This is a genomic window from Paenibacillus taichungensis, from assembly GCF_003287275.1.
GTDB lineage: Bacteria > Bacillota > Bacilli > Paenibacillales > Paenibacillaceae > Paenibacillus > Paenibacillus taichungensis_A.
In genome coordinates, this window is record NZ_QEVW01000006.1 from 288,358 (window position 1) to 403,700 (window position 115,343).

The window sequence follows — 115,343 nt, forward strand, 5'->3', positions numbered from 1 at the left end:
CCTTACTATATACCAGACGGGTACTGGCGTGGACCGATCTGGGCACCATCGACCATGCTGCTCGTGGAGGGTGTGGCTGCAGCTGGTGACCTTGAGCTCGCTCGGGAAGTATCCCGCCGCTTCTGCAGTATGCTTAGCCGGAGTGGTATGGCGGAGAACTTCGACGCGCTGACTGGTGAAGGCCTACGTGACAGGGCATTCACATGGACATCGAGTGTGTTCTTGGTTCTGGGGCATGAATACACAATCTAACACAAATACCGCACGTCTCCGTCCGCTGTTTTAAACAGCTTTCCGGGAACGTGCTTTTCCCGTTCCCTCGAAAAATTTTATTTGCAATCCGTAATTTGAAAGCGTTACCATGAAATGATTGGATTCTTCTATAGGCTACCTGTCTGTGCTAGAATGCAGGTAGATGTAGTTATAGCGAGAGGGGAAACCGTTTATGAACATCCAATGGATCAGGCAGCTTAATAAACGCATTTTCTCTGGTTCCTACCGCAGTATACGGACCAAGCTGCTCTTCTGTTTTCTCATCGTGACTCTGATTCCGCTGCTCTCGCTTGGTGCGTTGTCCTATTACCAATCCGCCAAAATCATTAATTCCCAGTTTGGCAAATATGGTGAAAATGCTGTAGCGCAGTTGGAGCAACAAACGAGCTCATCTTTAGGCCGAATGAAACAAATGAGTGAAACGATCTACTCGTATTTGCTTGATCCCGCCCATACCGATCTAAGGAACCAGGCGCCTGTAAGCTATAGCGAAATCATTGAGAAGAATGACTTTGAAGCACTACTAAAATCGCTGTGGACGGACCAAACCGCAGGAATCTATATCATTACGCCCTCTGGCTATTATTATGGAGAGAACAATTTGGATGTAGCCAAGCTGAGAAATATGCCAGAATGGAAGACAAAACCGGCTTCTTATAAAGGACTATACTGGCTTGGCTTTTATATGCAAAATCACGCAATGAGCAGCTCAGGCGATTCGAATCTTCCTGTTCTTGGACTCGCTGTTCCGATTCATAATTCCAATGGAACGCAAAACGGCAGCACCATACTCATCGAGGAGAATGCGCAGGAACTGATCCATATGTTCAAGCTGTTTGAGACAGATACGAAGTCGCATCTGACCATTAAAGCTACGGACGGAAGAATTATATATGAAAGCGCATCCAATTTTACGAAAAAGGATAGTGATATTACATGGATTCGGACGCTTGCCGTGAACCAGTGGACCATAGAAGCGAGATTACCTGCCAAAGCCTTCTACCTCTCCTCGGGCATTATTCGGTCGAATACCATTGTCGTGGCCATTATTTCATGTCTGCTTGCCTTTGGACTCGCCTATCTGTTCTCATCGAGGTTTACAGCACGTATTCGTACGCTAAAGGATTCGATGCAGAAGGTCAGCTTCGGTAAGCTGGATACACGGATGCCGATCGAAGGCAGAGATGAGCTAGGTAGCCTTGATATGAGTTTTAACCGGATGGTAAGTGGTGTCCAATCGCTCGTCCAGGAAGTGGAACAAAGCGAACGACTCAAGAAGGAAGCGGAACTGAAGGCTTTCCATTATCAGATTAACCCCCACCTGCTGTTCAATACGTTGAACTCCATTCAGTGGAAGGCCCGTCTGGAAGGGGCTGATGATATCCGTCAGATGTTATATCACTTAACGATGGTGCTGGAAGGGAATTTGGATATATCGCAGGAACTGATCACGGTGGGCAGAGAACTACGCATGATTGAGCATTTCCTGAAAATTCAGGAGATCAGGTACGGAAATGTGTTCAGCTATGAGCTGAATTGTGAGGACTCACTAAAACAGTATCTGATCCCACGCATGACTCTGCAACCACTGTTTGAAAATATATTTTTCCACGGTTTCACGGATGGAATAGGTGTAATTAAGCTGGATGTCACCGTAGAAAAGAATGAGCTTCTGCTGACTCTCCGGGATAATGGAGCAGGTATGACGGAAGAAAAACGGGAGCGTTTGCTTGTTCCAGATCCGAATCGTCGTGGTCGCGGAGGATTAGGGGTACAGAACGCAGACCAGAAATTCAAACTACATTTCGGCCCGCAGTACGGACTTACGGTACATTCGACTAAGGGTGAAGGTACAACGATTGTCATTCATTGGCCCAAAGAGGAGGAGCGTCCGGATGGATACAGCAAAGAGAATTAAGGTGCTGATTGCAGATGATGAGAGCATTGTACGGAAAGGCCTACGTTCGACCGTAGCTTGGGAGAAATTTGGAATGGAAGTTATAGCTGACGCGCCCAATGGACAAAAAGCCTGGGAAGCCTTTCTGGAGCATCGGCCTGAAATTGTAATAACAGATATTGTAATGCCAGAGATGGATGGCATCGATCTGTCTCGCAAGATAAAGGAGATGGCGCCGAAGACCAAAATAATTCTGCTCAGTTGTCATCGCGACTTTGAATACGCGCAGCAAGGAATTCAACTTGGGGCATCCGGATATCTTTTGAAAACCGCTTTTGAGGACGAAGAACTTGAAGACATGTTAAAGAAGTTCCAGCAGGAACTGTCTATCTCCGCTCCCCCCGCTCCAAAAGATGAAGAACGTATGGAAACATTACTCTTTGCATGGCTGAACGGGCATAGCTGTAAATTTCCAGAGGAACTGGAGAAGCTGCATGGTGGTCAATCGCATGTTAATGGTCCGCCACTGTTAATATATCTAATTCGAACGGCAGAATGCAGAGCATCTTGGATCGAACTACTACAAGGAGCTGAGAAGAATGACCCCAGCATGCGCGAGGGTACGATCATTCCTTATGGAGAAGAATACTACTATTGGATCGTTCCTGATTCGCTGCGAGGGTCTGCAGACAGCCTTCTGGTAGAGTGTAAGAGTAAATGCAGTCAGTTGAAGTGGACACGTAAAGAATCCTTGCTCAACAGCGATGATCTGAAGCTGGCGTTCCAAAACCTTCATAAAGAAGCTGAGCTAGAGAAGCTGTATGGGATATCCATAAATCATTGGCCAGATCCGATCTGGAAAGCCGTGAATCTACTGTATGCTAATCCCGCAGCTGATTGGTCAGCCAGCGAACTGGCGGAAGAGGTTGGGCTCAGCCGCAGTCATTTCTCCATTCTGTTTAAGAAGGCTGTTGGTGATAGTTTCATTGCCTTCCAATATAAACGGAAACTGCGCCTTGCTTATGGTTTACTGCGGGACACACAACTTACCATGCAGGAAATTGCGGAACGGACAGGACTTGGTGATAGCAAATATTTTAGCAAATGGTTCAAACGCTGTACGGGTCAGACACCGAGTCATTACCGTGCCCAACAAAAAGACGACAGCTCTCGAACAGATTGACACCTGCTTCAACAATTCGAACAAAATCACAACAACATTCGAATAGATGCACGTTTTGAACCGCTTTCATTCGCGTTACGATGAAAGCGGTTCAATTATTATAAACCTCACTGACAGGGAGCTGACAATATGAAAAAAAGAATTTCACACATTGTCCTTGCAACGACGCTGATGGTATCTATACTGTCTGCATGCAGCGGTAACGCTGGAACAGCCAATCCGGAGAACGGCGGTTCGGATCAGACGAAGACGCTTCGTTTTGCAACCTGGGATACGGGAGACGCGCTCAAAATTGAGCAGGATATCGCCAAAAAGTTTGAAGCAGAACATCCTGGTACAAAGGTGCAGGTTGAGGCCTACGCGGACGGATTTGACCAGAAGCTTGCCGCAGGCTTCGGAGCGGGTAACCCGCCAGACGTCATGTACATGTGGGACTTCCCTACCTACCATCAATCTCTTGAACCACTGGATAGCTTCGCAGAGAAGGATACAGACCTGAAGATAGATGATTTTTACAAAGGATTATTCAACTATGGAAAAATTGACGATAAGTTATACGGCATTCCGGCAGGCTTCACGACTCGTGTCGTCTATTATAACAAAAAACTCTTTGATGCTGCCGGTGTCCCTTATCCCAAAGACGGATGGGAATGGAGCGACTTTCAGGATATCGCTAAAAAGCTGACGGATCCATCCAAGAAGCAGTACGGCTTCGGTGCACGCGCCGAGAATGATACGTATGACTTGCAGGGCTTTGTCTGGAGCAATGGCGGCTCCTTTATCTCCCCGGATGGTAAGACCATCGAAGGCTACATGAACAGCAAGGAAACTGCTGAAGCTATCCAAATGATTGGTGATATGGTGAAGAACGGTACCGCAGTGCTCACTGGTGGGAAAGGCCAGCAAAGCGGTGATGATATTTTCAAAGGCGGTAAAATCGCCATGTGGGAAAGCGGAATCTGGCCGCTCGAATCGTTCAAACAAGCGGGAGTTGATGTAGGCACGGTCGAAATTCCGGCTTTTCCAGGCAAACCGGTTAAAGGTGTACTGGCCGAATCCGCACTGTCTATTGCCAAAGACTCCAAGAACAAGGATCTTGCATGGGAATTCGTTAAATTTTACGTCTCTAATGAATCCATCAAAATGCGCGTTGCTGACCTGCCGGTACGACAAAGTGTTGTAAACGAGCTCAAGAAGGATCAAGACCCACTTTACAAGCCTTATTACACCATGCTTGAGCGTTCCGATAATACACCTGCATTTCTGCTCAATCCGAAGTGGAATGAAGTGAACCGGCAGTTGTCGGCTGCAGTTGAAGCAGTCATGCATGGCAGCAATGCCCAAGAAGCACTGAATCAGGCGGTTAAGGACAGCGAGCGATATTTGAAATAACACTTGTAGAAAGAAGGTTAGGAGATGGCTCAGACCTACCTGCAGAATACATTGGAACCGACAGCTACCCTTAAGGCCTTGAAAAAACGTAGATGGGGTGGGCTTGCGCCCTACCTCTTTATCTTCCCTTGGATATTTGGATTTGTTTTCTTCACTCTAGGCCCCCTGCTGTTCTCATTGGTCATTTCATTTTTTGATTGGCCAATCGTCGGTAAGGTAACTTTTATCGGGTTAGACAACTACGTAGAGATGTTTTCGAATGATCCGCTTTTTTGGAAATCTTTATTTGTAACATTGAAATTTGCAGCCCTCTTCGTTCCGCTCAATATTGTAGTTGCGCTCGGACTCGCCATGCTGCTCAACCAAAGGGTTAAAGGAAGCGCCATTTTCCGTACGGCATTCTACCTCCCTTCTGTAATCTCAGGTGTGGCGCTTGCCATGATCTGGTCCTGGGTATACAGCGGAGACTATGGAATTTTGAACTATTTCTTGTCTGTCCTTGGCATTCAGGGCCCTGATTGGCTGAATGATACGAACTGGTCGCTTGTTGCGATGGTCGTTGCCAGCCTCTGGGGACAGGGATCGATGATGCTTATTTTCCTAGCTGGACTTAAAGGCATTCCTAAGGACCTGTACGAATCCGCTTCAATCGACGGAGCAGGTAAAATCCGAAAGTTCTTGAGTGTAACCATTCCGATGATTACGCCAACCATTCTGTTCAATCTCATCACATCGATTATTGCAGCATTCCAGCAGTTAACTCTTGCCCTGCTTCTTACGGGAGGCGGACCAATGAAATCAACCTATTTCTATGCGATGTATATGTATGAGAACGCTTTCAAATATTTTAAGATGGGCTATTCTGCCGCCAACGCCTGGTTTATGTTTCTGATCGTGCTTACTTTGACGTTTCTGGTATTCAAGTCTTCGGAAGCCTGGGTGTTCTATGAAGGTGAAATGAAAAAGAATCCGCAGAAGAAACTTAAGGCCAGTACAAGGGGGCGGTCCTGATGAAAAAAATAGTTGCATACACGTTGCTGATTGGGTTCTCACTGCTGTTCATCGCCCCGCTGTTCTGGGCGGTGACCACGGCGTTAAAGTCACCGCAGGAGCTCTATCTGTTTCCTCCCAAGTGGATTCCGTCCGTGTGGAAATTCAGTAACTTCGCAGAGGCATGGAACATCCAGCCCTTTAATTTATTTTTGAAAAATACGCTGATTGTTACGGTTTTATCCACCATAGGTCAGCTGATATCCTGCACGCTCGTCGCTTACGGCTTCGCCAGATTCCAGTTCAAAGGGCGTGATTTCCTGTTTCTTGTCGTCCTGGCGACTATGATGATCCCTTGGGAAGTAACAATGATTCCGCAATATATGGAGTTTAACTATTTGGGTTGGATCAACACACTCAAACCCCTGATCATTCCGTCTTGGTTCGGCTCTGCCTATTACATCTTTTTGTTACGGCAGTTCATTATGACTCTGCCCCGGGAGCTGGATGAAGCAGCGACAATTGACGGCGCCAGTAAAATGACAGTTCTGCTGCGAATCATCGTGCCGCTAATGGGACCTTCACTGATCCTGGTCTCCGTATTCCAGTTCATGAGTTGTTGGAATGACTATCTGGGACCACTCATTTTCCTGAATGATCAGACGAAATATACGTTAACACTCGGCCTATCTCAATTTAAAGGCATGTACGGTGTTGATATGCAATCCATCATGGCCATCACTTGCTTAATTTCGATTCCACCGCTTGCGATATTCTTCTTCGCCCAGCGTTACATTGTCGGCGGAATTGCTACGACAGGTATTAAAGGCTAGGACACACAGATAAATGAAGGGGATGACGATCATGACTGTTATGAACATGGAGCGCGACTGGGATAACCTCGGCGTGCTGGAGAGAAACCGTGCGAAGAGTCGCTCCTATTTTATTCCTCACTCCAATAAAGAAGATGCTCTGAGCTATGACAGAGGAAGCTCTCCGTGGTTCAAATCGTTGAACGGCATTTGGAAATTCCAATTCGCTGAGGGGCCGGATCTGGCACCCGCTGATTTCCATCAATATGAATATGACACCTCAGGTTGGGATGATATTCGTGTCCCTGGCCACTGGCAGTTGCAAGGATACGGAAGTCCGCATTACACGGACCTCGACTACCCATTTCCTGTTGATCCTCCTCATGCACCTAATGATAATCCAACGGGTAGCTACGTCAGGGAATTTACGCTGCCAGACCATTGGAACGGAAGAATTGTTTCACTAAAGTTCGACGGTGTAGATAGCGCCTTTCATGTATGGCTGAATGGTTCATTTGTCGGCTATAGCCAAGGCAGCCGGCTGACATCAGAATTCGATCTGACCCCTTTCCTGCAGGCCGGAGTTAACCGATTGGCGGTCCGGGTTTACCAGTGGTCCGACGGGAGTTACTTGGAGGACCAGGATATGTGGTGGATGAGTGGCATTTTCCGCGATGTCTATCTGATTTCCGAGCCTTTAGCATCCCGCATTACCGATTATAGAATTGTAACGGAGCTGGATGCAGAGTTTACCAATGCGGTACTGTCGGTCCGCTTAGACCTGGATGGAGAAGAAGTTCAGGGCAAAGTGCAGTTACAACTGCTGAATAACGCTGGAGAGCCAATCCTGTCAGCCGAGAAAAATCTAAACGACCCTTCACGTGTAGAGTTCAATCTGCCTGTGGCGAAGCCTTTTTTATGGAATGCCGAATCTCCTTATTTATATCATCTGGTCATTTCAGTGGTCGATTCGAAGAATCAAGTTATAGAAACGATTGCCCAGCGAGTCGGGTTCCGCCGTGTGGAAGTCAAGGATGGACAGTTCTTGGTGAACGGAGTTGCGATCCTTCTCAAAGGTGTGAACCGACATGACCATCATCCAGATACGGGGCGAACCGTTACGGTATCCACCATGCTCGAAGACATCCAGATGATGAAGCAGCACAATATCAATGCGGTGCGGACGGCACACTATCCGAACGACCCGCGGTTCTATGATCTATGTGATGAGTATGGGTTATACGTTATGGAAGAAACGGACCTGGAAACGCACGGCTTTGAGCCGCTGGGCAATATTTCACGGCTTAGCGACGACCCCGCTTGGAAGGATGCTTATGTTGACCGCATCCGCCGTATGGTGGAGCGAGACAAGAATCACCCTTCCGTGATTTTCTGGTCGCTTGGCAATGAATCGGGCTTCGGCTGCAATTTCCGTGCAATGTCTGAGTGGTGCAAAGCCAATGATCCCACACGCCTTATCCATTATGAAGAAGACCGTGAAGCAGAAGTATGTGATGTGGTGAGCACGATGTATTCCTCCGTGGAGAAAATGGAAGGATTCGGCCAATTAACCGATCATCCGAAACCGCATATTCTATGCGAATTTGCCCATGCGATGGGTAATGGACCCGGCGGGTTACGGACGTATTTTGATACCTTTGATGCTTATCGGCGTCTTCAAGGCGGCTTTGTCTGGGAATGGATCGATCATGGGCTCAGCAGAAAATCAATCAATGGCAAGGCTGACTATGCTTACGGTGGAGATTACGGAGATGTACCGAATAACAGTAATTTTGTTATTGACGGGCTGGTTCGCCCAGACCGCACCCCCTCTCCGGGACTCCTTGAATATAAGAAAATCATCGAACCTGTAAGGGTCGAAATGATAGACGCAGGAAAGATTCGTGTAACGAACCGGTATGACTTTGTGACTTTAGATCACCTGCAAATCCACTACAGCGTCACGGCTGATGGACGAACCGTTAACAGTGGTGTACTCGTACTTCCGCAGATTAGTCCGGGTGATAGCGCAAACGTATTAATTCCAAATTTGAATTTAACAGATCAACAGTCGATTCATCTTGAGCCGGGTACGGAGATGTGGCTGAATGTCGGATTCACGCTGGCAGCAGACTGCGCTTGGGCGGAACAGGGACATGAGGTGGCTTGGGCGCAGTTTGCACTGCCGAATCATTCCACCTCAGCCGTATCTCCCTCATCCCTGCTGTCTGTAGAGCAGAAATTGTCAGTCACCGAAGAAGGACGAGAGCTAATCCTTGCAAATGACAGTTTCCGTATTTCTTTTAATCGTCTACGTGCAGGGGTCGCGTCGCTACGCTTGAACGGTAAGGAACTCCTTCAACATGGACCACGACTGAATTTCTGGCGTGCTCCGATTGATAACGATATGTATGTGCTCCCGGATTGGCGTAAGGCACACCTCGATCGACTGAGCGAGCGGATAGATGACTTCCGCTGGGATCGATTGAATGATACGTCTGTGCGTATGACTTGGACTTCGCGCATAGCACCTCCTGTCTACAATTGGGGCTTCCGCTGTGAAACGTCCTATACGGTTACTGCAAGCGGACTAATCATTATAGATGTGAAGGGAATGCCGGAAGGAACACCACCTGCCATGCTCCCGAAAATCGGTCTTCAAATGGAAATCCCTGGTGATATGGACCACGTGAAATGGTATGGACGCGGGCCGGGAGAGAGCTATTCGGACAGCCGGGAGGCCGGACGCTTCGACATATATCAGAACAGCGTAGACGGATTGTTTACGTCATATATTTATCCTCAAGAGAACGGAAATCGAACAGATGTTAGATGGGTGTCTATCGTCGATGGAGCAGGAATCGGTCTGCTCGCAGCAGGTGTACCTACGCTTGATTTCAGTGCCAGACGTTACACGGACGGCGATCTGGAGAAAGCGCAGCATATGAGCGATCTGACACCTCGTGATTTCATTACTCTGAATCTGGATTACCGACAGAATGGACTGGGAAGCAACAGCTGCGGCCCAGCACAGTCCCCTGAGCATACAGTTAAACCGGAAGCGTTCCGGTTCCGCATCTTGCTTCAGGCGTATATGGCGGAGGATAGCTCTCCTGCAAGGCTGAGCCACCGAATGGGTACAGAAGCGCTGCAATATGAAATGGAGGAAGATCAACATGCTTAATACACAGGATGTTTTGAATTTATCAGGCAAAGTAGCGGTCGTTACGGGCGGAGCATCTGGCATAGGGCTGGCCACCGCCGAGCTTCTGGCGAGCTTCGGGGCACATGCTGTCTTGATTGATATTAATGAGGCGGCGGGTAACGAGGCCGTCGCCAGTATCCGTGAACAGGGAGGTCAGGCCAGCTTTTACTGCTGCAATGTGACCTCTGCCGCAGACTGTGAACGCACAGCCTCGGATATTAAATCAGCTCTTGGAGGAATTCATGTCCTGTTCAATAATGCAGGGGTTATCCGCCGCAAAACGGTTACCGAGTTGGATGAAAGAGACTGGGATCTTGTATTAGATGTTTCACTCAAAGGCGTCTTCCTGCTCTCTAAATATGTCATTCCCATTATGGAGCAAAGCGGTGGCGGCAGCATCATTAACACAGGCTCTGGTTGGGGACTGAAAGGCGGAGACCGCGCTGCAGCGTATTGCGCCGCAAAGGCGGGCGTTGTCAATCTGACGCGCGCCATGGCTATCGACCATGGCGCGGCGAATATTCGAGTCAACTGTGTATCACCAGGAGATACGGATACACCACTCCTGCGTGACGAAGCGAAGCAGCTACAGCAGGATGAGTCAGCATTTCTGGTTGCCTCTGCAGGAGGCAGACCGCTGGAACGCCTAGGTACGCCGCGTGATATCGCGAATGCCGTATTGTTCCTGGCGAGTGACTTGTCCTCATGGGTAACAGGCAGTGTGCTCGTTGTTGACGGAGGCGGAATCGCTTAGGACGGATAAGAACTACCTTTTCCCAACATATGAACGGAGGCGTTAATTGTGGCTGAAAAAAACAGAACATATGCCCATCCCTATATTCCAAATACCGTTCCGGAGGTCCGGGACGCGATGCTTAAAGAAATGGGTCTCACGTCTATGGAGCAGCTCCACGACGCGATTCCTGACAGCCTGAAGCTGAAGCGGGAGATGGACCTTCCGCCAGCCATGAACGAGTACAAACTGCGCCGACATATTGACGGACTGTTATCGAAGAACAAGCACAGTGGAGATTATCTTAATTTTCTGGGTGCAGGATGCTGGCAGCATTTCATCCCGGCTGTATGCGATGAGATCAATCAGCGTTCTGAATTTGTGACAGCTTATGCCGGAGAGCCTTACGAGGACCATGGTCGGTTCCAGGCTCTTTTCGAGTATCAGAGCCTGCTAGCCGAGCTGGTGGACATGGATGTCGTGAATGTTCCAACCTTTGACTGGGCTCAGGCGGCTTCCACCGCGATTCGGATGGCAGGGCGTATTACAGGGCGCAAAATCGTGCTTCTCCCGCGTTCCGTAGACCCGGATAAGGCGGCAATTATTCGCAATTACTGTACTCCAGTTATGGATATTCAGTATGTTGACATCGATCAGGTAACAGGACGAATGGATCTGGATGATCTGCGCAGCAAATTAAGCGACGATATCGCGGCGATTTATTTTGAAAATCCCGGTTACCTTGGAATCATTGAGGATCAGGGTGCTGAGATATCTGAACTGGCACATAAGATCAATGCTGTTTCTATTGTAGGTGTTGATCCGATTTCACTTGGAGTTCTGGAGCCTCCGGGTCGTTACGGCGCGGATATCATATGTGGAGATCTACAGCCGCTGGGGATGCATATGAATTTTGGCGGCGGGCAGGCTGGCTTTATTGCAACACGTGATGAGGAAAAATACGTAATGGAATACCCTTCCCGGTTATTTGGCATCGTGCCCACCGAAGTGGAAGGCGAATATGGCTTCGGAGACGTTGCCTACGAACGTACCTCATTCGCTCTTCGGGAGAAAGGCAAGGAATCGGTAGGAACCCAGACCGCTTTATGGGGCATTACCGCAGGAGTATATCTGGCCCTTCTCGGTCCTGCCGGAATGCAAGAGGTTGGCAGCACCATTATCCAGAAATCGCATTACGCTGCAAAACAGATATCACGAATTCCAGGGGTGTCTCTTCGCTTCGAAAAAGGCACCTTTTTCAAAGAGTTTGTTGTTGATTTTAATGATACAGGTCTAACCGTTGAGGAGATCAACCAGAGATTAATGAAGACAGGAATTTTCGGTGGTAAGAATCTGTCATTATCCTACCCATCATGGGGTCAATGTGCACTGTACTGCGTCACGGAAACGCATACCCAGGCGGATATAGACCGACTCGTCGATACTCTTCGTTCCATTGTCAGCACATCATAATGATCATATAGAGGAGGACTGAATGCCATGAAACGGATTCGCAGAGATCATAAGGTTCGTAATTTTCACCAAGCGAAATGGGATGAGCCCGTTATCTTTGAACTTCACCGGCCCGGAGAGCGGGGCGTTGTTCCACCGGGAACGGAAGCGGCTGTAGCGGCTGAAGCAGGCTCCGCAGAAGACAACATACCGGCATCCATGTGGCGGCGCACTGTTCCCGCTTTGCCCGAAATCGGGCAGGCAAAGGTACTGCGGCATTATCTGAGATTATCCCAGGAAACGCTGGGATCAGATATGAACGTGGAGATCGGGCAGGGAACCTGCACGATGAAATATATTCCCCGGATTAACGAAATGCTTATCCGCAATCCGCGTATGACCGAGCTTCATCCGCTGCAGGATGTGGATTCTGTTCAGGGGATGCTGGAAATCTTCCACAATCTCGATCTGGCAATGCGAGAGATATCGGGTATGGATGCGTTCTCTTTTCAGCCAAGCAGTGGAACCCAGGCACTTCTGGCGATGGCCTCCATCGTCCGCGCCTATCATGATTCTCGCGGGGAAGGTGAACAACGTGATGAAATCATTACCACGATTTTCTCTCATCCTTCGCAAGCAGCCACAGCTGCCGTTAAGGGATATAAGATTATTACGTTGCATCCCGACGAAGATGGATTCCCAGATCTTGAGAAACTGAAGAGTGTTGTTTCCGAGCGGACAGCCGGATTTGTTGTGGCTAACCCGGAGGACACAGGCATCTACAATCATCGTATCCGCGAATTTACGGATGTGGTGCACGAAGCCGGTGGTGTCTGCTATTATGATCAGGCTAACGCCAATGGCCTGCTCGGGATTACACGAGCGAAGGAAGCGGGTTTTGATATGTGCTTTTTCAATCTTCACAAAACCTTTGCTGCGCCCCATATGTGCGGCGGTCCTGCTACGGGCGCCCTCGGAGTGACGGAAGAATTGAAAAATTTCATGCCCGGCCCTTTGGTGGATAAGGAAGATGACGGGCGTTATATTTTAAGAGATCAAACAGAAGTCAGCATCGGTAAGGTACGGAGTTTTCACGGTGTAGCCCAGACTGTACTCCGCTCCTACGCCTGGATTATGAGCCTCGGACCGGATGGTCTGAAGGATGTTGCCCAGGTAGCGGTGCTGAATAACAACTATCTATATCATAAAATTGTTCAAATACGTGGAGCGAGTGCCCCGTATGTTCAAGGACGTCGTTTGGAACAGGTCCGCTACAGCTGGAAACAGCTCACGGATGAGACTGGAGTGACGACGGAGGATATTACGCGAAGAATGTGTGATTTTGGCTTGCATTACTGGACCTCTCATCATCCATATATTGTTCCGCAGCCGTTCACACTGGAGCCAACGGAATCCTATTCCAAGGAGGATCTCGACGAATATATCCATGCGCTGGAGCATATCTCGAATGAAGCCTATACTCAGCCAGATATCGTCAAATCAGCTCCGCATAACAGCACGGTGCATCGCAATGACGAATCCTCTTTGGACGACCCGAAACAATGGTGTATTACCTGGCGTGCATATTTGAAAAAAACACAGCCAGAGCTTCACTAGCTACATTAGCTTGTACGCTGTATGTAGCTGCCCTTATTGTTCATATAGAGGAACATTAATATTACTCGTTTTATAAATAGACAGAAAAGCAACGACCCTCAACACGTGTTGAGGGTGTTTTTATTATGGTTCTAAAGCTTTTAGTGGAGTTAAGATAGATAACAATCTCCCCCGTTCCTCTTCCCCGTTTACACTGATTTTCTTATTCACTCAGCATGGACTGTGTGAAACTGATCCATTCCCGGGTTGCGAAGGACAAATATCGATCCTTCCGCCAGATCATGCCGAGCTGCCATGGAATTACAGGTTCCATCACGGGTATAATGCGCACACGCATATGATCCACCTCACGGCAAATCGTCTCTGGCAGCAACGCCACACCCAGATTGGCCGCTACCATCGCACTGAGCAGATCCCACTGGGAGCTTTCATACACTACCCGAGGCTGGAATCCCACATGCTGACAGGCGGCGATAATTCGGTCATGCAGCGCAAAATCCTCCCGGAACAGCACAAATGCATCATGCTCCAGTTCGCGCAGCGCGACAGACTCTTTACCCGCAAGTGGGTGCGAAGGATGTACGAGCAGATTCAGCTTCTCTTTTACAAAAACAAAATGATCCACCAGTTCATCCACCGTTGGAAGAACGGCAACACCAATATCCAATTCACCGCTAATCACATCGGCCTCCACTTTTTTCGCACCATCCTCGAACAGTTGAATGGTCACCTGAGGGTAAGCTTTATGAAATTCACCAATAATCATCGGGAAAAAGCTGGACCCTACCATCGGGGGCAAACCGATCCGCAAGTGTCCTTTCTTCAGATTCATCAGATCGTCCAGCTCGGACGATAAGCTGCGGAATGACTTTTCAATCTCCAGCGCCTGCCGGAAAAAGACATGCCCTGCATCCGTCAACGCGACCTTCTTGCCATAACGATCCAATAGGGTTACACCCAGTTCGTCTTCCAGGCTTTTAACCGTTTTGCTAATCGTCGGTTGTGTAATAAACAGCACTTCCGCTGCTTTGGTGAAGCTTTGCTGCCGAGCAACTTCCAGAAAATATTGCAAATGGCGGATATCCATCGTCTGATCCCCATCTCTCATAGATAAATAGAATGATAAACATTCTTAATATGCATTTTACTCATGAAAGAATGCGATGTAAAATTTGTGATATCAAGTGAATCATTTTCATAAACAACTCAAAATCATCACGTTCATTATACAAGGAGGGATTGAAGTGAAGAAATGGGGCCTTGGCATTTTGCAAGTTGCGCTCTTGATGGCCTTTTCACTGCTCATGGACCAGATGGCCCGTGCTCTCCATCTACCTGTACCAGGTTCTATACTCGGCATGATCGTGCTGTTCATCTTGCTTCAGACCCGGGTCGTGAAGCTGCGCTGGATTGAAATTGGAGCTGCCTGGCTGCTCGGTGAACTGTTGCTGTTTTTCATCCCGTCAGCCGTTGGCATTATGAACTACATGCCCATGCTTGAGCAAGACGGACTGCAAATTCTGTTTATTGTTCTGCTTAGCACATTTCTGGTCATGGCCTGTACGGGCCTTGTTGCCACCCGAATCGCCAAACGAAAGGAGCGTCACACCGGATGATTGGATTCCTCTGTCTCTTGTTAACCGTCGGTATTTACTGGGTCGCCAAACGCATGTATCGCAACCTGCCCAAAGTGTATCTGTCTCCGCTGCTCATTACGCCACTTCTTGTCGTCGGTGTGCTGCTCGCAACAGGCACGGATTACGCAGCATACAGCAGTGGTGGTAAATGGCTAAGTTTGCTGCTTCAACCGGCAACGGTAGCCTTCGCTATTCCGCTCTATACGTTCTTCCATGTACTCAAAAAACATATTTCCGAGATCGTCTTCAGCGTTATGACGGGTTCCGTCGTGGCGGTCCTCTCTTCTGCACTTCTCGCCAAATGGTTGCGCCTGGACTCCGGACTCATTCACAGTCTGATTCCCAGATCAATCACGACCCCAATTGCGATGAATGTATCGGCTACCATTGGAGGCATTCCGGCGGTTACGGCGGTTTTTGTCATCATGACCGGTTTGTTGGGAGCAATTATGGGGCCATCCATTGTGAAAATGCTGCGTATCGATGGCGAGATTGCACGTGGAACGCTGCTTGGAACCGGTGCCCACGGAACAGGCACATCCAAGGCATTTGAGCTCAGTTCACTGACGGGAACCATCTCCAGTATCTCCATGGTACTGGCTGCATTGTTCACATTAGCGGTTGCACCCATACTATCTAAACTTATTTTCCCATAATAGATGGAATTAACCCTATTTCTTGAAATATTATTGTTGTATTAAAGCCCTTTCTTCCTTACAATAAGGACAGGTTTTAATTGTGAATATTGCGGGGGAGATGCGATGAAAAGAACCGGAATGAAGAGATCTCTGGACCGCCTTGGACGAATTGTCCTTCCCAAAGAAATGCGGGATACGATGGAAATCCATATCGGCGATCCGCTCGAGTTTTTCATTGAAGGGAAAGAGTTGATTTTGAGAAAGTATAAATCAACGTTATGTGTGTTTTGCGGTGATATGGATACGGAAATGTATTTCAAAGAGCAATTCATCTGCCGGACTTGTGCAATTCAATTAAAACACCCGGATGACACTCCCGAATGGTTCGTTCCTCAGAACAAACAGGCTCCTGCACCCGTGGAGCGTCCTGCTACCGAATCCGCCACAGTCTCGTCTCCCACTTGGGAAGAAGGGGCTACAGCTGCCAACCAAGAGTATCCGGACCTGCGGCCGAAGACGGCACGCATGCTGCAACAGATGAAGGAAATTGTTGAACAGAATCCCGGTTTGGCTCAACAGCAAATTGCGGAAAAGCTTGGCATTAGCCAAGGACGCGTCTCCCAACTTAAAAAACTACTATAATAAGAATTTATTCGATTATTTATAATCAGGAGACCTTCCGTTTCAAGAAGTCCCGTTGCAAGAGAACCCTTTGAACTCCGTGGGTTCTTCTTTTTTTATATTCATTCGGTAATAGAAAGGAATGCTATGGATAAAATCCTCTATTTATCACAATTCAATCTGATGTCCTCCTTGTCCGAGGCAGACCTGATCGAAATGGACAGCATGACGTCCATCACGACCTTGGCCAGAAATACGCTGATCCAGACACCGGATACATTTGCGGAAGGTTTTTATTTTGTGAAAAAAGGGAAAGTACGCCTGTATACATTATCGCAAGAAGGAAAACAGTTTACTCTCGATATTCTGAAAGAAGGAAATGTGTTTGGGGAAATGAACGGCATTTCACTTGGCACACGTTCCGTATATATCGAAACCATGGAGGAATGCGATATTTGTCTGATGAACAGGCAGCGTTTTGAACAATTTCTGATTAAACATCCCAAGTTTATGATGAATCTAATGAAGGTACTCAGCGAGCGAATCAAGGGTATCTCTGAGTTGACACAGAAGCTGGCCCTGGGTAACCTGCATGAAAAAATTATGCATAATCTTACTCGACTGGCCCATCAGATGGGGTGTGTGGAAGAAGATGATTACTGTCGGATCAACCTTGTACTGACCCATCAGGAGGTTGCCTGGATGGCTGGAGCCACGCGTGAGTCTGTCAGTGTTGCCCTGCAAGATCTCGTAAGGGTTGGCCGTATTCGTACCGGATTCAAATCCGTCGCCCTGCATCGTAATGAACTTTCCGCTTCATGCACAGCTAACACCCAGTTGTAAGCCACATTACATCTCTATCCTGCTGCCAATTGTATCGTGTAGATGATGAATACACATACATGCAAGGAGGAGTACGGTGATGGATGTACAGAAAGAACTGCATATACCCGAGGATGTTCTGCTTCGCAAAGGCGCCCGTAAAGGGATTGAGATCCCGGATCATGTCCGCAACCTACTACAATCAGGGCATATCGAATCCGTAAATTTGACGGAGTGGCTCGCCGTTGATCATGTTCTCCTTTTTCAGCAAGTCGCTCATGAGCGGGGAATGGATGACGATACCCGGGAAATAGCGGAACAGTTAGCACGGATAAATGAGCAGCGAATCATGAAAATCATTCCGACTATCGCTGCGAACTGGCTCAACCTTCTGGAAAAAATGGGGGATAAGGAGCGAGTACGCCATTTTCGTTCCCTTGCAGAGCACCGTTCAGACAGCGTGCGCTGCTGGGCAGCCTATATCATTGGACTGGATCCCTGCTTAAGCATAATTGAAAAACTAGATCGCATCCGTCCCTTTGCCGCAGATCATCACTTTGGTGTACGAGAGATTGCCTGGATGGCGGTTCGTCAGCCAATTACGGCCGAATTGTCGGAAGCGCTCGCGTATCTCATGGACTGGGCCATCGATCCCGACCCGATGATCCGACGGTTTTCCGTAGAATCGACAAGACCACATGGTGTGTGGTCGAAACATATTCAGGAATTAAAAGAAAACCCCGCGCTGGCTCTGCCTCTGCTAAACCATGTGAAATCGGATGCTCATAAATATGTGCAGGACTCTGTCAGCAACTGGCTGAACGACGCAGCCAAAACCAACCCGGATTGGGTTCGTCAGGTATGCGACACCTGGATCGAGCAATCGGACACTAAGCAGACGCTTCGGATCATTACACGTGGTCAAAGAAGCCTTTAATCTATAAGCAGTCCTTTCGTGGGACAGTCCCTTCGACAATAAAAAAGATGACTACAGCTCCATTGCAGTGGTCATCTTCTTCATATTGGAACATTTGAATCGAATTGGAACTCTTAGACCTGCACGAGCTCTATCTCCAATTCTTCTGCTTCCAGTTTACGCATACCCATGATAAGAACGACAATGTTGGCAACCAGTAACACCGCCGGGAAAGGAACAGCCGCATATTGCCCATAAATCAGATGACTCCCCACAGCCCCAATCAGAATGAACGTCAGTACTCCCGAAGCTAGAATACGAGTTCGTGGAATCAATAGACCTACCGCACTGAGCAGCTCTACTGTACCAATGAGATACATTGTCCATGTAGGATAGGAGAAACCTTCAAAAGTCTGCACCATCATCTCAGCTCCACTAACCTTGTTAAACCCTGCCATTACAAATACACCTGCAAGCACAACCAACGCAATATATCCCAAAATTCTTATGCCTCTGTTCATATGTATAATCCTCCTGAAAATGATTGTCCATATCCATCTGTTTTATAAAAAAGCAATCTATGTAAAAGTTACAACGTAACTCTATTTTTAATATGGGCAGTTTGCACTGCGAAAATGGTACGTGCTGATATTATGCATATTAATAATCATTAACTTACTTTTATGAAGCGAGTATATAATAATAACATTATTTATTCAAGTAATTTTTTGACGAATAGTGTATAATACATACAAAAGGTATGTTACAGTACATTTTGTAGTAACATGTTGACTTCATTGTCCCTTACTCTGGTCAGAGCGGCAGAAAGCCACGCACTTTTATATATACGAGGAAATCCATCAATACTTACTTGAATCGAGGTGAACACGTTGAAGCTGAGAAAAGTAAAATCACCAAGTCCCTGTCTCATTACGCAAGCCATGGATATCATCGGCAAGAAATGGGTACTGCTCATCATGTACCAACTGTTATCCGGACCCAAACGATTCACAGAACTGGAAGCAGAAATGGCGATTAGCGGTCGGTTGTTATCCGAACGTCTGAAGGAAATGGAAATGGAAGGTATCGTAACCCGCCATATGTATCCTGAAATTCCGCCTCGCGTAGAGTATGAATTGACGCCCAAAGGCAGAGCTATTGAACCCGTCATTAATCAGATTTACAACTGGTCATCAGACTGGTTGAAACAGCAGCAGTCTACTAAGTAGCCAGATTCTGATTCATGTACAACACAAAGACGCCTGAATTGAACTGATCTTCGGATCAGTTCAGATTCAGGCGTCTTTTTTACGGGTTTATATTTCTTGAATTAAGTTATAAAAGGATTAATGCGAGAGGTGTTTGGATGGCTGAAGCTGTACCGGTAATCCCGAATCTGCCGAAACTAGTGCCGCCGTTGTAATTTCCTGCGTACGGCAGGCATCCGCATAGTCAGACAAAATCCGTGAACGATCTCCGGTACGAAGGGCATGAATGAACGCTTCATTTTCCCGCTCATATGGGTTATGCCCTGCTGGAATCTCCAGACCTGCCATCGCATGAGGGGCAGCACTCGGCAGAAGAAGACGTTCAGGTGTCCAGTCCCAGACCCCCGCATCCGTGTAGAACTGGAGCCCTGCACCGCCCTCACCATCTGGCAGCAGGCAGGTGTTGGCAATGCTTGCGATCGCTCCACTCTCCAGCTTAAGCGTTACATTCGCCACATCAGCTACCGTGACATGTTCATGCTTTTCATGCATACTGCGTTGGGCCGCTACAGCGTATACCTCTGTCACTTCACCAGCACAATACCGCAGCAAATCCACAATATGGGTCGTCTGTTCCACAAACTGTCCCCCGGAGCCTTCCTGGCGACGCCACCAAGCGACTCCTGGCATTCCGCCCATCCAGCGCCCAAGCGCCATGCCGACGGTCTGCTCTTTCATCGCTTCTTTCAGTACCTGTGCAGCCTCCTGATAACGGAAATGATAACCTACCGATGTCAATAATCCGGACTTCTGAACCTGATCCAGCACCTGACGGGGAATATCCATGCCTGTACTCAGCGGTTTCTCCACCAGGAACGGGATACCCCGACGAATCAATTCAGCTTCAATCGATCCATGAGACATGGGAGGAACACAGATATAGACTGCATCCAGCTTTTCACCATCCAACATATGTTCAAGTTCACCGTAGCCAACAGCATCATAGACGGAAGCCATAGCCTCTGCCTTCTCCAGCGTTGTTCCGCAGACAGCTGCTACACGAACGCCTTCCATTCGCGCCAGAATATCTGCATGTACCTTGCTGAACCAACCTGTTCCAATGATTCCGATCTGTAAAGTCATAGATGTAAACCCCTCTCCTTGTTACACGCTTACATGTTCCATTCGACCCCCAGATGCGAAATCCTGCATTAAATTTTGCCCGATGCTTCCATGAGCAGCTGATCCAGTTCATTCGCAAACCGAATCGCTTGCTCCTCCCGCCAATCCAGGCGTTCAGCCATATACTGAATAACCACAGCCTTATACTTACGGACTTCATCAATGCGGAAAAACAGGTCTCCGGTGCGTCTCACAAAAAAGTCTGCCGGTGTCAGAGCCATCTCCTCTTCTATGGCATAACGCAGCATTAGCAGCAGCTCCTGCGGCATGCCATGCAGCTCGGCCTTTGCCCGGGGATCAGGCATCCGCTCGTACAGTGCGTCCACATTGGAACCATATATTCGGGCTAATCGTTCCGCAGCAGATCTGTCGAGTCCAAGTGCGACGCCATCCTTAATCTTGCGTTCAGCATACGCACCAAATCCGGCAGAACCGCCAACATCGCCTCCGGAGATCGGCATCTTTTTCGTTATACATGGTCCAACAGGTACCCCCGTCTCCTGCTCCAATTGGCGAGCAGCGAGATCAACAACCATCTCGGCCATTTTGCGGTACCCGGTTAATTTCCCCCCGGCAATTGTAATCAACCCCGAAGGGGCTACCCAGACTTCATCCTTGCGCGAAATTTCGGAGGGTCCTTTGCCTTCCTCATGAATCAATGGACGCACACCTGCCCAACCGGACTCCACGTCCTCGTCACGAATCCGAACGCCTGGGAACATGCCGTTGATGGCATCGATGACATAATCCCGGTCTGCCTCGGAGATTAACGGGTGTGCGGGATCATCTTCGAAGACGGTATCTGTGGTTCCTACATAAGTTTTGCCATCCCTTGGGACAGCAAAGACCATTCGTCCATCCGGTGTATCAAAATATACAGCCTGCCTTAACGGGAAACGCGTACCGTCAAATACCAGATGAATACCTTTCGTCATCTGCAACGTTTTTCCTTGGCGCGAACCATCGATCTTGCGCAGCTCATCCACCCATGGACCGGAAGCATTAATCACCTTGGTTGCCCGCAGATCATAAGATTGACCGCTGATCTGGTCCACAGCCTGAATTCCGGTGATGACCCCATTCTCCTTCAGGAATGCTGCTGCCTTCACATAGTTCACAGCCAGTGCACCGCGCTGCACCGCTTCCTTCATCACTTCAATGGTAAGCCGGGCATCGTCCGTTCGGTATTCCACATAACGTCCACCACCCAGCAGTCCTTCCTTGCGCAGCAAAGGCTCACTGTCTGAGACGGCTCCGGCATTTAACATTTGGCGTCGTTCACTACGCTTCACTCCGGCAAGCCGGTCGTAAACCATCAGACCAATGGATGTGCTGAAACGGCCAAAGGTACCCGCCGTATAGATGGGGAGAAGCATCGGTTCAGGTGTCGTCACATGTGGCCCATTCTCGTACACCACCGCTCGCTCCCGTCCCACCTCAGCCACCATTTTCACTTCAAACTGCTTCAGATACCGTAGCCCGCCATGCACCAGTTTCGTCGAACGACTGGAAGTGCCTGCCGCAAAATCCTGCATTTCCACCAGTGCTGTCTTCAATCCGCGGGAAGCAGCATCCAGCGCAATCCCGGCTCCCGTGATTCCTCCACCAATAATCAATATGTCAAAATGTGCATTCGCCATCCGATCCAGATATTCCGTACGCTTTTCTGCCGAGAACGATGTTGTCATCCTGATTCCTCCCATTGATTACCTGTGTTTTACCCACAAAAGCACAAAAAAAAGACCACGTCATTCGCTTCAGCAATTGCTGAGCGGCACGTGGTCTCTCCCGATCTCCAGACATCATTTTTTAACTTGTGACTTAATCCTATCACACATTTAAGGCGGCGTGAAGGCCTGAAATGACACATTATTCAAAAAAATTTCAAAAAGTTGTTCTGCCTGCGGATGGAATTTCAAACTGATCCACTAATCATTTATTTTTCCTTATAGTGGGTACATGTTTTCTCTTATCCAGGAAAATAAACCCTGTAAGTTATGCATCATTTTCCACCAATAAATATCATTTATTGTAGAACTTTATCGAAAAAGTACAAATGCCCATTTAAATATAATCAACTCATTTGAAAACCATCGCAGCCTTCACTGCACGTTGCCACCCTGCATACAGTTCTGTACGCTCTTCTTCAGCCATAGCCGGCTGGAAGACACGCTCCGTATTCTCGTGATCCGCCAATTCATCCGCGCTATTCCAATAACCTACTGCAAGTCCTGCCAGATAAGCCGCACCTAATGCTGTCGTTTCGTTTACATTGGGACGCTCCACAGGGATATTCAGAATATCACTCTGGAATTGCATCAGAAAATCATTGGCCGCTGCTCCCCCATCTACGCGCAAGGCATTCACCGGAATACCTGAATCGGATTCCATCGCCTCCAGTACATCCTTGGTCTGATACGCCAGTGCTTCCAGGGTTGCACGAATAAAGTGTTCTTTGGTGGTTCCTCGCGTCAAACCAAACACCGCTCCCTTAACCTCACTGTCCCAGTAAGGGCTGCCCAGACCCACAAATGCAGGCACCATATAAACACCGTCTGTAGAGGATACACGTGCCGCATAGTCCTCACTGTCTTTTGAGGAACGAAGCATCCGTAAGCCATCACGCAACCACTGTACCGCCGAACCTGCGACAAAAATACTGCCTTCCAATGCATATTCGATCTTGCCATTAATGCCCCATGCAATAGTTGTAATCAAGCCATGGTTGGACTGTACGGGTTGTTCTCCGGTATTCATAAGCATGAAACATCCGGTGCCGTACGTATTTTTCATGCTCCCCTTCGTATAACAGCCCTGACCGAATAATGCCGACTGCTGATCTCCTGCTGCTCCGGCAATCGGAATCCGATGACCGAAGAAATGGTAGTCAACCGTATGTGCGTACACTTCAGATGAACCGCGTACTTCAGGCAGCATCGCTTTGGGAATATCCAGGATATGCAGCAATTCATCATCCCATTGCAGATCATAGATGTTGTACATTAATGTGCGGGAAGCATTAGATACATCGGTGACATGAGTACCACCGCTCAGTTTCCAGATCAGCCAACTGTCGATCGTCCCAAACAGAAGTTCACCCTTCTCTGCACGCTCCCGGGCACCAGGCACATGATCGAGAATCCACTTCACCTTGGTTCCCGAGAAATAAGGGTCAATGAGTAAGCCCGTTTTGCGATGAAAAAGGTCACCCAGTCCCTTCGTTTTCAGATCATCACAAATATCAGCTGTTTGTCTGGACTGCCAAACTACTGCATTATAGATGGGCCGGCCCGTTTCTTTGTCCCATACCACAACCGTTTCCCGCTGGTTCGTAATGCCAATGCCGGCAATCTGGACCGGTTTGATTCCACTTTCGGCCAGACATGAAGCCATCACTGCCAGAACGGAGCTCCAAATTTCATTGGCGTTCTGCTCCACCCATCCCGGCTTGGGAAAGTACTGCGGAAATTCCTGCTGTGCAATATGCACAATCTCACCGCTCCGGTTAAACAGAATAGCCCGGGAGCTCGTCGTCCCCTGATCTAGGGCCAATATATATTTTTCCATACAGACAACCTCCTGTTGTGGGATTACTGCTTATATTCTGTATGCGATTTCTTGTAGTGCCGAATCAGGTCCACGTTGGAAGTGGTTACTGCGGTAGCTCCGGCTTCCAGCGCCAGTTCAACCTCTTCCGTTGAGCGAATCAACCCACCTGCAATAATGGGTATACCTGTCCGTATGGATACTTCTGCAATAATATGCGGGATCACACCGGGCAGTACTTCAATATAATCCGGTTGGGTCTTGGACAGCAAAAGATAACTTTTCTCCAGCGCATTTGTATCCAGCAGAAAGACACGCTGAATGGCTGTAATCCCCTTCTGTTTCGCCTTCTGAATTACACTGGCTCGCGTCGAAATCAGCCCAGCCGGACGAATATGCTGACATAAAAACTCTGCGGCATATTCATCGTTCTTCAGCCCCTGCACCAGATCGGCATGCAGTACTATTTTCTTGCCACGTCGCCGTGCTTCTTCCAGCAGACTATGAAGCTGCGCAATATGCGTATCCAGCATAACCCCATAGGTGTAAGGGCCTTCAATCATTGCTTCAAACTGCTTCATGCTCTTGGCAGCCGGTAACACATACTGTCCCTCAAATGGCACCTTCGTTCCTCCCGCATAAATCAGATGCCTATATTGTATAGTTCGTATGGTATGAACGGCAAGCAAAGTCAGGACCGTTAGATCAATTCTTGGTGTAATACGGGACCGTTCCATTTTCTAAACTCAAAAAAGCTGTTCATGTATATCCCAGAAGGAGCATACACAAACAGCTTAAATTGTCCTGTTTATTGGACAGTATGGCAAACAGGTTTTATCCAAAATCATATTGAACGATTGATCGGGATCAACCTTTTAGGCTTGGGCATGCGGAAGCAAGGTGTCTTTGCCAGCCCATGCATCATTTTCTGCCAAGTGACCGGAACGGCTCACTTTGGTCTGCAAATATTTTTCGTTGAAGGACGAGCGATCTCCCCACAGTGGCACACGTCCACCCACATTCAGTCCAGCTTCCTGCAAAGCAGCAAGCTTGCGTGGATTGTTGGTGATCAATGTAACGGGAGCTGTACGAAGTGCCCGCAATACGGCAATGGCATCATCATAATTACGAGCATCGTCTGTAAACCCAAGTTGCAGGTTGGCGTCAACGGTATCCAGACCTTCCTCTTGTAGCAGGTATGCCATCGCTTTGCTGAACAGACCGATGCCACGGCCCTCATGGTTCGCTAGATAGAAGAGTGCGCCTGCTCCATGGGCAGCAATCATCTTCATCGATTGCTCCAGTTGGAAGCCGCAGTCACAACGTTTGCTGCCAAAAATGTCGCCTGTATGACAGATGCTGTGCATCCGAATCAGCGCTTCCTGTGCTTCGGCAAACTCACCGTACACCAATACGCTGGATTGCTGACGTTCGGCCAGTTCGGCAGTAGCAAGAGATTCAATCAGCTCGCGGCTTTCCATGGCTTTCTCCGATTTCATCCAGCTGTACCACTGGAAGGTATGTGTCTCTCCATCAAGATTCACCGGAAGTTTAATCGGCCCTACAAGATAAATGAATTCTTTTCCACTCGGAAAAGTCTGAATTTTGGGGGCAAGCAGTTGAATAATATGTGAATTAATCATTAGTAATTTCCTCCTGTTAAGCCATCTTGGTTATGAATTGATTCGCATCCAGACGGAACATGGATCACTGGATTGCATATCATACGTATCTATATTATTGTCATCATCATTAGTTACTTTATGTAAGCAAGTTTAGAATAAAAATTATGTTGTGTCAAGTAACTTTTGTTTTTAAAGTAACTAATAAATTTATGATACGTAACCGACACAAATTTGTGTTTCATTTCAGGAATATTGGGTATGAGTTTATAAACTGCTCATACACTTATGTTGTAGTCCATCGCACTTCATGCCTCGAACTTAACGATGAGGGGGTTATCACATGATCCGCCGGAAAAGAACATGCTGGACAGCCATTCTGCTAGTCTGTGTCATGCTGGTGAGCGGATGCTCCATATGGCCGGGACAGAACGATTCATCGAGCAACAAAAAGGTAGCGCTTACATTGTGGTACTGGAACCGTTCCATCGATGATAAGCTGATTGCCAAGGCCAAGGAAAAGTTCCCCAATATTGAACTGACCGCCCAGAAAATCGGTGGTGATTTCAAGGCAAAACTCAAAACAACACTCGCTGCGCGCTCAGGTGAGCCGGACATTGTCGCATTGAACGATTGGATCATGGAGCTCTTTCCCAGCGAGGACCGTTTCTATAATCTGTATGATCTCGGCGCAGGTGACGTCGAAGACCAATATCTGGATTGGAAATGGAAGCAAGGCGTTACACCGGATGGACAAATGATCGGTTTCCCTATGGATACAGGACCGACAGCCCTCTTCTACCGTGCAGATCTATTTAAAGAGGCCGGATTGCCTTCCGAGCCTGAAGAAGTGGCTCATCAGATCAACAACTGGGATGCCTATTCTGCTGCAGGAGAAAAGATCAAGGAAAAGTTCGGAGGCAAAGTATTTCTAACCGACAATATTGGAACCGTTTACAATCAAGTGTTATCGCAAGGAACCGAACGGTATTTCCGTCCTGACGGCTCGTTTATCGGTATGGATTCTCCACTCGTCAAGCAGAGCTGGGATACCGCCGTATCCTTCAAGCAAAAAGGGCTGCTCGCTAATGCAGACGGCTGGACGCCGGGCTGGAACGCAGCGATGAATAATGGTGAGATTGCTTCCTTTGTGGGAGCTGTCTGGATGAAGCAAGTACTGCAGGAAGCCGCGCCGGATACATCTGGCAAGTGGCGAGTCACTCGCGCTCCTGGTGGAGATGGCAATAACGGTGGATCATTCCTGTCCATTTTGAAGTCAAGCAAACACCCAAAAGAAGCGTTCGAGGTCATCCAGTGGCTGCAAAGCCCGGATAACCAGCTTGAACAATATAAGACGTTGAACCTGTTTCCTTCGGCACCTGGTGTGTTTGATACACCGGCGATGAAAGAAGAAGAACCCTTCTTCGGCGGACAGGCAACAGGGCCTGTATTTGCCGAATCGGCACAGCATGTGCCCGAGGCTTTCTTTGGCGAACGGTACCCTTCGGTGCACAACATCATTACTCGGCGGCTGAATGATATCGCGAAGCAAAATGCCAATCCGGAGCAGGTATGGCCCGATACGGTTCAACGTGTTGAGCGGGAGTTACAGCGTTAATTCAGACACTCTTATGAGATGGCAATCCGCAAAGGAGGAATTCATATGGCTGTAACCGAACCTCGCCTCACTCCGGATCCGGGGAAGGCAAGTCCGGATTTGGATCGGCAGAAATCACTCTTGTCCCGGATGTGGGAACATCGTGCACTCTATGTGGCGATCTCCCCGTTTTACATTCTGTTTGCCGTGTTTGGGCTGTTTCCGATTGCATTTTCCTTATATCTTGCCTTCCACAAGTGGGATGGCATTGGTGTAATGACCTATAACGGACTAAACAATTTTAAATATATGCTGACCGATGCTGAATTCTGGCAAGCCGTGGGCAATACATTCATGATCTGGATTTACGCTACCATTCCGATGTTGTTCTTTGCACTGATCATTGCGTTTCTACTGCATGCCCCTTTTGTGAAGTTCCGTACGCTGTTTCGCGTGGGATATTTCCTGCCGAACGTGACGTCCATCGTGGCCGTGGCCATTATCTTCGGTGCCTTGTTTGCCAACAATTATGGCTTCCTCAACTATCTGCTACAGTCCGTCGGACTTCCCGTGGTGGAATGGCTGGACGCACCCTGGGGTATCAAAGTGGCAATCTCCTCCATGGTAGTCTGGCGCTGGACAGGATACAACGCAGTTATCTATCTGGCCGGACTTCAGAGCATCCCGCAGACATTGTACGAGGCTGCCAAGATTGACGGTGCATCCGGAATACAGTCCTTTTTCCGAATTACGATTCCAATGCTGCGTCCCGTCATTCTGTTCACTGTGATCACATCAACGATCGGCGGCATGCAGCTGTTCACCGAACCTCAAATTCTCGTGGGTAACGATGGCGGTACAGGTGCAGCCGGGATGACGATTGTATTGTACCTTTACCGAGAATCGTTTATAAACAACTATTTTGGTTACGGTGCTGCGGTTGGTTGGGGCATGTTCCTCATTATCGCCCTGTTCTCGATTGTGAACTGGAAGCTCGTTCAAGGCAAGTCATCCTGATGTGACAAGGGGGGAGCGCTCATGACGTCCAAATCTCTCAAATCGTTGGTGCTGTATACCGGTCTTATCGGGGGCATGCTCATTTCCATGTTCCCGTTCTATTGGCTGATTGTAATGTCCACCCGGACGACGTCCGAAATTTATACATTCCCACCCAGACTCTGGTTTGGGAGCGAGCTATGGAATAATGTCAGTCGAGTACTAGAGCAGATTGACTTCTGGGGCGCATTCATGAATACGTTGTTTGTATCAGGCTTGGTGACAGTACTGGTGCTGTTTTTTGACTCATTGGCGGGGTTTGCGTTTGCGAAGTTTGAATTCCCGGGCAAAAAATGGCTCTTCGTCCTGCTGCTCGCCACCATGATGGTTCCTTCCCAGCTGTCGCTGGTCCCTTCCTTCGTGCTGATGGCGACATTCGGATGGGTCGGTTCCTTCAAAGCCCTCATTATTCCGGGCATGGTGAACGCCTTCGGGATCTTCTGGATTCGCCAATACGCCACGGAGTCGATACCGAATGACCTGCTGGATGCCGGGCGAATCGATGGCTGTAATTTTTTCCGGCTCTATTGGAATGTGGCGCTACCCATTCTGCGGCCTGCGTTTGCTTTCCTCGGTGCGTTCACGTTTATTGGCGTATGGAATGATTATCTCTGGCCCCTGATCGTCTTGACGGATGCACGAAAGTATACACTGCAGATTGCGTTGTCTCAATTAAACGGACTGTACAATACGGATTACGCAATGGTTATCGCGGGTACATTGCTGGCTGTTATTCCACTGATCGTAATGTTCCTGTTCATCAGCCGTCAGTTTATTTCGGATATTGCTGCAGGAGCTGTAAAGGATTAGGGATAGCGCATTTTGATCCATCCCTCAAGTCTGATATTCTTATCTATAGATAAATACCAGATGCCATATAAGTTGGATGAATAGACAGCATTCATTCACTTATATATTCAAGAAAGAGGGATGACAAAATGGCTTCTTCACCCTATATGATCGGCGTAGATATCGGCACCACCTCCACGAAGGCCGTCCTGTTTGAAGAGAACGGAACCATCGTGGCTCAAGGCGGTGCCGATTACCCGCTGTATACCCCTACTCCTGCGATTGCAGAGCAGGATGCAGAAGATATTTTCAAAGCCGTCGTAGAATCGGTTAAGCAAGCGACCTCCAAAGCGGGTATCAAACCGGATGAAATCCTGTTTGTATCGTTCAGTTCAGCCATGCACAGCATTCTGCCTGTTGATGAACAGGGCAAACCACTGATGCGAGCGATGACCTGGGCAGACAATCGTAGTGCCGAGTGGACGGAAGCACTCAAAACCGAAATGAACGGTCATGAAATCTATTTGAGAACCGGTACACCGATTCATCCGATGTCACCTCTGACCAAAATCATGTGGCTAACCCGAGATCAACCCGAACTGTTCAAGCAGACGCACAAATTGATTTCAATGAAAGAATACGTATTTTATAAATTGTTCTCCGAGTATGTAATTGACCACTCCATGGCCTCTGCCACGGGAATGATGAATCTCGAAAAGCTCGACTGGGACGAGGAAGCTCTCCATGTCGCAGGCATCACTCCGGATCATCTGTCCCGCCTTGTGCCGACGACACATGTACTTAAGAAAGGTTTGAATCCTGAGTACGCCAAGGAGATGGGTATTGCGGATTCGACGCCATTTGTCATCGGGGCAAGTGACGGCGTGCTCTCCAATCTGGGTGTTAACGCCATTGATCCAGGCGTTGTAGCGGTTACCATCGGGACCAGCGGAGCGATTCGTACCGTCGTGGACAAGCCGGTCACGGATCCGAAAGGGCGTTTCTTCTGCTATGCGCTCACGGAGGATGCGTGGGTGATTGGCGGTCCGGTCAACAATGGCGGGGTGATATTCCGTTGGATTCGGGATGAGTTTGCGGCATCCGAGGTAGAAACAGCGAAACGACTCGGCATTGATCCGTATGAAGTATTGACCCGTGTCGCCGAAAATGTACCTCCAGGTTCGGAAGGCCTGCTGTTCCATCCGTACATGACGGGTGAGCGGGCCCCACTCTGGAATCCGAATGCACGTGGTTCATTCTTCGGCCTGACGCTGCATCATAAGAAGGAGCATATGATTCGCGCTGCTCTCGAAGGGGTCTTGTTTAACCTCTACACCGTCATGCTGGCGATTGAAGAGAAAATCGGGCGTCCCAAAAAGATTCAGGCGACGGGCGGCTTCGCCCGCTCCGAGCTGTGGCGCCAGATGATGGCTGATATTTTCGACCAGGATGTCATCATTCCCGAAAGTATCGAAAGCTCCTGCCTTGGGGCAGCTGTGTTGGGGCTTTATGCTCTTGGCCGCATCGATTCCCTCAGCGCCGTCTCCGGCATGATTGGATCGACCCATCGTCATCAGCCAGACCCGGATAGCGTTCGCATCTATCGCGAACTGCTGCCGATCTTCATCCGCATCTCCCGCAAGTTTGAAGAAGAGTATGCGGATATTGCTGCTTTTCAGAATAAAACGATGCAGAAATGAGTGGAATTGGATGGTGTGTGAGAGGCAATTGAGCGAGTTCATCACAGAACGCGTCTCCCTTCTGCCAAACGCCATACGCTAACGAACCGTGCTCATCTTATTAGAGGTTTAGAGCTTGTTTTAGTGTTCTAACGAACTTCAGCCACCTAATATCAGCTGATGCAGCATATATCTGCCTATAATTTGAAAATACAGGGCAATAGGGTGCCCGGGATTCGTTAAAAACATGATTATGCCGAATACCCTCCAATAGCGTGTGTGAGGTTCGTTGGAAGTCGCCGTTCACCCTATCCATTCTAGGATGGCCGCTGGGGGCTGCCCGGTTCGGAATAACATATGACATCCCGATAATCAGTCTGATGCATATTCATGAAGGCCGTCCCCGAGTGCAACGGGGAACGGCCTTTTTCATGCAGGCTTTTTTTCACAAAGTATAATAAACATAATCCACGTTACGTCTCCAGACCCTTCACATATGGGCATAACAAAACTCCACAGCATATAGCTGCTGTGGAGTTATAGAATGTCTGTAGACACCTGAAATTTACTGGTTATATTTGCTGAATGCATCCTTATCCGCCTGCACATTTTCCAGATATACAATCTGCCCCGCCTCATTCACACGAGCGATATCGATGCCTGTTTTGGCATATACCGTTCCGTCCACCGCTTGTCCGCATACCGCCCAGTTCGTTTGATAGCTGCCATCCGGCTGAAGAACCCATTGGTCCCACATATGTTTCACATCGCTATTGTATTCATAGAAAGCTTGCATAAAACCATCAAATCCGGTTCTGCTGGTGCCATTCAGCACAATCTCTGCATCCGGTGTAAACAGGGACAACAGATCCTGCATCGCACGTTTGTCTGTACGGGAAGCGTCAAATAAACGGAAATAGTTGTTTAACATGGTTGTAGTGCTTGTTGTGCTCATCATTATTCCTCCTAGAAGTATTGCCATCCGATTCTATATTTTATAGTTCGAAAAATTTCAAACTAACTGAGATGAAATGTACCACATTTTATGTCCCCAGAACAACCCTCAGTTCGAAAAAATTCAAACATTGAAAGAGCTTGTCGAATATGCTACCGTCATAGATATGAAAACTCCAACGATACCTATGGCTTCGGAATTGAATCTGACCACGGTTTGCAACGCACTCGGCGATCCGGTACGGATGAAAATTGCACACTGTCTGGCCAGCTCTGGCGAGAAAAACTGTTCCGCCTTCGAAGTCGACCATATTTCCAAATCAACGTTGTCTCATCACATCAAAATCTTGCGTGAAGCAGGCCTTATCCGGCCTCGCATTGAAGGTAAACAGCACTTCTATTCTCTGCGAAAGGAAGACTTGAACTCCCGTTTTCCCGGTCTTGTTGAACTGATTCTGAATACAACCGAGGAATATGTACATTAAGAAAAACCAGGCTTGAATCATGCGATACATCATCATATGGATTGTATAAAGGAGGTTAATTTCTTGGATAAAAAAGCGGCAAAAATTCTACTGGGTACCTTCTGGGGAAGCGGCGGCTGGAAAACAACATCGGCTCCCTTCTCGGGGGATGAATTTGAATATGCCAAAAGCAGAGGTGTGATGTTCGACCCACTGACCATTACCCATGATGAGATCGTCGCACGTTTGCGTGAGATTCATCAGGATAACTCCATCAAGCGACGGGTAGTATCGGCATTTTTACACAGTTTATCTACCAAAAAAGTATATCTGCGCAGCGCGCTTTCCAGCTGGGATTTAACCTCGCAACTGCCTTTGCATACCTACGAGGAGCGCCGTGCGCTGCATGCCAACACCAGCTCGTGCGGGGATTGCAACTTCCTACGCCTTCAATCGGACAAGGCGTACACGGACGTCGATCTGAATGTATTGAACTTTGAACGGGTGAAATGGGGTGGAGTCCGCCACAACAACCTTTTATACTGCCTGATGGATCTGGATCTACTGCTGGCTAGCAAGGAAGCCATCTATGAAGTGACTGACGCAGACATCGCTATACTTGTGAGCCTGCTTGAAGCAGCGCAAACCTGCGAGCCTCATGAGAGTGCACGCGGGTTGGAGAAACGCTGGAAAGGCTTGTTTCCTTCGAGCAAACAGGAACGCGACGCCATCCTCGAAATCTGGGGTGCGGCCGGACTGCTTGTGCCGCAGGATACGCCACGAAAAAGCCGAGGCGGGTACAGCGACTTCCACTTTGCCGCAACGTGGCAGGGAGATGACGGTTATAGCGCAGATGCGGCGATTTCCCTCTTTGGCTCCTATCTGCCCCAGAAACTTTAAGCTAGAATGCTCTCCTTCAAGTTTGAATGAAGCTTAGGTTACAATAATGACATCGACAGATTTCCTGTTTAGCTCGTATAATAGGGGGAAATTGGTAGATAGGAGTGAATCAAGCGAATTTATGGTATACATACTGGCTTTTATGCTGTCTTTTGCTGTCGTGGTTCTGCTTATTCCGCCGCTTGGTCGACTGGCACATCGGCTCGATTTTGTGGACAAGCCCCGAGAAGATGTGGAGCGCAAGCTGCACAGGCAGCCCATCCCGCTGACGGCAAGTTACGCGATATTTACTGGATTCTTCCTGACATACATTGCTCTTACGAAAGAAATTTCTTGGGAAACGGCGGCTCTGGTCGCTGGGGGAATGCTTCTATTAACGATTGGTACAGTCGATGACTGGTACAAAACGAAAGGCAAGGACTTCCCTGCCCTGCCTAAAATGATCATTCAAGTCTCGGCGGCAGTACTCGTATTTGCTTCCGGCATTGCGTTCACAGGATTTGTGAATCCCTTCAACTCCGAATACATCATGCTCCCGATCTGGCTGCAATTTATTCTGACGATCCTGTGGATCTTCGGTGTCACGACAGTCATTAACTTCACGGATGGCATGGACGGACTGGCAGGCGGTTTGTCTGCCATCTCAGCCATTACACTGTTTATCGTTGCAATGACCAAAGGGCAAACCGATTCTGCCCTTATGGCCATTACGCTGGTCGGTGTAACCCTTGGTTATCTGAAATATAACAAAGCTCCCGCCAAAGTGTTTATGGGAGATGCAGGAGCTACGTTTCTCGGCTTTATCCTGGCGGTAATCGCCCTGGACGGTGCTTTCAAACAAGCAACTATGCTGTCCATCTTCATACCGATTCTGGCACTTGGTGTGCCAATCTTCGACAACATTTTTGTTGTCATCAAACGTTTCATTCAAGGTAAAGCCATCTATCAGGCAGATGCAAGTCAAGCTCACTATCGCTTGCTGCGTGCAGGTCTGAATCACAATCAGGTGGTTGGCGTCCTGTATCTTATCAGTACCTGCCTTTGCCTCTCGTCCATAATTTTGATGCTGGTGGAGATGTAAAATTAGAAACAAACGTTTCAACAAAAGGTGTAAAAAAAGAGACGAGCCCACTGATCCTGTGGCCCGTCTCTTTACTATGTTGCTGATGAATTGGACTACCATTTAAGAGGGCACCAGCTACCATGTCGTGTACAAACCTCTGTCAACGCCCCTTACCTTACCCTACCCCATACCTGCCCCTGCCTGCACCTCATATTCAATTTTATCTGGAAGCTGCAGGCGGCAGCGGAACTGCAGGTTTCTGCCCATCTGCCCAACCCGGTCGATCAAGTTCAACGAGACGGCGATAACGCTCTTCCCGGACCAGCAATTGGTCGTGAGAACCCTGCATGGTAATCTGTCCATTTTCCATAAAAATAAGTTCATCCATCCGTTCCGCTCCCATCAGGTGATGGGTGACCCAGATCATCGTTTTACCCTGCATGCTGTCCATAATCGTCCGCATGAGGGCTCGTTCCGTCACAGGATCAAGTCCTACCGTTGGTTCATCGAAAATAACGACAGGTGTTTCGCGAAGAAGTACCCGTGCTAATGCAATCCGCTGTCTCTCTCCACCAGAGAAACGAAGTCCGGTCTCCAGCATCGGGGTGTGATAACCCTGCGGCAAAGATTCAATGAGATCGGATAAACCTACTTGCGCAGCCACTCGCTGGATTTCTTCATCTGTTGCATGCGGACGGCCGATCCGCAGATTGTTGGCTACCGTTGTATCAAATAGATGTGGACTTTGGTTCAGCACCGCTATGACATCCGTTATATTTTCACCCATCGTTTGTACCGGAAGGTCATTGATCAATATGTTCCCGGCGGAAGGGAGCAACGCTCCCTGAATGAGCTTCAAAAGGGTTGATTTCCCACCGCCACTGCGACCGAGAATAGCCAAGCGTTTACCTTGAGGTAGATGAAGGGTTACCTCCTGCACCGCACAAGGAGCATCTGGCGTATAACGATAACTCACCTGTTTAATCTGAATATCGGCTCGCAGTCTGGGTGGAATGCGCAGACGGATACGTCGATCCGAAACTCTTTCCGTAAGCTCCAGGGGACCCATCAGTTGTCCATGCGGTCCAGCTACCGGTTTGCTGCTTGATACTCCAGAGGTCCAATCCTCTTTGGCTCCGGCTGCTGCATTCGCTTCTTCAGTTCCAGACTGTTCCGGTCTATGTTCTTCACCTTCCAAGTGCTGCAATCGCGTCAGCGATTCCCGATACTGCGGGATATGCTCCACGGCATCTCCTATGGGCAGCAGTGCTTCCGTGAGCGGAAACAACACAAGCACAAATGCAGCAATCATGACCGCAGGCAGCTGTCCCGCAGAAGCCGCATTTCCCGCCCATAAGGTCACGGATACCACCATTAGTCCGATCACACATTGGGCAACCAGATCACGCCAGCGCGTCCATTGCCGCAAGCGGAGTCGTAAACGATCCGCCTGTACTTCTGCCTCTTCCTGCCCACGCACAAATTCTTCAGCTCGTCCACTCGCTATCCAATCCCCGAGGCCAAGCACACCATCGGTCAGACGAGTGTACAACTTGGCATTCTCCCGCTTCAGCCGCACCCGCAACTTCCACGTCACACGGAGGGAAATGGCAGGCAGCACGGCAACCAGAAACAACATGTACAACCCCATCCACAGTGCAAAACCCAGATCAACGCTGCCAAAGGCCACAACAGCTCCACCGTACATCATGAGCGCCGTAACCGCCGGAAATACCGTACGCAGGTAAATATCCTGCAGTCGTTCTACGTCCTCTGCAAGAGCACCAAGTACGTCTCCTGTCTGCATGCGAGAGCGCAGGAACAATGCCTGCGGCTCCAAAATCCGGTATAGCTTCACACGCTGATCCGCAAGCACACGCAGAACGGCATCATGTCCGGCCAGTCGTTCGACATACCGGAATACGGCACGGAAAATTCCAAATGCACGAACACCCACGATAGGTACATATACCATCAAAATATTTTCAGGACGGAGCGCCGACTTGGAGATCAGAAACCCGGAGGTGAAGAGCAGCAGCACAGCACATAATGTAGCACATATCCCCAGCGCTATGACTGCCACGAGTCTCCAGCGGTACTGTGCCACGTACGGAGTGATCCAGCTATTCTTTTTGCTCCTGCTCAGGGCTGCTTCTGTCTGCTCATATCCGGCTTTCATCTCACACCGCCTCCATCTGGGCCTGAATCATCTGGTAATATACGCCTTGTCGGACCAACAATTCCTCATGTGTTCCTGTCTCTGCAACCGTGCCGCCATCCATTACGATAATGCGATCCATATGCGGCATCCAATGCAGTCGATGTGTTGCCAGAAACACCAGCTTACCCTCAAACAGCGGCAACATCGTCTGTTTCAGTTCATACTCGGTCTCCACATCCAGATGCGCAGTTGGCTCATCTAGCAGCAGGATCGGGCGCGCACTAAGCAGAGCTCTTGCCAAAGCCATACGCTGTTCCTGCCCGCCGCTGAGCTGCCTTCCCCCAGCCCCGATAAGCTCCTGCAACCCATTCGGCAAGGAGGAAGTAAGCTTATGCAGACCTGCTGCGTGAATGGCGTCAGTCACCTCCGTATCCGAAGCCTCAGGCATATAGAACCGAACATTATCCGCCAAGCTGCCACTGAAAATAGTTGGATGTTGCGGGATCGCCGCCGTTTGTTTTCTCCAATCTTCCATCAGCTCTGGAGATAAGGGCTGGCCGTTATATAAGATCTGACCTGAAGTAAGTTGCTGGAAACCTGCCAGCACATCAATCAGGGTCGATTTTCCTGCTCCGCTCGCTCCGATAATCCCTACTTTGCCAAAACCGGAAACCTGAAACGTCACATCATTCAGTGAGCATGGCCCATCTTCCTGATGCCGTACCTGTACGTTAGTGAGTGCCAGTCTGCTTGTCGCCTCCCAAGAGGGTTTCAATGAGGAAGCATCCACGTCACTTCGGGCGTTCACCTCACGTAAGACCACCCGTATGGTAGATGGATTCACACCGCTTTGGCCAGAAGAAGGCTCAGGCGAAGAGATTTCTCCATTCTTTTCTGACTCACCATGTAGAACAGCACTCGTGTACGCTTCCTTCTGCTTACGTTCAGCCAGTTTCCCTCGTTCAATCATCTGGCTGATTGCTTCCACCGCCTCTTTGCCGTCCAGTGTGGCATGGTAATCCGCACCTACCATTCGTACAGGCAGGAAGTATTCCGGCGCGAGTATAAGTACGGTCAGCGCTGGTCCAAGCAGCATATGTCCTTCCGTCAGACGCAGCCCCAAGCCGACCGCTACCGAAGCCACCGACAACATGGTGAAGAAATCGAGTGCGAAGGAGGACAGAAAAGCCATACGCAGGGTAGACATCGTAGCCTTGCGATAACGCTGACTGACCCGAATGATCGTTTCCCCATGTTTTCTGCTTTGTCCCAGTGTTTTGAGTGTTTCCAGCCCACGCAGCGTATCTACAAAATGATTAGCAAGCGCTTTGTACGACTTGAACTGTCCATCGATCTTGCGTTGTGCAGCCAACCCCACCAAAATCATAAAAACAATCAGGATCGGCAGCGTCAGCGTCAAGATAACCCCGGACATCATATCCAGCTTGAAGACATAGAACAGAATAACGATTGGCGTGAACCCCATCCCAAGCATGCGGGGAATAAACAATTCAAGATACGTCTTATACTGGGCTGTTCCTTGGCGTGCCAAGGTTACCAGGTGCCCTGTTCCTTCAGTTTTGGCAAAACGCGGTCCCAGCCGGAACCACTGCTCCACCATCTGTCTACGCAGACTGTTTCCTGTCTTCTCCGCGTACCGCGAAGCGATGAGCTGCAACCAGAATGACAGGGAATAGCGGGCGGCAAAAGCGGCCAAGAACAACAGCAGCACCGGGTACTGCCCCGTTACAGGTGAACCTTGAAACAATGCCGTAATCGCCTGTGCCAGCCATTTCGCCTGCATGATAATCGTCATCGCCTGTAACAGTACCAGCGCTGAGGCCAGCGCCAGTACCGGCCGGATGCCCGGCAGCTTCAGCAGCCCCCGTCCCATATCAGTACTCCAAGTGATGCTGATCGTTCAGACGTTTGCGGAAAATGTAATAACTCCAGATCTGATAGCCGAGTACAAACGGAAGCAGCGTACAAGCCACAATCGTCATCACTTTCAGCGAATATGCACCGGATGAAGCATTATAGACTGTCAGATCAAACGCCGAACCCATAGAACTCACCATGACCCTAGGAAACAGACCGATAAACACGGAGGCAAACGCGATAGCAATGACGGCGCCCGTCATACCGAAGGCCCAGGCTTCACGTTTCTGACGTACGAAGTAAGCCGCCAAGCCCAATGAAGCAGCGCCCAGGATTACCATAATCCAGAGTGCCCAGCCGCGTACGGCAAATACATCGGTCATGAAGTATGTCATCACGGCGTAGACCGCGAGAATTGCGGCCAGCGGCAGCATCAGCCTTTTAGCCATATTCAGGGCACGTTCTCTAAGATCTCCGACGGTCCGCAGTGAAGCAAACAGTAAACCATGCACCAGACACAACAATGTCACGCTCAACCCACCGACCACCGTATACGGATTAACGATGTCCAGGAAGCCTGGACGAAGCTGCATCTGTGCATCAATAGGCAGGCCTTTCATCAACGTAGCGAAGACAACCCCGAACAGGAATGGCAGTAACGCACTGGAGACTACGATGATGATGTCCCATGTTTTGCGCCAGCGTTCATGTCTCATTTTGCTGCGGAATTCAAAGGCAACTCCGCGTCCGATCAAGGCCAGCAGTACCACGACCAGCGGCAGATAAAAACCGCTAAACAGCGTAGCATACCAGTGCGGGAAGGCTGCAAACATTGCACCCCCCGCCGTAATCAGCCAGACTTCATTGCCATCCCAGAACGGACCGATCGAGTTGATCAGGGTACGACGTTCACGATCCGTTTTGCCAATCATTGCAGTGGACATGCCCACACCAAAATCAAAACCTTCCAGAAAGAAAAAACCTACAAACAAGACAGCAATCAGCAAAAACCACAACTCACTTAGTGACAACAGAATAACCCCCATCCACGCCGAACGGATCGGCCGATTCATCATGCTCCTCCGGCTTCTCGACTGCATATGGTCCTGCCTTGATTTCACGAACGAACAGATAGACCATCACAATGCCGAGAACCGTATACGCTGCTGTAAAAGCAATGGTGGAGAATAAAATCTGTCCTGCGCTTACGTTCGGGGATACCCCGGCTGCGGTCGTCATGTAGCCGAATACCGTCCACGGCTGCCTTCCCACCTCAGTCATAATCCAGCCCGACGTATTGGCGATAAACGGCAGGGAGATGGCGAACACCATCAGACGCATAAACCACTTGCCTGCTCCCTCCAGCTTGCGGCGCATCGCCAGGAATGTACCGTACAGAGCCAGCAAAATCATCAATCCACCCGCAGCAATCATAATGCGGAAGCTCCAGAACGTTGTCCGTACCGGTGGAATATAGTCCCCTGGTCCATACGTTTGCTCATACTCCGCTTGCAGCTCCTTCATACCTTTGACACTGCCGGAGAACTTGCTGTAGGACAGATAACTGAGCAATCCAGGGATTTTGATCTCGCCGGAATTCTCCTGTTTGTCCGGATCGATAAAGGCTACCACCGTCCATGGGGCAGGGTCTTCCGTCGTCGTCCATGTTCCTTCACTTGCTGCCATTTTCATTGGCTGCGTCTCCACCAGATATTGCGCCTGGAAGTGACCCGAGAAGGCAACCCCCAGCGAGGAAACCAGACCAATAATGATGGCAATGTTGAACGACTTGCGGAAAATCTCCACATCCTGCTTCTTCATCAACTTGTAGGCACTAATCCCGGTTACGACGAATGCACCTGTCATCAGGGCACCGAAGATCGTGTGCGGGAACTCCACCAGTAGTTGACCATTCGTAATCAGTGCAAAGAAATCATTCATCTCTGCGCGGCCATTATTAATCTCGAAGCCAACCGGATGCTGCATGAATGAATTGGCTGCCAGAATCCAGAGCGCGGACAGGAATGTGCCGACAAATACCAGCCAGATACACGCCAAGTGCACCTTTTTGGACAAACGATCCCATCCGAAAATCCAGAGTCCAATAAAGGTAGACTCCATAAAAAACGCCAATAAGGCTTCCACAGCCAATGGCGCACCAAATACATCCCCGACAAAACGGGAGTACTCCGACCAGTTCATGCCGAACTGGAATTCTTGCAGAATGCCTGTGACTACACCGACGGCGAAGTTAATCAGGAACAGTTTTCCCCAGAATTTGGCCATCGTTTTGTAAACTTCCTTACCCTTCACTACGTACAACGTCTCCATAATCGCTACCAGCAGCACAAGACCGATGGACAGCGGCACAAAAAAGAAATGGAAAATCGTTGTGAGCGCATATTGGATACGCGATAACATGATCGGATCCATACCGTTACCCCTTCTTTCTGTTCATATCACAGTTTTCGTATTTGGCATTGAAGCCCCTTCTTCCGTTTCTGTCAGCCAAACACGTATTGATGAACGTATTGTGCCAGATAGACTATTTTATACATGTGACAATTATCACAAACCCTGCCATGACAGCAAAAAAAAGTGACGATGGTCACACAATAGAAAAAATTAAACCTAATCTTTGGGCTTGCCAGCTTCGTCTATTCACGGAAGATGCTCATGTTTGGGACGGAACGCCCATATGTTAGTGTCAGGCATAAAATACGCTGGGCAAAAAGGGCTTTACATATTGAATCATTGGAATCATTGATATCATTCAAAGCCGCACCAATCCGATTTTTATCAGGTGGTGCTGCTTCAATCCATGAACGGACAAAAATGCAAATCAAGTGAGGTGATTTGTCGATGGAAGAGATGTCTCCGATTCTGGACCCGGAGCCTCATCAAAGGGCAGATGCAGAAGAGTCTAGTACGGCTCTGCCTGCCTTTCGTTATATACTTTTCCCCCGGAAAGGAGGATGGTCTACCTTTCCCTATCCAGACATCGCTGCTCTAATGGTTGCCGAAGGGCCTGTCTACTATGTCAGCAGTCTGGAGCGATCCGAGGAAATGCCTGCGAATATCTCCGTTATCACGCTTCACGAAGCTGAGAAACTGTTACAGGAGCCACGTACGGTTGCTGTGGTTGCGCATCCCTACTGGCTGACTGCCACAGCTTCGCTCCATCCGGAGCTCTGTATTGTACTTCTTCCTGAGCCGGTCGGTGAAGAAGCCGAGTCCCCCTTGTGGGAGAGCTGCATTTCAAGACTGGTCGGTATCGCCGATCTGGTGGGTACGACTTCAGAAACACGTTATATGAAGCTGGTATTCCAGGGTGTACGTGCCATCTGGCTGAATGGAGAGGATACCTCCCCTGCTGGTGTCATGCAAAAGGATGACCTCGAAGTTCCTCTCCGGGACTATGAACTGCTATTTCTGCATGCGCTTCGGCAGACCCTCTCAGGTGTTCCGGATACGGTCACCCGGCTGCAATGCAGTGTGCGTGCCGACTTCTATCGTCAGCTTCGTTCCAAAGCAGGAGCGCATGAGACGATTTCCTTTTTGCTGGCAGCCTATGAATATGTGCTAGAGGATTCCAGAGCGGCCGCTTCACTCAAGGAAGCATTCTCCCACGCGGTATTAAACGGGCGCAATGATTGTGTAAGCTCCCACTATCGATTCCTCTCCGCGATTCATGCGAGGGCCGGGGAAATCGATAGTGCGTTGCAGGTGTATGGAATCAGCGCAGGCAGCGAGCAGGAACGTCACCATTATGAACAGCTCTGCCGCTGGCTTGAAGCCGGGGAGGAACAACTTGTCCGGGCAGAACTGCTGCGTCTGAATGATGATTATGGAAATGCATTGCACATTTTGGATGAACTCGGAGGCGAAACGGCACGGCATTGGAAATTTCGTATCTATCAGGAGACTGGACATGTGGAAGATGCATTAGATTTGGTGCACGCAGTGGATATCCAAGATAGCCCCAGCCGACAGGATTATCGGCAGCTGTCGGGTCTAGCTCTGGCTCTGCGCGGGGAACGTCACGGGGCGGTGAGACAATTTCTGGAGACGGCACTGGAGGATGAAGATGCTCTTGCGCGAATCGTCGAGATGGAACTGTTGGATCAAGCCGTCCAGCAATTGCTGGGGGAGGTGCCATGATGCTGGACCCGAAGAAGCGTATACAACATGTGAATGGACCGATGGTGCATAGGAAAATACGATCCGAGACATCTCATACTCCAATTGAAAAGTTGGAATTACCGCACGCTGAACCAGGTGACCAAGGGGATCAGGATGCCGGTAAACACCAGGAAACAGGCCTATTTAGAGAACCATTTACCGTTCGTCGTGTTCGTAAAAGTCAGGGCAATAAACTGACCGCTATGCTTCAGGTACGTAACGAGCGAGGGCGATACCTGGAGGAAGTGCTGGGCGACCTGAGTGAATTCGTAGATGAGATTGTCATTGTGGACGATGCCAGCACAGATGGTACACCCGATATATGCAGAGCCTATCCAAAGGTCGTTCGTCTGGAAGTGCTGGAGAAGCCGTTATTTGCGGAGGAATGGCGATTACGCAATGCGCTATGGCAAGCAGCAGTAGGTACCTCACCCGATTGGCTGCTCTCGGTTGATGCCGATGAGCTATACAGCATGGAAGCGAAGAAAGCGATACGCGCTCTGATTAACCAGGATCATGCGGACTGGATCGCTTTCCGCTTCTACGATATGTGGGGCGGACGAACTCACTATCGGGAAGATGAGCTTTGGGGGCTTCACCGACGTCATACCGCTTCCCTGGTCCGTTATATGCCGGGTTATCCTTACTTTTATCCGCAGCAAAATCATCATGTGCCTCGTCTTCCCTTGCCCTGCACCGTACTGCCCGGAATCAGCACGGAATTGAAAGTCCAGCATCTTGGCTGGGCAGGAAGTCTGGAGGATCGGGTTCGGAAATATTTGCGTTATAAACGAATTGATCCACACGGCGAGTGGGGCAGCCTGGAACACTATGAATCGATTCTTGATCCGGATCCCCGACTGATTCCGTGGAAGGAGGAGCAGTGAGATGGGCGTTGTCAGCATATTGACACACAGCTTCACCGATGGATATAACCGGGAATTCAGCCGGGTGTTCGGGGGCGGCCTGGAGCGTTACGTCCTTGATTTGTGCAGTGTAATCCGCGGATTGGGACATATCCCCGAGGTTCATCAGTTGTCCTATTATGAAGCTTTTCAGACCCGCACGGAACAGATCGATGTATATGGGTATGCCTACGATATGAATGATGTGCCCGAAGCTTTTGCCCGAATGGCTGCCGCAGCGCGAGGGCCTGTGATCTATGCAAGCTGTCTGTGGCAGCCCATTGCCTACAAGCCGGGCAGCCTCGGCATCTGCCACGGGATTAACTGGGATCGTCCCGCGCTACCGCTGGAGACCAAGCAGCAAGTCGCTGAGCATATTCAGCTGGCACTGGATGGACTTGTACGCATCGTGTCGGTGGATTCACATTTTCAGACCTTTTGCCGTGCTGCTTGTACGTTTGCGGATGCCAGTCAGGTCGTGCTCATTCCCAATGCAGTGGATACCTCCTACTTCACACCTGCTCCGCCAAGGCGTACGTTCGAGCATGAACAGGAAGAAGAATGGCTGGCTGCATGGAAGAAGGATCTTGCAGGCCTTGAAGATCATGCTGAAGCTGCCGTCTCGGGGTTGAATGCTGCGTCATCCGCGAGGGGAAGAAACGATGGAGACGGCATGGTACGGGCGGACAGATCCGAGGTGACAGTAATCGCTGAGGAACTGGACTCGGGGAATATCCGACAGGGCCACATTGGTCGGCAGCCAAATGAGCTGATGGGTGAACCTTTGAAGGATCAGGGCGACGACACACCGGCTGCAATTCATGTGAACCCATCGCGTCCACTGCGCATTTTATATCCGCGCCGCATCAGCATGGAGCGGGGCATTATTCCGATGATGCTGGCAGCTGACCGACTGCTTGGTGCCTTTCCTGATCTGGAAGTCGAATTCGCCGGGGAGCTGGTTGAAGGCAGCACGGTGGGTCGATCCTTCCGATACTGGCATCGCACGCACCCCCATGCGGATCGAATTATACAGCGCACGTATGATTTTCGGGATATCCGCGAGGCCTACCATCAGGCAGATATCGCCGTGATCCCGACTGTCTTCTCGGAAGGAACATCCTACGCTTGTCTGGAGGCGATGAGCTGTGGGCTTCCGGTTGTTGCTTCCAATGTTGGCGGACTGAATGATCTGATTCAGGATGGCTTCAACGGACTGCTGGTACCTCCAGGGGAAGAAGCGCTGACCGCCGCGCTGGTGCGTCTCGTTCAGGATAGAGCCGAGCGGGAGCGGTTGGGAATCTATGCCCGCGAGACGGCGTTATCCTACGACATATCCCACTGGCGGCGGAGATGGAGTACAGTATTGGAATCTTTTTTGGCAGAAGCAGGATTAAAGGAGGGAATTCGGGGATGATGGATACGCCAAATGCAACAGATTTCACGGAATCAAGATACATTCGGGAGGGTGACCCCAAAACGGATACATTGGTTTTTCCACTGCATCCTGCGTGGTGGAGCCGTCCGTACGAATACGAATGGGCACGCCAGTTTGCACGTCAGGAAGACGTCGTACTCGACGCTGCCTGTGGTATATCCCATCCATTCAAATTCTGGCTGGCAGAGCACTGCCGGGAAGTTCATGCCTGTGATTGGGATGAGCGTATTTTGTCCAGAGAAGCGATCCGGCTGGATATCGCTTCTGATTTTGGTGAGCAGGCCGCACGAGACCTGCCGGAATCGAGCCTGGACCGACTGCATCTCGCGCAGGCCAATCTGGCTCAGCTTCCGTATGAATCGGAGATGTTTGACAGCGTATTCTGCATCTCTGTGTTGGAGCATCTGGATACAGGCACGATGCTGCGCGCCTTTCGCGAATTCGCCAGGGTGCTGAAGCCAGACGGACGGTTGATAGCCACGTTTGATGTGCCCGAGATGCGCCCTGATCTGCTGGAGACCATTATGGCTGTCACTGGACTTACGATCGAAGGCAAGCTGAGCGTGAAAGAACCGGATGATGCCATCTGGTCTGACATGTATGGCCCGGCAATCCGTTGTTTCCGTGCTGTTATTCGTAAAGAGCAATTGGGATGAATAAATGGGATCACTGATGAGGGGCATAGATTGAGATTAACTCTATATCCTTAAAACCCTTGGATTGCCTAAGCGTTAAAGATGAACCAGCAGCATGCTGCACTGGTTAGCGTATGCTTCAGTGGATGCTGCGCCGGGTGATGTCAGGCGCAGCAGAGTGTGCAGGCCCGGCGGGATTGTGGTCGCCGGGCTGCCGGAGGAGGCAGGTTGCCGTGCAGTGATGTGGGCCCATTCGGCCCAATCACGCGCCGTGCGCTGCCGCCCGGCGAGCAAAGCGAGCGTGCCCGCCAGTACCATGGCGGGCACTTCGTGCGTGAAGGGCTGCGGCGCGCCATGCGGCGTGCCGAACAGCGCAAGCAGCCCTTCACGCACGCTCGCGGGCGCGCGCAGCAGCCCGCAGCGGGCCGCAGGCGGAAGCGCCGCGAGCAGCGCCGGCGCCTGGCCGGGCGGCAGGGCCTGCAGCAGGCGCAGCCATGCGGCCCAGGCGCCTACGCGCGCAAGCGCCAGCGCCGGGGCGTGCACGGCCTGCGGCGCTGGCAGGGCGCAGCTGGCCGGGGCGCCGCCGCGCAGCAGCGCTTCCGCTGCGCGGGCTGCGTCTGGCGCGGCCGCCTGCTGGCGGGCATTACGCCGCGCTGGCGACGACGCTGCGGCGCCTCGCGCTAAGCCAGCCGCAGCCCGGGTGCGGTGCTCGCCGGGCTGCTTGTGGCCGAGCGCCCACAGCGCTAGCGCCGCCTCCGGCCCGTGCTGCGCATGCGTCGCCCAGGGCTGCAAGGCCGCCCGGGCAGCGGTCTCCTCGCCGAGCTGGGCCAGCGCCAGCCCGGCGGCGAGGTGCTGCGCCCGCAGCACGGCGGCCAGCGATGCCTCGTGGCGCATCAGCCATTCCGGCCGATGCGCATCCAGCGCGGCCGGGATCAGCGCCTGCCAGGCCGCAGGCGGCAGGCTTACCCGCTGGGCTGCGCTTGCGATGACGTTCGGCCGCCCGCTAGCTGCGGCCAGCAGCAATAGCCGCTGCCATGCTTGCAAGCTGCCGGGCTGTACGACGAGCGCAGATGTATAAGCCTTAGCTGCCTCCTGCCAGTAGCCTAGCCGTTCATGGGCCATGCCTTCCAGAGTCAGGCTGCGATACGTTCCGGCACCGGAAACGGACGTATATCGACTGGCTGTGGGAGCTGCGGCTTTGGCCTGCTTCAGCCAATTTAGAGCAGCAGCATCCCGTCCCCGATCGAGCTCTAACACAGCACCAAGCTCCAGCAGATCAGGGAAGTCAGCATACAGCGGCCTCCATTCCTCAACGATAGCAAGTGCTCTCTCTGGGCGGCTACTTTCCCGCCAGGCATAGGCCGTTTTGAGTACCAGATCCGAATGATATCCGCATTCCGGCGTAAGCTTCGCCAGCAAAGGCTGTAACAGCCTGAGCGCTTCATCGTATCTCGCTTGCTGAAACCACTCAGCGGCCATGGCATATAACAGTTCCGGTTGATCCGGCGACTCATGGAGAGCGGAGCGAATCAGCCGCATATTTCGCTCGGGTTTATTTTTGCCAACAATAACGTGCTCCAGATAGCCATAATGAATAATTTCAAGCCCGGAGTCGACCACACCCCACGGAGCGAAGGATAGAATTGAAGATGCCACTTCTTCATGAATCATGCCTTGAAAAGCAATCCGGGGATCGTTCCGAAATAAACGACACACCGCATCCGTCACACGCTCGTCTCCAGACATTCCGAGCAAACTCGTGACCTGTATCCAGTATCCCCATACGTCGTCCTGACCTGGCTCCAGGAGCCGCTTCATCTCCGCCAGATTGTGCGCTGTAGGCATCCAGACTTCATCCGCATCCAGTACCAGGATCCAAGGATGAGTGGCAGCAGCAAGGGACAGGTTGCGAGCAGCACTAAAATCTCCGGTCCATGCTGCACTGATAACAACCGCACCATGACCACGGGCAATGTCGATCGTCTCGTCCGTTGATCCCGTATCCACAATGATGATCTCATCCACAACATCCTGAATAGCATCCAAGCATCGCTGAAGCGACCCGGCCTCATCCTTCACGATCATGCACAGGCTGATTCCTGTCTGCATGTTCATCCCTCCGTCCTTCCTATACGGGGTTCTGCTGTCTTTCATTCAATCCTCAAAACTCAAAACCATCCGGCCCCGGTAGATCCAGTCTAATCTGCTGAACCACAGGCCAACAACGTTCTCGCTGTCCTTCTGTCCCTTGAGCGAATGCCTTCAAATGATGATCCGCAGCACTGACAAGCCCTTTCACCAACCAGCTGGTTCCCACTCGTGAATCGAAGGCTCCGGGAAAGGGTTCTCCCGTTTCCTGCCGTGCGCCTTCCACCAATGGATACACGCCTTCTGCCAACTGCCCCTGACCAAGCTGAACCAGCGTGTGCAGCACATCCCATCTCCCGGATTGCACACATCCGTCCATCATCATTCCAAGTGCCTGCCAGCCATTATACGCTGTTCCAGCAGCCATTTTTGCGTCATTATTTTGCGCTACAGCTTGTGAACTACTGATTCGTTCTGTCTGTTGATATGGCTCCGACTCCGTATTCGGATGCGAATGACGAAACAGCCACGCAGTCAGTTGATCTTTCCCCTCGATCGGTCTTCCTTCAATCCAGTTTAGTCGCTCTATCCAATGGGTAGCCGGTACAGAAAGCTCTCCATTTTTTCGCCGTACCGTATCCAGCTTAAGGCGTGCCTTGTTCCATTTCCCCTGTTGAATCTGGAGCAGAGCCTCAGCCATGGATAACCTCTCCCTCATCTCCGCTGAAGGGTGTGAAGATATGTCTGGCAACAACTGCACAGCTGTATCATAGCAACGGCACTGCTCCAGGATGCCCAATACTTTCTGGATCGCCTCTTCTGAAGTGATTGCAAATCGCTCCTTAATGAACTCCACCAGATGTTGCTCTTGACCCGAAACCCGCATGATCCGAAAAATTCGGTACAACGGCGGCAGCAGACTTGATTTGGCACGGACTGCTTCCACATAAGCATCCACTGCACCTTCAAGGTCCGCTCGACCTTCCAGCAACCTCCCCAGGGTGTACCAGGTCTGATAGGTTCCGATTCCTTCTTCCGTATGAAATATGGGTGGCGGCGGTCCCATACGGACTGCTTCACGCAGCGATAGCTCTGCCTTTTCTGTCTCGCCCAACGCCTCCTCACATACTCCGCGATGATGCAGCAGGTCCGTGTATTCCGGGAAGAGTTCAAGAGCAGCATGGATGTGATCCAATGCTTCCTGCCAGCGGCTCAAATGCTGGAAACAGCGAATCTCATATTTGAACAACAGATGTGCATAACTTGTCAGGGTTGGATCAATTCCCGCTTTTGCTATCCCAAACGTCTTCAGCGCCTGTTCCGTTTCTCCCATCCGTAGATACTCAACACCCAGGTTATAGTGATGAAACGGCTGCTCTGGATCTTCCTCCACCGCCTGTTGAAGCAAACGCAAATTCCGGTTCACCTTATCCTTGCGCTCCACAATGGCCGTCTGATACCCGTAATGGTGAATGATCATGTCCGTCACGTGAAAAGCAGCCTGTGGATTCTTCCGACAGATTGCCACAGCGATCTGCTCATGAATCCGACCCTCAAACCGATGCTTCGGCTCGTTCCTGAAGAGGCGCAATACCGGATTTACCGTCACCCCCTGCTGACCCGAACCTGTATAGTTATGGATATTTAAAAACAATCCGTCACATCCGCTGGCTTCCGTCCAGCTTCTGATCTGTTCCCGTGCAGTCTCATCCAGCGCCTCGTCCGCATCCAGAAAAAGAATCCATTCGCCCGAAGCCCGCTCCAGCCCTGCATTCCGTGCCGCGGCAAAATCGTCGCTCCACTTAAACGGCACAACCACCGCCCCATATTCCGTGGCAATGGCAGCACTTCGGTCCGACGAACCGGTATCCACAACAATGATCTCGTCCACCGCTCCGCGAACACTTTCGAGACAATGAGGCAACAGCTCTTCTTCATCCTTCACGATCATGCATAGTGAAATGTGTTTGGTCGGCAAGCTGGTTCCTCCTTTCCCTTGCATGGAACACCGTACGCCAAGGAAGTCCTTCGGCGGTGCGAAGCTGCTGTTCCAGCACAGTTTGTTGTGCTATAAGCACCTTTTCAGCGGGAGAACGAGTTAGTTCTTGTCTGATGACCCCCAGCGCCAGCCACATATAACAGACAGCAGCTCCAGCTCTCGCCTGCCGTTGTTCTGAATCCTTCTCCAATGCCTGCTGGAAAAGAATCAATGCCTGATCGTAATGCCCTTTGGCATACACGGCTTCCCCAAGATAGAAGAGGCTTTCCGCATCCAGATCGCCTTGTGACATACATTGAATCAGCAGCTCTGCGGCAGCCATGGTGTATCCCTGACGGTAAAGAACAGCGGCCAGCCATCGGCTATAATCACCATTTTCGTCGTGTTCAGAGTGAATTGCAGACACCTTCTCGTACAGCTTCTTGGCAAATGCCAATTGCCTAGTCTGCACTGCCCGAATCAAAACGCTCTTACTCAGCTCCACTGCAGCCTGACGCGTCTGATGATCTATTTTCCCATCTATATCTTCTTTGACATGCACCTGTTTCATCTCTTCCAAAAGGCCATTCAGCAATCTCCAGCCTTCCCTCTCCTGAGGTTCTGCTGCGGCCACTACTGATTCAGTTACAGATAATTCATTTATCCAATAGGTCAATGCCAAATCTACTCGCTGTTCATGCGGGAGGTTCCTGACCTCACTTCGTTCCTCACTCCAAAGATTCTGCACGTATTGCAGCGCATCAGATATCCTGTTGGCACATAACATCCAATACAGATAATCTTCATGGTTTATACGCGTATTTCGGGCATCTCTATGTAGCAAGTTCAATGCCTGCCCATACGCTCCACTGGAAGCAACTGCATGAACCACATGCACCAGATCATCCTCGTATGTTATTAAGCGCGGATCTGAATCCTCTTTCTTTGAGCGGTCTTTCTCTGAATGCTCTTTCCAGCGTGTAAGTAATGTCTCTGCTATGCTTTCATCCGTCTCTCCGGATTGCTGCAATACATCGGCTAATCCTGTCCATGCAGGAGTATACGTGATCTCGCTTCCCAGAGCCAGGCTGTACAGATGAGCAGACTCCTGCAGAAATCCTCTTTTCTGTGCAAGCCTCCCCATGGCTGTATAGGCTTTATAGCTATCGCAACCTGTATCCGTTACGTATTGTCTTTGCATTTGGGCTGGCTCTCTGTGAACATCATCAAAAGATTTACCCACAAGCAATTCATCGCTTTCCGGTTTATCTGTCTGCTCATTTACCTGCTGATGTATGCCTCGAATCTCTGCCTTGTTATCGTCCTTGGGATCAGCTCCACTGAAGCCCTCCCGGCAATTCACTGCTCTGGCATAGGACTTGTAGGCCCTCTCCTCCAGACCCTGCTGCTCCAAAACCTCTCCATATAGCAAATGCAGGTCTGCATATCCCTCATATCGCTGTCTTTCTCCCGCCAATAGCCCATGAGCTTCGTCATAGCACCCCATTGTCAGAAGAACTCTGGCATAGTCCCGAACCAGGGTGGAGCGATACGGAGCGTGCAGCGGTGTATGAAGAAAGGATTCAGTAAAGGCTTCTGCTGCCTGTTCAATATGCCCTAGCTGGCAGTACGTGACCCCAACATTATAGAGGTGGAAAGGCTGCCCCGGACGATCGGCTAGTTCCCGCAACAAAAGCTTTAGATTACGCAATGGTTTATCTCCTTGAGCAATCGTCGACGGCAAATAACCATCATGAACCAAACGTAGTGGAGTCAAAGGTTCATGATCAGCAATCCAGCCTTCTTCACGGGTAAAAGAGCTTTTTCTGTCCTGATCATCGTCCTCCTGTTCTCTACCATCCCTTGTACCGCCACGAACCAATTGCTCATGGATACGTCCGACATACCGATATCCTTGATGAGCGCGAAAAAGACGCACAGGTTGGAAGATGACACACTCTCCCGCTCCCTCGCCAATTCGGTTCTCTATCGTAATCCGCAGTCTCGAAATGCCCTTATGGACCTTCGGTAGATAATCCAAAAGCTCTTCCAATCCCTGTATGACATACTCATCCGCGTCCAGACACAGAATCCATTCTGTGCTCGCGAGAGGCAAACTTATATTTCTGGCATGTGCAAAATCATCTTCCCAACGGGTGTGGAGCACCGTTGCTCCATAATGTCTGGCAATCGCCGGAGTACGGTCTGTTGAGCCGGTATCTGTAATGAAGCATTCGATGCCAATCGACTTGAAGCCGTCGAGACAGCGGGCCAGATGATGTTCTTCATTTTGCACAATCATATGAATTCCGAGTAACCTGTTCTGCATATGCAGCCACCTCCAATGCAAAAAAAAGTACATGAAGCCCCCAAAAGGGACTCCATGTACCTATATGACAACAAATCGGGTTATGTGCCTTGTCCATTGAAGAACACATCAATCGTACTTGGTGCTCCCAGCAGACTGGAGCGGTAGGAAAGACGTGTATATTTGAGAAAACGCTGCGGCACCAGTACATCCACCGAGCCTGGCAAGATCCCGGTTACCGTGTCCACATCATCGTACCAGTTGGTACCGTTGGCACTGATTTCGACGCGGGCATCTACCCGGTTAAGCCCTGGACCCCTGTTATATACAAAGAAAGAATAAGTGCCGAATACACTCGTCGTGACTGCCGGAAGCGGTGTAAACGTGTTTGCCGTCGGCGTACTAAGAAGCTGTGATTCCTGAAAGCTCTTTTGCGAGATGGATGTCACGCTGCTGAGTGTACCCGCTGTAATCGTGGCTCCCAATACGCTGGTAATGGTACCATTCAACAAGTTGGTCAACGTTCCGGCTGTAATGGTGGCTCCAAGCACACTGGTAATCGTACCGTTAAGCAAATTCGTTAACGTTCCCGCTGTCACGGTAGCTCCAAGCACGCTGGTGATTGTACCATTTAACAAATTCGTCAGTGTTCCTGCTGTAATCGTAGCACCAAGAACACTTGTGATGGTACCGTTCAACAGATTGGTCAGCGTGCCTGCGGTAATCGTGGCTCCAAGCACGCTATTGATGGTACCCGCCGTGATTGTTGCTCCCAGAACACTCGTGATCGTTCCGGCTGTGATCGTCGCTCCAAGTACACTCGTGATCGTACCATTCAGCAAGTTCGTCAGCGTTCCTGCGGTTACTGTGGCTCCAAGCACGCTGGTGATCGTTCCCGCTGTGATGGTCGCCCCAAGTACACTCGTGATGGTACCGTTCAGCAAGTTCGTCAGCGTCCCTGCGGTTACTGTGGCTCCAAGCACGCTGGTGATCGTTCCCGCTGTGATCGTCGCTCCGAGTACACTCGTGATGGTACCGTTCAGCAAGTTCGTCAGCGTTCCTGCGGTTACTGTGGCTCCAAGCACGCTGGTGATCGTTCCCGCTGTGATGGTCGCCCCAAGTACACTCGTGATGGTACCGTTCAGCAAGTTCGTCAGCGTCCCTGCGGTCACTGTAGCTCCAAGCACGCTAGTGATGGTACCATTGAGCAGGTTTGTTAATGTCCCCGCCGTCACGGTGGCCCCGAGCACACTTGTGATCGTTCCGGCAGTAATGGTAGCTCCCAGAACACTGGTGATCGTACCATTCAGCAGGTTTGTTAGTGTTCCGGCTGTGATGGTTGCGCCAAGCACGCTGTTAATTGTACCCGCCGTGATCGTTGCTCCGAGGACGCTGGTAATCGTTCCGTTCAGAATATTTGTGATGGTTCCGGCATTAATCGTAACGGTAGTCAGACCTGAGATATTACTAATCGTACCATCCAAAATAATTCCCAGTACATTCCCGCTTGTATCGGTGTGAACCGGCTGGGCTGTGCCTGTACTATCATGACCAAAAATCAAAGTTCTGAGATTATCCGGATTCGTGTTAAACGTTGTAAAGTTAGGCATATGCCTCGTCCTCCTCCCTGGTCAAATCGGTTGTATTCCACGTTCTTACGGCATACGCTGCGCCTGAAAATAAACATCGAGCCGGGTTGGCTGATCCGGTTCAACCGATTGGATAACCAGCCGGGTATAACGCAGAAATCGTTGCGGTACCAGCGCTTTGGTCTGACCTCCGGCAATCACTTCCTGGCTGTCCACAGCATAGTCTCTGGCATTGGGGCTGATCTGAATCTGCACAAGAGCCGGATTTTCACCCCGATTTACAATGCCATAGGTGTACATGCTGAGTGATGAGGTGTCTTGAGCCGGAAGAGAATTCATACTACCGTTTGTCTCGGCTCCGACATACGTATGCTCTGTAAAACAGTGAGTAGCACCAGGGAGTGTCGTACGTGAGGAACCACCCTGCTTGAACCGGGGACGAGTAATCCGGGAACAAGGAGGTTTCAGCAATTTAGCGCGGCAGGAACGACGGGATTGGCGACGGCTGACATATTTAGTTGTTTGGTTCGTTTTCTTCTTGCTACGCTTCGCTGTTCGACTCATATCGATTTCCCCTTAAAAAATGTGCTTCCGCATCGTATGCCTGCATGTAAAATACGGGCACGGCATACGCCGTTATTTGAGGATTTACTGTGTATATCCCAAACCCTTATCTTCTGCCCTACATATACTGCAAGTACAACCTCTTTACGTTCCTATTTCAAACTTTCATAGAAGCACACCATTCCAAAAATCGCTTTGGTTATCTTATTCAGGCAGATTGGAGGTGGATTATATGACCAATTCCAATGTTTTCAACCCAGCCAATAGTCCCTTATATACTCAGCTGACCAATACATTCTCCGCCCCCGGCATTGAGTCCACGCCAGAGGGAGGAGCGGCGGCGGCGGGCAGTTCCTTTATACTGACAACTGGCAGTGTCAGCGTAGGTTCCGGACTAAATCTCCTGTTACAGGTAGTAAATGCAACTGGCAGCGGGCGCACACTTTACGTTTCCCGGATCAATGGAGGCACAACAGCAGCTGCAACGCTCATTGTATACTCTGGTGGTACCATAACGGGTGGCACTACGCCTGCACCAGTCAATACACATTTAGGTAATGCCAATGCGAGTGTGATGACAACAAGACAAAATACGGGAACGTTAACGGGGACATTAACAAGCCTGATCAGCATCCCCCTTACGGCAGGCATTTATATGTTAAACCTGAACGGCTCGATCATCGTCCCTCCAGGACAGACACTATCTATCAGTGCGGGAACGGGATCCCAAACCGCCTCAATAAATCTTTCCTGGTGGGAATTCTGATTTGTATATTGAAGAAAGGGCGGTGTATGTACAATGCCGAATAATAACGTATTCAACCCGCAGAATAGCCCCGTCTATACTTCCATTACGAATACGTTTACCTCACCCGGTATTGTCGCTCCGCCTGAGACGAATGCCGGCAGCACGGGAAACCTGTACAATGCAGGCTCAACCAACTCCACGACATTGGGATTGCTGGGTGGAAGTGTTATTGCCACTGTACAACTGAGCAACCCCTCCGGGAGCGGTAAAACTGTATATATATCACGGCTTTCCGGCGGAATCACGGTCGCGCTCAACTTACTTTCTTCCTTCAGCGGCAGTATGAGCCTGAGCACAAACGGGACGATAACATCACCAACCACACTCACACCCGTAAACAATAATTTAGCAAGCAGTAACACCAGCATTGCAACGGTCCGTTTCTCCACCGCTGCTCCCACAGGTGCCACAACCTTGATCGCCATGCCCTTACAGGTAGGTCCCTTTCTGTCCAATGAGCTAGGACGTTACGTGGTTCCTCCCGGTCAATCCATTAACCTGTCGATGAGCGGTTCACTCTCAGTTGGGGGGCTGATGGCCTCAACCTCCTATTTCTCTTGGTGGGAAGTATGATGTACTGCCCTATTAGATGGAAATAGCCGCTAACGGATATGTCCGTAGCGGCTGTTTATTGTTTATCTTTTTATCTTCTTTTCATCGTAACGATGGCAATTATGGCTGTTTGACTGATTCCTGCCCAAGTTCTCCAGTCGACTTTATCGGATGAGGTTGTTTCCCTACCCATAAGATTCGTTGCAGCAGCATGCCTGCCAAACCAATAGCCAGTGTTGCCATCCCGATATATTGAAATGTGGGACTCGGTCCCACACTCCGAATCAAGGCGCCGCCAGCAAGTGGAGCAACGACCAGCACGACACTGGAAAGTGAGTTTTGAATACCGAATACACGGCCCACATAGGCAGGCGGAGTTTCTTTTTGCAGCAAGTAATTCAATGTCACCATGAACAGACCATTGCCCACTCCGATGCATAAGCCCCAGATGATGATCCAGAACTCGGATGTTTGAGAACTGACCCAACCAAGCGCAGCAATTCCGGCACCAATCAACAAATATCCTCCACCCAATCCCCAGCCATATCCAATTCGCGGAAGGCGATTCAACAGTAGAATGATCACAACCGCACCTGCTCCGGCGGATGATCCCAACCAGCCGATCAAAGCTTCGTTACCTGGCTTGATCTCTCGAAATAGCGTCGTAAACTGGTAATCGATCATGAGGATCGCCATTAATCCAAAGCAACCAAATAGAATCGTACTCAGAAGGGTGCGGCTGTTCTGGATAAACCGCCATCCCTTCTGCCATTGGCTGAATAGGGATTCCTCTCCCTCTCCCGTTTCCAAAGGACTTTCGCCCGATGCAGACGGTTCTGAGTTCTCTGTTAGACGCCGTAAAGGCCATAATACGGTTCCCGACAACAAACGTGTACAAGCATTGATTAAAATACAGACTTGCGGTGAAAATACGGCCACAATGACTGCCCCCAGCAGCGGTCCCGCAACTTTGGAGCATTGGTTCACAAAACCGTTCAGGGATGAAGCCTGAAATAAATGCTCCTCTGCTACTACTTGGCGTGTTAGCGCCTGCTGGGCTGGCACATGGAATACCCCCATCATGGCCCGTAAAGCAAGCAGCGGCAATAACCATGCCGCACTTGGCGCAAACAGAATTCCTATCGTTAGCAGAACGGTGATTACATCACATATCATCATGATTTTCACCTTGTGCAGCCGATCCGCCAACGCTCCTGCAACAGAACCCAGCAAGATACCCGGAACAGCCATACATACCGGAATAAGAGCAATGATCAGCGGATCAGCACCCCAACGATAAGCAACCATAATTTGGATGGCGAGCGCGTCAAACCAATCTCCAAAGGTAGCGAGCGAATATGCAATAAACATCCGCATGAAGCGAAAGTTGGCCCATAGGCTTTTGGATGAGCTATTGGACGAAATGGATGATGGATTGGGTTCATTTGAAATGACGGTCATACGTTATACTTCCTCCCCTGATTACAGCCTTGCTGCTGGCTTATATGTTCCTTGGCTGTAATCATAAGGGTGTTATATCAGAGGAAGATCAGAGGATGGAGCAAACGGGGATAAAAATATGCGGATTTCATCCACAATTTGCTGTCCATAAACAGGTACGCCGTAACTTTTGGAGATATCCGCATAAACTTGACCGTATTTTGTGCGAAGACGCCCCTCTATGCGGTGGTGTGCCATGAACAACAATATCTGGTAGGCCGAATTCAGATATAGCGGCGCGTTCAATGTCATTTTCAATACGTCCAGACCATCGTCCATTCTTGGCTCTGCCTCTCGGGTTCTCCCCTGTCGGAGCAGCCATAAGCCTTCCATCACTTGAAAGCGTCCGATTTCCCGCAAGTATGGCGCATCTTTCAACCCGGAACGCAGGACAGCCATCTGATTCTCTACCGCTTCGCCGCTACCACCCCATAGTTCCACATACAACTCTGAGAGCTTTACCGGAAGTCTGAAGTGGACCAGTTCATCTTTTTCCATCACATGATACGTTTCAATAAGTCGAGCTTTGGCTCGTTCATATTGGCCCACCTCTGCGTAGACTTCAACAATGTTCAGAATACGAAGTTCACGAAGCTGTTCGGCAGACAAAGCCGATGAATTTAGAGCCTTTTCGTATAAGGGCAGACTCTGTGATGGTTCAATCAAGGTATGTGTAAAAATTAGCAGCCAATACAAACGTTCCTCGAAGGGAATTTCCGTCGTTGTAATCAGCCACTCCAGATCTCCCTGAATAAAGTGGATATACAACTGATAAAATGGATCAATCTCAATGCCCAGCGCTTCTTGCTGATCCAGCAGCGCAAGCATCGATTTCCCCTGCCCATACAGATGATATTTGCGGAACAATCCATGAATCACTTCTCGCATCTCCTGATCTTGGGCAGAAGGGTTAGAAGGCAATATCGCAACATTCGATCGGACGATAAGCCGGTAACCATAACCACGCACGGTCTCCAGTGCAATTTCTTCCCAACGTTTCAGTTTCTTGCGCAGTCGATACACATGGTCGTCCACGGTGCGTTCAACGGGATATTCCAATGGCCATACCCGGTCCAGCAATTGGCTGCGAGTAAAGGCTTTTTCCTTGTTCCCATACAAAAAATGCAGCAGCGCAAATTCCTTCGCCAGCAGGCGAATGGAATCGGAACGCCGGGTTACAGTGTATGTTCCTTCATCGAATAGTAACAACATGCTCGCCCCTCCTACTCCTATGTATGCTTACTAATTGTGATCCTTATTCTGTTCAACATACCACAAAAACCCTTTGCGAGAACGCAAAAGGTTTTTTTGTAATGAGATGTACTGGCTCTCTTCGGTAATCGCAAGGTGCTCCCTGGATTTAACCCAGCACCACACGATCATCGGCCATTTTTTTACCACTGATACGTTCAAACTCACCCAATAACTCAGGTACGGTCAGCGTGCGCTTGCGCTCTTCACTAACGTCCAGAATAATCCGGCCTTTGTCCATCATAATTAGACGATTGCCCAAACGTATGGCCTGCTCCATATTGTGTGTGACCATCAACGTTGTAAGTCTCATCTCACGTACTAGCGTCTCTGTCAGCTCTGTGATCAGCTCCGCACGAGAAGGATCAAGCGCAGCCGTATGCTCGTCCAGCAGCAAAATCTGCGGCTGGGTGAATGTTGCCATCAGCAGGCTGAGCGCCTGGCGTTCACCGCCGGATAAAAGGCCCACTTTGGCATTGGGACGTTTGTCGAGCCCAATACCGAGCTTCTCCAACTGGGCGTTGAAAATCTCCCGTCTTGCACGTGTAACTCCAAAGCCTAGTCCGCGGCCCTTGCCACGTTTGTACGCCATCGCCATATTCTCCTCAATGGACATATGCGGTGCTGTACCCGCCATTGGGTCCTGAAACACTCGCCCAATCCAACTGCTGCGTTTATGCTCAGGCAGGCTTTTGATGGAACGGTCATTGATCAGCACATCGCCCATATCTGGCTTCATGACGCCTGAGATAATATTCATCAATGTTGATTTCCCCGCGCCATTACTGCCAATCACGGTCACAAAATCTCCCGGATTCATCGTCAGGTTTACGCCAACCAGTGCAGTCTTCTCGTCCGTCGTTCCAGGATTAAACAGTTTGGTCACTTGTGTAATCTCAAGCATAATCACATGCCTCCCTTCGCCTGTTGGCTCGACGAGCCCATAAGCTCTTCGGTTCGTTTGCGAGCCAGACTTTTCTGCTTCATGGAGCGCTGCATGGTTGGGAAAACAAGTGCGATAATAACGATTACCGCTGTGATCAGCTTCAGATCGGATGTATCGAACCATTCGACCTGGAGTGCGATCGCAACCACAATCCGGTAAATAATTGAACCGACCACGGCCGCAAGTGTGGCCCAGAAAACAGTTCTTGCACCAAGAATCGCTTCCCCGATAATAACGGAGGCCAGTCCGATGACGATCATCCCGATGCCCATCGTAATGTCTGCAAAACCGGATTGCTGTGCAATAAAGGCTCCAGACAGCGCAACAAGTCCGTTGGACAAACTGACACCAACAATAGTGGTCACATCCGTATTCGCGCCAAAGCTGCGAATCATGCGTTTGTTGTCACCTGTGGCTCGCAGTGCCAGTCCAATATCTGTTTTCATAAACAGATCCAGCATGATTTTGAATACCAGCACAACTACGATAATAATGATCATGACATGTTCACCCGAGAACGGGTTGTCCATGCCCATAATGGATTTGTTCGGTGCGCCTAGAATACGCATATTAATCGAATACAAGGCAATCATCATCAGAATACCGGATAACAGCCCGTTAATTTTTCCTTTGGTGTGCAGCAGACCTGTACAGGCGCCAGCCACCATTCCTCCAGCCATTGCTGCCAAGCAAGCGAGCCAAGGAGAGAAGTCGTTGGATATCATGACCGCCGCGATTGCGCCTCCTGTTGTAAAACTTCCGTCTACGGTGAGATCGGGGAAGTCCAGTATGCGGAATGTAATATATACACCCAATGCCATCAGTGCATACAACAATCCAAGCTCGATTGCCCCTTCAATTGAACCCCAAGTCAAATTCACATTGCTTCCTCCCTGTCTATCAAAAAGAATGAGGCGAACCCGCCTGCACGTCCGCCTCGCATCCGTACTGCCGGAGGATCTCCGGTCACATTATTGAATAATGTTGTTATCTTGGTCCTTCACTTCTGCTTTCATCTCATCGGTTACAGTGATACCTTGAGCTTCAGCCGCTTTCAGGTTCAGAATCAGGTCCAGCTTGTCCGGCACGGTGACTTTTAAGTCGCCCGGTTTCGACCCATTTTTCAAAATGTCCGCAGCCATTTCACCAACTTGGTATCCATGATCATAGTATTTGAAGCCAACGGTTGCGAAAGCCCCTTTTTCCACGGTATCCCGGTCACTGGAGAAGAACGGAATTTTATTTTTATTCGCTGTCTGAATAATTGTATCCACTGCGCTAACCACCGAGTTATCCAGCGTGATATAGAAGGCATCCACTTTGCCAACCAGGGAATCGGTCGCCTGTTTTACTTCGGATGTATTCGTAACTGGTGCTTTGATTAGCTTGATATTATGTGTTGCCAGCGCTTTTTCTGCATTGTTCGCCATCACAACAGCATTTGGTTCGCCCTCGTTAATAACCAGACCTACCGTCTTCACATCCGGTAAATTTTTGGCGATAAAATCAGCCAATTGCACGATTGCCTCCGGGTTCGTATCCGATGCACCTGTTACGTTACCGCCTGGCTTGTCCATGTCACTCACCAGTTTGGCACCCAGTGGATCTGTCACTGCCGCGAAAAGCAATGGCTTGTCCTTTACTTGTTGAGCCAGGGCCAGTGCGGATGGTGTTGCAATCCCTAGGACCAGATCATTTTTGGAATCCCCGGCAATCTTCTGGGCAATGGACAGATTGTTCGTTGAATCCCCTTGCGCGTTATTGTAGTCAATCGTCAGATTCTTGTTCTCTTCAAGACCAGCATCCTTCAGCGCTGCAATAAATCCTTCACGTGTGGCATCCAGCGATGGATGCTCGACGATTTGTGAGATCGCGATGCGATACGATTTTTCTGCCGTACCTTCACCTGTTGTGCTGCCTGATCCCTCGGTCGTTGTGCTACCGCCGCTGTTATTTCCGCAACCAGCCGCTACGATCATAGATGTAACCATCATCAGAGACATAAACCATTTCTTTTTCATGTGTGAGAACCCCTCTCCATCTTCTAAAATGTTGATGCCCTCATCGTTATCCAAGTGACACGATAAGGCGGGACAAAACGAACGCTTCAACGCATTGTTGCTTTGATCGACAAAAGCAGACAAATATAGACTTTTCTCATGCGACTGAAGTCCATGACTCGTGTTGGTATTTTATTGTTTCCCTAATATTAAGGTGCGACCTGTTTCCCGTCAATGGTTGAACCGCTTCCAATTTGCATTCATTGCAGATACGTGAGAGAAAACATTACATAAAACAAAAAAAGGCCACTGCAATTTGGCAGTGAGGCCTCTGGCTAAGAAAGGATATACAACTGGGTGAAGAGAAAATACATATCATTCTTTTTCTTTTTTCAATTCTTCTAGTTCAGATAATGTTAGCCGGGTAGCTTTGATAATGGTATCTTGATCAAGCCCCAAAGCGAGCATATTGATTGCGATTTTACGTTTGCTCTCTGATTCTCCTTCTTTGATGCCTTCCTCTAGGCCTTTCTTGAGACCTTCTTCTCGTGCACCCTCTATCATGGATGCTTCATCTCGCAAAAATTTCTGACGTGCCTCGTATTGTTGCCGTGCCTGCTCGTCCTGACTCAGAAACTCCAACACACTCATGGCCTTCTTCAAAGCAGGTTCCAGTTCATTCATCATTGTTCACTCCTATGCGCAAAATTAACAGTATATATCTGTTGAATTACCAAACAAATATAAGGATGTAGAATGCACCGGATGTTAATTTAATTATAACACGCATCTATTACTTGATATAACGTTTTTACGTCATTATTCAACAAAAAAAAAGAGACTGTTCCGAGTGATCGAAACAATCTCCATACAAGCTAATTCCCAGCCGCTTCGCGGATCTGGTACGTGCATTTTTTGCCGCCGTCTGCATAACATTCAGTGCGCTCCACATCAGCCTTTAGCAATGAACGGAACAGTTCCAGTTCACAGCGGCAAGCCTGTTTATAGACACTCGCTACCTGAACAATGGGGCAGTTCAGCTCGGTAAGCACATAGGTACCATCTTCTTCCTTGGAGGCATCGGCCATATATCCGTTTGCATTCTGAATGCGCGCGAGTTCCTCAACACGTCCGGCCAGATCCTGACCTTCCATCTGTGGCTGTCCGCTGCGAAGCAGCTTGTCCCGGCGACTCTCGAACAATGCATCCACGACACCGCTGCCCGCTGAATCCGACAGTTCCTCCAGCAGTTCCAGTGTCAGTGATGAATATGATTTTGGGAAAAAGCTATCCCCGCGAACCGTCAAATGGTACACGGCGGATGGACGTCCAGCTGTCGCTCTGGCTTCTCGAACTTCAATCCATCCATCCTGCTCCAGTGCCGTGAGGTGACGGCGAATCGCCATGCCGGTCAGACCAAGCTCAGCTGTCATTTCCCTTGCGGTCATTGTGCCTTGCTGCTTCAGCATGAACAAAATCCGTTCACGCGTCGTTCGTTCCTCTTCGCGCTTCACGATCAGCACCTGCTCTCCCTGCTTATGCGGTTACCGGTGCTGCCTCCCGGCAGGCATCCGAGCAAAAGCGGTTATGCGTCTCTTCGCAATCCTCACAGCTTACATGCTGCAGGTTGCAGGTTGGACAGTTAATATAACGGTCATGTGTCGTTCCACAGTGATAACAGCTGGCAATTACGATATCTTCATCCGTCCGGTTAATCGGCACGGAAATACGCTCATCAAACACATAACATTTGCCATCAAACAAACGGCCTTGTACCTCATCATCCTTGCCATAGGTTACAATTCCACCATCAAGTTGTGCAACGTCCTGGAAACCTTCGTTAATCATGAACCCGGTCAGCTTCTCGCAACGGATGCCACCAGTACAGTAGGTAATGATCTTTTTGTCCTTCATGTCACCCAGGTTCTCCCGAATCCATTCCGGGAACTCGCGGAACGACTCCACATCCGGACGAATCGCACCTCGGAAATGACCAATTTCGTACTCGTAGTCATTACGGCCGTCAATTACAATGACATCCTCCTGTTGAAGATGCTCGTAAAATTCTTTTGGGGATAACCGTTTACCACTAATGACGTTCGGGTCCAATTCTTCGTCCACACGGAACGTAACCAACTCGGCTTTGTGACGAACAAATATTTTTTTGAACGCATGCTCTTCGACATCATCAATCTTGAATACCATATCGCTGAACAGCGGGTTGGCATGCATATCCTTCATGTACTGCTCGGTTTGCTCTGGTGTACCGGATACAGTACCGTTGATGCCTTCTGAGGCAATCAGAATACGTCCTTTTACACCCAGGTCCTTACAGTATTGCAGATGCTCTTGCGTAAACGTTTCAGGGTCTTCAATCTTCACGAACTTATAATATAAAAGCACGCGGTACGCGCTGTTACACATGTGTATCACCTGTTCCTATTCCATGTTGTTATTGGCCGGATCATCCGACAAGACTACAACGTTGCAACCTTGCTCATTAAAAAGAAAATAAACAGCCGTCCGAAACAATGTCTCGAACTGCTGCTTTGAACATTCGACTTTTATTCCTGCATTCTAGTTTATCGGAAGCGGAATAGCTTAGTCAATATAAATGTATAGAAAGGAATGAAAGTTATGGAACATTTCAACCATAAATGATATAGCTCTGGAAAATATCTTAATTTATTTTAAATTCGAACGAAAATCATATTCATTTTTGCCTTCGTTTCCATTACACTATGCTCATCATTATATGGCTTATCACTGTGTAACAGGAAAGTACAGTGAGGGAACTAAGCATACAGAAACATATCTATAAGGAAACGGAGATGAGATCGTGAGTTTACCATTATTCAAGAAAGTAGGCCTCCTATGGCTTGTGTTCCTGATCGTATTAAGTGGCATATGGAATATTTCCAGCGTAGTACAGCCGGCGCATGCCGCAGCAGCACAGCCCTATCTTGGTGAAATTAAATTATTACCTTACAGGTCAGCCCCCCAAGGATGGATGCCTGCAGACGGAAGGTTGCTCTCTTTAACCCAAAATACAGCACTTTACTCCTTGATAGGAAATAATTACGGCGGTGATGGAAAATCAAATTTTGCATTGCCTGACCTTACCAATGCTGCACCCGAAGGTCTTCGCTACTTTGTAGCCACGAATGGCATTTATCCTCCTCGAGACACAGAAGGCCCCTACAACGAAAATGCTGTGTTAGGCGAGATCCGTCTCTTCCCTTATATCTTCTCCCCTACGGGTTGGTTAACTGCTAACGGGCAGAGCCTTAATACCTCTACATATCCAGATCTATATGAAATGCTGGGTACAACTTACGGAGCAGACAACCTGAACGAGTTCAAATTACCCACCTTGCCTGATATTAATGGTGTTCATTACGCTATATTTGCGCACCCAACCAGACACGCTGAATTCGGTACAGGTAATGAGTATGTAGGCGAGATCATCCCCATGCTGGTTACTCTTCCGACCAACAACTGGACATTGGCTGATGGATCGGCTCTACCTATTAACCAAAACGAGGTCTTATTTAGCTTATTGAACACCAGTTTTGGTGGTAATGGTGTGACTGACTTTAAAGTACCTAAGCTGAACAACAGCCAATCCACTCTGGTATATTACGTTGCTACTACAGGAATATTTCCTAACTTGAGTGGTGATCCATTCCCAGTGGCCGTGGCGGACAACTATACAACCCTGCAAAATAGCATCCTAACCATCTCTTCACCAGGTTTGTTAGCCAATGATAGTTATGCTAATACTGCCTATTTAAAGACCGCTCCGATGAACGGAACAATAGTATTAAATGCTAATGGCTCGTTCACCTACACTCCGAATATCAATTTTACAGGAACAGACAGCTTCTATTATTACGCTTCCTTCATTCAAAGCGGGACGAGTGACTCTGCATTAGTTACCATCACTGTTGAACCGAATTCAAAACCAATAGTAAGCGGCGTAGCTGACGGTGGAATATATAATCAAACAGTCAACCCAACTTTTGATAGCGGTACGGCACTTCTTAATGGTGCAGCATTCACGAGTGGAACTGCAGTTATGGCCGATGGAAGTTATACATTGGTGGTGACCAACGATATTGGCAGTACAACTGTGCAGTTTAATATCGATACGGCAGCTCCTGTTGTGTTGGGTGTCGCCGACAATGGAAAATATGATAACGGCCCAACAATTACCTTTAATGAAGGAACAGCCACTCTGAACGGTTCTCCCTTCAGCAGCGGAGAAACGGTACAATCTGAAGGAGAATATGTACTGATTGTTACCGATAGTGCAAGCAATACCACAAGCATACATTTCAGCTTTTATGCCCCGCGAACGATCAACTTTAATAGTAACGGCGGCTCTGAAGTAACAGAACAAACTGTCTCTTACGGTAACAAGGTAATTGTTCCATCAGATCCAACTAAAGCTGGATACACCTTTGCCGGATGGTATATTGATTCAGCTTTGAGCCAAGTTTTCAATTTCAATAACACCACTGTAACCAACGACCTCACTCTATATGCGAAATGGACGGTTAATGCTTATACCATTAATTTCGAATCTAATGGTGGTACAGCAGTTCCAGATCAGTCGGTCGATTACGGGGAGTTGGTGACAGCACCTACTGATCCTACCAAGGTAGGCCATTCCTTCGCTGGCTGGTATGCCGAGCCTGAACTGGATAAGGCATTTGACTTCAATACTTCGATTGTTCAGGATACCGCATTGTATGCAAAATGGACACCAAACACATATAAGGTAACGTTCAATACACTTGGAGGATCAGCAGTATCCGATGCAGCTGTTGAATACGGAAAGAAACTTCCAGCACCTGCTTCGCCAAGCCGTTCTGGCTATACGTTTGCAGGCTGGTATGCAGATCCCGAGTTGAAAACTCCATTCAACTTTGCTCAAACAGAGATTACAGCCGATCTGACCTTATATGCCAAATGGAAAATTGTCTCCTCGCCGCCATCAGGTGGTAATGGTGGTAACAGTAGCGGTGGTTCCGACAATCAGAATAATAACGGGTCGAGCGGAAATCCTTCGTTACCTAAAACAATGAATTCATCCAATAATGGCCGTTTAACACTTGCAGCGGGGCAAGCAGGGCAAGTGAGCTTGGGCGATGCCATTGCTGTGAATATCCCTGCCGGGGCGATGAACCAGGAATTGAAGATCACTATTGATCAGATTGCAGATTCTTCTGCCTTGCTGGCCAATCAGATTCCACTCAGCCCAATCTATGAGCTGCTCAAGAATGTTCCCCAAAACTTCAGTGTGCCTGTAACATTAACGCTGACATTTGACTCATCCAGGTTGCAGAGCAATCAGCGAGCTGAACTATTTTACTTTAATGAACAAGATAAGGTTTGGCTAGCCGCTGGTAAATCATCCGTGAATGGCAAGCACATTCAGGTGGACGTAGACCATTTCACAAAATTTGCCGTTTTGGTAGTTGAACAAACTAAAGAGCCGGTAGAAATATCATTTAAGGATGTCGAAGGTCACTGGGCCAAAGATGTAATCCAACAGGCTATTCGTATAGGCATCGTCAAAGGATATGTCGATGGATCATTCAAACCGGATGCTTCCATTACGCGTGCAGAATTCACGGTGATGCTGATGAATGCACTTCAAACAGAGTACACGGAAGCGACATTATCTTTTACCGATCGTTCAAACATAGGATCTTGGGCACAGTCTGCTGTAGCGAGTGCCTTACAAGCAGGATTTATTCAAGGAGATTCAAAAGGGGCTTTTCGCCCAAATGAAGCTGTAACTCGTGCAGAGATGGCTGTTATAATCTCCAGAGCCTTGCAATTGAAGGTAGAATCCAGCGCCCACTCAACCTTTGCAGATGATGAACAGATTCCGTTGTGGGCCAAAGCTGCTGTGGCTGGCTTGCAAAAGTCCGGGCTACTGAACGGCAAAGGGCTTAACACTTTTGCTCCTAAAGACAATACTACACGTGCGGAAGCGGTGAACTTATTGCTGAGCATACCAAAATAATAAGCCATAAATAAAAGCCTGCGTTCTGGAAGTACCCTCTCAAAACCGTTTGAGAAGGGCTACCACAGAACACAGGCTATTAGCTTTTTTAAGAATACTGAATGGCATTTGCAATAAGCATAAATACAATACCCATAGCGATCCACATGACCATCAGCGGCCAGAAGAATCTAACCCATTTCTGATACGGAATGCCGGATACCGCAAGACTGCCCATCAAGGCAGAAGACGTTGGCAGAATCATGTTGGTGAACCCGTCTCCGAACTGGAAAGCCAGTACGGCAGTCTGACGGGTAACCCCGAGCAGATCCGATAATGGAACCATAATCGGCATCGTAGTCACAGCCATACCTGTACCCGACGTGATGAACACGTTCATGATATTTTGGAAGAAGTACATACCCAATACCTGCACAGAGGATGGCAGTTCACCAACCATCGTGGACATTCCGTATACTACGGAGTCAATTACGTTACCCTGATCGAGGACAACCATAATTCCCCTTGCCAGACCGATGATAAAGGCACCATAGGCAATACCACTTGCGCCTTTAACAAATTCACTTGCAATGCGACTAGGACCGAACCCGGATACGAGACCAGAGATCACACCCATGCTCAGGAAGAGAGCCGCCAGTTCCTCCATCCACCAGCCTTCTTTGGATACACCCCAGATTAACAGGGCAAAACCAGCTACAATCGTAATGATAGTCAGAACATGTGTGATGCGAATCGTTGGCAGTTTGTTCAGGTCCACCGCAGGTGTATCTGCTGCCTGCTCCTGTTCCAGCTCATGCACCAAACCACGAGTTGGATCAGACTTCACTCTGGACGCGTACCGCATAATATAGATACTTGTCACGGAGATGAGGCACACCAGGATGATCGCGCGCAGCCACATGCCTGAGAAGATCGGTACTTCTGCAATGGCCTGAGCCAGTCCCACATTGAACGGATTGAGCAGTCCCGCGGTAAAACCACACGAGGCCCCCAGCGAGATCATCGCCGTACCTGTTAGAGCGTCATACCCCAGCGCACGCGCGATGGCGATTCCGATCGGTACAAAGACCATGACCTCCGTGGACATACCCATCGTAAATCCACCAACGGAGAACAAGGTGATGAATACCGGGATGACCCATAATCCTTTATTAGCGAACGAACGGGCTACCCTGCCTGTAAGAGCTTCAATCGTTCCCGTGCTCGTAATGATCTGAAATGCCCCACCGATGATGAAAATAAAGAATACAACATCAGCGGAGTCAACCAGTCCGCGAACGATGGACTTGGGGATATCCCACAATCCCGTTGGGTTGGCCTCTACATGGTGGTATGAACCCGGAACGAGCAAGGATTTGCCTGTTGCTTCATCCTTGACCCGATCAAATTCCCCTGCAGGAATAATATAGGTCAGTACAGTAGCTACCAACACCAAAATGAACAAGATGACGAAGGTATGAGGCATTTTGAACCATTTACGCCGTTGTTGTGGTTGTTTTGTTATGTTTTCCAATTCATCATCCCTCGTCCTTCTGTTGTTTCCATGCTTCAAATTCATCACGCACCTGCTGCAATGCTGCCTTGTCTGCGTACAAATCGAACGCCGTCAGTGCAAGTGCCTTTGCCGCACGGTTTAGCTCAATCATGCCTTCCTCTGCTCCGGCAAGCCGGGCAAATTCAGGTGTGTGCGTTGTCGCATCTCCTAACCGAATATACGGATGGATTGCGGCTGTAATTTGGCTTACGTTACCGATATCCGAGGAACCCACACCGCCTGTTTGAGGTGGATCATGCACTTCAATGCCCATATCCTCCAGGTTCTGCTGGAACAGACCCGCCAGAGTTTTGTTGTTATTCCGCTCGGCATAGATCAGGCCTTCTGTAATATCTACCGTAGCCCCAACACCTTCCGCAGCATGGCGCACGACGCGATATACTTTGTCCATGACGATTTTCAGCTCTTCGACGGTCTTCGCCCGAATGATATATACGGCTTCAGCCAGCTCCGGCACCACGTTGGGCGCATCTCCACCCTTGGTAATAATCCCGTTAACCCGAACGTCATCCTTCAAATAAGGACGCAGTGAATTTATTCCCGCGTACGCGTTGACCAGAGCATCCAGTGCACTGATACCTTTCTCAGGGGAAGAGGCAGCATGTGCCTGTTTGCCGTGGAACGTAAAGGTTGCGTCCACACAAGCCAGCGCACCTCTCAGTACCATCGTTTTTTGCTGCGGGTGACACATCATGACGGCATCCATCTCATTGAATACGCCATCGTTCACCATAATGATTTTGCCGCCGCCCTCTTCTTCAGCCGGTGTGCCAAGAACGATAATCCGTCCCGGAAGATCAGGGCAAGCTTCCTTGAGCGCCAGTGCGGCACCTACAGCAGAGGTTCCGATCAGATTGTGTCCGCAGGCATGTCCGATGCGGGGCAGCGCATCATATTCAGCGAGCAGTGCAATCGTGGGTCCGCCTGACTGGCCTTCCCATACAGCACGGAATGAGGTGTCGAGGCCAGAAATGCCTTTTTCCACCTGAAATCCGGCTGCTTCCAGCGGTTCGGTTAACCATTGTTGTGCTTGGACTTCCTGAAAGCTAAGTTCAGGGTTAGCGTGAATGCGCTGGGATAATTCCCGCAAGTCGGGGTCAAGCCGATCTACGGTTTCTTTGATTTTTTGCTTCATAAGAGCAGGGTCAGGATACATATTATTTTGCCGCCTTTCTTCAAATACAGCATTTCTATATTCAATTCAATCGAATAAATATACAATCAGATTGGATATATTGTATGTGTGACCAAGCCATAAGTAAATTCAAAAAAATTAAGGAATAGCCCATAAAAAATTTTATGGACTCGCCTAGATAATAACATATGGATATCATTAGATGTCAGTATAATATTGGTTTATTTACATATTGACCAAGACAGCATCGGTATATATTTTGATCTTATGTACATTCTTCGAACGAATACTCTCTTTGAAAACGATACTGTCCAATAGCGATAAAATCCCTTTTTTGATAAGGGAATATCGGATAATTATGCATAAAGCAAGGCGTTTATTCCGCTCTGTCTTTATCTAACTTCCATCCACAACATGCTGTGTTCCAGCCGTTTTCATCAAGTCAACAAAGCGACCTACCGTTGCCTGTTGCAGCACACTTTCCTTATACACCAACCACGTATTTCGCCGCACTCCCTGTCCATTCTTTCGGATCAATTCCTGTTGATGGAGACCATCCGTAGCAGATACGAAAATACCCGGAATAATGGCATAACCAAGCCCATAACGCACCATTTCCTTGCATGTCTCATAACTGTCCACACGCATCGCTACGGTTGGGGAACATTCATAGCGCTCATACCACCATGTCGCTACTCCTTCCCGGAATGGACTCACAGGAGAACCACCAGTTTTGGACAAGGGCTCCTGAAATGCAATTTGCGGAAGCTCGGGGAGTTCATCCAGATTGATGGGTTCACGTGATACAATACAGACCGGTTCATCATGCAGCAGATGTTTCCCCTCATACCATGAATGCTCCCCCCGGATGACACCTACCTGAATTTCATCCCGCATCAACAGTTCCATAACCTCCACACTCAGAGCGCAGGTCACAGCAAACTGTACCTCAGGGTACAGCTCCTTGAACTGCTTTAACAAGGGAGGAAGCTTGTACAACGAATAATGATTGGCAATCCCGAGGCGCAGCGTTCCTTTGACTTCATTCCGAATGTTCGACAGCTGTTCCTTGACCTGGTTAAGTTCATTGAGCATTTTACGGGCATAGATCGCGAGATGCTCTCCTTCGGGAGTGAACCTGGCGCCTTTTAACGTTTTATCGATAAGTGGCACGCCAAATTCCTTCTCCAACTGCTGCAAACGGTATGTCAAGGCCGGCTGGGTCATAAACATGCGCTCCGCAGCCTTGGTCAGACTGCTTTCTTCGGAAACGCTCAGCAGCAGACGGCAGTCCTTTTCATCCATGATCATGTTCCCCCTTCACTTCTCGTCTCTTCAGTATAACCCAGAAAACCTGCGTTAAAGGTACAGAAAAAGCCCAACTCGATATGAGTCGGGCCCGCCATGCTGATGTACTTCTTCTTTCTCTTCTTATACTTCATCGATGACGATTTACTGCGAAATCGTAATGACCGAGGTGACAAAGTGGTACGATTCATTTTCCTGCACGGCCTGTGACAGCAAAATTCGATTGCCTTCCGGACTCCAGCTCAGCGGATCAGATGCGTTATCCATTTCGGCCGAGATTTGAAACTGCTCCGCGGATTCCGTATTGGAGACGAACAGCCCTTTTTCATCATCACTTTCCGAATTGATTGTATAGGCGATTTTAGAATCGTCACCGGACCAGCTCGTGCCGAAGATCTGCGTGCCTCTGGCAAGCGTGGCTTTTTCATTCCCTTCCAGATCGGTCAGCACCAGCGCCCGTTTGGTATCGGCTGTTTTTTTCACAATCGCCAGTCTTGATCCATCGTTGGACGGAATAACCCTCTCTACACTTTTTAACACCTGCTTCACTTCAGCGGTCTTCGTATCGTAGCTATTCAGCTGTCCGTCCGTGCCTGTGATGTAGTAAATCACATTCCCCGAAACGCTGACACTGCTTACATTGAAGTTTCCCGTCTTGACCAGCGCTTTAGTCGTTCCGTCCACACTTGCAGATACGATATCCCCATTCATGTTTGGAAAAACGACATGCTCCTTATCCAGCCATGCCCCTTCAAAGACAAATCCGTCGTCCTGACCAGCTGGTATCACTTCCCCGTTGTGCAGGTTCAGAATGAAGCCTTTGCCGGTCGATTCCTCTGGTTCTCTGTAGAAAATATACTGACTATCCGGGGAAACAAGTGGTGATCCCAGATTCACTTCACTTTCCTTCACGGGTGTATCTGTGCCCTTCGTAAGATCGTACATGTATAAGTTATGCGGGTAACGTTTCTCACCCTCAACCGTGACTGGCTTCATGGACTCGTTTACTTTATCCGACAAAATCCAGTCATTGCTTAGCCACGCTACCCCGCGCATATTGGATAGTTTATCGATTTTCTCCAGCTTAAAGCTCTGGTATACCGATGTATTTGTATTGTCCTTCACCGTAATATCCGTGCCGGATTTCCCGTTTTGTGTATCCCCTGGTTTCGTTGTTCCCCCGCATGCTGTTGCCGATAATAGGACGATTGCCCCGAGCGTGCCCATAGCCGCCTGTTTCCAATTCATCATGGTCCCTCCTGAGTGCTTTCTATAGACCAAGCATACACATCGCATACTTCCAAAGTTATTCAGACTTGTTTCCAACTTGTAAACTTGAATGCGCCAAAGGGAAAACAAGCTGGAACGTCGTTCCTTCCCCATGTTTCGGATCGCCCGGCAACAAAGAGATTGTGCCGCCCTGCTTCTCTACAAATTGCTTGACGAGTGATAGTCCCAGCCCGGTTCCCCCAGTTTTTCTGGCCCTGTCTTTGTTGACGGTGTAAAAGGGTTCAAAGATTTTCTCGCGCGCCTCGTCCGGAATGGGCGTACCCGAGTTGAAGATGCGAATCACCGCTTGTCGCTCCTGCATTCGCAATTCATTACTTACCCGGATGACGCCTCCCGGCACATTATATTTGATCGCATTATCCAACAGATTGATGAAAATATGCATCAGGCTCTCCCGATCGCTGCGGATCACCGCAGGCAGTAACGCCAGCTCCATGTTCAGCGTAAACTTCTCCGCTTTGCCCCGCATCCGGCCACAGGCATCCTCCAGCAAAGCTCGCACCTCCACGTCTTCTGCCTGATTCTCAAAATCATATTTCTCCAGGGCAGACAAATGTAATACCTTCTCAACCATCTCGTACAACCGCTCGGTCTCCTTGCCAATATTGCCTGTGGCATCGTCCAGCAATTGTGGATCATCCTTATACATGTCCAGCAGCTCTACATATGCCTTAATCGACGTAAGTGGCGTCTTGAACTCATGGCTGATGTTGCCAATATATTGTTTCTGCTGCTGCTCCAAGGCTTGGAGCTTCTCGATGGCAAGCTGAAGTTTCTGCTGTTCCGCATGCATGGCTTCAATATTTTGCTGAATCGATGTGCTCATGTAATAAATGCCTTGTCCCAGCTCGCCCAATTCATCCTTGCGTCTCACCGGTGATTCGGTAATATAATGTCCTTCACGAATGGAATCGGCAGACTTCTTCAAGCGAGTTATGGCAACTGCAAAACGATTGTAGAAGAGATAGCCCAGAATGAAGCTTAGTCCAACAACCGCAATCCCCGCCCACATAAACAATTGAAGGATACGGGCATAGAATTCATGATAGCTCTGAACCGGATACTGCATGCGCACAACCCCCATCTGTCCATCCGGTCCGTCGAGCGGTGCCATATATAGCAGGGTATCCCCCTGTTCGTGATAAGCAATTTTATTTTGCAGCGCATAGTTCAGCGTCGCTGAGATATCTGCACTCTCCTCAGACATGATCGATGAACCTACCTGTTGTCCCTTCATATCATAAAGCGCAATGGGCAGACCTGTGGAGCTTGCAAGCTCCTGAGCCAGCCTGCGGCCATTTTGCTGCAAGAAAACCTCCTGCTCCAGACGAACGGACTCGGTATAGTAAGACTGCCGCACATTCAGATTCACCAGACGCGTCTGCTGGGACAGAATGGTCTCAATCTGCGTCTGCTGGTTGCGCTCAATACCTCGCAATACCAAGGAGCTGAGCACAACAACGGTCAGGATGAGCAATGCGGCCAGAAAAACGCTGAATTTCAGCTTGATGCTGACTCTCATACCAAGCCGCCCGGTTCAGAGGCTGATGCCTTATAGCCAATGCCATATACCGTTTGCAATTTTTGCTGATCGGTATCACCGATTTTTTTGCGCAGCCGCTGAATATGAATATCCACCGTGCGTGTACCCCCAGCATATTCCATGCCCCACACCCGGTCCAGCAGATCATCCCGCGTGTATACACGCTCAGGATTGGACATTAGAATGGTCAGCAAATCGAACTCTTTTGGTGTCAAATCCAGCTTCTCCTCATTCACCGTCACAGTGCGGTGAGCGATATGGATACGTAGTGTTCCATTGACGATAGCCTGATTCTTCTGGTCTTCAGGAGACGGGCTGCTTTTCTCCACGCGGCGCAGCAGTGCCTTTACCCGGGCGAGCAGCTCGCGGATTTCAAACGGTTTGGTCATATAATCATCCGCGCCCATTTCCAGGCCGACGATCTTATCCACGATATCATTTTTGACAGTCAGCAAAATAATGCCGATATCCTCCCGGTCCTCCAGCCTGCGGCATACGCCGTATCCGTCCAGCTTGGGCATCATGACGTCCAGAATCATGACCTGCGGATGGAATGAGGCCACCTTGACCAGTGCTTCTTCGCCGTCATTCGCTGTCTCTACTTCATATCCTTCGCGCCGCAGCGCGTAAGCAATGGCACTGACGATGCTTGACTCGTCATCCACAACCAGCACTTTTTTATTCATCAAAATCATCCTCTATATGTGTCATGAGTTATCGTATTCTTTGGATCTATGTTAACAAGGTATCGCCTGATTAGCTATGGAGGACTTTATGATTTGTGAGGAAAGCCAGATAAGACTGTATTCTCTCAGCTTGGACTTCGCTTCACTTTTTTTATACCCCAAACACAACAAAAAGAGCCAACCCGTGATTGGATTGGCCATAATAACAACAAAAGAGCCAATCATCAGGAGGAATGTTCCATCCCATGATTGGCTCTTCTTTAATAAGACTAACGGCTCCAAGTGCGGCGCCTTTTTATTTCTATACCCCGCTCATATCGAAATTACATTTCAAAACATCATCATACTGCCGGTACCGGTTGAACCCCAACTTCCTCTTCATGATCCAACAGATCATGTTTCTCCCAAGCCCGGCTCTTCCAGCGGAAATACATAATGACAGCGCGTGTCCACTCGTCTGCGGCAATCGCAAGCCAGACACCGGCGAGCCCCATGTGAAGCTTGAACACCAGCAGGTAGCCCAGTGGCAGACTCATGCAGACCATGGAGATCAGTCCCATATATACCGGAAACTTCGCATCCCCTGCGGCACGGAGGGAACCGATAATCACAATATTGCAGGTTCGCCCGGTCTCCAGCAGAAGACTGAGCAGGATGACCTGTGCACCAAGTTTTATAATTTCCGGATTATCTGTGAAGACGCTCATCAGTGGAACACGGAAGAGAATAATAATTACATCGATCACAATCGTGGCGAGCAAAGCCCATTTCACACTGTCGAATACACGTTTGTATGCATCGTTCTTGCGCCTTGCGCCGACCAGTCGGCCAACAATAATGGAAGTCCCCATTCCGATAGCCATACTGAAAAGATAGATGTAGCTTGATATGTTACCCGCATATTGCCGGGTTGCCATCGCTTCAGCACCCAGATAGGTCACGTACAGTGTGAAGACGAGCTGGCAGGACTGATATACAACGGATTCCAGCGCAGAGGGAATACCAATTCGCAAGATTTTGCTGATAAACTTCTTCGAAAGGTTGATGTAATAGCTAAGCTCCACTCTTACATCCATAACCCGATAGAGCAACCAGAAGAAAATAATCAAGCAGATCAGACGGCTTCCGACCGTTGAGATCGCTGCCCCTTCTACACCAAGCTTTGGCAAGCCGAAATGGCCAAAAATAAGGGCGTAGTTACCAACGACGTGAATTACGTTCATCAGAACAGAAACATACATCGTCTCTTTGGTGTAACCGTGAGTACGAATTGTCGCAGCCAGCGCGTTAATCAGCGCCTGAAGGAAGATCCCTCCTCCGACAATACTTATATAAGAACGGGCAAAATCGTATATTTCACCTTGAATATGAAGCAGTGTAAGCAAATGTCCTCCGAACAGAAGAAAGCTTCCGCTCAGGATTAGCCCGACAATCAGATTAAGTGTGATCGCATTACCTGTGACCTGTGCCGCCTCATTCAACTTCTTAGAACCAATATATTGTGCCACCACGATAGCAGCGCCATGCCCAATGACTTCCAGTACAAGAATCGCTATGGAAATAATCTGGTTGGCTGCTCCGACTCCGGATACTGCATTATCGGACACCGAACTGAGCATGAATGTATCCACGCTCCCCATCAACATAAACAAGAAGAGTTCCAGGAAAATAGGCCATGTTAGCCGAATCAGATTTAGATCCTTGGCATCCGAACGCAGGGACTCTTTGGTTGAGGATATTGCTGTCATTTTCTCACCTTTCCCGTGTGGGCTTTAATTCTTAGGGTATGTTAGCACAGGTAGTTTGAAAATGCAGTAGTTTTGCGAAAAAAATTGAAAGTTTTTTGAAATTCCAATAATAGGTATTTTCAGTTCTTTCATTTAGTTTGCTTTATAGAGAATAACTACATTGATATAGTCGTTCTAAATACACGTTCTCAGGAGATAAACGAAGTTCGGGGCGATGAGCAAAAACCCTCACACATCCCTTTTGGATCGGGATGTGTAAGGGTCCAAGGTTTAAGTTTGCATTTAATCACATGGAAAACATGGGTTTAACCTTTTACCGATCCGGCAGCGATGCCTTCCACAATTCGATTGCTCAAAACAAGGAAAGCGATCAGGATCGGCAGAATACTAATCATCAGTGTCGCACCGATCGCTCCCCAATCCGTTGTGTACTGTCCAATAAAATTCTGCACCCCAACGGTCAGCGTCTTGTACGCATCTGTGCTGATAAACGTATTCACGAAGATGAATTCATTCCAGTCATATATCATGTTGATAATCGCTGTCGTGGCGATCACCGAAGCTGTCATCGGCAGGACGATACGGAAGAAAATCCGATGGACAGAGCAGCCGTCCATTACCGCCGCTTCCTCCACTTCCCGCGGAAGGGCGTAATAGAAGCCAAGCAGGATCATAATGGTGATTGGCATATTAAACGCGATGTATGACAAAATGACCGACAATGGATGATCCGTAAGATGGAGCTTCAGAAACAGGCTGAACAACGGAATCAGCGTAGAATGCACAGGGATCATCATACCCACCATAAATAATCCAAGCACCAGAGAACGTCCTTTCCAGCGCATGCGGGTTATCGCGAAGGTGACCAGACTCGCGAACAGCACGGTGAACACGACGGACACCACCGTGATCCAGACACTATTGAAGAAATACAAACTGATATTGCCTTCCGTCCACACCTTCACATAGTTCTCCCAACGCGGAGTCGCGGGAAGGGCGAACGGTGCCATATCGAATACTTCCTGATTGTTTTTTAGCGAGAACAGCAGCAGCCAAATCAAGGGCAGAATCTGCAGCAGCGCCACCAGAATCAACAGAATGTAGAGCAGGACATAACCGAGCCTTCTCAGCACTGTCGGTCCCGTGCCTGTTTCCGGATAGGCTGGCAACCGAACCGCGGTATCGGTCTTCACAGGGATGGACCTCCTTTCATTTCACTTCACTCAAGAATACTGAATGGTGTCCTTGGATGCCGTAGCCTTCCGTAGCAGCCAGGTTACGACCAGACAGATCACGAGCAGGAAGAAACCAACGGCACTCCCGTAACCAAAGTCGAATCCACGGAAAGCCTGATGATACATATAGGAAGCCATCACTTCACTGGAGCCATTCGGTCCACCGTCCGTCATCACATAAATGAGGTCAAAGTACTTCAACGAGCCAACGACAGCCAGCACGATCGTCACTTTGATCACTTCCGTGATCAGGGGCAGCTTGATTCGAAAGGCAATCTGCCAAGGGCTTGCTCCATCAATCCGCGCTGCTTCAACCAATGATTCCGGGATATTCTTGAGCGCAGCGTAGTAAATCAGAATATAGAATCCGGCATACTGCCACAAGATCGGTACGAATAGGGCATACAGTACCAGGGATGGCTCCGCCAGCCAGGCTGGCGGATTGGCAATCCCGATTGCTTCCAGAAAGGTGTTCAGCACACCGTTGCTGGGATGGTAAATCTTCAACCATAACTGGGCAATAGCTACGGAAGACAGTAACATCGGAATCAGATATATCTTTCGAAACAGGTTCGCTCCCTTAATTTTGCCTGACAGCACAAGGGCAATCATAAGATAACCGATCAGACTCAGTGCAGAGAACAAGGCCAGCAGAAAGGTATGATATGCACTCTGCCAGAACGTTGCATCATGAAGCAACCTTGCATAATTTTCAAAACCGATAAAGGTCATTGCGCCGATCCCGTCCCACTGCATCAATCCGTAATATCCGGTCAGCACGATCGGGATATAGATCAGTACCAATAACAGCAGCAGTGCGGGAAGCACGTACAACGCAGCGACTAAACGGTTGGACATGACTTTATCCATCACAATATCCTCCCTATGGGCGTTGTACGTTAGTTGCCTTTATCAATCGCTTCCTGATGATTCTTCACAAATTCCTCAGGAGTGACCGCTTTTCCGAACAGTGCCTGGATCATGTCCAGATGGACTTGAGCTGCGGTCGGTTTCATCTGCACGTCGGCGAATAATGTCAGGCTGCTGGCCTGATTCAATTCATTCAGCAGGTCAGTATAAAGCTGCGGCAGTTGTACCTCTGCTGTGTCCACTTTCGTTGCCGGAATGACACCCGCTTCGGTTACAGAGCTTTCGCCCCATTTCTCCACAAAATATTGAACGAATTTCTGAGCTTCATCCTTCACCTTGGAGTTCTGTGCGACGAACAAGCCTACACCCGGGCCGCCGACCCAACTGTTAATATCACTTTTGCCGCCATCCATTGTCGGGAATTTGAAAAATCCGATTTTATCCTTGAACTCCTGCGGTACATCTGGATTGGTGGTATAGTTCGGAAGTTCCCAGGTGCCCATAAGGTACATGGCCGCTTTCTCATTCATAAATTCCGATTTGCCTTCATCATTGGACAAGCCGTTGTAACCTTTGTTAAAGGCATTCATATCCACCAGCTTCTGTACTTCGGCTGCCGCCTGGATCAGGGCAGGATCGTCAAACTTGCCTGTGCCATTGATGGCCTTCTCCAATGCATCCCCGCCCAAGCGATTAGCCAGGTACATATACCAGAGAGATCCGGTCCAGCGATCCTTGTTGCCTAGAGCGATGGGAACTACACCATTGTCTGTCAGCGTTTTCACAACATTCAGGAATTCATCATATGTGGCCGGGGGTTGCAGATTATATTTAGCAAAAATGTCTTTGTTGTAATAGATCGGAGATATGTTCAGCTCAATCGGGAGCGCATAGGTTTTGCCATCTACGGCATACGCTTCAGTTGTTCCCGCAATGAATTTCCCTTCAAGTGAACCACTCAGAAGGTCGTCCAGCGGAGCAAACAGATTGCCCTTCACGTAAGGCTCCAGAAAACCAGCAGCCCAGGTTACACCTACATCCGGGAGTTCATTGGAAGCGGACAGGATTTTCAGTTTGTTCTTATATTGCTCATTCTCCAGTACTTCCTGTTTGATGGTCACGTTGGGATGATCGGTCTGGTACTGTTTGATGATCTCATTGACCAGCTTATTCTGCTGTGCAGAGCTGCCTGCTGGCCAGAGATGCATAAACTTGAGGGTCACTTTTCCGTCAGAGCCACTACCGCTCGCTTCACCCTCTCCGTCAGAACCTGAATTGCTGCATCCGGATAAAAACACGGCGAGGATAAGTGTCAATGTCAGTAACATGGCTATTGGCTTTTTTCTCATATTCCTAACCCCCTATAATGGTTATTCGGTTGATGTAACCGCTTTAATAAAATTGTAGCATGGGTACATCTCCCCCATAAGACTAGGATGATTTGGAAAAACTCCACTATTTTATGGTTATTTAGTCTCTTTACGTACTGCAATGGAATGACGATATTTGCTTGGGCTGAGCCCTTCCAGGCTTTTAAATACCTTGATAAAATATTTATCCGTCTGGTAGCCGACCTGTTCGGCAATCTCCGAGATGGGCAGGGCCGTCTGTACGAGCATTTCCTTCGCCCGCTGGATACGTGTACGGGTCAGATATTCGCTAAAATTCATTCCTATTTGCTCCTTGAACAGAACGCTAAAATAACTTGAGTTCAAGTGCAGCATATCAGCGATTTCCCGCAAGGTAACATGTTCGCTCAGATGAGCTTCCACATAAGCAACAGCTTCACTGATCTGGGGATTAAGCCTCTGGTCTCCCCGTTCCTTGGCATCCAGCAGTTTGGGGTCAACCAGTTTCTGCATCGTTTGAATACGCCGCTGCTGGTCCCCAAGTTGCAGAGCTTTCTCAACCGTCTGAATCAGCTGTTCCTTCTCAATCGGTTTAAGCAAATAATCTACCACACCCAACTTGATGGCCTGCTGGGCATATTGGAAGTCTGCATGACCTGACATAATCAGAACAACTGGCTTGCTCGGAAACTGCTGCACGGCTTCAACGAGGGACAGACCAGAGAATTCTGGCATGCGAACATCTGTAATTAAAAGGTCTGCCGTCTGTTCACGGAGCCATGCTGCTGCTTCAACTCCACTTGACGCAGTTCGAATTTCGTTACGACCTGCTGACCAACCTTCCAGCGTTTTGCGAATGCCTTCACGTGTACGCGGCTCATCATCAACGATTAGAATCGTTCTGCCATGAATCATATGCACCCTCCGTATCCTTTGGAATCTCAAAGCGAATGACAGTCCCTTCACCGACCTTGCTCGTAATGGTAAGTCTGCACAATTCGCCAAGCTGACTGCCAAAATAAAGCTTCAACCTGCGATGCACGTTAATCAGCCCCACGCCTGTTCCCTTGTCGGAAACAGCAGGTCCACCATTCAATGCCCGAACAACGGATTGAAGCCGGGAATCATCCATGCCAGGTCCATCATCCCGAACCTCGATGTGGACCAGATCCTCCTGTGCGGAAGCATCTACAAGGATGCTTACCTTTCCCGGTTCAATTTTGCTCTCTATCCCGTGAAGAATAGCATTCTCCACTAAGGGCTGTATGAGCAATTTGGGAATCCTCACGGTGCGCATCGCATCACTCAGTCTAATCTCCCATTGCAGCCTTTCTCCCAGCCTCATCTCCATAATTTGAAGATAACGCTCCGCGTGCTCCAGTTCATCGGCCATAGTAACCCATTCATCCTGATTGGGACTGGAGATGATGTAGCGAAATAGGCGGGACATCGCCACAACCATACGCGCCATTTCCTCGTCTCCTTTGTCATCAAGTGACCAATAGAACGCCTCCAGCGTGTTAAACAGAAAATGAGGATTGATCTGCGACTGCAGAGCTTTCAGTTCTGTTCTTGACTGCATGATTTCCTTCTCGTAGATCTCCTGGGTCAACTCATTCAACCGATAAACCATCTGATTGTATACTTCATTGAGCCTGTGAATCTCCATCGTTGAGCTGAACATAATATTGGGCTTCATCGCTCCCGGACGTGCACTGCGCATGGCCCTCATCAGTCGGGTGATGGGACGTGTGATCATGGTGGACAAGAGAAAAGACATAATGAGGAACAGCACGACGCCAAACAAACCGGAAATAAGCAGTGCCGTCCGAAGAATGGACACGCCCTCCGTCGTCTCGCTCACAGGAGTAAGAACCGCGAGCGTCCATCCTGTCATCTCAGAATGCTGTCTGACAACAATATAGGGCTCATCTCGGGTCTGGACTACAGAGCTATCACTGCTCAGGAGTGCCTCCACATCCAGACCAGCCTCCAGATTGGAAGTAACTACACTTCCTGCCGCATCCACCAGCAGAATAGAATCCTCCACACCATCCTCAGCATCCAAGTCATTCAGTTGAAAAAAGCTGCGCTGCATCCGCACTACGACATAACCGCCAGGTTCGAAATCCCGATCCATCAGGCTGATTCGCCGAATAGCCATAATGACTCCGGGATCTTCCGGGTCGGGACCGACCCAGACCAGCCTTCCTTTCTCCGCGTCTGCTTCCGCTATCCAGTTACGTCCGAGCCTTCCATCCAAAGATCGGTCATCCATAGGAAATATTCTGCTATAAGTTGTCGTATAGATTTCCAGACTCTGCACACCACTCATAAAGGACGGATAGCTGCTCACAACCTGCAAGAGCGCTTGACGCTGATTAAACGTAGCCGGTTCCCCACCTTTTTCATTGCTCAATAAACGCTGCACATAAGAATCATCTGCCACTTGAGCTGTCAGTGAGTTAACTTGTGCAATTAAGGCATCCAGTCTGCCATTAGCCTGAACAGCAGTTTGATGAATATGCTTCTCCGCATTGGTCTTCAACAAACCGGATACCCGGTCATAGGCGGCGATTCCCGCAATAAATAACACCACCAACATTACCAGTACAAAACCAACAAAAATCTGATTGCGCAACGAGTTCCATCTGCCCCAATTCAATCGCAAACCCCATTCTCCTCCCCGCATGTAAAAGAAATCGCCACCCGTTTCTCGTGTTGGGTGACGATTAAGTACAAGTATGCCGGAATCCATCATCGCCAATTATTGAAGCGTTTACATTTTTGCTCATCGATCTCATTTACCAATCTTTGTTTAGCGATTAAACTAACGACTAAAAAATAGCACAGATTCCTATCTTTATCAATCATTTAAATACAGGAACGCTTTACAGAACAAAAGCTAATGAAAACCAAAAAAAGGACGAACTCCTTGAGTCCGCCCTTTTCTTCACTATTTCACTGAACCTTGCGTTACACCGTTGATAATCCATTTCTGTGCAAACAGATAAATGATGATCATCGGCAGCAACGCCAGCAGGTACGATGCAAACGCCAGGTTGAAGTCAGTATTGAATTGACCCTGGAATACATACTGTACCAGCGGTAGCGTATATTGTGCCGGATCACTAATAATAATGAGTGGCAGCAGGAAGTCATTGTAAGTAGACAGACAAGTTAGAATACCAACTGTGGCACTGATCGGTGCCATCAACGGGAAAATGATTTTCCAGAACGTGCCCCAAGTTGTTGCTCCATCTACAAAGGCTGCTTCCTCCAGCGCTACCGGAATGGAGCGAATGTAACCTACATAAACAAATACGTTAAAGGCGAGACCATACACCGTATGCAGCAGGATAAGACCCACCAAATTGGTCATTTCCAGCGATGCAGTCAGCTTAACAATCGGTAGCATGATGATTGGAAACGGAATGAACATCGCGCTGACAAAGTAGTAGTACAGCCCTTTGAAAAACTTCCGTTTCTCCATATTCCGGGCAATCGCGTAAGCAACCATAGAGTTACTGAGCAAGGTCAGGATGACTGTTGATGCAGTGACAATGGCACTGTTACGGAATGATTGGAAGAAGTTGGTCATGTCTATTGCACTCGCAAAGTTTTCCCAGTGAAGTGTTGTCGGAATAGCAAATACGGATTGGGCCATTTGCTCCGGATTTTTCAATGCAATCGTAACCGTCATATATAAAGGGAACAGAATGAACAAGGTACCCAGAACAATCAACAACATAACAGGCCAGTTGGTACGTAAACGGCTTCTCATTACAGATCCGTCTCCCTTCTTTGCAGGAACCGGATTTGCAGAATCGAAATCACCGCGATAACGATGAAATAGATAACCGAGTTCGCAGATTGATATGCATATTCGCCGCCTTCAAATCCACCCGTATAGATCAGATGGGAGATGGACTGTGTTGCCCGTCCCGGTCCACCATTGGTCAAGGCTACGATCTGGTCAAAGACCATCAGTGAGTTTTTCATCGCCAGCACCATATTAATCGTGAAGAACGGAGCAATGAGTGGAAACGTAATGCTCCAGAATTCACGCCATTTGCCGGCGCCGTCCAGATTCGATGCTTCATACAATGTCGTAGGGATCGTCTGCAATCCCGCCAAATACAGAATCGTATTCAACGCGACTGATTGCCATACCGCGACAATCACGATCCCAATCCACGCGAGGCTTTCGCTACCCAGAATGTTCGTCGATAGGGCGTTGATCCCCAGGTTTTGCCCCCAGATTGGGAATACGTTGGAGAACAGGTAGTTAAATATGTAACCTACGATCAATACACTCAGGATATTCGGGAGAAAGTAGATGCCCCGGAAAAAGTTACGGAACTTGATCTTGGCATTCAGCCCGAGTGCAATGAGCAGGCTCAGAATATTCGTCAGGATCGTTACAACGATCGCAAACTTGAAGGTGAACCAGTAGGCGTTGCCTACATTATCATCCTGAAACAGATTGAAATAGTTTTTGAATCCAACAAAGTCATAACCTTTACCGAATCCGTTGTAGTTCGTAAATGAATAATAGATCCCCTGAAGGGCCGGCAGCGTCATAAACACGAAGAACAATACTACCGCCGGAACCGTCATCCAGTAATAAGGCGCGATGCGCTTGTTCATACTCCATCCTCCTTTGGACAAGGCGTTATCGCCGATTCGCTACCTTGTCCCATTCTTTGTCGAGTGTATCCAGATAGTTGTCGATGTTCTTGTTCTGCAAAAAGGACTGTACGATGGAATTCAGCTGCACCGCAGCCGGAATATAGTGATCGGCGAAGTCGATAACCTTGCCCTGCTCAATGTAAGGTGTCAGTTCCTGTACAGCAGGATCATCTTGTTTTACACCTTCCACCGCAGAGAACAGCGTCTGTTCCTCAATGTATTTACCTATATTTTCAGGTTCCAGCAGAAACGCAATGAACTGCTCGGCCTGCTCCTTGTTCGGTGTATCCGCTGCAATGGTAAACAGGGAGTCGATTCCGTTCACCAGCTTGATCTTGCTCGGATCATTGCCTGTCGGGAATGGGAAGAAACCAATGTCCACATTCGGGTTCGCTTTGCGAATTTCGGAGATCGCCCAGGTACCCTGGATGTACATGTAAGCTTCGCCATTGGCAAAGGCACGGTTACCGTCCGAATACGCTTTACCGAAGTTGTCGCCGTGACCGTAATTCATCAGCTCCAACTGCTTCTCCGCAACCTCACGGTATTTCTCCTTGAAGGTCACTTTGTTCTCGCGACGCTCCAGATAAAAATCAATACCAACCAAGTTAGGTCCGAGTGCATTGAACGGCAGATTCGTCTGCCAGTCATCCTTGTATGTGAAATAAAACGGAATTTTACCCGCATCCTTAATTTTTTTGGCTGTAGCAATCAGCTCGTCCCAGGTCTTGGGTACGTCCAGACCCATTTCTTTAAATAACGTTTTGTTGTACATGATGCCGTTTGCATTTGTTGCGTAAGGAACACCTGTCACTTCATCCATGCCCGTGACATCCTTCAGCATCTTTATGTAGTTGGGATCGATCGTTTTTAACAGTGGACTGTCTGTCAGATCGGCGAAAATATCACTCTGTGCAAGAATGGAATAGGTATCGGTTGCCCCCATCGCCATAATGTCTGGCACATCGTTCTTCACCACACGTGTCTTCAGCACCGTCTCCGCGTCAGGTGGATTCACCTGAGTGACCTGAATATCGGAGTGTTTGGCGTTGAATGTTTTGATTAATTCGTCAAAGGTTCCTTTGGCTTCGGGTTTATTCTGAAAAAATTCAACCTGCACCTTGCCATTGGCATTATTGCCACTGGTGCAGGAAGACAGAAGTACAGCCGTTATTCCACAAAGCAGCATTAACCCGAGTGCCTTGGTAAGCGATCTTCTCATGTTGTACCTCCCTCAGCTTATATACGTAAAGATTTACCCATTAAATTAGTGAAGTAACCACGTGGTTAATCCTTCCACCGTTTTATACTTAGAGCGTTGACTATAATGTGTCCTATTATTCCTAAAACGGTTTCGATAAAATTGAAACACTCACACTGAGTGCGAGTCCGCTCATCGACATAACAAAAAAAAGACATCGGAATATATCCAATGTCCCTCATGTATACAGTTACGGTTGCTTACATCAAAGCTGTTATTAACGCTTTATCAACGCTCTATTTTCGGCAAAGCATTACGTAAACGCTTGGTTCGGTAACTGCGAAATGCACGGATCAGCATGCCGATGACCAGCATAACCACACCAACATTTATCGCTACATCCGCCAAATTGAGAATACCACGTCCCGACGGAAATACGAGAAAATCCGTTACGCGCGCGTAGATAAAACGATCGATTGCATTACCCAAGGCACCCCCGACCATGAAACCGGCACCTGCCTGCATCCAGAAACCGCGAATTTCACCTTTTCTCCGATAATACATCATGCCCGCCACGAACAGAATGGCGACCACACCGAACAGACGCGCATTCCCTTGAAATAGGCTGCCTGCCATTCCGCTGTTCTCATAATGCTGCAATTGCATGCCCGAATCGCCAAGTCTCATGGTGTCGCCAACTTCCATATACATCCTCACCGCCATCTTGGTTCCCTGATCAACCAAGGTAACCAGCAGTGCTACAAAATAAAATAACATGTTCCACTCCTCCTGCCGGACGCTCCAAAGTTAAACTAAAGGGTCTCTGCTGTAACATTTCCTTCACTTTAACACACCCAAAGCGCAGTCACCAAGTGGGTAGAGCACGCGCTTGGCACATACTCAGGAGTGATTCTTCCGCTTTAATATATGATAGGTATTGCTGAACATACCGAATAGCACACCTGTAATTGGGAATATGGCCCAATTAACGTCCCATCGCTGGTATACAAAGCCCGTGAACAGAAACAGCGCCGTAGCCAAAGGCCATACGATAGCCCCCACTGCTCCTACCATTCTTTGCTGCTCCTTCTTATCAGCACTAAAGTGTGGCTCCTCCAGCAATTTCGTGTAAGCCCCCTGGATATTGCCGTAATAAATGAATAGGAACACGCCTACCGCTGCCATTAACATAAAGAGAGAGACACCGTAAGATGCGTAGTCATCGTTAATATATGCACCCGCGAAAATAAAAACGGGTGACAGCACGCACAGGCCGACGCCCGTAATGATTGAAACGCGGTACGTCAGCGCGAAATGGGCCTGACTGCGTTGAAGTGACATCTTGAGCGCATAAGGCAACTGAAATCCCTTCTCCATATACTTGAAACGATCAAGCTTCATCCCGCTGTGAATAAACATGCCGACTGCAAAGGCGATGAGTACAAACATCCCGATGAGCCCCAGCAGGCTGCCCGTTTCCATCGACCCTGTCATGGACTTGATATTGTTCTGTTCAAAAAATGTATCAAGGAATATCAGGAAGGCCACCCCGGATGCACAAAGAAAAACACCAAGTCCTGTCCACAGACCCACACTGCGTTTAACAGCAGCATAATCGTGAGCCTCTTCCTCCGTCAGCACAGGTACTGCTTCCTCGATCCCGGCTGGTTGAATACCGAGCTCAGCTGTTAACTCCTCGATATTGCCAAATTCCGAAATCACAATACCGATTGCCTCATTCTCCGACTTGCCTTCCCGCTTCAATTCCAAGTATTTATCTTCCATTCCCGAGAGAAGCTCCTGTTTCAAATGCTCCACCTCGGAGGTCTTCGGCAGACCAGCGAACATGTTTTCCAGATACACCATAATCGTCTCCATGCTCCGTCACCACTCCCTGATAAATAGATTCACAACCTCCTGCGTAACCTTCCATTCCTCACATTTTTCCTTGTAATAATCGAGGCCGGGCGGCGTGATCCGGTAATACGTACGCCGCTTCCCGAGACTCTCATCCCGGTAAAATGATTCAATGTACCCGTTCTTCTCCAATCGGGTGAAGGCAGAGTATAGTGTCGTCTCTTTCATCACATACTTCTCATCTGTCAGCTGCCTGATGTTTTTGGAAATCTCGTATCCGTACGACTCCCCTTCCAGCAGCATATAGAGAATTAGCGTATCGTTGTAGCCGCGTATAACGTCACTGCTGATCACAAAAGATAATCCTCCTCCGTTACTTCATCTGTCGTAGTAGTTGAAGTATATCACAGTTTACTACGACAGGTGAAGTAGTCGGACTTAAAATAGGCAAAAAAAATCCGTGCCTGGAATAGGTACGGATCGTTTTACTGAGCTTTGACTTTAATGAATACTTACGTACAAGACTTGCAGAGCTAATGCGATGCTCGGGCACATCTCTTGGAATTATTGTATAGCAGAGAGCACATCCAGCAGCATGGATTTGAATCTCGGACGGTCAATGGCCTCACAGACGCGTACATTTGGCTCTTTGCCGAAACGTCCATTGATATCCACAACGCTATATCCGCGTGTTAACTCGCCTGCCGCTTCTACATCCACATAATACTGACCGGATTTGGTCATGAGCGACTCATCTGCGGCAACAGCCATCAGCAACGTATCCGGATGAGTTGTGCCATTCAGTTTATGTACCGATTTGTTGAACTGCATAACCACTTTATTGATGGCTGTGAAGAAATCGGCACCCGATGTACCCAGCGCAGCAATTTCAGCGTGATCATCATCATCCATAACAGAATATTGAGTACACATCTCCCAACCAACCATAGTGGTCGGAATGCCTGCGTGCAATACAATTTTGGCTGCTTCCGGATCTACATAGAAGTTATACTCCGCGGCTGGTGTGATATTACCCAGTGCATTATTCGTTCCACCCATGATGTAGAGGTGAGCAATCTCCGGAATAATGGTTGGGTCCTTCTGGATTGCCATCGCAATGTTGGTCAGGGGTGCAATGGCCAGAAGCGAGATTTCGCCCGGATGTGCGTGTACCTTCTCAATGATAAAATCAACCGCATGCCCTGCCTCTGGACGCTGGTCCGCTTTCGGGAAATGGGCTCCGCCCATACCGTCATCGCCATGTACGTCTTCCACCGTGCGGTGCTGGGCCTTGCCATAGGCCATCAATGGGCGTTCGCAGCCTTTGTACACAGGCACCTTGCCGCCATGTCCAGCAACCTGTACCGTGTACAGGGCATTTTCAACCTCCTGGTCAAACTGTACGTTCCCGCCTGTAATCGTAATGCCCTCCACCTGGAAATGGTGCAGTGCCGTCAGGATCGCAATCGTATCGTCTCCTGCTGTATCAGTATCGATGATGACTTTTCTCATGATGCCGCGCTCCTTCTTCGTTGAATTGATATTCATTCCAAATAAACACTAGGGTTTATTTTACATCAAAAACGTACCGATGACGATGGAAACGCCGATGATAATGGAACGCAGCAGCTGTGCTACAGCCATATTGCCTCGTGCGATCTCGTCACATACCCGCATCTTGGGGATAAGGAAGTCAAATATAATATAGACCAGACATAAAATAATGATTCCCAGCGCTGACCAGAGCAGCATATCCAGCCATGAATGCGTGGAGAAGGACACCATGCCCACAATGATACACAGGCCCAACAATTTGCTGCCCATATACATGCCTGCCGCCTCGTTGCCTTTCGCAATTTCCTCGCTATCGTTATACCGGGTCAATTGGCTAAAAGCGAAATACCCACATACCAATACGACCAGCAAAATGCCTACACCTACCGCTACATTCAGCAGGTTTAATCCCAAATTGTTCATTCCTTCTCCTCCTCTTCATCCATCCGTTCATTGACCACAGCCGCACAATAATAGGCCATATCTCCGGTTACCTTCTCCCCGATCCGGGGCAGCACACCGGCAAAACGTCCACCGATGACAAACACCCCTGTAAGCAAATAACCGCTGTATTCGCCATCCTCTGTCTGAATCACGGCCTGTTCCATAGGTACCAGCTGCTGATATATTTTAGGCTGATTATGATAATAGGCTGCGATCTGCTCATCTTCTTGCTGTTCAGCTATTGTGTTGGAGTTCGTAGGGGCGTGCAGCTGATGAGAAGCAGCCGTTTGGCCCCCATGATGATCCGACTCCTCACCCAGCAGCGATGTGCCTCTCCCTTCGCGGCCCCAATAGCTTTTGGCCACGTAAGGCATTGCGCTCCATTCGAATGGCCCGGCTTCGAAATAAGTTGGTAGCAGATACCGTGAAATGGAAGCTAACTCCGCATCATTAAACAGCCGAAATCCGCAATATTCCGGGGTTTGTTCATTACGTTCATAGAGTGACCAGATCGCCGCCATGAAGCCCTTGCTCTGCATCAGTACATGCTGTGCAGGATTCATCAGGCCCAGACGGCCATCCTGAACCAATTCAAGCAGCGCTGCGCCGATGTCCACGCCGGTCGTTTCATCTCGATCATCGATTAGATATTCCAGGGGGTAGAGGCGGTACAACAGGTTGATCTCGCGTCCTTCATGGTAGAGCGCCTCCCCTGGAATAATCTCCAGCTCCTCCAGTGGAGCGTAGAACGTTTCATACCCCGCCTCCTGGCACAGCTTCATCAGATACTCCGTATTGGTCCGATCCTCCACATGCTCCCCAAATGAAGTAAAAGTCACCGGGCCCAGCAAACCCTGCTGTGCGTAAGCATTCAGCCAGCGGCGAAAGCATTCCCGGATACATTCATCCATTCCTTTGGATGGAGCATGGAACAATGTTTTTTCAGCCATCTCCACCAAAATACCTTCCAATGCAGCTACTTCAGGTATGCCGGTTGGGGTATCGGTGTTATTTTCAATACATTTAGGCCCGGCTTCTCCAATAATCCAGTCCTGCCGAGTGATCCCGCCTGTCACCATCTCCATACGCGCCGCCGGAATCAGGCCGGGATGAATGCCCAACTGCTGCTCCAGAAATGAGTCGGGCATGTATTGCTGAATAAAACGCATCACCTTACAGTAGATTCCGTCTACAGCCTCAACTGCTGTCCCCAATTCCTGTATCTCCACAGGGGAATAAACCGTCAACGCAGGCACGCAATATTGCTTGCCATACATGCGATGGTAAGGAACCTGCTGCCCCGTTTTGCCCCTGAAAACTTCTTCATGACTGAATGGCAGTTGGTATATATGCCTCATCAGGTTCTAACCTCCCGAACTGTGGAAGAAGCTTCCAAATCCGCTCGATTTTGAACTGGACTTGCTGTAGGAGCCGCTGTCCTTATTGCTCCGATAGGACGATCCGCCACCGTAGTAATAGTGTCCACTGCTGGAGTCATATTCGCATCCGGTATCGTATTCCGGGTCACACTCGTCGCTATTGCTGCTACAACCGGATAATACAGCTGGAACCGCAAGCATTAGCGAGAAGGCAACCAGCTTGGCGCGTGATCCGGGTTTGGGATTGGAATTGGAATTGGGATTTTCGGCCATTACAGATCCACCTCCTTCATCAAAAACAACACTTTCTTGCGATCCGCATCCAGCACGGAATACACAAATTCATAGGTCTTACTGCCCCGGACCATGTAATGGTCCAGCAGTTGCTCGGCAAGCTCCATCGTGTACGTGGAGGATTCTGCCAAGTCCAATTCCTGAAATGAACTCCCATTCCAAAGCATATATTCCGCACTATACATGGAGGACATTTTACACATTGCCAGTGCAGCGTCCGCAATCGCTGTACCGTATTCTGCAGGTTTTTGATTGTCATACTCGGTCACGTAAACTGCATGCTCCCGACGATCCTCGCATTCATTGGACAGATGCGCCCAGAGCTTATTTTTCATCAGGGTTGCATCGACCAGTTTGCGCATGAACAGCTCATCGCGAGTAACCGATACCTGCTCCAGTACCCCCGTCTCCACCTGTCGGTCATCCGACCAGTTCCGATAAGTCAATGAATAATAAATAACGATAACCTGCCTTTCTGTGAGCTCTAAGAGGAGCCGTTTCCATACACACAAACGTATTAAACGCATGAGAAGGAAAAAAGTTACACTATTCCCGATGACATGTAAAAAAGAACAGGGCTATCAATCTCGTTCACAGAGTACGGGCCGGATACTTGAATCCGTCAAAGCATTGCTAGTCGTCCCCGAAACGCAAAAAAACTGTCCCAAAGCCAATGCATGACTTATGAGACAGCCTCCTTGCTTGTTCAAGCTGCTGCTAGCTTCTTTAGAAATTGATATTTCTGTTGCCAATGCCCTTCCAACTTACACGTATGGCTTATAATTCGGCCCACTGGGCGAGCAGTTCATTGTACTCCGCCGACAATCGCTCTCGCTCGTTCCACATCTGTTCCAAAGCAGGCGGATCATTCGCCACCGTTTCTAGCTGTTGATCCAGTTCCCGGAGCCGGGTTTCCAAGTGTGCCATGACCTGCTCCAGCTTCTCCGCAGTACGCTCACTGTCACGACTCTTTCCAGTATTGCCAGACTGGAAAATGGATGAGTTGTTCAGCTTGCCTGATCCCGCTGTAGCCGCAGTCCCGTGAGAAGAACCCCCTGCCCCTCTCCCAACGGCAGTACCTCGTGGTGACGTCTTCGCTCCTGCTATATGCTGATTTGCCGCGGCTGCGCGGGCTTGCAAATCCAGCTTCTTCTCGCGATAGGCTTCATAGTCCCCCAGATAAGCGGTCATCCGCCCATTCTCCAGTTCCCACACGCGGGAAGCGAGTCGATTGACGAAGTAACGGTCATGCGAGATGGCAAGCACCGTTCCTTCGAAATCAACCAGGGATTCTTCGAGCGCTTCCCTTGAAGCGATATCCAGATGGTTGGTTGGTTCATCCAGCAAAAGCACATTCGGCTTGCGCTGAACCAGCAGAGCCAGCCTTAGCCGCGTCCATTCCCCACCAGACAACTGTCCTACCGAGCGAAATACATCTGTTCCATAGAATAGATAACGAGCCAAAATGCCGCGTGCCTCTCCTTCTTCCACGCCCGCTTCCAGACGGAAGTACTCCAACACATTCAGTTTCGGATTGGAAGGCTCCTCCTGTTGAGCCAGATAACCAACATCTACACGTGCACCCCACTCCAGGTTACCTGCACTTGGTTTTTCCTCGCCCAACAGCAGCTTGAACAACGTTGTTTTGCCTGAACCATTGCGTCCAATAAGAGCAATTTTGTCGCCATATTCGAGTAATCCCGATACACCGCGCAGAATCTGACGTTCTCCATAAGCCTTTTCAACCTGTTCCATAACGGCCACACGTTTTCCCGTACGGTCCGTAGGACGAACATCGAAGTCGGCGTTACGGCGCTCCAATACCGGGCGCTTCACCTGTTCCATCCGTTCGATTGCTTTACGCATCGAAGCCGCGCGACGGAAGAACTTTTCATTCCCCCCGACTCGGCCCCATTCTTCCAGTTGGCGGATCGTTTCTTTCATTTTTTTGATCACCTTCTGCTGCTCCTTGAACTCCTCGAATTGCTGCAGCAGTCGTTGTTCCTTCACTTTCATATATTCCGTATAACCACCGGCTGACGTCTGTGCTTCTCCATCCTCCAGCTCTAATGTCCGGGATGCTACACGGTCCAAAAAGTAGCGATCATGTGAGATCAGGATAATCGTACCTGTGTACTCACGCAAAAACCCTTCCAGCCATTCCACCCGCTCCAGATCAAGATGGTTGGTGGGCTCATCCAGCAATAACAGATCAGGTTTTACAATCAGCTGTGAAGCCAACACAACCCGGGTCTGTTCACCACCAGACAACGAACCAAACCGCCATCCGTAATGCTCCTTCGCAATATCCAGACCGTCCGCCACCTGATCGATCCGGGCATCCATTTCATATCCACCCTCGCGCTCAAACTGGTCCTGCAAGCCCGCGTACCGCTTCAACAGTCGCTCCAATTGGTTCGGATCGGATGCACAGTCCGGATCGGACATCTGCTGCTCCATTTCCTTCATTTGACTCCTGCACGCCATAAGCTCCCTGAATCCAAGACTCAGCACATCCAGCACTGTGTAATCGTCCATTCCTTCCGGCACCTGAGCGACGTAACCGATACGTGTATCCTTCTTGATCATCAATTGTCCTTCATCCGGCTGGCTCAGTCGTGCCAACAGACGCATCAATGTCGTTTTACCGCTTCCGTTGCGGCCGATCAGGGCGACCTTGTCGCCTTCCATAATTTCAAATGTAATGCCGTCCAGCACCAGATGTGCTCCATGGTATTGGGTCAGTTGTTGTGTGCTAATAATCATCATAATAAGGTTCCTCCTATGGATTGGAAGATCCTGACCGCAACACAAAAAGAGCCGCAGGAGGTTAGCTCCGCGGCCCTTCAGAATTCAAGCAGTATCGCTTATCGTCCGAATGAGGTCAAGGCAGGCATCTTCTCGCAAATGTTAACTTCCGTATATTCAAAATTGGACAGACTTCTCCCGTTGGTCAGAAAAGTATGAACAATGCCAGCCATAGCAATCGGCAGCTGGCTAATACGGTTGTTAGGCATTTCGTGATTCACCTGTCTTCACCTCCCTTGTCATAATTAATGTCAATATATCACAGACGAATGCATTCCTGCAACCGTCCGATCGTCCAATTTACTCTTACTTTACAGCAGTTTACCCTCCGGTTAATTCCTTCTCCGACGCCGAAACACCATATCCGTGACCGCCACCGTAATTAATGTCAACATTCCCGCTGTACCCAGCGATACGCCAAGCAAGGCATAACCGATGCCGTTCCACCCGCCAATATCGATGCTGATCATGATCACAACGGCTCCGCCAAGCAAGGCCACACAGGGCAGTATATATTGAACCCCGGTCATTCGACGTCCCTGCAACCGATAGATGAGCCATTCGATCAGCAACTGCACTGCCCACATGCCAAGTGTCCACAGGATGAGTACTTCCATAAGGTCCTCCTCCTTCTTGCTGAATGGTTAGAGCCTTCATTACAAACCTCTCATTACTTCAACCAGTTTGCAAAGAACTCCCGGTATCCCTCTTTCATGATCGTGCGCGAAAAAGCACCAAACGCATACTCCCGGTTGTCTTCCGATACACTGCGCGGCGCAGCCGCAGCCATGTTCACCAATTCAAACCAGTTATCCTCGTTGCCTGCAAATGCATGCGTGGAACGGATGTGGCCGTAGCAGGCATGCTCCGGCTTCACGACCATTTTGCCCATCGCCATAGCTTCAGTCAGCGGCATAGCAAACGTATCAAAGGCCGAACAGCTCCAATACACCTTGGTTGAGTTCATAAGGGTAAATACTTCATCCTGTGTCAGCGCGAATTGCAATTTTACGTTGTCTGGAATGTTGTATTTCTTCATGCTTTCCTCATAGCGGCGACCGCCGAATACCATGTATACTTCCTTGTCCGGGTTCTGCCTGGCGTATTCCAGCACCAGATCCGGGCGACGATTCGCTTCATCCCGACCGATCCAGAGCACACGATTATGCACAACCTGACTCGGGTCGTAATGGCGATGCGCCAGCTCTTCGTTGAAGCCGATCGGGATGACGTTCACGTCATGTACACCGAAATTGCGGCCCAGTTCTGTTTTCAGAAATTCCGTCTGCACAATTGCTTTATCCACCATCGTATAAAATGGCTTCATCATCTCATACCCTGTCAGCGCCGGGTCGGGAAAGCTGTGCGGGAACAACACACTCTTCGGAAGAAACATCTTCAGGAACGTAAACCCGGATACGGTGTAGATGACATGCTCTATATTTTGGCTATAGATCTGGTCCAATACGATATCATAGTTCACCAGGTCGCCTTTCTCATGCTCATACCCTGGCAACCAGTCATACCCGCTGACATGGCGCTCCGGCGAGATGAACACAATCTCCACGCCCAGCTCCAGCCCAATCTGCTTCAACCGATCCGCAAATACGCGTGGGCCCTGGGCCTCCGTGAATTGAATTTTACGCATTACGAGTCCTACTTTACGCATGTTCTGCACCCCTCATTTCTATTCCCTACAACACTGCTTCATGCACTGTTTCAACGTCATTGTTGTCTCGTGCCACTGGTTCCGCAGCTGTTCCTCGGGCCATACACAGTCTGCACTTCTCAGATCCCCATCAATCAGACGCAGCATCCAGAGCGAGAATACAATGGCATATGCATGGTACCACCTTTTAAAAGAAACCCGGTCAACCTGAACGCTATGGCGCTCCAGCCCGTCCAGATAAACATCAATAATTCGCTCCCGCAACTCAGGCGTAACAGTTCTTGGGAACAGCGGATGCGATAGATCCACCAGATGATACACGTCCCAAAGAGCCGTATTCAGATGCGCATGCTCCCAATCGATAATTACCAGCCTGCCATTCACATCGGCCATGTTGCCGGGATGAAGATCTCCGTGACACAAAACACGAGGTAACTCCTCCTCTGCCGTATGGATTAGCGCTACGATGTTGTGCCAATCCGATGGTGACAGCGAGACCTCCAGCTTGGACAACAAATCAGCAGTGGATTCCTTTTGCCCAAGCAGATCATCCAGTATGTCCCGAATTGGCGGTTTCTGACCCACCCGTGGCAGCTCACCCCAACCAGCAACAGATAACGAGTGCCACCCTGCCATATGTTCAGCAGCAGCCAGCATCGTCTCTTCCCGCGAATCATGCACCAGTTCACCCAGATCCTCATAGATGATCCAGCTCTGTTCCGCGTTAATTTCACGGTCTGATGCAGCAATTAGCGCTGGATATATAGGGGGTAATACTGAGAGCACATGCCTCGACATCCATTGTTCACGTCCATGTTGTGCAGGATTGGTCAGCGGTTTGAAAATATAACTTTCCCCGGTACGAACAGTGAAACGCTCCACATATTTACCATTCATCCCTTTGTAGAGCCGTTGCCTGCTTGTTATATATTGTTCATTCAACGTCCCTTCGGGAGTCACCCAGCGATGCGCCTGCACGTCTTCATTCACGCCATTCACCATCCATTTCGTTCCCCAGACCAGGAGCTGGCGCCGCTGATGTTTGCCTTTGCAGCCCTACTTCTGCCCATGCTCCGTGCCCGCTTATCCGTTATTATTTCTATCCATCATACGTTGCCGTTCACAAGCCTGCAAGCTTTGAGCGAAAGCACTTTCCTAGCATTAAATAAGAGATTTCGAAATGGCAGTTGCAATTTAGTTAGTAATCACTTACTATACAATCATGAAGAACAAACCTCATGTAGACAGCAAAAAGAAAGACATCCTACAAGCGGCGATGCGCTTGTTTGCAACCAAAGGCGTTGACGGCATTTCCGTCAAAGAGATCGGTGACGCCGCCGGAGTAACAGATGCGGCGATTTACAAACATTTTAAAAACAAAGATGCCGTTGCCCTTGAGGCCTTCACCCAATATTGCGCGGACTATACTGCATTAATTGACGGGTATGTTCGCCAGGATGGCCCGGTGCTCGAACGCTTTCGGCAATTGATTACCGAAGTTCTCCACCTGCATGATGAAGACCCATACGGACTGCTGCTGATTTCACAAAATCATGAGATTTTTATTGAAGCTGGAAGCAGCGAGGATTACCGCCAACCGCTGGATGCGTTGATTGATCTAATCGATCAGGGGATTATGCGAGGCGAACTGCCAGATCAGGATTCTCGGCTCACAGCCGTTCTGGTCATTGGTGCCATTACGCGCCTGGCCGTATCCAGTATGCAAGGTGAACTGCCGGAGATGCTTGTTCCATACACCGGGGAAACCGTTCACCGACTTGCGTTGATGTTGGGCCAGGTAACAGCTAAGCTCGGATAAGCCCCGATGGATTGCATCCTCGAATTCGTTCCGATCAGATCAGGCGATGATCATTGGCATAAGTATTCGCCTATATACAAGACCAGCTTCATCCGACTTCAGGATATTCCTGAATGTTTACCAGGTCATTCGTGACCTTTTCTTTTTGCACATGAGGTTAGTGTTCATTAACTAAAATAGTCAGGACGTGTCATCATTATGAAGAAAATATTAATCATCCAAGGCAACCCCGTCTCCCCAAGTTACAATGGCGCAATCGCCGAAGCTTATCGTAAAGGTGCTGTGCAGGCAGGTGCCGAGGTTCGTATGATCACCCTAAACGAGTTGGAATTCAACATGAATTTAGCAGGTGGATACCGCAATAAACTTCCGCTTGAACCCGATTTGCTGGAAGCCCAGGAGGCGATTAAATGGGCAGAGCATCTCGTATGGGTATTTCCGATTTGGTGGGGAGGACCACCAGCTTTGTTCAAAGGATTCATCGACCGCATCTTCATGCCAGGCTATGCCTTCAAGTATCACAAAGGTAAACTTTTCCCGGATCAGCTGCTCAAAGGTCGCACCGCACGCATGATCACCACCATGGACGGGCCGAACTGGTACTACAAATGGTTTCAGGGTGAACCTGCACACAAAATGATGAAGATCTCCACCTTTGCTCTGACAGGCATCAAACCTGTGCGCATAACACCTGTAGATCTCGTGGGCAAACAGTCCGAGGAACAGAGAAAGAAATGGTTGGAGAAAATTGAGCAGCTTGGAGGGAAGATGGGGTAAAAAAATTAAAACTCACCAAAAAAGATACTGCGTGTATAAGCACGGCAGTATCTTTGTCCATAAAGCGCTATTTAAGTGGATGGGATAACTCAACCTCAAGGCAGACTAAGCCTCCACCGCAATACCTTCATAAAATTGACGAATGACCTTCTCTGCTGGTTTACCGTATACTCCGTATCCATCATCGCTCAGAGCATCCTTCTCTTGGTGCAGCAGATGCGCGCTCCAGTCCCACAGACCAAATCCGCGTACCCACTCCCGGTTGCTTGCATGACGGAACATGGCTTCATAGAACTGCTCCTGTTCTTCCACACTGACCGCACCTTCTAACCCCCAGTCATTCGGCACCTGTGCCGATCCACTGCGGCTAGGACAACCCGCTTCTGCGAAGAAAAAAGGTTTGCCGTAGGGTGCAATGACCCGTTCAATCCGATCGAGTTCCGCTTCCCAGTCTCCAATGGGGTAATATCCGCTCGACGAGATGACGTCCACGGCATCCCACCATTTCACATGCCCTTCCTGATACTTGTCGGTGTTGTAGGATACTAGCCCGGAATACACTTCACGCACTCCCGCGATGACCTCGCGCCATTCCTCGCTCCGACGCTCAGACTGCACCATCTCACAACCCACAATAAACATCTCGCATTTTTCACGCTCTGCAATGGCCGCGTAGTGCTTCTGATACGCAGTATAACTGCGGAACCAGTCCTGCCATTTCGGCTCACACGGCACATCAATATCAAAAAAGTTAATATGTGCACGCCATGTGCCATCCGTGCAATTGACGGTTGGTTTCAGAATGACCCGCAGTCCGAGCGTACGGGCATAACGGATCATATCCACCAACTCATCGTCTTCGACCATATGTTTACCTTTATATTTGACCTCTACAGCCTGCGGATGATCCTGATGTGCCGCCAGTGCAAAAATAACATGCGAGCTACCAGTGCGTTCAGCCATCAGGCGCAAGGATTCTTTCGCTTCCGGCTTGCGGAAGTCCTCCCTGCCACTCATCCAGCCAAATGTAAATCCCTTGATGTATTCCATATGCATTATTCCGCAATGCCCCTTTTCACTTAATATAAAATGAATGACCGAATGTATACACGTCCCACTACGATTGCAGGACCATCTCCGATCGCCGTTATCCCCAGATTTTATTGAATCCCTTATGAAGGAAAAAATCCGAGGATAAATGCGAACACTTCGTTTCTTCTTTCTTCAGATCGGTTCTGCACTCTCCGTTATTGTGTAAATTTCAGCTTAATTTAAAATTGTTTCACTTCAATTACAATTTGCCTTCTTCCCGATCTCCGGCGATGATTTCGTCGGTCTCGATGACGTAGTTAACGATGTCCTCAATGGTGGTATAAGCTAATCCAACGTATGTGTCGGCTGCACCATAATAGATGGCGATTCGCCCTGTCTCCGCATCATGCAATGTGGCGCAAGGGAAGATAACATTGTCCACAAAGCCCTGCTCCTCGTACCATTTTTCCGGTGTCAGCACAAAGTTGGAGGAGCGATATTTTACTTTCGATGGTTCATCCAGATCCAGAATGACTGCGCCCATACTATAAACAAAACCATTGCACGTTCCGGTCACGCCGTGATAGAACATTAGCCAGCCTGCGGACGTTTCAATCGGAGCAGGACCGCCGCCAATTTTGACCGATTGCCACCAGCCCTGACCGCCTTTGCTCATGACATGACGATGTTTGCCCCAGTACACCAGATCCGGGCTTTCGCTCAGAAAAATGTCCCCGAACGGTGTATGTCCGCTGTCGCTTGGTCTGGACAACATCACATAGTTATCATTGATTTTGCGTGGAAACAACACGCCATTGCGGTTGAATGGAAGCATTGGATTTTCGAGACGGACAAACGTTTTGAAATCATCTGTTTTGGCCAATCCCAGCGCAGCACCATAGAAATCGGTACACCAGATGATGTAATACGTATCTTCGACTTTAACCAGACGTGGGTCATATGCATAGTTCGGCATGAAAGGATCACCGTTTTCATCCACAAAGGCAATCCGTTCCTCTTCAATATTCCATGCCAGCCCATTCTCACTCGACCCCATGTGCAGGTGCGGACGTCCGTTAATCGTTTCTGCGCGAAATACGCCGATGAATTTCCCTTCATAAGGAACAACTGCACTGTTGAAAATACGGGCAACGCCCTTAACCGGATTACGCGGCACAACCGGATTGGCGGAGTGTCTCCATACCGGCCCCTCGGTCCCTTCCGGTTTATCCTCCCAAGGCATATTCGGCAATGCTTCCCCGACAATGTGTACATTTTTCGTATCCAAAACTGTCATCGTTTCATTTCTCCCTTCGTTTTTTATTTAACGGAGCCTTGTGCGAAGCCATTGTAGATGTACTTCTGTAGCAGCAGGAAAATAATCATCGTTGGAATGATGGCAATCATGATGCCTGCGCTGATAACCTCCCACTGTGATCCGAATGGACCCTTGAATTTGAAAAGAGCCGTGGATATGACCTGCAAGTCTGTTTTGGGCATATACAGAAAAGGCGTGTAGAAGTCGTTGTAGATGTTGACACCTTTTACGATAATGACCGTTACAATCGCCGGTTTCAGCAGTGGCAAAATAATTCTCCAATAGATTGTGAAGTAGGAGGCACCATCCAGCATGGCGGATTCATCCAGCGCATTTGAGATGGAACCCAGGAATTGCAGGAAAATATATACCGCGATGATATCTGTACCCAGGTACATGACGATAGCTGCCCAGCGGGTGTTGAACAGATCGAGGGCGTTAATGATCTGGAATGTGGCGACCTGCGTTGTCACACTCGGAATGAGGGTAGCAAGCAGAAAGGCTGCAACCATGATTTTTTTGCCTTTGAATTTGAATCGATCCAGCACATACGCAATCATGGAACCCGTCAGGGTGGCGCCCACGATGGAGATGATCAGGATGATAATCGTATTTTTGAAACCGACCAGCATGTTGCCGTCCACAAAAGCCTTGGTATAGTTCGCAAAGTTTAGCCAGTTGGCTGGTGGGGCAAGTGGACTGCTGGTCGCGTACTCTGCGTTGGTTTTGAGTGATGCAAACAGCACCACTACAATGGGTACAAGCGCAATGAACGCTGCGATAATGAGTGAAGCATATTTAAATATGCTCGCAAGGGTATATTTGAATGGTTGCATGTTCATTCCTCCCCTTTCATGGTGACACGCTGAACCAGCGTAACAAGAATGACAATAAACAGCAGCACAACAGCCATCGCTGATGCCAAGCCCAACTTGCCGTACTTAAATGCCAAGTGAACGGTCTGAATAACAAACGTCTCACTGCCGTTGGAACCATCGGTCATAATGTATGGAATATCGAACGCACTAATTGCGCCGCTAATCGCCAAAATCAGGTTGAGCTGCAGAATGCGTGTAATACTCGGCAGGATAATATGGCGGAACTGCTGCCAGCGATTGGCCCCGTCAATATCCGACGCTTCATAGACATCTTTTTGAATGGATGAGATTGCACCCAGGAAGATAATGAAGTTAAAGCCCATATATCTCCATACCGATGCGCCTGCGAGCGACACGTTAATAATGTTCGGATTTCCAAGCCAGAGCTGGGTGTACTGTCCAAGCCCTACTGCCTGCATGAGTGTATCGAGGGTCCCGTCCGGTTTGAAGAAAAAGAGGAAGATAAATCCGATGGCTACGCCATTCAGCAGATAGGGGAAGAACAATATGCCTTTAAAAAAGTTTTTTCCGCGGAATATGAAGCTCAGAATCGTGGCAAAGTAGAGGGCCAGGCCCATTTGTACGAAGGTAGCCACAAAATAATACAGACTGACAATAAACACTTTAAAATACTCAGGGTCGCTGAATATCCGCGTGTAGTTTTCAAACCCCACATAGTCGAACCTTTTGCTGTATCCGTTCCAATCGGTGAAGCTGTATTTGAACATGTTAATGACAGGTAAATAAGCAAACGTGAACAGTAGTGCCAGCGGAATGATCGAGAAGGCACAGATGATAAATATGCGTTGCGCTGAGTAGCCCCAATTCGAAATCTTCAAGTATTTCATGCTCTCCACACCTCCAAGCGGGTCTGCCGCTTTTATATCGAAAGACTCCCGTCCAAATAACAAATGCCTGAGTACTTAACCACCGAAGGTGGCATTTCACATCCGATATGCTGCATCCAGATGCAAAATGCCGCAAGGGAATATACCCCCCTCTTTCCTTAGCCTCAGCAAAAGCAATCTGCCTCGCTGCATGGCAGCGGTGGTTGGGCACAGGTCTTTACAAATCGATGTAGCCCGGGAATTTGTTTATTTCGCGAGTTCTGCCCGCGCTTTCACCCATTTGTCATTCAGGTCCTTCATGATGTCGTCATACGATTCGCTGCGGTTACCGATGGCAGCTTCGATAATGCGTTTCTTGAAGTCAGGCTGCCAGAGGCCAATCTCGCCTTCGTTGTCGATTTTGTCAACCAGACCTTCCTGTCCTTCTTTGGCAGGAGTCAGTGTGGAGAATGTTACGTCTTTGTATTGATCCAAAATCGGTGGCAATTCCGCATTTTTGTCTGCGCTCATGCCTCCGCCTTGTTCAACCGCATAGTTTGATTTCGCGAGGAACCAATCGATCCAGGCTTTGGCAGCAGGTTTGTTCTCACTGTTCACGTTCATGCCGATGTTATAGTCTGCTGCGAGCGGAACAACCACGTCACTTGCATTCGTAGGGAATGGCAAGAATCCAATATTATCTGGTGTATCGGTCAAGCCTTGAATTTGGGTAATCGCCCATGATCCAAGCGCCATCGTTGCAATTTTCCCATTCGCCAGATCAGCCTTGGAGCTTTCCCAGTCGGTTGTGGTCGGGTCTTTCTCAATCAGGCCATTCTTGGCTGCATCATAAAGTACTTTGTACAATTCATAGTGCGGCTTGCCCGCCACAAAGTTTTCATCCGTGTTCGGTTGATCAATGTTTACGTAGTCCACACTGCCTGCAACCGTCGGCAGATCTGCTTCCCATTGTGTCAAAGCCCAGCCGGAGGCATAGTTGGTGTACAGTGGAATCGCGTCTGTATTGTCTTTCACCAGTTGGAGTGCAGCCTGGAATTGCTCAGGCGTTTTGGGAACTTCCGCAATGCCAGCCTCCTTGAACACTTGTTTGTTATAAATGATACCGGAGAACGTGATAACGGTTGGAATACCATATACCTGGCCGTCAACCATACGCTCTTCAATGGCTGTGTACTTATCTTTCAACTCATCGTACGTGCCCAGCGGTTCGAAAAAGTCCGGAATGTCCGCAATCGGTACGCTGGTGGGGATCATTAGCACATCACCGTAATCTTTGGTACTCATACGAATCTTCACTTGTCCTTCATAGTCGGCCAGTGCCTGGAAGTTTACTTTGACATCCGGGTATTCCTTATTGAACTCCGCAGCATAGTCTTTGAATACGGTATCAACAATATCTGTACGTTGTGTAAGGACGGTAATCTCACCCTTGATATCTGCAGGATCTGTGCTGATTTCCTCTCCTGCCTGTGATGAGCCACCTCCAGAAGAGCATGCTGCGAGCAGAGAAGTGATGAGCAGCATGGTGAGCAGCAACATCCAACCTTTGTTTTTATTCAATTGATTCGACCCCTTTCTTAAGTTAATTTAAGTTATCGTTAAGGTTACAAAATGAATTTTATTATGGTAACGCTTACCTGTCAATTAAATTATTTCTTACTTAACAAAAGGTTTTTATTCCGGGACGCGTTGACAATGCTTTTATCCAATACTAAAATTACTTAATAAGGTTAACGTTAACTTAATTTATTTGCACCCTGTACTTTGAAGGAGCGCTCACTTATGACTCACATCAATGACATCAGAAATGAAATAAAAGAACACTGGGAAGGTCATATTTTGCCATTCTGGTCTGCCCTCAAAGATCATAACAACGGCGGATTCTACGGTTGGGTCGGCAATGACCTTCAGGTTGATCCACTCGCTCCCAAGGGCGGAATCGCCACAGCAAGACAATTATGGTCTTTTGCAGCAGCCTACAGGGTAACCGGAAATGAAATCTGGCGTGATCACGCTGAACATGCTTACCGTTTCCTTGTCGATCATGTGATGGATACGGAATACGGCGGCATGTATTGGATGGTCCATGCCAATGGAGAACCGCTGGACACAAGCAAGCATGTTTATACGCAATCCTTCGGCGTTTACTCACTCAGTGAGTACTATCGTGCCACCGGGGATGCATCTGCTTTGGAACTTGCGAAAACGCTTTTTTCTCTCATTGAGAATCGAGGGTTGAATGCCGAACTACCTGCATATAAGGAACAATTTGATCGCTTTTGGAATGAACAGCCCAATGAAATGCTGAGCGAGAATGGTGTGATTGCGGATTACACGATGAATACGCATATTCACGTGTTGGAGGCCTACACCACGCTCTACCGAGTGTGGCCAGATCAGCAGGTGAAGACGGCGCTGGAACGCCTGCTAGGCATCTTATATGAACGGGTGTATGACAAGGTCACGAAGTTTCTTGGGGTATTTTTCAACAAGGATTGGCAATCCATCATTGATCTGCGCTCATTCGGGCATGACATTGAAGCCAGCTGGCTGATCGACGAAACGTTGAAAGTGCTGGGCTTGGACCAACACCCGGAGTATTCCGCGATGGTTACGGACATCGCCTATAACATTTCCAATGCTGCTGTACAGGCCGATGGCTCTCTAATGAATGAACAAGAGGGGGACCACGTGGATGAAAAGCGGATATGGTGGGTTCAGGCCGAGGCGATGGTCGGCTTCTACAACGCCTATGAGCGTACAGGTGACCGTTTGTTTTTGGAGAGAGTAGAACGCTTGTGGACATATACGAAGGAACATATTTTCGATCACCGTGCTGGCGGGGAATGGTACTGGTCGGTAGACGGGAACGGCACACCGGATCAAAGTGAAATCGCCGGGCCGTGGAAATGCCCGTATCACAATAGCAGGTTTTGTATTGAACTGATTGAGAGGATGGGATAGTGATGATACACCCCAAATACAATGAATTGTTGGAGCAACAAGAACAGCTGCTTACACGCCAAAATGAAATTGATCCTTCATTCTACAACGGCGTATATGATCGGTACCGTTATCCGGTAATCACACGCCATCATGTACCGCTGCACTGGAGATTTGATGTGGACGAAACGACAAATCCCCACTTCATGGAACGTCTGGGCATTAACGCTACGCTTAATCCGGGAGCCATCTATTTCAATGGCAAATACGTGATGGTCATCCGTACCGAAGGATTAGACCGCAAATCCATCTTCGCCCTAGCTGAGAGTGATAACGGCATCGACGGATTTCGTTTCACAGGCAAACCTTTAGTGTGGGAAGATATTGATGCGGAAGAGACCAACCAGTATGATATGCGATTGGTTCAGCATGAAGATGGCTGGATTTATGGTATCTACTGCTCAGAGCGCAAAGACCCCGAAGCTCCGGCATTCGATACATCCAGTGCCGTAGCCCAGGCCGGACTTGTCCGGACACGCGATCTGGTCAGCTGGGAGCGTCTACCCAACATCACCACCAACTCCCCTCAACAGCGAAATGTTGTATTGCACCCCGAATTTGTAGAGGGTAAATATGCGTTCTATACACGGCCGCAAGACGGATTCATCTCCACAGGCAGCGGTGGCGGGATTGCCTTCGGTCTGTGCGATGACATTCTGAATCCTGTGATTGAGGAAGAGACGATCATCGATGAACGAAAATACCATACCGTATATGAAGTGAAAAACGGCCAGGGCCCTGCTCCGATCAAAACGGATCGCGGCTGGATTCACCTTGCCCACGGGGTTCGCAACACGGCAGCGGGTCTTCGATATGTACTGTACACGTTCGCTACGGATCTAAATGATCCGGCACGCATCATCGCCAAGCCGGGCGGGCATTTCATTGCTCCTTATGACGACGAGCGTGTAGGCGATGTGTCCAATGTTATTTTCTGCAACGGTGCAGTGGTCAACGAACAGGGTGAGGTCTTCATTTATTACGCATCCAGCGATACCCGCTGTCATGTGGCCACAACAACGCTGGAAAAACTGGTCGATTACACATTCAATACTCCTGCTGATCCTTACCGTTCTCTGGATTGTGCCAGCCAGCGCGGTGACCTGATCGAGCGGAATGAGAAGCTTCTCCAAAAGCAATTGTCTTAAAACCGGAAGAGCAGCCTTCAACGGAAAATGCAGCATGCTGAAAAATTAGCGCAGTGCCAATCAGAATTTCTTTATTCCATGTGGGTAACGATGTATACTAATATGGATTGTTGTTATGTTTGAAGGAAGCGCTAACCATAATGACAGCACATTGTACGTAAACCGGCTTGAAGGAGGCGACCAAAGCTGAAGAACAATATCACCATGCGGGATATCGCCGACAAGCTCGGAGTTAGCAGTGTGACGGTCTCGAAAGCATTAAATGATAAAGATGGCGTCAGTGGCGAATTGAAGGAAAAAATTAAAGTGCTTGCCGTTCAGATGGGCTATCGGTATAACGCCGCGGCTCGTTCCATGAAGGAAGGCTTAACTCATAATATTGGTGTTATTATACCGGAGCGCTTTACCGGACCTACACAATCGTTCTATGTACGTGTATTCCAGCGCATCACCAAACATCTGGAGGATCAGGGGTACTACGGCATTCTGCATATTCTGAATGTGGAGGACGAAGAGGAATTAATCCTGCCAAAGCTCTATAGTGACAACAAAGTGGATGGTTTCATTGTGCTTGGACAAGTCAGCAAGGAATATATCGAGCTCGTCCAGTCGATGGACGTTCCCAAAATGTTTCTCGATTTCTACGATGAGCATTCTGATATCGACTCTGTCGTTACCGACAACTTCTACGCTGCTTATGAGCTGACAAACGTTCTGGTTCAACAGGGACACCGCCGCATCGCTTATGTGGGGAATCTCTATTCTACAAGCAGCATTCAGGACCGATTCCTCGGTTATTACAAATCATTGCTGGAACATCGGTTACCGATGAATCCGGATCTCGTGCTTAATGACCGCGATGAGCGAGGTACGTTTATTGAAATTGATTTGCCAGCTCAGCTGCCTACGGCTTTTGTATGCAACTGTGATCAGGTGGCCCATCTGCTCGTTCAGAAACTGACTTCACTGGGTATTCAGGTGCCTGCACAATGCTCTGTGGTTGGGTTCGATAATGATATCTATGCCACACTCTCCGATCCCAAGTTAACTACGGTTGAGGTCGATGTGGAACAGATGGCGCGTACTGCGGTTCATTCCATGCTCAAAAAGATTGATAACCCGAGTCGCAGCTTCGGCCGTGTACACGTGAAGGGCAATATCATTTATCGTGATTCGGTGAGTGCTGCACCTGCCCTTTCGGATGACGAATCTAACTAATAAGGAACGAAGACTCCCTGTTCCACAAAAAGAGTGCTCCCGGCCACTACGGCTGCAGGAGCACTCTTTGCTTATGAAAAAAAGAGGAAATGGTCAGGAACCACTGTAGATTACGGCCATTCTCCACTCGATTCAAAATACCTAACTCCTGTTACAACCTAGTAACTCGTTTTCAGCCAGTTGTCTTTGGACCAGGTTAACTTGCCTGCACCTGCTCCGCTTGAACCGGTGAGACGTGCATTCAGCGTCGCTGGATCATCAGTAGTGTAGCTGTAAGGAAGTGACGAGAATCCGTTCCAGGAGAACGCTTTTACCGCAGCCGGAACCGGGCTGAGCGGACTGCCCGATGTATCACTGTTTCCACGAAATGAGCTTCCATCCAGAGAATACATCGTGTCAGTCACCTTAATTTTACCGGTATACGTTGCATCGGCCGGGTCCGTCTGGTTATTGCGGACTGGGAACAGTACGTCTTTGATCACCGATTTTTCGACCAGCACTGCACCATCTTCAGTGGAAATAGCTCCGTTGCCGATGATATCAAAATGATATCCTTTGGACGAAATCGCCGTTGCCATCGCAGATGTGATTCTGGATTTGGCCGCACGTGCCCCTGTCGCATCCATCACAATATTGTAGGCATGCGCATTGCCTCCGCGCAGACGCGGCATGCGATCCTGGATATCCTTGTACAAGTTATGGTGCAGGGTCATGGACAGATTGGCATTGGCCGATTCGAAGCTGGTCGAACCAACCAGATGACCTTTTTTCTGAGGAGATGAAATGGCAATGATATCTGCTTTGCTGAGCCCAACCGCGCTGCTGCGCAGGTAGTTGTACATCGGATAGGAAGCCTTGTTTGCTTCCAACTCGTTCATCTGCTGGGTAACCCAGCTGTTCGAGCTGCCGTCATCCCCTTTGAAGAGGGACCAGGAAATGGTCACGCCGCTCGTTCCTTTTTTCGAATCGACAAGCCCGTCATAGGCTTTATTAAAGGTACAGTGATCAATCCAAACGTTGCTGTTCTCTTCAAGAGTGATGTAATCCCAGTCGTTTTTGTCATAGTCGCCTTTGGTCGCTTCATCCCATTCCCATAACTCATCGAATTCGAGGTTGCGGATGATGACGTTGGAGCTGCGTTTGACACTGATGGCTCCATGCTTGATCTTGGCCCCATTTGCTGAGAAAATGGTCAGGCCATTGAAGCTGTCGATCGTCAGCTTACTGACACCCGTCTGTTTCAATACAGGATGAGTCAGCGCATCATTATGCTTGGCAAAAGGAGATGTCTGAGCAGCGCTCGGAATTTCATTCCATCCCAAATTCAGGTCGTTCATAATCTCAACGACTTTGACACCAGAGTTCTTTTTCAGCGCCGCAGCGAGATCCGTTGCATTGTATACTTTCTTATACTTGGTCGTATCCGACTCGCTGATGGTACCTCCACCCGTATTCCCTTGGGAGAAACCTGTGAGATTGTAATCTGCATTGCCTGCTGCCTGTACACTTGTCGGTCCAGACAATAGAGTAAAGCCCAACGCCAGAGCCAGTGCGGCACTGCACCATGTTCGAATTTTGCTTTTCATAAAACCATTCCTCCCTAATGATAATGATTACGTCCGTCCATCTCTGCCACCCGCATGTCACGAAGGACTTGTCCTCAATGTAAATGTTGGAAGCGATTACAACAATAATCCTTATCTCAGATCGTTTTGGGATCTTCACATCAGCCGATAAACAATACCCGATTTAACCGGGAGCATTCCCATTTCAACTTATAGACATGAAAAAAAGCCCCCGTAGAGGCTCACTATTATCTCGAATATTCCTAATTTATCTTTTGATGGAACGTGTCCAGAACCCGCCATGGAACTGTTTGGGCTCAACGGTGATGACAAATGCTTTGGGATCAAGCTCCAGAATCGTCTGATACAGCAGTTTCTGGTTTTTTCGTTTCGCCAGAATCTCCATAACCAGCCGATCTCCATCTCGTCCACTACCAACCCAAGCAGTAACGCCGTATCCTTTATCCCGCAAGGCATTCGCTACATCCCCGCCCATCTGGTTACAAATAACCTTAACGGTAACGTAACCGAGGGCAATCTTCTCTTCGATCCAGGCACCCAGCAATACCCCCAGCCCATAACCAACGGCATATACAATTAACGCAGATGGCTGGGTCAGATATTTGAGTACCAGATTCAGACCGAGTACGTAGATCACAATTTCGCCCATACTGATGAGCGCAGCAATATATTTCTGTCCTTTGAGCGTCAGAATCATCCGAAGTGTATACGCAGATACATACACAATTTGGATCAAAAAGATAAATACCAATATTTTAAACAATCGCAATCCCTCTTTCCTGACTTTCACAACGGAATGGGCCGTTTGTTGCGCGCCTTCTTTCCGCTTCCTCTGCATGTCATTTACGCTTCTCTGTATTTACTCTATCTCCATCATTGGACGTTATGCGGTCATTTTAAACGGTGGAACGTAAATCGGACTGCAGTTCCTTGCCGGAACTGCCATTATAGAGCCCTTTCTGCGCATTATCAACCCAGCCTGAGACCCAGGGGCGAAAATCGGCTTGACTGAATATGCTGAACCAACAGCAGGTAGATTGAGGCGTACAGGCAAACAGGTTCGGGAAACGACGGCTACCAAAAGGGGGAACTGTCATGCAGTTGTGGCACGAGATGCAGCGGGAAGGCATGGAAGAACTCATATTTTGCCATGATCCACGCAGCGGGCTTAAAGCCGTCATCGCCATCCATAGTACAGTACTGGGTCCCGCACTTGGGGGATGCCGCTGCTGGACGTATGCATCGGAGGAAGAAGCGATTCGGGATGCCATCAAACTCGCGAAGGGCATGACCTACAAGTCGGCAGTCTCCGGCCTGCCATATGGCGGGGGCAAAGCTGTGGTATGGGATGTGCCCGCAGAACTGGCCACCCAACGGGGCGTAGCCAGCCCAGACAACCATCTGAATCCCGGAAAAAACAAACAGGAAGTCGGGCCCCATACAAACACCATTAAAGGCAAGGGTTCATCGGACGGATTAGATAAGGGATTAGTTAGAGCATCGAAAAACAACCCGTTAGCTTTCCGGCGTGCCGAAACGTTCCGTTCACTAGGCCGCTATCTGGAACGACTGAACGGACGTTATGTAACGGGCCTGGATCTGGGCACTACGGCGGCAGATATGGACCAAATCCGGCTGGAGACGGTACATGTGACAGATACGACTGGATCGCTTGGTGCACAGGATGATTTCACAGCCGAGATGACCGCCTACGGTGTATACACTGGCATCGGGACATCGCTGCGTCATCAAGGCATCGACGCCCTGCAGGGCATTTCCGTTGCCGTCCAGGGACTGGGCAAGGTCGGGTATGCCCTGTGCCGTTACCTGCATGCAGCCGGGGCACGGCTCATCGTGGCAGACGTTGTACCGGAACGTGTACAACGTGCCCTTGTGCAGTTCACCGGCGCCATTTCGGCCGATCCGGCCCATATTCACGCCGCTGACTGCAAGGTGTTCGCCCCCTGTGCCCTAGGGGGCGTATTGACCCTGGCAACGGTGGAGGAGCTGCGCTGCTCCATCGTTGCCGGGGCCGCGAACAACCAGCTCAGCCATCGGGAGCTGGTTGTTCGCGGCATGCAGGCGCGCGGCATCCTGTACGCGCCTGACTATGTGCTCAACGCAGGCGGAATCATCAGCACCGCCTACGAGCTGGAGGGCGCAGGGCCCGACCTGATCCGCCAAAAGGTGGCGGGGATTGCGGGCACGCTGTCCAAGGTCTATGCGATAGCAGAGCAATCTGCCCTCTCCACGGCGGATGCAGCCGACCAGCTGGCAGAAGCAGCCCTGCAAAGCGAAAACCCCCATGCTTAACCTACCGATACCGATTTAACACACTAATTCAATGTCCCGATCGTTTAAATGCTCCAGAATCGAGATTACCGTTACAGTTCGCCATATCATTTATTTTCTCCATCTTTAAAATTCAGCGCATCACATAAAGAATTAGAATAACGCAAAAAAGCCAATCCGGGTCATCGAAAACGGATTGGCTTTAATCAATTTTTCTTCAGGATTGCATCTGCTAAACTTCATCAGGCAACCTCAACCTGCTACCGCCCACCTTAAACTTCAACCGTTACAGAGGCCCGCTTCACTCGATGCAGCATCGTCCAGAACAGCATATTAATCACGATCAGTAGCGCTACATAGATCCAGATGCCTGCTGGTATGGTACGGATGAATACATGGAGTCCCCATAACAATGCCATGAGCGGAAAGAAGGCAAAGACGAGCCAGCCGTCACTCTGCCCGGCCACACTAAAGGATTGGGAGAACGGTGGTTTTCGCATCAACCACTTTCCAGACAGCGGAATAAGTGCAGTTGCTACCAAAAATATTACGATCAGATCAGGAAGAATTCTTAACCCAAAGGTCCACACAAATATGATAGCGTTCAATATAAATACGGGTAGAAACATATTGCATAAGAAGGCCTTCAGCGCTCCACTATATAGCACATTCTCGTTGGCCAGAGGGGCTGCCCGGAAGGTCCAAAACGCCTTGTATTGCCCGGAATACTTCAGCATGGTCACAACAGACACAATCAGCAAGAGCACAATATATAGCGTATAAAAGAAGGAGCTTCCCCTGAATTCTGCCCACGAAGAACTCTGCAATTGCGTGAACCAGAATACATAGGGCAAAACAAAAGATAAACCCATCGACGGGTATACCTTCAGCTTGAACTCTCTTTCACTTCGCATCATACTGGCAGACAAACGAAAGCACGCCTGCTCTTCTCTCGAACGAGAGAATACCTTCGCCATGATGCGATCCCAACCCCCACGTCTTCGTCCAGAGGCCTGACCTGCGTATGCCATTTTCTCCAAATACAATTCAAAGGAAGGCATCAGCTTCACATACACCAACAGACTGACCAGCGGAACGATCACAGCAAGCGCCGAGAAAGTATACAGCCAGGCATCTCCCCCGCCGCTGAACAGCAGCTCAAATGCCGCTGCATACCACACCGGAGGCAGCAGTAACTGCCACCAGGCAGGTGTGAATACCATATTAAAGTCGATGATGCTGAACGAACGTATGACCAGCTGATAACCTACGGCAATCCCGATGGATAGCAGGATTTGCATCATATTGATCATGTCCTTCAGCTTCTCGCCATCCAGAAACCTCATCATGAATAGATAGATCAGGGACGTGGTCACCAGAATTAACATATTAATCATCACCAGTTCCACCAGAAAAAGCAGGAAAAAGCCGATCCCGTGGGCAACCAGTCCGGCTACCAGCGGCGCAGCCGTCAGAGAGCCTGTCAGAAGCAGCAAATAAACCCCTGCGTGAATGGCCCGAGCCAAACCAACAGTGCGTCCATTTATCGGTTTGGTCATGATGATGTTACGATCCCGAATATCAAGCAATACCGAAGAAAAGTCGGAAATCATGGATGTCATGATCATAAACATCAGCATGGCGGTTACTAGTCCCATCTGGAGCATAAAGTGTCCCGTATCCCAGACAACAAAAGGAACCATAATCAGCCCCATCAGTGCATACAACCAGAGGGAACGCAGATACAGATTGCCTTCTTTCTGCTCCTTATTGCCATTGCGCGCTGACAATACCGTCGGCACCCTGCGCTGATCCATCTGAAACTTCACTCTTAGAATCAAACGCAGTACATCATAATCAGCCCCTGTTTTGGCGATGATAGGCCGAAAACGGTCCAGAATCTTCAGCGTGCGGAAGTCAGAAGTTTCCGCCATATCAGTACACCTCCTGCACGATGGACACAAAACGTTCGGCAATTGCCCGATGCTCATTGAAGCCCGTCAGTTGGTTGAATACTTCCTCTAGTGTGCCTTCCATGGATTGCTGCTGGAGCTGCCTGAACGTACCATCCGCCATCACACGCCCTTCGGCAATCAGAACGATTCGACTGCTGATCTTCTCCACCACATCCATGATATGTGACGAATAGAATATCGTCGTGCCTTTGGCCGACAGCTGTGTCAAAATCTCCTTTACCACCATTACACTGTTGGCGTCCAGACCGCTGAGCGGTTCATCCAGGAACAACAGATCCGGGTCATGCAGCAGCGCGGAGATCAGCAGCACTTTCTGACGCATGCCTTTGGAGAAGGAAGCAATGCGGGAATGATATGATTTTTCCAGTCCAAAACAATCCATCAACTGCTTCGCCTTATAATCGGCATCTTCATAGGACAACCCGTACAATTCTCCTATAAAGGTCAGATACTCTGCCGGGGTTAATTGCTCGTATAGCTCCGCGACTTCCGGCACATAACCGATTCTGCGCTTATATTCCGCGTCACCATCCGCGATATCCTTGCCAAAGATGCGGACCGTACCCACATATCCCTCAACTAGTCCGAGCAAAATCTTGACCGTCGTGCTTTTACCCGCACCGTTCGGACCAATGTATCCGATCATCTCGCCCCGATTCACTTCCAGATCAATCCCATTGAGCACATAACGCCCGTTATACCGCATACGCAAGCCTTCAATTGACAGTACTTGTTTTTCACTCACTTCGTTATCCAGCCCCTGTCTCAACTATTTCTACAATTCTACTAGTTTACCACAGATTGGATTAACAGAGAGGGATAAAGAAAAATTAAAAGACCTTTGCTCTGCATAAAGAAATGCATAACAAAGGTCCAAAATGTATATAGCTTAATATTTTTCATGATGATTAACTGACCAACAATAATCCTTATTGAACCTTAACAATCTGGAATTGCTGATTCGTACCACCATTATCTGTCCACTGAATTGCAGCTGCCCCATCTGCCAGGGATTGTCCCGAAATATCAAGCACCTTGCCTGTGCTGCGGTTTTTCAATTTATAATAACCACCGCCCACACTAACCAACTGCCATTGCTGACTGGCCCAGCCGCCATCGTTCCACTGTTCAATAACAGCTCCATCTGCTGTAGAGCCATTTTCCACACCAATCAGCTTGCCGCTGGATCGGTTGATGATTTTGACATAACCACCACCTGCATCCGTGATCTGCCACTGTTGACTGGTTGTGCCACTGTCTGCCCGCTGCTCCAGATCGGCACCATTATCCGCAGAACCACCGATGACATTAAGCAATTTATTGCTTTTACGACTAATCAACTGATACGATGCATTCGGGTCCCATACGTTAGTGGTATCCACTCCGGTGACGGAACCCGTGGCTGCATCGATGGTAACCGTGCTTGCCCAGTTCATCGCCAGACTGGTTGCACTAGGGAAAGACAACGGTAACCACACATACTTGGAATCCTGCACTGGCCCGCTCCAGGCGCCAGCCCAGCGGTCACCCATATAGAGATATGATGTTGTCTGTGAGCCTTCCACCGGAAGCACGTATGCGGATTGGGAACCATAGGTTGTACTATCTCCAAAGTTGCTCAGGCCGCTCCATGTGCCCGTTATGCTGGTAGCAGTCGCATATTTGGCCTGATTGGGATTCCAGCCCGTAGCCCCAGATGTAATCAGGAAGTAGACGCCACCCTTTTTGAACATGGCAGGTGCTTCACGATATTGCCCTGGCCA

99 protein-coding genes (2 of these 99 only partly in view) are annotated in these 115,343 nt (G+C 49.1%); 36 read left to right on the forward strand and 63 right to left on the reverse strand.

Features of this window, described 5'->3' with window-relative positions:
* From DC345_RS10500 to gcvPB, 10 genes are all read left to right on the forward strand, one after another.
* Positions 1-252, forward strand: the 3' end of a protein-coding gene (locus DC345_RS10500) for an amylo-alpha-1,6-glucosidase (RefSeq protein ID WP_113053040.1). The gene continues 1,455 nt to the left of window position 1, outside the view; the window shows 252 of its 1,707 coding nt (coding positions 1,456-1,707); its start codon lies beyond the left edge, outside the window; the stop codon is at positions 250-252.
* Between the two features lie 193 nt (positions 253-445).
* Complete coding sequence (locus DC345_RS10505; protein WP_113053041.1) at positions 446-2,191, forward strand: sensor histidine kinase; 1,746 nt, start codon at positions 446-448, stop codon at positions 2,189-2,191.
* On the forward strand, positions 2,169-3,353 hold the full coding sequence (locus DC345_RS10510; protein WP_113053042.1) for a response regulator transcription factor: 1,185 nt from the start codon (positions 2,169-2,171) through the stop codon (positions 3,351-3,353). Before DC345_RS10505 ends, DC345_RS10510 begins: the two co-directional genes overlap by 23 nt.
* Before the next feature lie 129 nt (positions 3,354-3,482).
* Complete coding sequence (locus DC345_RS10515; RefSeq protein WP_113053043.1) at positions 3,483-4,745, forward strand: ABC transporter substrate-binding protein; 1,263 nt, start codon at positions 3,483-3,485, stop codon at positions 4,743-4,745.
* A gap of 24 nt (positions 4,746-4,769) precedes the next feature.
* Positions 4,770-5,756 (forward strand): carbohydrate ABC transporter permease, encoded by a 987-nt coding sequence (locus tag DC345_RS10520; protein ID WP_113053044.1) that lies wholly within the window; start codon positions 4,770-4,772, stop codon positions 5,754-5,756.
* Positions 5,756-6,568 (forward strand): carbohydrate ABC transporter permease, encoded by an 813-nt coding sequence (locus DC345_RS10525; protein ID WP_113053045.1) that lies wholly within the window; start codon positions 5,756-5,758, stop codon positions 6,566-6,568. The genes DC345_RS10520 and DC345_RS10525 overlap by 1 nt, the downstream gene beginning before the upstream one ends.
* Positions 6,569-6,599: 31 nt before the next feature.
* A complete protein-coding gene (gene lacZ / locus DC345_RS10530) occupies positions 6,600-9,731 on the forward strand; it encodes a beta-galactosidase, LacZ type (protein ID WP_113053046.1) in 3,132 nt (1,043 codons plus the stop codon).
* Positions 9,724-10,506 carry an SDR family NAD(P)-dependent oxidoreductase gene (locus DC345_RS10535; RefSeq protein WP_113053047.1) on the forward strand — a complete coding sequence of 261 codons (783 nt, stop codon included), beginning with the start codon at positions 9,724-9,726 and terminating at the stop codon, positions 10,504-10,506. Before lacZ ends, DC345_RS10535 begins: the two co-directional genes overlap by 8 nt.
* Positions 10,507-10,554: 48 nt before the next feature.
* The gene (gcvPA, locus tag DC345_RS10540) at positions 10,555-11,958 is read left to right on the forward strand and encodes an aminomethyl-transferring glycine dehydrogenase subunit GcvPA (RefSeq protein WP_258530611.1); all 1,404 of its coding nucleotides are present in this window, start codon (positions 10,555-10,557) and stop codon (positions 11,956-11,958) included.
* A gap of 27 nt (positions 11,959-11,985) precedes the next feature.
* Positions 11,986-13,554, forward strand: a complete 1,569-nt coding sequence (gene gcvPB / locus DC345_RS10545) for an aminomethyl-transferring glycine dehydrogenase subunit GcvPB (RefSeq protein WP_113053048.1) — start codon at positions 11,986-11,988, stop codon at positions 13,552-13,554.
* A 202-nt stretch (positions 13,555-13,756) separates the two neighbouring features.
* On the opposite strand, the gene cidR is transcribed toward gcvPB, so the two are convergent.
* On the reverse strand, positions 13,757-14,641 hold the full coding sequence (cidR, locus tag DC345_RS10550; RefSeq protein ID WP_113053049.1) for a cidABC operon transcriptional activator CidR: 885 nt from the start codon (positions 14,639-14,641) through the stop codon (positions 13,757-13,759).
* Between the two features lie 157 nt (positions 14,642-14,798).
* Between cidR and DC345_RS10555 the strand changes: the two genes are divergently transcribed.
* The 5 genes from DC345_RS10555 (at position 14,799) to DC345_RS10575 (ending at position 18,209) form a co-directional block, all read left to right on the forward strand.
* Complete coding sequence (locus tag DC345_RS10555) at positions 14,799-15,170, forward strand: CidA/LrgA family protein (protein WP_113053050.1); 372 nt, start codon at positions 14,799-14,801, stop codon at positions 15,168-15,170.
* Positions 15,167-15,847: a CidB/LrgB family autolysis modulator gene (locus DC345_RS10560; RefSeq protein ID WP_053782695.1), complete on the forward strand. Its 681-nt coding sequence runs from the start codon at positions 15,167-15,169 to the stop codon at positions 15,845-15,847. The genes DC345_RS10555 and DC345_RS10560 overlap by 4 nt, the downstream gene beginning before the upstream one ends.
* A gap of 105 nt (positions 15,848-15,952) precedes the next feature.
* Positions 15,953-16,471 carry an AbrB/MazE/SpoVT family DNA-binding domain-containing protein gene (locus tag DC345_RS10565; protein WP_113053051.1) on the forward strand — a complete coding sequence of 173 codons (519 nt, stop codon included), beginning with the start codon at positions 15,953-15,955 and terminating at the stop codon, positions 16,469-16,471.
* Between the two features lie 126 nt (positions 16,472-16,597).
* The gene (locus tag DC345_RS10570) at positions 16,598-17,293 is read left to right on the forward strand and encodes a Crp/Fnr family transcriptional regulator (protein WP_113053052.1); all 696 of its coding nucleotides are present in this window, start codon (positions 16,598-16,600) and stop codon (positions 17,291-17,293) included.
* 79 nt (positions 17,294-17,372) lie between these two features.
* A complete protein-coding gene (locus tag DC345_RS10575; protein WP_113053053.1) occupies positions 17,373-18,209 on the forward strand; it encodes a DNA alkylation repair protein in 837 nt (278 codons plus the stop codon).
* A 113-nt stretch (positions 18,210-18,322) separates the two neighbouring features.
* Here DC345_RS10575 and DC345_RS10580 read toward each other — a convergent pair whose 3' ends face one another.
* Positions 18,323-18,709: a DoxX family protein gene (locus DC345_RS10580; protein WP_113053054.1), complete on the reverse strand. Its 387-nt coding sequence runs from the start codon at positions 18,707-18,709 to the stop codon at positions 18,323-18,325.
* A gap of 420 nt (positions 18,710-19,129) precedes the next feature.
* On the opposite strand from DC345_RS10580, the gene DC345_RS10585 reads away from it, so the two are divergent.
* Positions 19,130-19,417, forward strand: a complete 288-nt coding sequence (locus tag DC345_RS10585; RefSeq protein WP_062321783.1) for a winged helix-turn-helix transcriptional regulator — start codon at positions 19,130-19,132, stop codon at positions 19,415-19,417.
* 117 nt (positions 19,418-19,534) lie between these two features.
* Here DC345_RS10585 and DC345_RS10590 read toward each other — a convergent pair whose 3' ends face one another.
* The 5 genes from DC345_RS10590 to DC345_RS10610 form a co-directional block, all read right to left on the reverse strand.
* Positions 19,535-20,539 (reverse strand): Gfo/Idh/MocA family protein, encoded by a 1,005-nt coding sequence (locus DC345_RS10590; protein ID WP_072733729.1) that lies wholly within the window; start codon positions 20,537-20,539, stop codon positions 19,535-19,537.
* Positions 20,540-20,607: 68 nt separating this feature from the next.
* A complete protein-coding gene (locus tag DC345_RS10595; protein ID WP_113053055.1) occupies positions 20,608-22,266 on the reverse strand; it encodes a glycerol-3-phosphate dehydrogenase/oxidase in 1,659 nt (552 codons plus the stop codon).
* Positions 22,267-22,657: 391 nt separating this feature from the next.
* Positions 22,658-24,145, reverse strand: a complete 1,488-nt coding sequence (glpK, locus tag DC345_RS10600) for a glycerol kinase GlpK (protein WP_113053056.1) — start codon at positions 24,143-24,145, stop codon at positions 22,658-22,660.
* Positions 24,146-24,168: 23 nt separating this feature from the next.
* Positions 24,169-24,747 (reverse strand): glycerol-3-phosphate responsive antiterminator, encoded by a 579-nt coding sequence (locus DC345_RS10605; RefSeq protein ID WP_113053057.1) that lies wholly within the window; start codon positions 24,745-24,747, stop codon positions 24,169-24,171.
* A 252-nt stretch (positions 24,748-24,999) separates the two neighbouring features.
* Positions 25,000-25,767 carry a GTP cyclohydrolase II gene (locus DC345_RS10610; protein WP_113053058.1) on the reverse strand — a complete coding sequence of 256 codons (768 nt, stop codon included), beginning with the start codon at positions 25,765-25,767 and terminating at the stop codon, positions 25,000-25,002.
* Positions 25,768-26,089: 322 nt separating this feature from the next.
* Here DC345_RS10610 and DC345_RS10615 point away from each other — a divergent pair, with 322 nt between their 5' ends.
* The 4 genes from DC345_RS10615 to gntK all read left to right on the forward strand — a co-directional run bounded on the left by DC345_RS10615 (position 26,090) and on the right by gntK (position 30,888).
* On the forward strand, positions 26,090-27,364 hold the full coding sequence (locus DC345_RS10615) for an ABC transporter substrate-binding protein (RefSeq protein ID WP_064641745.1): 1,275 nt from the start codon (positions 26,090-26,092) through the stop codon (positions 27,362-27,364).
* A 129-nt stretch (positions 27,365-27,493) separates the two neighbouring features.
* Positions 27,494-28,360, forward strand: a complete 867-nt coding sequence (locus tag DC345_RS10620) for a carbohydrate ABC transporter permease (RefSeq protein WP_064642040.1) — start codon at positions 27,494-27,496, stop codon at positions 28,358-28,360.
* Positions 28,361-28,381: 21 nt separating this feature from the next.
* Complete coding sequence (locus DC345_RS10625) at positions 28,382-29,209, forward strand: carbohydrate ABC transporter permease (RefSeq protein ID WP_113053059.1); 828 nt, start codon at positions 28,382-28,384, stop codon at positions 29,207-29,209.
* 128 nt (positions 29,210-29,337) lie between these two features.
* Positions 29,338-30,888, forward strand: coding sequence for a gluconokinase (gene gntK / locus DC345_RS10630; RefSeq protein WP_113053060.1), 1,551 nt, complete (start codon positions 29,338-29,340; stop codon positions 30,886-30,888).
* A gap of 544 nt (positions 30,889-31,432) precedes the next feature.
* On the opposite strand, the gene DC345_RS10635 is transcribed toward gntK, so the two are convergent.
* Positions 31,433-31,822: a nuclear transport factor 2 family protein gene (locus DC345_RS10635; protein WP_113053061.1), complete on the reverse strand. Its 390-nt coding sequence runs from the start codon at positions 31,820-31,822 to the stop codon at positions 31,433-31,435.
* Positions 31,823-31,988: 166 nt separating this feature from the next.
* On the opposite strand from DC345_RS10635, the gene DC345_RS10640 reads away from it, so the two are divergent.
* The 3 genes from DC345_RS10640 to DC345_RS10650 all read left to right on the forward strand — a co-directional run bounded on the left by DC345_RS10640 (position 31,989) and on the right by DC345_RS10650 (position 34,266).
* Positions 31,989-32,306 (forward strand): ArsR/SmtB family transcription factor, encoded by a 318-nt coding sequence (locus DC345_RS10640; protein WP_258530612.1) that lies wholly within the window; start codon positions 31,989-31,991, stop codon positions 32,304-32,306.
* Positions 32,307-32,369: 63 nt separating this feature from the next.
* Positions 32,370-33,185, forward strand: coding sequence for a hypothetical protein (locus DC345_RS10645; protein WP_113053062.1), 816 nt, complete (start codon positions 32,370-32,372; stop codon positions 33,183-33,185).
* Positions 33,186-33,306: 121 nt separating this feature from the next.
* On the forward strand, positions 33,307-34,266 hold the full coding sequence (locus DC345_RS10650; protein ID WP_113053063.1) for an MraY family glycosyltransferase: 960 nt from the start codon (positions 33,307-33,309) through the stop codon (positions 34,264-34,266).
* A 202-nt stretch (positions 34,267-34,468) separates the two neighbouring features.
* Here DC345_RS10650 and DC345_RS10655 read toward each other — a convergent pair whose 3' ends face one another.
* The 4 genes from DC345_RS10655 to DC345_RS10670 are packed head-to-tail and all read right to left on the reverse strand — an operon-like array spanning position 34,469 to position 40,720.
* Positions 34,469-36,427 carry an amino acid ABC transporter ATP-binding/permease protein gene (locus tag DC345_RS10655; protein WP_113053064.1) on the reverse strand — a complete coding sequence of 653 codons (1,959 nt, stop codon included), beginning with the start codon at positions 36,425-36,427 and terminating at the stop codon, positions 34,469-34,471.
* Between the two features lies 1 nt (position 36,428).
* On the reverse strand, positions 36,429-38,303 hold the full coding sequence (gene cydD / locus DC345_RS10660) for a thiol reductant ABC exporter subunit CydD (protein WP_113053065.1): 1,875 nt from the start codon (positions 38,301-38,303) through the stop codon (positions 36,429-36,431).
* A gap of 1 nt (position 38,304) precedes the next feature.
* Positions 38,305-39,321 carry a cytochrome d ubiquinol oxidase subunit II gene (gene cydB / locus DC345_RS10665; RefSeq protein ID WP_113053347.1) on the reverse strand — a complete coding sequence of 339 codons (1,017 nt, stop codon included), beginning with the start codon at positions 39,319-39,321 and terminating at the stop codon, positions 38,305-38,307.
* A complete protein-coding gene (locus DC345_RS10670; RefSeq protein ID WP_113053066.1) occupies positions 39,305-40,720 on the reverse strand; it encodes a cytochrome ubiquinol oxidase subunit I in 1,416 nt (471 codons plus the stop codon). The genes cydB and DC345_RS10670 overlap by 17 nt, the downstream gene beginning before the upstream one ends.
* Before the next feature lie 429 nt (positions 40,721-41,149).
* Here DC345_RS10670 and DC345_RS10675 point away from each other — a divergent pair, with 429 nt between their 5' ends.
* From DC345_RS10675 to DC345_RS10690, 4 genes are read left to right on the forward strand one after another with little or no spacing between them, the layout of a single operon-like run.
* A complete protein-coding gene (locus DC345_RS10675) occupies positions 41,150-42,448 on the forward strand; it encodes a hypothetical protein (protein WP_113053067.1) in 1,299 nt (432 codons plus the stop codon).
* Positions 42,448-43,356, forward strand: coding sequence for a glycosyltransferase (locus DC345_RS10680; RefSeq protein ID WP_113053068.1), 909 nt, complete (start codon positions 42,448-42,450; stop codon positions 43,354-43,356). Before DC345_RS10675 ends, DC345_RS10680 begins: the two co-directional genes overlap by 1 nt.
* Position 43,357: 1 nt before the next feature.
* Positions 43,358-44,791, forward strand: a complete 1,434-nt coding sequence (locus DC345_RS10685) for a glycosyltransferase family 4 protein (RefSeq protein WP_113053069.1) — start codon at positions 43,358-43,360, stop codon at positions 44,789-44,791.
* The gene (locus tag DC345_RS10690; RefSeq protein ID WP_113053070.1) at positions 44,788-45,468 is read left to right on the forward strand and encodes a class I SAM-dependent methyltransferase; all 681 of its coding nucleotides are present in this window, start codon (positions 44,788-44,790) and stop codon (positions 45,466-45,468) included. The genes DC345_RS10685 and DC345_RS10690 overlap by 4 nt, the downstream gene beginning before the upstream one ends.
* A gap of 75 nt (positions 45,469-45,543) precedes the next feature.
* Here the strand turns inward: DC345_RS10690 and DC345_RS10695 are convergent, their stop codons facing one another.
* The 5 genes from DC345_RS10695 to DC345_RS10720 all read right to left on the reverse strand — a co-directional run bounded on the left by DC345_RS10695 (position 45,544) and on the right by DC345_RS10720 (position 53,974).
* Positions 45,544-47,556 carry a glycosyltransferase gene (locus DC345_RS10695; RefSeq protein ID WP_181586552.1) on the reverse strand — a complete coding sequence of 671 codons (2,013 nt, stop codon included), beginning with the start codon at positions 47,554-47,556 and terminating at the stop codon, positions 45,544-45,546.
* A 52-nt stretch (positions 47,557-47,608) separates the two neighbouring features.
* The gene (locus DC345_RS10700) at positions 47,609-49,513 is read right to left on the reverse strand and encodes a tetratricopeptide repeat-containing glycosyltransferase family 2 protein (protein WP_181586553.1); all 1,905 of its coding nucleotides are present in this window, start codon (positions 49,511-49,513) and stop codon (positions 47,609-47,611) included.
* The gene (locus DC345_RS10705; RefSeq protein WP_181586554.1) at positions 49,470-51,842 is read right to left on the reverse strand and encodes a glycosyltransferase; all 2,373 of its coding nucleotides are present in this window, start codon (positions 51,840-51,842) and stop codon (positions 49,470-49,472) included. Before DC345_RS10705 ends, DC345_RS10700 begins: the two co-directional genes overlap by 44 nt.
* 80 nt (positions 51,843-51,922) lie before the next feature.
* A complete protein-coding gene (locus tag DC345_RS32125) occupies positions 51,923-53,431 on the reverse strand; it encodes a DUF6385 domain-containing protein (RefSeq protein ID WP_258530613.1) in 1,509 nt (502 codons plus the stop codon).
* A gap of 45 nt (positions 53,432-53,476) precedes the next feature.
* The gene (locus DC345_RS10720) at positions 53,477-53,974 is read right to left on the reverse strand and encodes a DUF6385 domain-containing protein (RefSeq protein WP_113053074.1); all 498 of its coding nucleotides are present in this window, start codon (positions 53,972-53,974) and stop codon (positions 53,477-53,479) included.
* Positions 53,975-54,206: 232 nt separating this feature from the next.
* Between DC345_RS10720 and DC345_RS10725 the strand changes: the two genes are divergently transcribed.
* Together DC345_RS10725 and DC345_RS31485 are read left to right on the forward strand one after the other, a co-directional pair.
* Complete coding sequence (locus DC345_RS10725; protein ID WP_113053075.1) at positions 54,207-54,740, forward strand: hypothetical protein; 534 nt, start codon at positions 54,207-54,209, stop codon at positions 54,738-54,740.
* 33 nt (positions 54,741-54,773) lie between these two features.
* Positions 54,774-55,355 carry a hypothetical protein gene (locus tag DC345_RS31485; RefSeq protein WP_146752124.1) on the forward strand — a complete coding sequence of 194 codons (582 nt, stop codon included), beginning with the start codon at positions 54,774-54,776 and terminating at the stop codon, positions 55,353-55,355.
* 99 nt (positions 55,356-55,454) lie between these two features.
* On the opposite strand, the gene DC345_RS10735 is transcribed toward DC345_RS31485, so the two are convergent.
* The 8 genes from DC345_RS10735 to trhO form a co-directional block, all read right to left on the reverse strand.
* Positions 55,455-56,795: an MFS transporter gene (locus tag DC345_RS10735; RefSeq protein ID WP_113053077.1), complete on the reverse strand. Its 1,341-nt coding sequence runs from the start codon at positions 56,793-56,795 to the stop codon at positions 55,455-55,457.
* A gap of 72 nt (positions 56,796-56,867) precedes the next feature.
* On the reverse strand, positions 56,868-58,046 hold the full coding sequence (locus DC345_RS10740) for a winged helix-turn-helix domain-containing protein (RefSeq protein ID WP_113053078.1): 1,179 nt from the start codon (positions 58,044-58,046) through the stop codon (positions 56,868-56,870).
* A gap of 148 nt (positions 58,047-58,194) precedes the next feature.
* On the reverse strand, positions 58,195-58,989 hold the full coding sequence (locus DC345_RS10745) for an ABC transporter ATP-binding protein (protein WP_063567603.1): 795 nt from the start codon (positions 58,987-58,989) through the stop codon (positions 58,195-58,197).
* 2 nt (positions 58,990-58,991) lie between these two features.
* Positions 58,992-59,852 carry an ABC transporter permease gene (locus DC345_RS10750; protein ID WP_064642035.1) on the reverse strand — a complete coding sequence of 287 codons (861 nt, stop codon included), beginning with the start codon at positions 59,850-59,852 and terminating at the stop codon, positions 58,992-58,994.
* 150 nt (positions 59,853-60,002) lie between these two features.
* A complete protein-coding gene (locus DC345_RS10755; RefSeq protein ID WP_113053079.1) occupies positions 60,003-61,052 on the reverse strand; it encodes an ABC transporter substrate-binding protein in 1,050 nt (349 codons plus the stop codon).
* Positions 61,053-61,406: 354 nt separating this feature from the next.
* A complete protein-coding gene (locus DC345_RS10760) occupies positions 61,407-61,715 on the reverse strand; it encodes a hypothetical protein (RefSeq protein WP_113053080.1) in 309 nt (102 codons plus the stop codon).
* A gap of 191 nt (positions 61,716-61,906) precedes the next feature.
* Positions 61,907-62,545: a helix-turn-helix transcriptional regulator gene (locus DC345_RS10765; RefSeq protein ID WP_113053349.1), complete on the reverse strand. Its 639-nt coding sequence runs from the start codon at positions 62,543-62,545 to the stop codon at positions 61,907-61,909.
* 22 nt (positions 62,546-62,567) lie between these two features.
* Positions 62,568-63,455 carry an oxygen-dependent tRNA uridine(34) hydroxylase TrhO gene (trhO, locus tag DC345_RS10770; RefSeq protein WP_113053081.1) on the reverse strand — a complete coding sequence of 296 codons (888 nt, stop codon included), beginning with the start codon at positions 63,453-63,455 and terminating at the stop codon, positions 62,568-62,570.
* Positions 63,456-63,870: 415 nt separating this feature from the next.
* On the opposite strand from trhO, the gene DC345_RS10775 reads away from it, so the two are divergent.
* Entirely contained in the window at positions 63,871-67,068 is a 3,198-nt protein-coding gene (locus DC345_RS10775) for an InlB B-repeat-containing protein (protein ID WP_113053082.1), read from the forward strand.
* 88 nt (positions 67,069-67,156) lie between these two features.
* On the opposite strand, the gene DC345_RS10780 is transcribed toward DC345_RS10775, so the two are convergent.
* From DC345_RS10780 to DC345_RS10910, 28 genes are all read right to left on the reverse strand, one after another.
* Positions 67,157-68,581 carry a YfcC family protein gene (locus tag DC345_RS10780; protein ID WP_258530614.1) on the reverse strand — a complete coding sequence of 475 codons (1,425 nt, stop codon included), beginning with the start codon at positions 68,579-68,581 and terminating at the stop codon, positions 67,157-67,159.
* Between the two features lie 4 nt (positions 68,582-68,585).
* A complete protein-coding gene (locus DC345_RS10785; protein WP_258530615.1) occupies positions 68,586-69,758 on the reverse strand; it encodes a M20 family metallopeptidase in 1,173 nt (390 codons plus the stop codon).
* Between the two features lie 396 nt (positions 69,759-70,154).
* Positions 70,155-71,063, reverse strand: a complete 909-nt coding sequence (locus DC345_RS10790) for a LysR family transcriptional regulator (RefSeq protein ID WP_113053085.1) — start codon at positions 71,061-71,063, stop codon at positions 70,155-70,157.
* 147 nt (positions 71,064-71,210) lie between these two features.
* The gene (locus DC345_RS10795) at positions 71,211-72,314 is read right to left on the reverse strand and encodes a hypothetical protein (protein ID WP_113053086.1); all 1,104 of its coding nucleotides are present in this window, start codon (positions 72,312-72,314) and stop codon (positions 71,211-71,213) included.
* 58 nt (positions 72,315-72,372) lie between these two features.
* Positions 72,373-73,878 carry a sensor histidine kinase gene (locus DC345_RS10800; protein ID WP_113053087.1) on the reverse strand — a complete coding sequence of 502 codons (1,506 nt, stop codon included), beginning with the start codon at positions 73,876-73,878 and terminating at the stop codon, positions 72,373-72,375.
* Positions 73,875-74,585 carry a response regulator transcription factor gene (locus tag DC345_RS10805; RefSeq protein WP_113053088.1) on the reverse strand — a complete coding sequence of 237 codons (711 nt, stop codon included), beginning with the start codon at positions 74,583-74,585 and terminating at the stop codon, positions 73,875-73,877. Before DC345_RS10805 ends, DC345_RS10800 begins: the two co-directional genes overlap by 4 nt.
* A 341-nt stretch (positions 74,586-74,926) precedes the next feature.
* Positions 74,927-76,333: an MATE family efflux transporter gene (locus DC345_RS10810; RefSeq protein ID WP_113053089.1), complete on the reverse strand. Its 1,407-nt coding sequence runs from the start codon at positions 76,331-76,333 to the stop codon at positions 74,927-74,929.
* Positions 76,334-76,638: 305 nt separating this feature from the next.
* Complete coding sequence (locus DC345_RS10815) at positions 76,639-77,466, reverse strand: carbohydrate ABC transporter permease (protein ID WP_376039466.1); 828 nt, start codon at positions 77,464-77,466, stop codon at positions 76,639-76,641.
* Between the two features lie 90 nt (positions 77,467-77,556).
* On the reverse strand, positions 77,557-78,438 hold the full coding sequence (locus DC345_RS10820; RefSeq protein ID WP_113053090.1) for a carbohydrate ABC transporter permease: 882 nt from the start codon (positions 78,436-78,438) through the stop codon (positions 77,557-77,559).
* A 29-nt stretch (positions 78,439-78,467) separates the two neighbouring features.
* The gene (locus DC345_RS10825; RefSeq protein ID WP_113053091.1) at positions 78,468-79,787 is read right to left on the reverse strand and encodes an extracellular solute-binding protein; all 1,320 of its coding nucleotides are present in this window, start codon (positions 79,785-79,787) and stop codon (positions 78,468-78,470) included.
* Between the two features lie 117 nt (positions 79,788-79,904).
* On the reverse strand, positions 79,905-80,702 hold the full coding sequence (locus DC345_RS10830) for a response regulator transcription factor (RefSeq protein WP_113053092.1): 798 nt from the start codon (positions 80,700-80,702) through the stop codon (positions 79,905-79,907).
* Positions 80,671-82,548, reverse strand: a complete 1,878-nt coding sequence (locus DC345_RS10835) for a cache domain-containing sensor histidine kinase (protein WP_309304329.1) — start codon at positions 82,546-82,548, stop codon at positions 80,671-80,673. Before DC345_RS10835 ends, DC345_RS10830 begins: the two co-directional genes overlap by 32 nt.
* Positions 82,549-82,743: 195 nt before the next feature.
* Positions 82,744-83,571: a carbohydrate ABC transporter permease gene (locus tag DC345_RS10840; protein ID WP_113053094.1), complete on the reverse strand. Its 828-nt coding sequence runs from the start codon at positions 83,569-83,571 to the stop codon at positions 82,744-82,746.
* Entirely contained in the window at positions 83,571-84,437 is an 867-nt protein-coding gene (locus tag DC345_RS10845; protein ID WP_090903199.1) for a carbohydrate ABC transporter permease, read from the reverse strand. The genes DC345_RS10840 and DC345_RS10845 overlap by 1 nt, the downstream gene beginning before the upstream one ends.
* Before the next feature lie 25 nt (positions 84,438-84,462).
* Positions 84,463-85,668, reverse strand: coding sequence for an ABC transporter substrate-binding protein (locus DC345_RS10850; RefSeq protein ID WP_113053351.1), 1,206 nt, complete (start codon positions 85,666-85,668; stop codon positions 84,463-84,465).
* A 300-nt stretch (positions 85,669-85,968) separates the two neighbouring features.
* Complete coding sequence (gene lspA / locus DC345_RS10855; protein WP_113053095.1) at positions 85,969-86,457, reverse strand: signal peptidase II; 489 nt, start codon at positions 86,455-86,457, stop codon at positions 85,969-85,971.
* 123 nt (positions 86,458-86,580) lie between these two features.
* Positions 86,581-87,558 (reverse strand): permease prefix domain 1-containing protein, encoded by a 978-nt coding sequence (locus tag DC345_RS10860; protein WP_113053096.1) that lies wholly within the window; start codon positions 87,556-87,558, stop codon positions 86,581-86,583.
* Positions 87,559-87,564: 6 nt separating this feature from the next.
* Positions 87,565-87,891 carry a PadR family transcriptional regulator gene (locus DC345_RS10865; RefSeq protein WP_113053097.1) on the reverse strand — a complete coding sequence of 109 codons (327 nt, stop codon included), beginning with the start codon at positions 87,889-87,891 and terminating at the stop codon, positions 87,565-87,567.
* 210 nt (positions 87,892-88,101) lie between these two features.
* Positions 88,102-89,049, reverse strand: a complete 948-nt coding sequence (locus DC345_RS10870) for a nucleoside hydrolase (protein WP_113053098.1) — start codon at positions 89,047-89,049, stop codon at positions 88,102-88,104.
* A gap of 60 nt (positions 89,050-89,109) precedes the next feature.
* Complete coding sequence (locus DC345_RS10875) at positions 89,110-89,514, reverse strand: DUF350 domain-containing protein (protein WP_113053099.1); 405 nt, start codon at positions 89,512-89,514, stop codon at positions 89,110-89,112.
* Positions 89,511-90,893: a glutathionylspermidine synthase family protein gene (locus DC345_RS10880; RefSeq protein ID WP_113053100.1), complete on the reverse strand. Its 1,383-nt coding sequence runs from the start codon at positions 90,891-90,893 to the stop codon at positions 89,511-89,513. Before DC345_RS10880 ends, DC345_RS10875 begins: the two co-directional genes overlap by 4 nt.
* A gap of 6 nt (positions 90,894-90,899) precedes the next feature.
* Complete coding sequence (locus DC345_RS10885) at positions 90,900-91,187, reverse strand: hypothetical protein (RefSeq protein WP_113053101.1); 288 nt, start codon at positions 91,185-91,187, stop codon at positions 90,900-90,902.
* Positions 91,187-91,654 carry a hypothetical protein gene (locus tag DC345_RS10890; protein WP_113053102.1) on the reverse strand — a complete coding sequence of 156 codons (468 nt, stop codon included), beginning with the start codon at positions 91,652-91,654 and terminating at the stop codon, positions 91,187-91,189. Before DC345_RS10890 ends, DC345_RS10885 begins: the two co-directional genes overlap by 1 nt.
* A gap of 331 nt (positions 91,655-91,985) precedes the next feature.
* A complete protein-coding gene (abc-f, locus tag DC345_RS10895) occupies positions 91,986-93,977 on the reverse strand; it encodes a ribosomal protection-like ABC-F family protein (protein ID WP_113053103.1) in 1,992 nt (663 codons plus the stop codon).
* 98 nt (positions 93,978-94,075) lie between these two features.
* Complete coding sequence (locus DC345_RS31705; RefSeq protein WP_181586557.1) at positions 94,076-94,237, reverse strand: hypothetical protein; 162 nt, start codon at positions 94,235-94,237, stop codon at positions 94,076-94,078.
* Positions 94,238-94,348: 111 nt separating this feature from the next.
* Positions 94,349-94,633, reverse strand: a complete 285-nt coding sequence (locus DC345_RS10900) for a YesK family protein (RefSeq protein WP_113053104.1) — start codon at positions 94,631-94,633, stop codon at positions 94,349-94,351.
* A 53-nt stretch (positions 94,634-94,686) separates the two neighbouring features.
* Positions 94,687-95,685 (reverse strand): glycosyltransferase, encoded by a 999-nt coding sequence (locus tag DC345_RS10905; protein WP_113053105.1) that lies wholly within the window; start codon positions 95,683-95,685, stop codon positions 94,687-94,689.
* An 18-nt stretch (positions 95,686-95,703) separates the two neighbouring features.
* On the reverse strand, positions 95,704-96,687 hold the full coding sequence (locus tag DC345_RS10910; protein WP_113053106.1) for a phosphotransferase family protein: 984 nt from the start codon (positions 96,685-96,687) through the stop codon (positions 95,704-95,706).
* Positions 96,688-96,907: 220 nt separating this feature from the next.
* Between DC345_RS10910 and DC345_RS10915 the strand changes: the two genes are divergently transcribed.
* Entirely contained in the window at positions 96,908-97,504 is a 597-nt protein-coding gene (locus DC345_RS10915; RefSeq protein WP_113053107.1) for a TetR/AcrR family transcriptional regulator, read from the forward strand.
* Positions 97,505-97,699: 195 nt separating this feature from the next.
* On the forward strand, positions 97,700-98,281 hold the full coding sequence (locus tag DC345_RS10920; RefSeq protein ID WP_113053108.1) for an NAD(P)H-dependent oxidoreductase: 582 nt from the start codon (positions 97,700-97,702) through the stop codon (positions 98,279-98,281).
* Positions 98,282-98,386: 105 nt separating this feature from the next.
* Here DC345_RS10920 and DC345_RS10925 read toward each other — a convergent pair whose 3' ends face one another.
* From DC345_RS10925 to DC345_RS10945, 5 genes are all read right to left on the reverse strand, one after another.
* The gene (locus DC345_RS10925) at positions 98,387-99,331 is read right to left on the reverse strand and encodes a glycoside hydrolase family 113 (protein WP_113053352.1); all 945 of its coding nucleotides are present in this window, start codon (positions 99,329-99,331) and stop codon (positions 98,387-98,389) included.
* 241 nt (positions 99,332-99,572) lie between these two features.
* Entirely contained in the window at positions 99,573-100,610 is a 1,038-nt protein-coding gene (locus DC345_RS10930) for a glycoside hydrolase family 130 protein (RefSeq protein WP_113053109.1), read from the reverse strand.
* A 23-nt stretch (positions 100,611-100,633) separates the two neighbouring features.
* Complete coding sequence (locus tag DC345_RS10935) at positions 100,634-101,467, reverse strand: carbohydrate ABC transporter permease (protein WP_113053110.1); 834 nt, start codon at positions 101,465-101,467, stop codon at positions 100,634-100,636.
* A 2-nt stretch (positions 101,468-101,469) separates the two neighbouring features.
* Entirely contained in the window at positions 101,470-102,357 is an 888-nt protein-coding gene (locus tag DC345_RS10940; RefSeq protein WP_113053111.1) for a carbohydrate ABC transporter permease, read from the reverse strand.
* Between the two features lie 246 nt (positions 102,358-102,603).
* Positions 102,604-103,917: an ABC transporter substrate-binding protein gene (locus tag DC345_RS10945; RefSeq protein ID WP_113053112.1), complete on the reverse strand. Its 1,314-nt coding sequence runs from the start codon at positions 103,915-103,917 to the stop codon at positions 102,604-102,606.
* A 231-nt stretch (positions 103,918-104,148) separates the two neighbouring features.
* Here DC345_RS10945 and DC345_RS10950 point away from each other — a divergent pair, with 231 nt between their 5' ends.
* The 3 genes from DC345_RS10950 to DC345_RS10960 all read left to right on the forward strand — a co-directional run bounded on the left by DC345_RS10950 (position 104,149) and on the right by DC345_RS10960 (position 107,726).
* Entirely contained in the window at positions 104,149-105,321 is a 1,173-nt protein-coding gene (locus DC345_RS10950) for an AGE family epimerase/isomerase (protein WP_113053353.1), read from the forward strand.
* 2 nt (positions 105,322-105,323) lie between these two features.
* The gene (locus tag DC345_RS10955; protein ID WP_113053113.1) at positions 105,324-106,508 is read left to right on the forward strand and encodes a glycoside hydrolase family 130 protein; all 1,185 of its coding nucleotides are present in this window, start codon (positions 105,324-105,326) and stop codon (positions 106,506-106,508) included.
* Between the two features lie 204 nt (positions 106,509-106,712).
* On the forward strand, positions 106,713-107,726 hold the full coding sequence (locus DC345_RS10960; protein WP_113053114.1) for a substrate-binding domain-containing protein: 1,014 nt from the start codon (positions 106,713-106,715) through the stop codon (positions 107,724-107,726).
* A gap of 158 nt (positions 107,727-107,884) precedes the next feature.
* Here DC345_RS10960 and DC345_RS10965 read toward each other — a convergent pair whose 3' ends face one another.
* Both DC345_RS10965 and DC345_RS10970 read right to left on the reverse strand, forming a co-directional pair.
* Positions 107,885-109,312 carry a pectate lyase family protein gene (locus DC345_RS10965; RefSeq protein ID WP_113053115.1) on the reverse strand — a complete coding sequence of 476 codons (1,428 nt, stop codon included), beginning with the start codon at positions 109,310-109,312 and terminating at the stop codon, positions 107,885-107,887.
* Between the two features lie 247 nt (positions 109,313-109,559).
* Positions 109,560-110,075, reverse strand: a complete 516-nt coding sequence (locus tag DC345_RS10970) for a DUF2179 domain-containing protein (RefSeq protein WP_053782622.1) — start codon at positions 110,073-110,075, stop codon at positions 109,560-109,562.
* A 332-nt stretch (positions 110,076-110,407) separates the two neighbouring features.
* Here DC345_RS10970 and DC345_RS10975 point away from each other — a divergent pair, with 332 nt between their 5' ends.
* Positions 110,408-111,625, forward strand: a complete 1,218-nt coding sequence (locus tag DC345_RS10975; RefSeq protein WP_113053116.1) for a Leu/Phe/Val dehydrogenase — start codon at positions 110,408-110,410, stop codon at positions 111,623-111,625.
* A 251-nt stretch (positions 111,626-111,876) separates the two neighbouring features.
* Here the strand turns inward: DC345_RS10975 and DC345_RS10980 are convergent, their stop codons facing one another.
* The 3 genes from DC345_RS10980 to DC345_RS10990 all read right to left on the reverse strand — a co-directional run.
* Entirely contained in the window at positions 111,877-113,538 is a 1,662-nt protein-coding gene (locus DC345_RS10980) for a hypothetical protein (RefSeq protein ID WP_113053117.1), read from the reverse strand.
* Between the two features lies 1 nt (position 113,539).
* The gene (locus tag DC345_RS10985) at positions 113,540-114,325 is read right to left on the reverse strand and encodes an ABC transporter ATP-binding protein (protein ID WP_113053118.1); all 786 of its coding nucleotides are present in this window, start codon (positions 114,323-114,325) and stop codon (positions 113,540-113,542) included.
* Positions 114,326-114,509: 184 nt separating this feature from the next.
* Positions 114,510-115,343, reverse strand: partial view of an RICIN domain-containing protein gene (locus tag DC345_RS10990; RefSeq protein WP_113053119.1) — the 3' portion only. 669 nt of this gene lie beyond the right edge of the window; only the last 834 of its 1,503 coding nucleotides appear in the window; its start codon lies off the right edge, out of view; it ends in the stop codon at positions 114,510-114,512.

Excerpts from the sequence above, each read along its gene's own strand:
- DC345_RS10810 (WP_113053089.1), bottom strand. The coding sequence starts at position 76,333 with ATGACAGCAATATCCTCAACCAAAGAGTCCCTGCGTTCGGATGCCAAG.
- DC345_RS10510 (WP_113053042.1), top strand. The coding sequence starts at position 2,169 with ATGGATACAGCAAAGAGAATTAAGGTGCTGATTGCAGATGATGAGAGC.
- DC345_RS10940 (WP_113053111.1), bottom strand. The coding sequence starts at position 102,357 with ATGAAATACTTGAAGATTTCGAATTGGGGCTACTCAGCGCAACGCATA.
- DC345_RS10900 (WP_113053104.1), bottom strand. The coding sequence starts at position 94,633 with ATGGAAGTACTCATCCTGTGGACACTTGGCATGTGGGCAGTGCAGTTG.
- DC345_RS10705 (WP_181586554.1), bottom strand. The coding sequence starts at position 51,842 with ATGCAGAACAGGTTACTCGGAATTCATATGATTGTGCAAAATGAAGAA.
- DC345_RS10520 (WP_113053044.1), top strand. The coding sequence starts at position 4,770 with ATGGCTCAGACCTACCTGCAGAATACATTGGAACCGACAGCTACCCTT.
- gntK (WP_113053060.1), top strand. The coding sequence starts at position 29,338 with ATGGCTTCTTCACCCTATATGATCGGCGTAGATATCGGCACCACCTCC.
- DC345_RS10930 (WP_113053109.1), bottom strand. The coding sequence starts at position 100,610 with ATGACAGTTTTGGATACGAAAAATGTACACATTGTCGGGGAAGCATTG.
- DC345_RS10905 (WP_113053105.1), bottom strand. The coding sequence starts at position 95,685 with ATGCGTAAAGTAGGACTCGTAATGCGTAAAATTCAATTCACGGAGGCC.
- DC345_RS10610 (WP_113053058.1), bottom strand. The coding sequence starts at position 25,767 with ATGATTAATTCACATATTATTCAACTGCTTGCCCCCAAAATTCAGACT.
- lacZ (WP_113053046.1), top strand. The coding sequence starts at position 6,600 with ATGACTGTTATGAACATGGAGCGCGACTGGGATAACCTCGGCGTGCTG.
- DC345_RS10870 (WP_113053098.1), bottom strand. The coding sequence starts at position 89,049 with ATGAGAAAAGTCATCATCGATACTGATACAGCAGGAGACGATACGATT.
- DC345_RS10585 (WP_062321783.1), top strand. The coding sequence starts at position 19,130 with ATGGATATCATCGGCAAGAAATGGGTACTGCTCATCATGTACCAACTG.
- DC345_RS10720 (WP_113053074.1), bottom strand. The coding sequence starts at position 53,974 with ATGAGTCGAACAGCGAAGCGTAGCAAGAAGAAAACGAACCAAACAACT.
- DC345_RS10675 (WP_113053067.1), top strand. The coding sequence starts at position 41,150 with ATGGAAGAGATGTCTCCGATTCTGGACCCGGAGCCTCATCAAAGGGCA.
- DC345_RS10965 (WP_113053115.1), bottom strand. The coding sequence starts at position 109,312 with ATGAAAAGCAAAATTCGAACATGGTGCAGTGCCGCACTGGCTCTGGCG.
- DC345_RS10745 (WP_063567603.1), bottom strand. The coding sequence starts at position 58,989 with ATGCTTGAGATTACACAAGTGACCAAACTGTTTAATCCTGGAACGACG.
- DC345_RS10535 (WP_113053047.1), top strand. The coding sequence starts at position 9,724 with ATGCTTAATACACAGGATGTTTTGAATTTATCAGGCAAAGTAGCGGTC.
- DC345_RS10580 (WP_113053054.1), bottom strand. The coding sequence starts at position 18,709 with ATGAACAGAGGCATAAGAATTTTGGGATATATTGCGTTGGTTGTGCTT.
- DC345_RS10850 (WP_113053351.1), bottom strand. The coding sequence starts at position 85,668 with ATGCTGCTTTGTGGAATAACGGCTGTACTTCTGTCTTCCTGCACCAGT.
- DC345_RS10915 (WP_113053107.1), top strand. The coding sequence starts at position 96,908 with ATGAAGAACAAACCTCATGTAGACAGCAAAAAGAAAGACATCCTACAA.
- DC345_RS31485 (WP_146752124.1), top strand. The coding sequence starts at position 54,774 with ATGCCGAATAATAACGTATTCAACCCGCAGAATAGCCCCGTCTATACT.
- DC345_RS10685 (WP_113053069.1), top strand. The coding sequence starts at position 43,358 with ATGGGCGTTGTCAGCATATTGACACACAGCTTCACCGATGGATATAAC.
- DC345_RS10795 (WP_113053086.1), bottom strand. The coding sequence starts at position 72,314 with ATGAATTGGAAACAGGCGGCTATGGGCACGCTCGGGGCAATCGTCCTA.
- DC345_RS10670 (WP_113053066.1), bottom strand. The coding sequence starts at position 40,720 with ATGGATCCGATCATGTTATCGCGTATCCAATATGCGCTCACAACGATT.
- DC345_RS10980 (WP_113053117.1), bottom strand. The coding sequence starts at position 113,538 with ATGGCGGAAACTTCTGACTTCCGCACGCTGAAGATTCTGGACCGTTTT.
- DC345_RS10860 (WP_113053096.1), bottom strand. The coding sequence starts at position 87,558 with ATGGAGACGATTATGGTGTATCTGGAAAACATGTTCGCTGGTCTGCCG.
- abc-f (WP_113053103.1), bottom strand. The coding sequence starts at position 93,977 with ATGATGATTATTAGCACACAACAACTGACCCAATACCATGGAGCACAT.
- DC345_RS10760 (WP_113053080.1), bottom strand. The coding sequence starts at position 61,715 with ATGAATGAACTGGAACCTGCTTTGAAGAAGGCCATGAGTGTGTTGGAG.
- DC345_RS10750 (WP_064642035.1), bottom strand. The coding sequence starts at position 59,852 with ATGGCATTGGGTGTATATATTACATTCCGCATACTGGACTTCCCCGAT.
- DC345_RS10620 (WP_064642040.1), top strand. The coding sequence starts at position 27,494 with ATGTGGGAACATCGTGCACTCTATGTGGCGATCTCCCCGTTTTACATT.
- DC345_RS10960 (WP_113053114.1), top strand. The coding sequence starts at position 106,713 with ATGCGGGATATCGCCGACAAGCTCGGAGTTAGCAGTGTGACGGTCTCG.
- DC345_RS10595 (WP_113053055.1), bottom strand. The coding sequence starts at position 22,266 with ATGACAACATCGTTCTCGGCAGAAAAGCGTACGGAATATCTGGATCGG.
- DC345_RS10650 (WP_113053063.1), top strand. The coding sequence starts at position 33,307 with ATGGTATACATACTGGCTTTTATGCTGTCTTTTGCTGTCGTGGTTCTG.
- DC345_RS10885 (WP_113053101.1), bottom strand. The coding sequence starts at position 91,187 with ATGGCCGAAAATCCCAATTCCAATTCCAATCCCAAACCCGGATCACGC.
- DC345_RS10880 (WP_113053100.1), bottom strand. The coding sequence starts at position 90,893 with ATGAGGCATATATACCAACTGCCATTCAGTCATGAAGAAGTTTTCAGG.
- DC345_RS10590 (WP_072733729.1), bottom strand. The coding sequence starts at position 20,539 with ATGACTTTACAGATCGGAATCATTGGAACAGGTTGGTTCAGCAAGGTA.
- DC345_RS10515 (WP_113053043.1), top strand. The coding sequence starts at position 3,483 with ATGAAAAAAAGAATTTCACACATTGTCCTTGCAACGACGCTGATGGTA.
- lspA (WP_113053095.1), bottom strand. The coding sequence starts at position 86,457 with ATGTTATTTTATTTTGTAGCACTGCTGGTTACCTTGGTTGATCAGGGA.
- DC345_RS10800 (WP_113053087.1), bottom strand. The coding sequence starts at position 73,878 with ATGAGAGTCAGCATCAAGCTGAAATTCAGCGTTTTTCTGGCCGCATTG.
- DC345_RS10925 (WP_113053352.1), bottom strand. The coding sequence starts at position 99,331 with ATGGAATACATCAAGGGATTTACATTTGGCTGGATGAGTGGCAGGGAG.
- DC345_RS10935 (WP_113053110.1), bottom strand. The coding sequence starts at position 101,467 with ATGCAACCATTCAAATATACCCTTGCGAGCATATTTAAATATGCTTCA.
- DC345_RS10830 (WP_113053092.1), bottom strand. The coding sequence starts at position 80,702 with ATGATTCATGGCAGAACGATTCTAATCGTTGATGATGAGCCGCGTACA.
- DC345_RS10695 (WP_181586552.1), bottom strand. The coding sequence starts at position 47,556 with ATGCAGACAGGAATCAGCCTGTGCATGATCGTGAAGGATGAGGCCGGG.
- trhO (WP_113053081.1), bottom strand. The coding sequence starts at position 63,455 with ATGTGTAACAGCGCGTACCGCGTGCTTTTATATTATAAGTTCGTGAAG.
- DC345_RS10785 (WP_258530615.1), bottom strand. The coding sequence starts at position 69,758 with ATGAAGCAAAAAATCAAAGAAACCGTAGATCGGCTTGACCCCGACTTG.
- DC345_RS10755 (WP_113053079.1), bottom strand. The coding sequence starts at position 61,052 with ATGAAAAAGAAATGGTTTATGTCTCTGATGATGGTTACATCTATGATC.
- DC345_RS10740 (WP_113053078.1), bottom strand. The coding sequence starts at position 58,046 with ATGTTGTTACTATTCGATGAAGGAACATACACTGTAACCCGGCGTTCC.
- DC345_RS32125 (WP_258530613.1), bottom strand. The coding sequence starts at position 53,431 with ATGCCTAACTTTACAACGTTTAACACGAATCCGGATAATCTCAGAACT.
- DC345_RS10525 (WP_113053045.1), top strand. The coding sequence starts at position 5,756 with ATGAAAAAAATAGTTGCATACACGTTGCTGATTGGGTTCTCACTGCTG.
- DC345_RS10680 (WP_113053068.1), top strand. The coding sequence starts at position 42,448 with ATGCTGGACCCGAAGAAGCGTATACAACATGTGAATGGACCGATGGTG.
- DC345_RS10560 (WP_053782695.1), top strand. The coding sequence starts at position 15,167 with ATGATTGGATTCCTCTGTCTCTTGTTAACCGTCGGTATTTACTGGGTC.
- DC345_RS10845 (WP_090903199.1), bottom strand. The coding sequence starts at position 84,437 with ATGAACAAGCGCATCGCGCCTTATTACTGGATGACGGTTCCGGCGGTA.
- DC345_RS10640 (WP_258530612.1), top strand. The coding sequence starts at position 31,989 with ATGAAAACTCCAACGATACCTATGGCTTCGGAATTGAATCTGACCACG.
- cidR (WP_113053049.1), bottom strand. The coding sequence starts at position 14,641 with ATGGATATCCGCCATTTGCAATATTTTCTGGAAGTTGCTCGGCAGCAA.
- DC345_RS10505 (WP_113053041.1), top strand. The coding sequence starts at position 446 with ATGAACATCCAATGGATCAGGCAGCTTAATAAACGCATTTTCTCTGGT.
- DC345_RS10875 (WP_113053099.1), bottom strand. The coding sequence starts at position 89,514 with ATGAACAATTTGGGATTAAACCTGCTGAATGTAGCGGTAGGTGTAGGC.
- DC345_RS10570 (WP_113053052.1), top strand. The coding sequence starts at position 16,598 with ATGGATAAAATCCTCTATTTATCACAATTCAATCTGATGTCCTCCTTG.
- DC345_RS10955 (WP_113053113.1), top strand. The coding sequence starts at position 105,324 with ATGATACACCCCAAATACAATGAATTGTTGGAGCAACAAGAACAGCTG.
- DC345_RS10655 (WP_113053064.1), bottom strand. The coding sequence starts at position 36,427 with ATGAAAGCCGGATATGAGCAGACAGAAGCAGCCCTGAGCAGGAGCAAA.
- DC345_RS10825 (WP_113053091.1), bottom strand. The coding sequence starts at position 79,787 with ATGAGAAAAAAGCCAATAGCCATGTTACTGACATTGACACTTATCCTC.
- DC345_RS10615 (WP_064641745.1), top strand. The coding sequence starts at position 26,090 with ATGATCCGCCGGAAAAGAACATGCTGGACAGCCATTCTGCTAGTCTGT.
- DC345_RS10625 (WP_113053059.1), top strand. The coding sequence starts at position 28,382 with ATGACGTCCAAATCTCTCAAATCGTTGGTGCTGTATACCGGTCTTATC.
- DC345_RS10790 (WP_113053085.1), bottom strand. The coding sequence starts at position 71,063 with ATGGATGAAAAGGACTGCCGTCTGCTGCTGAGCGTTTCCGAAGAAAGC.
- DC345_RS10735 (WP_113053077.1), bottom strand. The coding sequence starts at position 56,795 with ATGACCGTCATTTCAAATGAACCCAATCCATCATCCATTTCGTCCAAT.
- DC345_RS10910 (WP_113053106.1), bottom strand. The coding sequence starts at position 96,687 with ATGGTGAATGGCGTGAATGAAGACGTGCAGGCGCATCGCTGGGTGACT.
- DC345_RS10575 (WP_113053053.1), top strand. The coding sequence starts at position 17,373 with ATGGATGTACAGAAAGAACTGCATATACCCGAGGATGTTCTGCTTCGC.
- DC345_RS10635 (WP_113053061.1), bottom strand. The coding sequence starts at position 31,822 with ATGAGCACAACAAGCACTACAACCATGTTAAACAACTATTTCCGTTTA.
- DC345_RS10840 (WP_113053094.1), bottom strand. The coding sequence starts at position 83,571 with ATGAGAAGCCGTTTACGTACCAACTGGCCTGTTATGTTGTTGATTGTT.
- DC345_RS10805 (WP_113053088.1), bottom strand. The coding sequence starts at position 74,585 with ATGAATAAAAAAGTGCTGGTTGTGGATGACGAGTCAAGCATCGTCAGT.
- DC345_RS10975 (WP_113053116.1), top strand. The coding sequence starts at position 110,408 with ATGCAGTTGTGGCACGAGATGCAGCGGGAAGGCATGGAAGAACTCATA.
- DC345_RS10725 (WP_113053075.1), top strand. The coding sequence starts at position 54,207 with ATGACCAATTCCAATGTTTTCAACCCAGCCAATAGTCCCTTATATACT.
- gcvPB (WP_113053048.1), top strand. The coding sequence starts at position 11,986 with ATGAAACGGATTCGCAGAGATCATAAGGTTCGTAATTTTCACCAAGCG.
- cydD (WP_113053065.1), bottom strand. The coding sequence starts at position 38,303 with ATGGGACGGGGGCTGCTGAAGCTGCCGGGCATCCGGCCGGTACTGGCG.
- DC345_RS10690 (WP_113053070.1), top strand. The coding sequence starts at position 44,788 with ATGATGGATACGCCAAATGCAACAGATTTCACGGAATCAAGATACATT.
- DC345_RS10565 (WP_113053051.1), top strand. The coding sequence starts at position 15,953 with ATGAAAAGAACCGGAATGAAGAGATCTCTGGACCGCCTTGGACGAATT.
- DC345_RS10835 (WP_309304329.1), bottom strand. The coding sequence starts at position 82,548 with ATGATGGATTCCGGCATACTTGTACTTAATCGTCACCCAACACGAGAA.
- DC345_RS10820 (WP_113053090.1), bottom strand. The coding sequence starts at position 78,438 with ATGGATAAAGTCATGTCCAACCGTTTAGTCGCTGCGTTGTACGTGCTT.
- glpK (WP_113053056.1), bottom strand. The coding sequence starts at position 24,145 with ATGGAAAAATATATATTGGCCCTAGATCAGGGGACGACGAGCTCCCGG.